Source organism: Streptococcus sp. bf_0095 (genome assembly GCF_004166885.1).
GTDB lineage: Bacteria > Bacillota > Bacilli > Lactobacillales > Streptococcaceae > Streptococcus.
The window spans coordinates 115,344-230,686 of record NZ_RCYU01000002.1 but is presented as its reverse complement, the minus strand read 5'-3'; the positions used below and the strand labels follow the sequence as shown (position 1 = coordinate 230,686).

Below are 115,343 nucleotides of genomic sequence, written 5' to 3'. Positions count from 1 at the left end.
AAGGCGCACAAGCAACAGGAAACGCAGGCGATGACGTCGTAGACGGAGAGTTTACTGAGAAGTAAGAAAGGATATACAATGTTAAAAGAAACAATTGAAGCGCTTAAAAGAAATCCTATTGATGAGCAATCTATTACAGTCCGTATTAATCAATATTTTTATGAGCAAGGCCTAGAAGAGTTAATTGCAGCAGCTTGTTTGGTGGAGGAATACTATGGTTCTTATTGGTATGTTGGAAATTTCTCTATGAATACTACCAAAGTTGACGGACTTGGATTTCGCATTGGTTTAGATAATGAGTATGGTAAAATGAACATTTTTGTTAACGAAAATGGTGTAAATAGGATTGATGTAGAACGTCAAGAACTTCCTAGATTAGTAAATTTGTATTTAAACTTATCAGAATTGAATCTTGCTGATGAACTAGATAAGATGTTATCAGGATTAGTTGATTAAAAGCCAGAAATCCAGAGGTTGCAACCCAGCCTCTGTTTTTCGGTAAAAAGGGAATAAACCTGATTGATGTAGGGTTTGTTTCACAATAACAATGGAAAGGAACAAAGAGTGTTCGGGGAATTGAACCCGAGCGGAAAGCTTGGAAATTAGATAAACCGCCTAAGAAATCAGGATTTCTTGTCGGTTTCCTAAATTTCAGTCGCTTTCTGTTCGCTCTTAGTATCTTGTATGAACAATACTGAATTTTATGACCGTTTGGGCGTTTCAAAGAATGCATCTCAAGATGAGATTAAGAAAGCCTATCGGAAATTATCTAAAAAATATCACCCAGATATCAACAAGGAGCCTGGTGCTGAGGAAAAGTACAAGGAAGTTCAAGAAGCTTATGAGACTTTGAGCGACGAACAAAAACGGGCAGCTTATGACCAATACGGTGCTGCAGGGGCCAATGGTGGTTTTGGCGGCTTCGGTGGCGGAGCTGGTGGCTTCGGTGGTTTTGATGGCAGTGGCTTTGGTGGCTTTGAAGATATCTTCTCTAGCTTCTTTGGAGGTGGCGGTGCAAGCCGCAATCCTAATGCTCCACGTCAGGGAGATGATCTTCAGTACCGCGTAAACCTCAAGTTTGAAGAAGCCATCTTTGGAACTGAGAAGGAAGTGAAGTACCATCGGGAAGCCAGCTGTCGGACGTGTGATGGAACTGGTGCTAAGCCAGGAACAAGTCCAGTAACTTGTGGACGCTGTCATGGTTCTGGGGTTATCAATGTGGATACGCAAACCCCACTTGGGATGATGCGCCGTCAAATCACCTGTGATGTCTGTCATGGACGCGGTAAAGAAATTAAAGATCCTTGTACAACCTGTCATGGGACTGGTCACGAGAAGCAAGCCCACAGTGTCAATGTGAAAATCCCTGCTGGGGTTGAAACAGGTCAACAAATCCGCCTCTCTGGTCAAGGAGAAGCTGGATTTAATGGAGGGCCATACGGAGATCTCTATGTGGTGGTCAACGTTGAGCCGAGCGACAAATTTGAGCGTGATGGATCAACCATCTACTATAAATTGAACTTGAACGTTGTTCAGGCTGCTCTTGGGGATACGGTCCATGTTCCAACGGTTCACGGCGATGTTGACTTGGTCATCCCTGAAGGAACCCAGACAGGTAAGAAATTCCGCCTCCGCGGTAAAGGAGCACCAAGCTTGCGTGGAGGCTCTGTAGGAGATCAATATGTATCTGTTAATGTGGTGACACCAACAGGTCTAAATGACAAGCAAAAAGAAGCCCTTCGTGCATTTGCGGAAGCAAGTGATTTGAAGGTCAACCCAAAGAAAAAAGGCTTCTTTGATAAGGTTAAAGATGCCTTGGATGATTTATAAAATAAAAGAAGATTTGGTTTTTCCAATCTTCTTTTTTTATCAAGAAAAACACCTCCGAAACCAAAGGCTTCAGAGGTGTGGCAAAAGAATCAAATTAAACAAGACCTTGGGCAATCATCGCATTTGCGACATTTTCAAAGGCTGCGATATTAGCACCCGCAAGGTAATCTTTACCAAGACCGTAGGTTTCTGCAGTTGTTTTAGCAGTGTTGAAGATGTTGGTCATGATGTCTTTCAAGCGTCCATCCACTTCTTCACGTGTCCATGAAAGGCGGAGGCTGTTTTGGCTCATTTCAAGAGCAGATACAGCAACCCCACCAGCATTGGCAGCTTTAGCAGGTCCGTAAAGGATGCCGTTTTCTTTGTAGACTTTGATCGCATCAAGGTCGCTAGGCATGTTGGCTCCTTCAGAAACAACTTTTACCCCTTGAGCAACCAAGCGTTTCGCTGCTTCACCGTTGATCTCGTTTTGAGTTGCACATGGAAGAGCGATATCATAGTTACCAGCGTAAGTCCATACAGATCCTTCGTAGTAAGTAGCAGTTGGTTTTTCTGCAGCATACTCAGTCAAACGAGCACGACGTTTTTCTTTGACGTCTGTCAGAAGGTCAAAGTCAATACCGTTTTCGTCGATCACGTAACCGTTTGAGTCAGATACAGAGATAACAGTTGCACCAAGTTCAGTTGCTTTTTGAAGAGCGTATTGGGCAACGTTACCAGAACCTGAGATCACGACTTTCTTACCAGCAAAGCTGTCGCCATTGCCTTTGAGCATTTCCTCCGTATAGTAAACCAAACCATACCCAGTTGCTTCTGGACGAATCAAGCTACCACCGAAACCAAGAGGTTTACCAGTCAAGACACCAGCATCAAATTGGCGAAGGCGTTTGTATTGTCCGTAAAGGTAACCAATCTCACGTCCACCAACCCCGATATCACCAGCTGGGACATCAAGAGAAGGACCGATGTGTTTTTGCAATTCAGTCATGAAGCTTTGGCAGAAGCGCATCACTTCAGCGTCAGTCTTGCCTTTAGGATCGAAGTCAGATCCACCTTTACCTCCACCGATTGGAAGTCCAGTCAAAACGTTTTTAAAGATTTGTTCGAAGCCGAGGAATTTCAAAATCCCTTGGTTAACTGTTGGGTGGAAACGAAGTCCGCCTTTATATGGTCCAACAGCTGAGTTGAATTGAACACGGTAACCACGGTTAACTTGAACTTTTCCATCACGGTCAACCCAAGGAACACGGAAGCTAATCACGCGTTCTGGCTCAGTAATGCGAGCCAAAATATTTTCTTCGATGTATTCTGGATGTTTTTCAAATACAGGTTCCAAAGTGCTGAGGAACTCTTCAACAGCTTGAAGGAATTCTGCTTCATGGCCGTTGCGAGCTTTTACGGTTTCGAAAGTGCTTTGGATATATTCTTTTGCAGTTGTCATCATGTTTCTCCTTTTTTCATTGAAACGAATTCCAGCAGGTTAGCGAACTTACTGGTATATGGAGGCACTGCTGAGAGCAATGTCATGTTTTATTACGTCGATAATTATAGCAGACTTTTTTTGACTTGTAAAGAAAAAAGTTGAATTTTCTGAAAATTTTCACAACTGATGGAGGATGGTAAAAAAGATACCTAGCTTGGACTTACTCCGGTTGAAATGATGATACGATTTTTAGCTTTCCTTTGAGCGGAAATCCACTCCTTCTTGAGTAATTTCTTGCTATTTCCGGACGATCCTTGTCCTTTTTTAGTTTTCTAGTCATGAATCCTCCTTTTCGTGCTATAATGGCTGTAAGAATTCATTTCAAGGAGAAGAAGATGGTATCGACAAAGACGCAAATTGCTGGTTTTGAATTTGACAACTGCCTGATGAATGCGGCAGGTGTGGCCTGTATGACCACTGAGGAATTAGAAGAAGTGAAGAATTCGGCTGCTGGGACCTTTGTGACCAAGACAGCTACATTGGAGTTCCGTTCTGGAAATCCAGAGCCACGCTACCAAGATGTCCCACTGGGCTCAATCAATTCGATGGGGCTACCTAACCAAGGCTTGGACTATTATTTGAATTACTTATTGGAGTTGCAAGAAACAGATCCCGATCGGACTTTCTTCCTATCTCTTGTCGGCATGTCTCCTGAGGAAACCCATACCATCTTGAAAAAGGTGCAAGAAAGTGATTTTAAAGGTTTGACTGAATTGAACCTTTCCTGCCCCAATGTCCCAGGGAAACCTCAGATCGCCTATGATTTTGAGACGACAGATCGGATCTTGTCAGAGGTCTTTGCCTATTTCACCAAACCTCTTGGCATCAAGTTGCCACCTTATTTTGATATCGTTCATTTTGACCAAGCTGCAGCGATCTTTAACAAATATCCGCTCAAGTTTGTCAACTGTGTCAACTCAATCGGTAATGGACTTTACATCGAGGATGAATCCGTGGTGATCCGTCCTAAGAACGGCTTTGGTGGGATTGGTGGCGAATACATCAAACCAACGGCTCTGGCCAATGTCCATGCCTTTTACCAACGGTTAAATCCAGAAATTCAGATTGTGGGGACTGGGGGCGTCTTGACTGGTCGCGATGCCTTTGAACATATCCTTTGTGGCGCTAGTATGGTACAAATCGGAACCACGCTTCATAAAGAAGGAGTGGGGGCTTTTGAACGCATTACTGCGGAGCTTAAAGCTATCATGGAAGAAAAAGGCTACCAAAGTCTAGAAGATTTCCGTGGGAAATTGCACTACATTGACTAATCTTTCGAGAAGAACTTCCTCAAGTGGAAACTTGGGGAAGTTTTTTATGAGAGTGGGACAGAAATCGGTAATTCGTTAGAATTCGATTTCGTCGTCCTACCTCCGCACAGTTGAGTAGGGCTGTAAAAGCTGATGAAATCAGCGTAGTAGAGTCCACTCAACCACTGCGTCTTGCTCGACAATCTAGAAACAATTGAGAGGCTAGGACTTTTGTCCCAGCCTCATTCTGTTCCTAGTTTTAGAGATTTCCCATTTTTATAGAGAGAAAAAGGTGTACAATGGAGGTGAAAAGGAAGGTGATTTCGATGGGAGAAAGGGATGTGATTCAAGAGGCGAGGACGACGGTCAGCCTTCTTCAAACAGCCTTTTCTAAAGGATGCACCCCCAGTCCAGATGCCCTTCGATTTAAAGAAAATCTAGATCAGATGTTGAAAGTTTTATTGAAGGCTCAAAGGATAGACAATCGCCTGTTGATGGAGTTGGAAAAGTTTTATCAGACCGCTAGTCTATTGATTGGTCTGAGCGGGTTGCGTTTAAATAAAGAAACCTTTCAAGTTTGGCGAGCTTATGATCACTGGCATTACGAGGTTGTGAAGCCTCAGTTACAGGTCTACGGACCGACGGTGGTTCTTTAATCTTGGTAACGATGTTTAGGAACATCAGATGATTGAGAGGAGGTGTGGGACATGTCTCTCATGCATGATTTTTTCCATCAGTTTTTAGTGTCTCTACGGAATCTTGGTTACTCGCTCTTTTTCTTATTTGAAAAATAAGTGGGAGTGCCTTTATCCCTTTTACTAGTATAGTAGAAGGGATTTTTGATGCAGAATCCTTGAAAATCTGAGACTCTTGGATTATGATGAAGCTAATAGATGTCAAGCGTTCCTCTTAGGGAATGCAGGAAGCGAGGAAAAAAAGATGGCAGAGATTTATCTAGCAGGTGGCTGTTTTTGGGGCTTAGAGGAGTATTTCTCTCGGATCCCCGGTGTAGAACAAACGACGGTGGGCTATGCCAATGGCCAGGTAGAGACGACCAATTATCAACTGATCAAAGAAACGGATCATGCAGAGACTGTACAAGTTATCTACGATCCAGACAAGATCACTTTACGCGCAATTCTGCTCTACTATTTCCGGGTGATCGATCCCTTGTCCGTTAACAAGCAGGGAAATGATCGAGGCCGCCAATATCGGACCGGTGTCTATTACCTAGACGAGGCGGATTGTGAGGTGATTGCCCAAGTGTTTGCGGAAGAAGAGAAGCAACTGGGCCGCAAGATCGCGGTGGAGCTAGAGCCCTTGCGTCACTACATCCTGGCTGAGGACTACCACCAAGACTACCTCAAGAAGAATCCTGGGGGTTATTGCCATATCGATGTGACGGATGCTGCCCAACCCTTGATTGATCCGGCAGCCTATCAGAAGCCAGATCAAGAAACCTTAAAAGCGAAACTGACAGCAGAGCAGTACCAAGTCACCCAAGAAAGCGCGACGGAACGCCCTTTCCACAATGTCTATGATCAGACCTTTGAAGAGGGCATCTATGTGGATATTACGACTGGGGAACCTCTTTTCTTTGGAAAGGATAAGTTTGCTTCTGGCTGTGGCTGGCCAAGTTTCTCTCGTCCCATTGCCAAAGATGTCGTCCACTATTACCAGGACCAAAGCCATGGGATGGAGCGGATTGAAGTTCGTTCCCGCTCGGGTAATGCTCATCTCGGCCATGTCTTCACCGATGGACCAAAAGACCAAGGAGGCCTTCGCTACTGTATCAATTCGGCCTCTCTGCGTTTTGTTCCAAAAGAGGAAATGGAGCGAGAAGGTTATGGATATTTGTTAAAGGCTTTGAAATAAGAGGGCCTTTCTATTAGATCGAAAAACGGAGTTTATGATGAAAAATAGAAATTTGTGGGTAACAATTTTTTCACTTTCGGCTATGGTAACTCTGATTGGATTAGGATTTACTGCCTATAATCATTTTGTGTTCCATCAACCTTTTATGAATCGGACGACAAAAGGGTTGCTTTCGGCCTTTTTCCTAAGTCTTGTCATGGTTGCGATTAGCTTGTCCAAATCAAACGATAAGAAGTGATGAACGATCATTTACATGAATTAATCAACTGTGCAGGAGCAGGACGATGAAGCGTTTCTAAACAATGGCGCTTCTGTCCTGCTCTCTTTTTTCTCTTCTTAAAATTTGTGATACAATGAAGAGAAAGTATTTCAATGAATACTAGGTTTGATGTGAGTTTAGTGGCTCATTGTATAAACCTGAGATGAGAAAGTTGGAATGTTAGAGAAGTGTGAGAATGTAAAAGGTAGCATCAAGATGCTAGGGAGAGGCCTTTGACAAGTGCAAGAGAAATAGGAAGAGAAGATGATGAAGAATTGGAAGGATCTCTTAAAGAGATGGAGCGAGCTTGGGAAAGATATCCTCAGGATGCTCAACGACTGGCTTGATATTGGCTTGGGAAAGGTGACCGCTTTTCGCCTGACCAACGAACAGTTTGTCTATGGTTTGCTGATTACAGTATTTGCGGCAGCAAATCTGGTCTTGTGGGTTCAAAAATGGAATGGTTTTCCCATTACAGCGCTAGAAATGCCGGAAGTCGTTGAAAAGCAAGAAGAAATTCATCCGGATCAGTTACCGCATACGGCTCGGATCATGGCAAATGGAGATCAACTCTATCATGACTTGATTTATATGAGCGCCGCCAAGGAAGATGGAAGCTATGATTTTTCTGAGAATTATCACTATGCTCAGGAATGGTTGAAGCAAGGGGATCTTGTCTTGGGGGATTTTGAAGGGACCATCAATTCGGATTATGGGCTTTCGGGCTATCCGATTTTCAATGCCCCTGGGGAGGTAGTTGCTTCGATTAAGGAGGCAGGTTATCAGGTGATGGATCTGGGACATAACCATATCCTCGATTCTGGCTTGGAAGGGCTGTTTTCGACTGCCAAGGCATTTGAAGACGCGGGGATCCAAACGGTTGGTGTCTACCCACATGAGACGCGGGATCAAGCCCCTATCCTGATCAAGGAGGTAAATGGGATCAAGATTGCGATCTTGGCTTACTCCTACGGGTTTAATGGGATGGAATATAATCTAGAACAAGAGGACTATGATAACCGTCTATCGGATCTCAATGAGGAGCGGATGCGTCAAGAAATCCAAAAAGCTGAGATGGAAGCAGACATGACCATTGTCATGCCTCAGATGGGGAATGAATATGATTTAGAACCGACAGAGGAACAAAAGGAGCTATACCATAAGATGATTTCTTGGGGAGCGGATATCGTCTTGGGTGGTCATCCTCATGTCGTCCAGCCTGCTGAGATTGTGGATAAGGATGGGCAACAGAAATTGATCGTTTATTCTATGGGGAATTTCCTTTCCAATCAGCGGATGGAAACCATGGAAGGGATAGACAATGCCCAATGGACCGAACGGGGTGTCCTGATGGATATCACCATTGAGAAGGTAGGGCGCAAGACACGGATCAAAACAGCCACAGCTCATCCTACTTGGGTCAGCCGGACGCCAAAGGACAGTTATTCTCCTGAAGGTTATGAACTCTATCATTTCCAGACCTATATCTTGGAGGACTGGATTGAAGGAGGCAAGTATCGGGACCAATTGGATGATGAAACAAAGGCGCGTGTTGATACAGCCTATCAAGAAGTGAAGGAACATGTGAATCTGAATTGGCAGTAGGAAGGGCGGATTAAGAAATGGATAAACTTGGATGGTTACCAATTGGATTTGTTGGACTGATCATCATTATGGTTCTAACAAATCGGATAGCAACGATTCGTCTGAGAAAAAAATTAGCCAAGGCTTGGGAGGGAAAACCTTTTTTTATAAAAAATGATAGTGAAGAGAGTTTAGTGGAAACAATGCTTTTGGCATCTACACTCCAGCCAACGGATAGTCAAGTAGATGGTCAAACTTGGCATGATTTAGACATGCATAGAGTCTTTGATCAGCTAAACTATACACAGTCTAGTATAGGTGCTGAGGCTTTGTATCAGAAGCTGCGTTTGATAAACTTTCAACCAGATGCATCTTTGCAGGAGTTAGAAGATTTCTTTGAACATCACCCGGATCTTCGTCTGAAGGTTCAGGTTGTTATGAACCAGTTAGGAAAAAAGAACCACAATATGGCTAGAAGTATTGTGGCGAATCCAGGGAAGCAAGATTCGAGGATCTATCTTTCTCTCTATCTTTTTTTAGCGTGTTTGCCAGTCCTCTCTCTTTTCTTTCTTCCGTTTTTTAAAATTCAAGCCATGTCAGTCTTGATAGCGAGTGTGACGTTTAATATCATTTTTTCGAGCATTCGGAATTGGTCGAATAAAATGCGCTTGGATCAAGTTAGTTACCTGGTTCGTATCTTTGCTTCAGCGGAAAAGCTGAGCCGTCTAGTGCTACCAAAACAAGAAAACCTCAAACAGGCTATCCAACCATTTAAGAAGACGAAAGTCATTTCCAGCATCTTACAAAGTCCAACAGGAAGCTCCGAGATGGAAATTATCCTGATTTACCTTAATTTTCTTTTCTTAATTCCGCAGATTGCCCAAATCTATATCTACCAGCAAGTGAGGACTCATCAGAAAGAAGCTCAGGAAACAATCAATCTTTTGGGGGAATTGGAAGTAGCCATCAGCCTTCTACGCCATAAGCGTGATGTTGATTTGGTTTGTCATCCCAATTTTAAGGAAGAAGCTGGGATTAAAGGAAAGGGGATCTACCATCCTTTACTAGCGGATCCGGTTGTTAATGATGTTAGTTTTGAAAGAAATATGGTGATTAGTGGGGATAATGCCTCCGGGAAATCCACTTATTTGAAAATGGTAGCCATTAACTGTATTTTAGCGCAGGGTTTGGGCTTCGCCTATGGCGACAGTTTGGAGCTTTCTTATGGACATGTCATGACCTCTATGGATGTCAGCGATGATATCGAGGTTGGAGATAGTTATTTTATTACAGAGAGCAAAACGATTCTCCGAATGATTGAGAGTCTGGAAAAGTCTGGTTTTCATTATTTCTTTATTGATGAACTCTTTAAGGGAACCAATACCATTGAGCGAATTGGGTCTGGCTTAGGGATTGTCCGCTGGCTATCGAGACACGATTGCTTGTATATGATTTCGAGTCATGATATTGAGCTAGTTGCGGCATCTGGTGCAGTAAATGATAATTATCATTTTGACAGTCGCTATGTTGATGGGAAAATCGTCTTTGATTATCAGATAAAGCAGGGAGCAGCAGTAACGAAGAATGCGGTCAATACATTAAAAAGCCTCCATTTCCCTTCGGAAATCACTCGAACTTCCCAAGAATTAATTGTACAATATGAAAAAACAGGGAAATGGTCTTTAAATAGAATGTTGAGTGATAAAGAGGAAGGTTGCTAGGCTTTATCAGACCTTCTGTTGTAAAAAATTAAAAGCACATAAAACGCAAACTTCACTTGTTTTATGTGCTTTTATTATTTGATCTATTGGTTAAAGACAAGCTTTTCGGTATTGGCTTGGAGTGACCTGATAGTATTTCTTGAACTGGCGATTAAAGTTTGAGAGGTTGTTGAAGCCAGATTGGCTCGCGATATCAATGATTGCCAGATCGGAATGTTGGAGGAGATGGGCCGCTTTTTTCAGTCGATATTGAATGATGTACTCCATGCAAGAGAGCCCTAATTGTTTCTTAAAGAAATTCATGAAGTGGGTCGGGCTAAAATGGCACAGCTCTGCCAAATGCTCGATCATGAGCTCCTCTTGGTAATGGTTCGAAATATGGTCGAGGACCAAACGGATTTTTTCTTCTCTCCGGTAAGCGTCTGTTGAGAACTTCTTCTCGACGATATAGTTGTGGGAGAAGAGGAGATAGAGGAGTTCATTGAGCTGGGATTTAAGTCGGAGTTCATAGAAGGGGCCTTGTTCTCTTCCGTTTGCCATACAGGTTAAGAGGCTCTGTTTGATTTCTTCGTAACCAGGTGATTGGGCTTGAATGCGTCGGACAAATTCAAAATCCCCATTGTAGAGGGGTTGTAAATATTTTAGAGTGGCGATATTTTTATGGGTAATCCCAATCAGGTCCAGATTAAAATGCAGGACATCCATAGTATGAGAAGAACTCTGGATGGGGTGGATGGAGTGAAGGGCATTGGGGCGGATCAAAATAATATCACCAGGCTGACTATTAAAATATTCATAGTCGATATGGAACTGAGCAGTCCCTTCATTGACATAAATAATCTCAATATCGGTGTGCCAGTGAAATAAGATATCTGGCTGGCCATTTTGGGTGCTAATCTGTTTGATTGAAAAAGGGAAATCGCTATTGGTAAAGGATGTTTGGCGGTATAAAGTCTTTGTGTTCATGCCTACCTCTTAGATCTTTTTCGGGAGTAGCAGACGTTTTTACCAGGTGTGTGAAAGGGTCTGCAAGTTACTCATACAGGGAAATCTACTATCTATATTATAATAAAATTGGACCAAAAATTAAAGAGGATTCGGTGGAATTTCTTAAATTTTAAGGAAGGAGGAGAGGTGTGATTTATGGGAGAGAAGGCTCCAAAATGATGAGGGAATGGTGTATAATAGGGGAAAGATGGAAAGAGGTGGCGGTATGCTACAAATGATTGCGACAGATATGGATGGCACTCTGATGGACGAGCAAGGAGAGGTGGACCATGAGCGCTTGAGCCGCATCTTGGATCAGTTAGACCAAAGAGGGATTCCCTTTGTCATTGCGACAGGGAACGGCTATAGCCGTATGGCTCATGTATTGGGAGACTTGAAAGATCGCGTCACCTTGGTGATGGCCAATGGGGCACGGATATTAGAGAAGGGAAAGCTCATCCGAGAGTGTAGCTGGCCGGAAGAGCTGGTGCAGGAGGTCTTGCAGTATCTAGAAGGCCGAGAAGAAGAACTCCACCTGGTCGTTAGTAGCTTATCGGGAGGTTACGCCAAGAAAGGAACAGAGTTTCCTCTTCTAGAGCAATTGATGACGCCTGAGTTAGCGGCTGCTTTTTACAAACGGATGCGCTTTGTGGATGATTTGGCCCATGAACATGGCCAGCAAGTTTTGAAGCTAAGTGTCGTCACGGAGACTGAAAAAGTCGAAGCCTTTGTGCAAGAGTTACGAGAAAAGTTTGGAGAGCGCCTGCTTCCTGCAGCTAGTGGCTATGGGGCTATTGATATTCTACAACCGGGGGTCAATAAGGCTACGGCTATTCAATTCTTAGAAGAACGCTGGGACGTGGATGGTGGACACTTGATGGCGTTTGGAGATAGCCAAAACGATGTCGAGATGCTTGAGTTAGCGACCTATTCCTATGCAATGGAAAATGCGGATCCCCATGCGCGACAAGCCGCCCGCTTTAGGGCGCCTTCTCATCAGAATCATGGGGTCTACGAAGTCATCGAAGCTTACTTGGATGGAAGGCTCAGCTTCGACTAGGAGCCTATCCTACCTTGCACAGTTTCTACTATACGAATCGAAAGGAGCCTTTATGGCTGTACAATTATTGGAGACCTGGCTGTTGAAAGAACAGGCAAAAATACAGAAGAATTACCGAGAACTGAATCAAAATCCTTTGAGGGAACCCGATATTCTTTTTATAGGAGACTCTATCGTCGAATACTATCCCCTTCAAGAGTTGCTGTTGACGGATCAGTATATGGTGAACCGGGGGATTAGAGGCTACAAGACAGACCTCTTAAGAGAGCATCTAGATGCCCATATTTTCGGCCAAGCAGTGGACAAGGTCTTTTTACTGATCGGGACTAATGACATTGGAAAGGAAATGCCCCTGTCGGAAACCATTGATAACATGAGCATCATCTTGCAGGAGATGGTACGACTCTTGCCCTTGGCGCAAATCAAACTCGTTTCGGTTCTTCCTGTGAATGAGGGAGAGCCCTACAAGGGGACAGTTTATATCCGGACCAATCAGAAGATTCAGACCTTGAACCAGGCCTACCACGAATTGGCCCAAGGGATGATAAATGTTGAATTTATCAATGTTTTTGCCCATTTGCTTGGAGAGGATGGTCAGCTCAAACCGGCTTATACAACAGATGGTCTTCATCTAACCATCGAAGGATACAGAGTCTTGAGTAAGGCTCTTCAAAGCGAAATCTAACCCATCCTAGCAAGGAAAATGATTTTCCAGCTAGGATTTTTTATGCTTTCTATAAAACAGTTTGGGGGAACACTCTATTTTGTACTAATTCTACAACAAGCAAAAACCTTGCCCTTATGCGGTTTATGACTTCTGTTATAAAATAGTTTGCGGAAACAGAACAGATTTTTGCTTTGTGTTATGTAATAGTTCCAGGCGTTCGGTGAGCATATTCTTATACAAGGACAATAAAACGTGATAAATTGATATAGTAAAGTTATTTGAAACGTTTTCACTCTTTGTCGAATTCAGTTCAAAGACTGACAATTATTTTTATTGAAGGAGAGTTATATTTATGACTCAAGGGAAAATTACTGCATCTGCAGCAATGCTCAACGTATTGAAAACATGGGGCGTAGACACGATCTACGGTATCCCATCAGGAACACTTAGCTCACTCATGGACGCTTTGGCTGAAGACAAAGATATCCGTTTCTTGCAAGTTCGCCACGAAGAAACAGGTGCCCTTGCAGCGGTTATGCAGGCTAAATTTGGCGGATCTATCGGTGTTGCAGTTGGTTCAGGTGGTCCAGGTGCGACTCACTTGATTAACGGTGTTTACGATGCAGCTATGGATAACACTCCATTCCTTGCCATTCTTGGATCACGTCCTAACAACGAATTGAACATGGATGCTTTCCAAGAATTGAACCAAAACCCAATGTACAACGGTATTGCTGTTTACAACAAACGTGTAGCTTATGCAGAACAATTACCAAAAGTTATTGACGAAGCTTGCCGTGCTGCCGTTTCTAAAAAAGGTCCAGCCGTTGTTGAAATTCCAGTAAACTTTGGTTTCCAAGAAATCGACGAAAACTCATACTACGGATCAGGTTCATACGAGCGTTCATTCATCGCTCCTGCTTTGAACGAAGTTGAAATCGATAAAGCTGTTGAAATCTTGAACAATGCGGAACGCCCTGTGATCTATGCTGGTTACGGTGGTGTTAAAGCTGGTGAAGTGATTACTGAATTGTCACGTAAAATCAAAGCACCAATCATCACAACTGGTAAAAACTTTGAAGCGTTCGAATGGAACTACGAAGGTTTGACAGGATCTGCTTACCGTGTTGGTTGGAAACCAGCCAACGAAGTGGTTTTCGAAGCAGACACAGTTCTTTTCCTTGGTTCAAACTTCCCATTTGCTGAAGTTTACGAAGCATTCAAGAACACTGAAAAATTCATCCAAGTAGATATCGACCCTTACAAACTTGGTAAACGCCATGCCCTTGACGCTTCCATCCTTGGAGATGCAGGTCAAGCAGCTAAAGCGATCCTTGATAAAGTAAACCCAGTTGAGTCTACTCCATGGTGGCGTGCTAACGTGAAGAACAACCAAAACTGGCGTGATTACATGAACAAACTCGAAGGTAAAACTGAGGGTGCGCTTCAATTGTACCAAGTTTACAACGCTATCAACAAATACGCTGATGAAGATGCAATCTACTCAATCGACGTAGGTAACTCTACTCAAACATCAACTCGTCACCTTCACATGACACCTAAGAACATGTGGCGTACATCTCCACTCTTTGCGACAATGGGTATTGCTCTTCCTGGTGGTATTGCAGCTAAGAAAGACAATCCAGATCGCCAAGTATGGAACATCATGGGGGATGGAGCCTTCAACATGTGCTACCCAGATGTGATCACAAACGTTCAATACAACCTTCCAGTAATCAACGTAGTCTTCTCAAATGATGAGTATGCCTTCATCAAGAACAAATACGAAGACACAAACAAACACTTGTTTGGTGTAGACTTCACAAACGCTGACTACGCTAAAATCGCTGAAGCTCAAGGTGCTGTAGGATTCACTGTAAACCGTATCGAAGACATCGATGCAGTTGTTGCAGAAGCTGTGAAACTCAACAAAGAAGGTAAGACTGTTGTTATCGATGCTCGCATCACGCAACATCGTCCACTTCCAGTAGAAGTACTTGAGTTGGATCCGAAGCTTCACTCAGAAGAAGCAATCAAAGCCTTCAAGGAAAAATACGAAGCAGAAGAGCTTGTACCATTCCGCCTCTTCTTGGAAGAAGAAGGGTTGCAATCACGCGCAATCAAATAATTCCTCACGTGGAAAATCAAATGTAAATATTGTAGATTATTTTCTTTGATTTTGTGGAGATAAACTTGAAAAGATCGGAGCAATCCGGTCTTTTTATGGAGGATAGTAAATGAATCTAAATCAATTAGATATTATCGTTTCAAATGTTCCCCAAGTCTGTGCTAGCTTGGAGCGTATCTTGGACAAAAAGGCGGACTATGTTGACCAAAGTTTTGCTCAGTTCACGATTGGCAGTCACTGTCTCATGTTATCCCAAAACCATTTGATACCTTTGGAAAATTTCCAGTCAGGAATCATTCTTCATGTCGAGGTTGAGGATGTAGACCATAACTACAAACGGTTGAAAGATCTTGGTATCCAGGTTTTAAACGGCCCAGTTGTAACCGATTGGGGAACCGAAAGCTTGCTCGTTGAAGGCCCTGCTGGTCTAGTGATTGATTTTTATCGTATGAAATAGGTAATTCTATTATCAAAAAATTCAAAACGTTCTTGGAGTGGAACTTAAAAAAACCGGAACCATCCGGTCTTTTTTATTAAAGACAAAATCTTCTTTGAAACTTTCCTTAGGTGAGTACGGACGTTAGGTGAAATTATCCAGTGGATGATTTCAGCAATCCAGGAAGTTCCATGACTAAATCAAGATACTAAGGGCGTCTTCGGATAAAGTCAAAATAGGAAGTTTGACGCAGAATCTTTTGATTCTAGGAAAGCTTATCTTTTTGACACAATCCGCAGCCCGTGTTCAATTAGTTTTGAACCTAAAGTTTCAAAACTCCCGAGTGCTAGAAACAATCGTGTTTCAAGCACTTTTCTCACGGTGGAAAGTTTCAGTAGATGATTGAATAATTCTAACGAATAAAATTTTTCTATATTTAACAGAATTTATTAGATTTAAGAAAGCCCAATATTATATTTGGCAAAAAATAATTTGTATGCATTTTAAAAGATCGGAGTCCTCCGAACTTTTTGTGTTGCGCGTGAACAAAAACAATCTTAGAATAGTATCAGTTTTTCCTAGGATGTTGTAAGATTTTCGGGTTAGAGAAGGGTATAATAGAACTATCAAATCAAGTGAGGTAGAGAGATGACCGACAAACTTCAATTTCCAGATGGTTTTCTTTGGGGTGGAGCGACGGCTGCTAACCAGTGTGAGGGAGCTTATAATGAAGATGGTCGTGGCTTGGCCAATGTGGATGTGGTACCGATTGGGCCTGACCGTCACGCCATTATCACGGGTCAGAAAAAGATGTTCGACTTTGAAGAGGGCTATTTTTATCCGGCTAAGGATGGCATTGATATGTACCATCGCTACAAGGAAGACATTGCGCTCTTTGGGGAAATGGGCTTTAAAACCTATCGCTTGTCCATTGCCTGGTCTCGGATTTTCCCCAAAGGGGATGAACTGGAGCCAAATGAAGCAGGTCTCCAGTTCTATGAAGACCTCTTTAAGGAGTGCCACAAGTATGGCATTGAACCTTTGGTGACCATTACTCACTTTGACTGTCCCATGCATTTGATTACCGAGTATGGAGGTTGGCGTAGTCGCAAGATGTTAGAATATTACGAACGTCTCTGCCGGACCCTCTTCACTCGCTACAAGGGTTTGGTCAAATACTGGCTGACCTTTAACGAGATTAATATGATCCTTCATGCGCCTTTTATGGGAGCAGGTCTCTGCTTTGAAGAAGGGGAGAATGAGGAGCAAGTCAAATACCAGGCGGCTCACCATGAGTTGGTCGCTTCAGCCATTGCTACCAAGCTAGCCCATGAGATTGATCCTAACAATAAGGTTGGCTGTATGTTGGCAGCTGGGCAAAACTATCCGCATACCTGTGCTCCGCGAGATGTCTGGGCTGGTCTAGAAGAAGACCGCAAGAACTATTTCTTCATCGATGTGCAGGCGCGTGGGGAATACCCAAACTATGCTAAGAAAGAGTGGGAGCGTCAGGGAATCACGGTTGAGATGACCGAGCAGGACCTTCAATTATTGAAAGAGCATACGGTGGACTTTATTTCCTTCTCCTACTATGCCAGTCGGGTCGCTTCAGGTGATCCAGCTGAAAGGGAGAAAACAGCGGGCAATATCTTTGCCTCTCTGAAGAACCCCTACCTAGAAAGCTCGGAATGGGGTTGGCAGATTGACCCTCTTGGTCTCCGCATTACCCTCAATACCATCTGGGATCGTTATCAAAAGCCGATGTTTATCGTGGAAAATGGATTAGGGGCAGTTGATACACCAAATGAAGCCGGGGAGATTGAGGATGATTACCGGATTGCCTACCTGGCTGCCCATGTCAAGGCCATGCGAGATGCTATTAACGAAGATGGTGTTGTCCTCTGGGGCTATACGACTTGGGGCTGTATTGACCTGGTCTCTGCCGGGACTGGAGAAATGAAGAAGCGCTACGGCTTTATCTATGTTGATCGGGACAATGAAGGAAAAGGAACTTTAGCCCGCTCACGTAAGAAATCCTTCTATTGGTACAAAGAAGTCATTGCGACCAATGGAGCATCTGTCAACTAATGCAACACTCGATTAGGAAGAAAGTTCTTCTTGATCGAGTGTTTTCTTTGCATTTTTGATTGACGAAGGTCCCTTTATTTGATAGGCTAGGGGAATAGAACTGATTTCGCAAGCAAAGAAAAAAGGAGCGAGGCAAGTGGCACGGATTTTATTAATCGAGGATAATAATGATATCCAAGAAATTTTATACAGTCTCTTAAGTGAAGATCATGAGGTCCTTCAGGCTTTTTCAGGTACAGAAGGGCTGCGGCTCTTCCAGCAAGAAGCTATTGATTTGGTCCTTCTGGATATCATGCTTCCTGGGAAAAATGGCGATCAGGTCCTGGAGGAGATCCGTTTGCAGAGTCACGTGCCGGTCATCATGATGACCGCTCTTGGGGATAAACACCTCATTAGCCAGTATCTCCTTGCAGGTGCCAATGATTATATTGTCAAGCCCTTTAATCTGGATGAAGTGGCAGCTCGTGTGACGGTGCAGCTGCGAAATCAAACGACGGTAGCACAGGAAGCTCAAGCGCCGCAAAAGCTATCCTTTAAAAATTTGGTCTTAAATCCAGAAACCTTTGAACTGGAGTCTGGCGAACAGACGCTTCGCTTGGGCAAAAAAGAATTTCAAATTTTTGAGACCTTGCTGGCACATCCAAAGAAGATTTTCACCAAGGAAGAATTGTATGAGGCGGTCTGGGAAGAAGTTTATCTGCCTGGAGACAATACCCTTAATGCCCAATTGAGTAATCTCCGGAAGAAAATTGCCCAGCTTGATCCTAATGAGGATTACATTGAAACCGTCTGGGGCTTGGGTGTTCGCTTGAAAGGAGACAAGTAATGTGGGGATTGGTTCTAATTCTAGTCGTCCTTGTCCTTCTCTTGGGACTTGGCTACCTTCGCCTACTCTCTGCTCTCAAAGATTTGCAGGAGCAGATTCAAAAGAAGCTCCAAAATGGGAGTGGGGTGAGGTTAACGTCACGTGTCTCAAAAAAAGAATTGGTCGCCTTGACCAAGCAGGTCAGTGATCTCTTTGATCAGATCGAGCGGACCAATCGGATTGCCTTTCAAGAGAAAAAGACCTTGGATATGGCCATCAGTAATATTGCTCATGATATTCGAACGCCTTTGACCATTGCATCGGGCTATACTCAACAAATCATCAAGGGTGGGACGCAGGAAGAGGAAAAGCTGAAGAAAATTGCATCCAATCTTCAAGTCGTCTCAAAACGCCTGGAATCTCTCTTGGAATACAGACGCTTGATGGAGGGAGCCATTCAGCCTCGGATTTCAGATGTCGATCTCAGCAAAGTCTTAACCCAGCAGTTGTTCCAATATTACGATAGCTTGTCTGAGGCGGGGATTGCCCTAGAGCTAGAGCTAGAAGAGCATCTTCATTATGCTACGGATTCGGAGCTTTGGGAGCGCCTCTTGCAAAATATGCTCAGCAATGTCCTCAAGCATGGGAAGGATCAGGCGCGTTTGACCTTGATGTCGGATGAGGACACGATTCGGGTCGAGCTGCGCAATATCGTTCAACAACCGATTCAGCACTTAGACCAATTAGCTAGTCGCTTCTACTCCGAAAATCTATCGGACACAGAGGAGTCTTCTGGCCTGGGTCTCTACATCATTCAAAATTTTGTAGAAATCTTAGGGGGAGATTTTCAACTGGCAACGGAGGCAGAATGGTTTATCTTAACCATTACATTAAAACAGTAAGGCTTGACCAATCGTCAAGCCTTTTTGTTTTTATAAATCTTTGTGTTTAAAGGTAGCTAGTCCCAGGAATCCGAAAACAAGGATGAATCCAAGGGCGATAGAGAGGGTATTGTTTGTTGCTGTCGTACTTTGGACCATGGAATATTGGAATTCCAAGTTTAGATAGTGCAAAATGTCGATGTCTTTAAAGAAGAGCGCAGGAAGGCTTAAGAAGATATTTCCAACGAAGTAGCCAACGAAGGCCAAAGTGATGGATTGGCTAGCGTAAAGGAGGAAGGAAATGATGCTGACCCAAGCCAAGGTGGAGAGGAACTGAATCAGTAGGGTCAGTCCAAAATGAGCCAAGAAGTGATCTGGCATGGTGCCAAGTCCATTGTAGAGGGTCGCGATTGAGAAGACAAGACCATAAGAAACGAGGAATTGGAAAAGAGCAATGGTCAAGACAACAGCACTTTTAGCAAAGTAGTAGCTGGTGCGAGAGACGCCATAGGCCAAACTATTCTTGTATAAGTTTTGTGTTAAGTCCGTTCCTAGGACTAAGGTGATGACAATAATGGTAAAAAAGATGGTCATACTGATGCTCCCAGAGTAGTTGATCAAAGCTTTAAAGCCTGTCCAAACTTCGGTCGCTTGGGGTAATTTGGATTCCGTATTGATACCGAGATGGCCGGTAGCTCCAAAGATGACTCCAGACACGATATTGAGAACGAGAAGGGCTTCTGTAATCCAAAAACCTTTGGAGCGAAAAAGTCTATAAAAATCTGCTTGAATGGTATGCAACATGATAAATCTCCTAAATGAAATATGTGGGATAAGTAATACAGGAAGACGGTGTTTTGACTAGTCTACCAAGTCCGTAAAGAATTTTTCCAGATCTTGGCGGGCATAGTAGATTTCGTCCACATCAATATCTGCTTGAACGAGCGCTTTGACAATGACTTTAATATCGTGAGTCTGTCCGAAAATATGGATTTCTCCATCCTTATCGATGACTTTGATACGGTGATGGAGTTGATCTTGAATCAGTTGACTCGCAAGGGCTAGCTGGCTGGTCTTGAAGATGATGTAGTCTTCGCCTTGTTCTTCGAATTCAGCCTTGCTAATTTCTTTGATCAGGCGTCCTTGGTCGACAATGCCAAAACGATTGGCAACCAGATAAAGTTCGGAGAGGATGTGACTGGAAATGAGGATGGTCATGCCGAGTTCATCGTTGAGGCGCTTGATCATCTGACGGAATTCCTTGATTCCGACAGGATCGAGACCATTGATGGGTTCGTCCAAAATGAGGAAGTCGGGCTTGGCAATGAGCGCAATCGCAATTCCCAACCGTTGTTTCATCCCGAGTGAAAAATCGCGGAATTTCTTCTTACCCGTATTATTCAGGCCGACATAGTTCAAGGTTTCTTTGATGACCTGGTCGGGATTGGGGATATGGCGTGCCTTGCAATAGTAGATTAGGTTTTGATAAGCGGTCATATGCTTGTGAGCCACAGGACTTTCAATGACAGATCCGACCCGTTTCAGGGCTTGTGTCCACTGAGAGCGATTCGTGGAAGCGAAGAGGGAGACGCTTCCATCAGTTTCTTGAATCAGCTGGGTGATGACCTTGATGAGGGTGGTTTTCCCTGCCCCGTTTTTACCGATGAGGCCGTAGACGTCGCCTTTGCGAATGGTGAGATTCACATCATTTAAGGCGTATTGTTGACCGAACTTTTTACTCAAATGGGAAATTTCTAATACTTTTTCCATGGTTTTCTCCTTCGTCCAAATGACTAGTTGTTTTCTTTACACTCTTAGTATACAGCTTGCTTTTCAAATAACTATCAAGCAATTCTAAAATATTTCTAAAAAAATGACTAACCTTTTAAAAGTTAGCCGTGACTTTAAGAATAAGTTTTCTTAGAGGCTTTCCTTAGGTGAGTACGGACGTCAGCGAACTTCGAAGAAGTTCCATGACTTAGTTTTGGACCTAAGGTTCCAAAACTCCCGAGTGCCTGAAACAATTGTGTTTCAGGCACTTTTCTCACGGCGGAAAGCCTCTAGATATTCATGCATAACTTAAAAATATAAACATTTCTTGATTTTTTAAGTTATGTAACATGAAAAAATACGTTATCTACATTAAGAGGAACTGTTTTTTAAGCTAGCCCCTTCATTTTTAAATTCACCAACAAATTCCTTGATGGCTTCTGCAAGTTCATGGGGTTTCTGAGTATTGAGTAGATGGCTCCCGTCTGCGATTTCTAGATAGTGACCTTTAGGCAGGAGATTGGCCAACTTTTTAGAAGAAGCCTGATTGGCCCCATCCTTGCTGCCACAAATCACTAAGCTAGGAAGAGGGCAAGTTTTAGCGGTATCGGTTAGATTGAGGCTTTTTAATTCGGTAAAGATTTGCAACATGTGCTGTTTATTGGCCCCCTGCTTTTCAAAGACATGTTTGGGAATCAGACGAAAAAGGAGAATTTGGAGCCTATAGAGGAGATTGGTGTTGAGTTTGTATTGCGTCCCTGAAAGCACCAAGCCCTTGAGTTGTGGCAAGTCTCGGCTGGAGAGATCAAGAGCTAGAACGCCTCCCAGTGAGAGTCCTACCAGAATAAAGGGCTCGCTTTCTTGCTGGAGGTGCTCCGTCAATCTTTCTTTGGCCTCTTGGTAGCTTTCGCTTGGATGGGAGAAAATAGCGAAAGATTCAGATTGCAAGGGGGAAAGTGCATCTTGGACCCCTTGCCAAGAGTGAGCATCCTGGCCTAGGCCATGTAAAAAAATAAGTTTCATTCTGATTCCTCTCTAGTGAAATCGAGTGGATAGAGGCCACGCAGGGCATTACAGGCATAGACTTGGTCAGCAACTTCTAAATCCTTCAGCGTTAACAGTTTTTCCTCTACTTGTCCAGTTTCTAAGAGATGGCAGCGGTAAATCCCGTCGAGGATAGGGAGGTGAGCTGGAGGGGTATAGAGATTGCCGTCAATCTCAAGGATGAGATTTCCGATGGTCGTCTCTAGCAAGGTCCCGTCTTCTAAATAGTAGATCTGCTCGTGATCTGACTGGATGAGATGGTCTCTCTGACTCGTTTTGAAATAGGTAAAAGGTCGGTCTAATGGAGCAGTTTGTTTTCTTAGTTGGGCCTGCAGATAGCTAGCTGGCAAGTCTTTCAGCTCGGTGATAGCCAGCTGGAAGGCCCCGTTTTTTTGCAAGGCAATGCGGCAACGATAGTCAAGGTTGGAATCCAAACGAGCAAGCTCTTCTTGAAGTTCTTTCAGGAGTTTTGGCTCATCATAAGGGTAGGCAAAGTAGCGGCTGGCCTCTCTCAAACGGGTCAGGTGTTGCTCCAGGAAGGTCAGCTCTCCTCGGTGGATACGACCAGTTGTCAAGAGGTCAAAGTGAGGCTCTTGTCGGTAGAGGACTGCTGATTTTTGCTTGGTCTCTTGGTATTCACTTTCCCATTTGCTGTCCCAAGTGATGCCTCCACCTACGCCATAGATGGCTTGATGCCCTTGCATTTGAAGGGTTCGAATGGCCACATTAAAAATCCGTTTCCCTTTTGGAAGAAGGATACCGATTGTTCCACAGTAGACGCCACGAGGAGCAACCTCTGTCTGTTGAATAATTTCCATAGTAGAAATCTTCGGTGCCCCTGTGATGGAACCGCAAGGAAAGAGGGCCTGGAAGGTTTGGACTAGGTCGACTTCGGGGCGTATGAGACTTTCAATAGTCGAGGTCATCTGCCAAACGGTGGAATATTGCTCAACCTGGCAGAGATGGGTCACCTGCTCACTTCCGATCTCCGAAATGCGATTCATATCATTACGCAGGAGATCCACAATCATCATGTTTTCTGCTCGATTTTTAGGATCAGCTTCTAGCCAAGCTGCTTCCTTGAGGTCGGCTTGGTTAGTGAGACCACGACGAGTCGTCCCCTTCATAGGGCGGGTGGTCAGTAGCCTGTCATCTTGCTCAAAAAAGAGCTCAGGGCTGATAGAGAGAATGTAGACATCATCGTGCTGGATGAAGGCATTGTAATGGGCCCTCTGTTCTACCACCAAGCGATTGTAGATGGCCCAAGGATCAGCCTCTAGCTCTTGAGAAAGCTGGACGGTGTAGTTGACCTGATAGGTATCCCCTTGACGGATGTGGTGCTGGATGGTCTCGATAGCTTTTCGATAAGCAGGCGCCTCTACCTCTTCCTGCCAATTGGCTGGAAGATCCACTGCCTCGTAGTCCTCTGGGAAAGGCAGGGTTTCTACTTTCTCGTGGATGGTGAAATAGAGGAGATACTCTCCCATGAGTGGTGCTGGGTGGACGGCTAATTTTTTCTCAAAAGCAGGAGCGGCTTCATAGCTGACATAGCCTACGGCATAATAACCAGCCTCCTGATAGGCTTCCGCCTCTCTCAGAAGAGTCTCTACTTGGTCGAGGTCTCTGGTTTTTAATTCCTTTATGGGCTTGGTGAAAATGTGTCGCAATCCAAGCTCTTTAAAATCAATAATTGTTTGTTTATGCATGCTTTGAGTATATCAAAAATAGAGGAAAAAAGGTAGATAAGGAGGCAAGGATTCCTTGCTTGGTCCTCTCTTTCATGCTAAAATAACCATAGAATCTGCATTTGGCGAAGGAGTAGGACCATGAAAAAGAATTCCCTCTATAACACTTCCAGTATTAGTCTTTTTCAATACCTCTTTGCGATTGCAGTGATTTTGGTGCATAGTGGTCGCTTAACTTCCTATGAGCCAGTGCATTTTGGCCTTAAGAGTATCCTTGGACGGCTAGCGGTGCCATTTTTTATCGTCTGTGCCAGCTTTTTCCTCAAGCCATCACTAAGAGATGCAAGGAAAATGAAGGCCTACCTGGTCAAAATCGTAAAAACCTATTTATTTTGGAGTTGTGTCTATCTTCCCTATGCCTGGGTCTTTTTTTCTAGTCTCCATCTCCCTGTCTATCTCTTTCCAGCAGGCGTTCTGATTGCTCTGTTCTATCTGGGAATGTGTTACCAACTCTGGTATATCCCTGCCTTTTTGCTGGGCCTGTTTTTGGTCAATCAATTGGTCAAACGCTTAGGTATGGTTTGGACGGGGGTGATCACCTTTCTTCTTTACTGCTGGGGCTTGATCGAGACCTATTCAGCTTATCTGGACATCACGAGTCTTCTCAAGGGTTACCAGCTCTACAGCAATTTATTTTTTACAGCTCGAAATGGTCTCTTTTACACGCCCATTTTTATCTTTATGGGTTACTATCTCTATGATCATTTTCATGCACAAAACTTTAGGGTTCACCGTTGGCAAAAAGTGGCCCTTACCTTTGGACTCTTCTGTCTAGAAGGTCTCATCATTTTTCAACATGAAGGAATTGATAAAAACTTTTTCTTTCTCCTTCCCTTTGTCACGGTCTATTTGGTTAATGCTTGTCTGCGATCGTCCTTTTTGAAAAGCTATGATTTACAGTATTTAAAGCAGATGAGCATGGCGCTTTATTTTTCGCATCCGATCTTTATCGAATGGGCTCGCTATGGCTTTAGCAATGTCCCGCTTTCTTATCCAGACAGGGGCAAGCTGATTTTTGTGGCCGCCTTGTTGGGAAGTCATCTCTTTGGATTGGCCATGCTCTCTTATCACTCTTGGCAAAAAGAAAAGAAAAACAGAAGTCTTGAAAAGGAAGTTCTCTAGAGAGACTTCTTTTTTATTTTAAGGGAGACTGATAGGTCAGCTGAGGGTTGCAATTCTTTTCTAGTTTGGTTATGATGTAAGGGATTACAAGTAAAGTCAAAAAGGAGAAGCGCATGAAGAAAAAATGGTGGCATGATGCCGTGATCTATCAAATCTATCCCAAGAGCTTTTTAGATAGCAATGGAGATGGAATCGGTGACCTCAAGGGGATCATCAGTAAGCTGGATTATTTGGAGAAGTTAGGCATTACGGCTATTTGGCTGTCTCCTGTCTACCAAAGCCCTATGGATGATAATGGCTACGATATATCTGATTATGAGGATATTGCTTCCATCTTTGGCACCATGGAAGATATGGAAACATTGATTGCGGAGGGGCAAAAGCGCGGTATTAAGATGATCATGGATTTGGTGGTCAACCATACATCTGATGAACATGCTTGGTTCATCGAGGCCAAGGAAAATCCAAACAGTCCAGAGCGAGACTACTATATTTGGAGGGACCAACCCAATGATCTTGTCTCTACCTTCAGTGGTTCAGCTTGGGAATTTGATCCAGCTTCCCAGCAGTATTATTTGCACTTCTTTAGTAAGAAGCAACCAGACCTGAATTGGGAAAATGAGACCCTTCGGCAGAAGATTTATGACATGATGAACTTTTGGATCGACAAGGGGATCGGTGGTTTTCGGATGGATGTCATCGACATGATTGGGAAAATTCCTGATCAGAAGATCGTAGCCAATGGTCCCATGCTCCACCCTTATCTGAAAGAAATGAATCGAGCGACTTTCGGGGATAAGGATTTGTTAACGGTCGGGGAGACCTGGGGAGCGACACCTGAGATTGCTAAGCAATACTCTGGTCCTGATAATGAAGAATTATCGATGGTCTTTCAATTTGAACACATTGGGCTTCTCTTCCAAGAGGGTCAGCCCAAATGGCACTATGCGAAGAAGCTCAATGTTCCTAAGTTGAAAGAAATCTTTAACAAGTGGCAGACGGAGCTGGGCATGGACGAAGGCTGGAACTCTCTCTTTTGGAACAACCATGACCTCCCTCGGATTGTTTCTGCCTGGGGAGATGACCAAGCCTATCGGGTGAAGTCCGCTAAGGCCCTAGCCATTCTTCTTCATTTGATGAGAGGAACGCCTTATATCTACCAGGGGGAAGAGATTGGCATGACCAACTATCCTTTTAAGAGCCTAGACGAAATCGAAGATATTGAGTCTATTAACTACGCCAAGGAAAGCCTCGAAAAGGGAGTGGATCTCGACACCATTATGGACCAGATCAGGCATATTGGCCGGGACAATGCTCGAACCCCCATGCAGTGGTCCAAGCTGCCACAGGCTGGTTTTACGACCGGTCGCCCATGGCTAGCTGTCAATCCAAACTATCAGGAAATCAATGTGGAAGCGGCTTTAGCTGATCCCTCATCCATTTTTTATACCTACCAACAATTGGTTGCCCTCCGTAAGGAGCAAGACTGGTTGATCTCGGCAGACTTTGAGCTAGTGGATACAGTCGACCAGGTCTTTGCCTACCAACGAGTAGATGGGAATCAACGCTATTTGATTGTGGTCAATTTGTCTAGTCAAGTCCAGAGCTTTGAACTGGAGCAAGACTATCAGGAGGTCCTCATTAGCAATACCAATGTAGAGCAGGTCAAACAGACAAAAGTATTGGAACCTTGGGATGCTTTTTGTGTGCAACTAACTTGAGCATAAGTTCCTACAAAAAAAGAAGCGGATAGCTTTTCAGATTGCATATAAAGTCTTCTTTAAAACTTTCCTTAGGTGAGTACGGACGTCAGCGAACTTCGTAGAAGTTCCATGACTAAATCAAGATACAAACGGCGTCTGCGGATAAAGTCAAAATAGGAAGTTTGACGCAGAATCTTTCGATTCTAGGAGAACTTATCTTTTTGACACAATCCGCAGCCCATGTTCAATTTGTTTTGAACCCCTTCGCTTATTAATTTCAAAGCTCAGGCTAAAACAGTTTCCCAAACTGTTTTACTCCCAAAACTCCCGAGTGCCTAAAACGTAATTGTTTTAGGCACTTTTCTCACAGCGGAAAGTTTTAAATCTGCTTGAATGACTAAAAAAGAAACCAATTTTTTTGAAAAATAAATTAGCTATTTTATGTAAAGAAATGTTTATCTACATTCTAAAAGAAGCGGATAGCTTCTTTTTTTGTTTTAGAGGGGACGAGGTCTGTCCAATGGGAGGAGGCTCAGTCTGTCTGGTAGAAGCCTTATAGTTATTTTTTATAAGGACTATTAGTTCTGGTCAATGGCAAGAGGCGGAAACCCTTGATCTATAAGGTTATAGCTTCTGGCTATACCATAAACCATTGAAAAGCAATTATACAGAAGGGGCTTCTTCTGATAAGATAGACTCAACTTGAATTTTTGGAGGACAAAACATGTCAACTACAATCATCGGATTCCCTCGTTTGGGTGAATTCCGCGAACTAAAATTTACAACTGAGAAATATTTTAGAAACGAAATTACAGCTGAAGATTTGTTGGACGCTGCAAAAGAATTGCGTGCCAAACACTGGAACATTGTCAAAGAAAAAGGGATCACTGAAATCCCATCAAATGACTTTTCTCATTATGACAACTTCCTCGATGCTGCTTTCCTTTTCAACGTGGTTCCTGCATCGGTTCAAAACTTGGACTTGTCTGACCTTGAACGCTACTTCGCCTTGGCGCGTGGTTACCAGGGAGAAAAAGGGGATGTGCGTGCTCTTCCAATGAAGAAATGGTTCAACACTAACTACCACTATATCGTTCCAAAATTTGAAAAAACAACAGAAGTCAAATTGGCTGGTCACAAGATTTTTGATGAGTACCAAGAAGCGAAAGACTTGGGTCTTGACACTCGTCCAGTTGTGGTTGGACCATTCACTTTCCTTCAATTATCAGACTTCGAAGAAGGCGTGAAGGCAGAAGACTTCGTTGATAGCTTAGTGGCTGCTTACCAAGATGTTTTTGCTAAATTGGCTGAGCTTGGTGCAACTCGTATTCAATTGGATGAAGCTGCTCTTGTTAAAGATTTATCAGCTGAAGAAAAAGCGCTCTTCTTGAACCTCTACAACAAGCTCTTGGCTGACAAGAAAGGTCTTGAGGTTCTGATCCAAACTTACTTTGGTGATGTACGTGACATCTACGCTGACCTTGTGAATTTGCCAGTAGATGCGATTGGTTTGGACTTCGTTGAAGGGAAGAAAACTCTTGAACTCGTTAAAGGTGGCTTCCCAGCTGACAAGACTCTTTATGCAGGGATTGTCAATGGTAAGAACATCTGGCGCAACAACTACGAAGCAAGCTTGGAAATCTTGAAACAAGTACCAGCTGAAAACATCGTTTTGACTAGCTCATGCTCACTGCTTCATGTGCCATTTACAACTGCCAATGAAGACTTTGAACCAGCTATCTTGAATCACTTTGCCTTTGCTGTTGAAAAATTGGAAGAACTTCGTGACTTGGATGCTATCCGCAATGGTCAAGGTGAAGAAGCTCTTGCAGCAAACAAAGAACTCTTTGCGACAGAACGTGTCGGAGCAAATGCGGAGCTTCGTGCGCGTATCGCTGGATTGACTGATGCAGACTACACTCGTTTGCCAGCCTTTGCAGAACGTGAAGCTATCCAAGAAGATGCCTTCAAACTTCCAGCCCTTCCAACAACAACGATCGGTTCATTCCCTCAAACCAAGGAAGTTCGTGCGAAACGTTTGGCTTTCCGTAAGGGTGAATTGTCACAAGAAGAATACGATGCCTTCCTTGCTGAAACTATCGACGAATGGATCAAATGGCAAGAAGAAGTTGGATTTGACGTGCTTGTACACGGTGAATTCGAGCGTAATGACATGGTTGAGTACTTCGGTCAAAACTTGTCCGGTTACCTCTTCTCTAAGAATGGTTGGGTACAATCATATGGTATGCGCGGGGTTAAACCACCAATCATCTGGGGTGATGTCACTCGTCTTAACCCAATCACTGTTAAATGGTCTAGCTACGCACAAAGCCGTACGGACAAACCTGTTAAAGGGATGTTGACTGGACCTGTTACCATCCTTAACTGGTCATTCCCACGTGAAGACATCTCTATCAAGGATTCTACTCTTCAAATCGCTCTTGCTATCAAGGATGAAGTTCTTGACCTTGAAGCTGCAGGCGTGAAGATTATCCAAATCGACGAGGCTGCTCTTCGTGAGAAATTGCCACTTCGTCGTAGTGACTGGTACGAAGACTACCTTGACTGGGCTATTCCAGCCTTCCGTTTGGTACATTCAACAGTAGCACCAGACACACAAATCCACACGCACATGTGTTACTCAGAATTTACAGATATTATCCCAGCCATCGACAACATGGATGCAGACGTCATCTCATTTGAGGCAAGCCGTTCAAACCTTGAAATCTTGGACGAACTCAAAGCGAAAAACTTCCAAACAGAAGTTGGACCTGGGGTTTACGATATCCACTCACCTCGTGTGCCTAACGAAGGCGAAATCGATCACACTATCGAAGCTATCCTTGCCAAAGTACCAAGCAGAAAAGTTTGGATCAACCCTGACTGTGGTTTGAAAACACGTGGAATTAAAGAAACAAAAGAAAGCTTGATCCGTCTTGTAGAAGCGGCAAAAGCTGCTCGTAAAGCGCTATAAAGCAAGTAGAAATTCCTAAGCTTGCTCGATAGCAAAAAAAGAATTGCTCAATCAAGAAAGGAATACATTTGATGACTAAGCAAACACCGTCGCTCTCCTTTGAGGTTTTCCCTCCAAATCCTGAAGTAGGCAATGCCAAGCTCTTACGTGCCTTGGAAAATATGCAGGAATTAGCTCCACACTTTATCAGTGTGACAGCTAGCAATAATAAATACAATATCAAAGAGACGACGGTTGCTTTAGCCAATCATATTCAGAATGAATTGTCTATTCCGACCATTGCCCACTTACCTGCCATCTATCTAAGCAAGGAAAAAGTAGCAGATACCCTTCATGAATTAGATCAAGTAGGGGTTCATCGGATTTTGGCCCTTCGTGGTGATATTATTCCTGGTATTGAGCCTTTAAAAGACTTTCGTTATGCAACGGACTTGATTGAATTTATTAAAACAGAAGCTCCTCACTTTGATGTGATCGGTGCTTGTTACCCAGAAGGTCACCCAGATTCGCCAAACCAAATTTCAGATATTCAAAATCTGAAAAAGAAAGTGGATGCTGGATGTTCGAGCCTAGTGACTCAGCTTTTCTTTGACAATGAGCGTTTCTACGATTTTCAAGATAAGTGTACCTTGGCGGGAATTGATGTTCCCATTCATGCAGGGGTGATGCCAATTCTTAACAGAAACCAGGCCCTTCGCTTGTTGAAGACTTGTGAAAATGTTCATATCCCACGGAAGTTCAAAGCCATTCTGGATAAGTATGAACATGATCCAAAATCTCTTCGTGCGGCTGGTTTAGCCTATGCGGTGGATCAAATCGTTGATTTGGTCACACAAGATGTTGCCGGTGTCCATCTCTACACCATGAACAATGAAGATGTAGCCTATCATGTCCACCATGCAACAAAAGCCTTATTTGAACACCAACCAAATTTGGAAGTGATTTAATCAACAGTCTAAGCAGGAATTGTAGAGATTGAGAAAAATTTTTCTCAGTCTCTTTTTTACTTGGGCCAATCGCTTGCTAAAAGACAACTTTTTTTTTATAGTATTAATATGAAGATTTTGGAGGCGCTTGCAATGAAGAGAGAACTCACGTTGAAGTTATTTGGACCCCCTAAGGTTGTTTTCCAACAGAAAGACATCCGTTTTTCCTTCTCGAAGATGGAGGCTTTATTTTATTACTTAGCTGTATCGGGTGAGGTCAACCGTGATGAAATTGCGGGCATTCTCTGGGGGGACAAGGAAAACCAAGTCGCTCGGAAAAATCTACGGAATACTGTTTACCAAGCTAATAAAATCTTTGAAGGAGATGTCATTGTTTCTCCAAGTAGGAGTAGCTTGGCCCTTAATTCTGAGCTGAATCTTTCTTTGGATGTCCAGCTTTTTGAAAGGGATCCGATAAGCAATTTACATCTTTATCAGGGAGATTTTCTGGAAGGCTTCTACGTCAAGGATGATGAGGACTTTGACCAGTGGGCTTCCCGTAAACGGAGCGCTTATAAGCAACTCTATATTGAAAGCTGTTATCAAAAGATTGACAAAGAGGGGCTGGGAGACCCTGGTATAGAGTCCTTACTCCACCATTTAGTAGAGCTGGATGAATTTGAAGAAAAGAACTACCAGCTCTTGATGGAGTATTATAGAGTTCATCACCAGCTGGGGAAATTTTTTGAGACCTATTACAAGCTGGTGGATTTATTGGATCGTGAGCTGAATGTTCGTCCTAGTCGAGTGATAGAAGAACTGTATCATTCTGTTTTGGAAGCTAAGCGAACCCATAAACAGAGCAATCGTGTGAATGTCCGAGAACTCCCTTTCTTTGGTCGCAAACAAGAACTGTCCCAACTGGAAGAATACCTATCCTTAGTAGAGAAGGGGGAAGCGGTTGGCCCTCTCTTGGTCATGGGGCAATCTGGAACAGGCAAAAAACGTTTATTGCGTCAATTGGTCTTGCTGTCCAATCGTAGTTTTAGCTTTGTCAAGCTGGAAGGCAAAGTCGGCAGTCGCCAAGAAGAAGGAGGGATCTGGGACGACCTCAAAGCTTCCCTAGAGAAAGTGAGTGGGGGCTTGGAAGCTCCTCCTCTAGGAAAAGCGGACAATCTCCCTGCTGTCCGGAAGCACCTTCAAAGACTCAGCCAAGAAAAACCTCTCCTGATTCTGCTTGAAAATGCTCAGTGGATGGATGCGGCCTCATTCAATAAAGTAAAGCAATTGGAGGAGAAAAGTAGCGGGGAAAGATGGCAACTGATTGTTACAGCTGAGGGGCCTTTGCCGGAATTCTTGGTCACCTTCTTTGGGAGTTTAAAAGTCGAGAGACGGTTGTCCCAGCTAGAGTTGACCAATTTTGATCCGAGTGAAAGTCGATCACTCTTACAAGGGCAACTGGGGCAGATAGAACCAGCCCTGATCGAGCAAATGATGGAGTGGAGTGAAGGTAGTCCCTTCTTGTTGTCCAGCTATATAGAAGAGTGGAAAGAGAAGGAAAGTTTAGAGCCCTTACCTGATATTATTCAAGCCTATCTGTCTCAAGAGCTGGGTGACTTGAGCAGTGAAGAGGAGTCCCTTCTTCATTATTTGTCTTGTTTTCATAAGCCGATATCCATGTCTATCTTGGCCGATTTGACAGCTACAGATCTTTCTGTTTTAACTGCATTATTAGATCCTTTAGCTCAAAGAGGAATCATCTCAATAGTGGAGGAGGGGGAGGATCTCTTAGTCCAATTTTGCAAGCAATTGGTAGCCATGTATTTCTACCAACTCCTGTCACCAGCCAGACGGCGTCTCTTCCATCAACAAATCGCGCAAAAACTGGAAGAAACCTTAGAAGATTCGACAGACCTGCTCTTCTATAAGGAAATAGCTTACCAATACAAGCAGTCCCAAAATCTCTTGTGTTCCCTATCCTTTGAGCTAACCTACTTGGAAGAAATCCTCCAGCTAGAACATGAACTATTCCCAATATACTCCAAGGGAGAAGAAGGGGGAGTATCAGATGGTGAAAATAGCCATTTGGATATTTTTGGGGAACTCTCTCGTCTTCGTCGAGAACTGGATCAGCTTTTTTCACGACACCAAAAAGATAGAGACTACAAGTATTTGCAACTGCGCTACTTGTATTTAGAGGGGCGCTACTTCATTCGAAGTGGTGAGTACCAAAAGGGGATTCATGATATTCAAAAGGTCATCTCCTATGCGCGGGAACTCAAACGGCTCGACTTTCTTTTAGAAGGGTACCGGCAAATCATTTATTATTGCATTCAAACAGAAAATATTTCTGAAATGGCCTATTACACAGATTTGGCTTTAGAAGATGCGATTCAGGCCAACAACCATGAAGCGATTGCGATTCAGTTACGTTTGAAGGGTTTGTACCATTTGATGGTAGGGGATGAGGAGCAGGCAACCCGCCACCTCTATCGCTCCATTGATTGCTTTAGTCTGACCAATAGCATGCAGGCCAAGTATGCCATTCAAATTGCAGCATCTTTAGCCTACCTGGCTGAAATAGAGCAAGTGAGAGGGCATTTTCAAGTAGCTGTCACCCATTTGGAAGAGGTCCTACGCTTGGTGGGAGATCAATCTGTTGATTCAGTCCGAGTGGTGTTTGAAATTGATCTTGGGATTGCCTACTATTGGAAGGGAGATTTGGTCCAAGCCCGCTTCTATTTTGACAGGGCTCAAAAGGTTTTGTCCGGCGTTCGCTTCCCTTGGAAGGAAGAATTGCTCGAATTTTATCAATCCTTAATCGCCTGTCATTTTGGCGAGCAAGAGAAGGTGGCAACTTATCTGGCTCGTAAAGAAGGAACCATGAAGCAAACGACGAATGCGCGAGACAAGGGGATGGTTTGTTATCTCTTAGCCTTCTTGGCGGCCCAGAAGGAACAAGGAGAGCAACTGGTTCCTGCTTTGAGCTCTTTCTTGAAAGAAGATAAGGGCTACTACAAGAAACTGGCAGAGCAACATCTGACTCCATATAGAGACCGTCCCTTCCTCAAGAGATTAAAAGTCCTCTAGTATAGCTCATCAAGTGTCACGAAGGAAGAATAAAAAAAGGCTTATCAACACCCAAGGGATGGATGTTGATAAGCCTTTTGTATGTTAGAGAGGTTTTGCATCTTATTTTTGTTGGGACAAGATTTGGGTCAAGTAAAAGATAAAGGTTGCAGCCAGGTTGGAGGTGTGGTTGTCAATATCATGAGGAGGGGAAACTTCCACAATATCAAATCCAATCAGTTTGCCGCTAGCAGCAATGTGTTGGAGCAACATTAGGGCTAGTTTTGGATCCACACCAAGTGACTGGATGGCACTGACGCCAGGGGCAGAACCAACGGCAAAGCAGTCCATATCGATAGAGAGGTAGACCGCTGTCTGTTTTTCTAAGAATTGATCAATCCGATCAAGAATGGCCTGGTGGCTCATCCGGAAGAGATCTTGTCCTGTTAAGAAATCAATGCTTGGTGTTTTTGCCACATAGTTGAATAGGAACAGGTTGTTGCTGTGTTCCTGGATGCCCAAAATCAAGTAAGGGAAATCTTTGCTCTCTTCTTTTGCGTGGTCTGCCATTTGGCGAAATCCTGTTCCAGAGTTGGGACCAGTTTGGTCGTAAGGACGCAGGTCAAAGTGAGCATCTAGGTTTATGACAGCCAATTGTTCATCTGGTTGCAAGGAGGATTTGAGGCCCAGGTAGTGACCATAAGCCGTTTCGTGCCCTCCACCGAGGACGATTGGTTGAATATTTAGCTCCAACATCCGTTTGACAGTTAGAGAGAGGCTCTCTTGCAAATCTTCAAGAGAACGATTGGGGCCATCGATATTTCCGACATCAAAAACTGTGACGTTGGTGCCCCAGTGCCAAGGAAGTTTGGCGAGCTGGGTGCGAATAGCATTAGGACTTTCGACAGCACCGACGCGACCGTTATTGATATAGACTCCTTTATCGCTTTTAAAACCAAGGATTCCAAAGGTGACTTCTTCAAAAGGAGTCAAGGTTTCATCATTCAAATCCAAAAACTTCGTCAGCATTCCCCATTTGGCTGTATAAGGATTGTCTTCAATACTGCCTTGGTAATAACTGTAAGTCGTTGGGTAATAATCTCTAAGCACGTTACATGCCTCCGTTTGTTGGTATTTGGCTAGAATTGGAAAGGCTGAGAAATTTTCTCAGCCTTTTTCTGCTGTATCCTTACTGTATCAGTATTGAATGCTTAAGTCAACTGCTTTTTCGATGGTTGCTAAGAATTCTTCACTTTCGACAACAGCAGATGCTTTATTGAGTTCTTCGAAGATTTCGATGTCCTTGTCAAATTCAATGAAGGCCACCTTGCTGCGAATCATGTCATAGGCTGGTTTTGTACCTTTACCAAGTTCATGATTTTCTGGTTTGAGATCCAAGGCTTGGCAGGCTGCCATAATTTCAGTAGCAACGATGCGGCGTGAATTCTTAAGGATTTCTGCTGCTTTACGAGCTGCTGTAGTTCCCATGCTGACGAAGTCTTCTTGGTTTTCACAAGATGGGATAGAGTCAACGCTGGCTGGGTGAGACAAGATTTTGTTTTCAGATGCAAGAGAAGCACAAGCATACTGCGTAATCATGAAGCCTGAGTTGAGGCCAGGGTGTTTGACCAAGAAGGATGGCAATTTACTAAGCTGGCTGTTGACCAAGCGTTCCACCCGACGTTCAGATACGTTTCCGATCTCAGAAAGGGCAATACCCAAGAAGTCAAATGGTTGTGCCATTGGTTCACCGTGGAAGTTACCTCCGGAGATGACGTGTCCTTCCTTGGTGATGATTGGGTTATCTGTCACAGAGTTGATTTCGATTTCAACTTTTGTTTTTACATAAGCAATAGAGTCTTTGCTGGCTCCATGGATTTGAGGAATACAACGGAGTGTATAAGGATCTTGTACCCGTTGTTGGGTCGCAACAGTTGTGTTTTTGCTTCCTTCAAGGAGGTTACGGATATTACGAGCGGTTGCCAATTGTCCACTTTGAGGACGGATAGTATGAAGGTCTTCTTCAAATGGGCTGGTAATACCATTGTGGACTTCCATTGAAAGAGCACCGGCAATGTCAGACAGTTTGAGCAATTGGATACCATCATAAGTCGCAAGAGCGCCGATACCGGTTAGGACAGTCGTACCATTGATCAAAGCAAGCCCTTCTTTGGCAGCCAATTGGATCTTTTCAATACCAGCTTGGTCGAGAGCTTCTTGACCGCTCAAGAGTTGACCTTTGTAGTAGGCGTGTCCAAGTCCCAACATTGGGAGCACCATATGAGAAAGGGGGGCAAGGTCTCCGGAAGCTCCGAGTGATCCTTTTTCTGGAATATAAGGAGTCACTCCTTTGTTAAGCAATTCTAATAGTTTTTCAACAGTTGACAGACGAATGCCAGAATAGCCTTTTAAGAGCGAGTTGATCCGGATGAGCATGATAGCACGAACGGCATCTTCTGGAAGTGGATCACCAAAACCAGATGCGTGGGTACGAATCAAGTTTTCTTGCAGTTGGACAGTATCTTCTGGAGAAATGCTGACATTACAGAGAGAGCCAAATCCAGTGGTCACACCATAGACAACACGTTTTTCACGGACGATATCATCAACAATTTTACGAGATGCGATAACAGCTTCTTTGGCTGCTTCGTCTAACTCACATTGGGCACCGTGCCGAGCGACGGCGATGACCTCTTCCAGTGTTAAGCTGTTACCATCTAAATGAATCAATTGAGTCATATAAAACCTCCGATTATGAATTGTTCTGTAGAAGTAGATTTGTTTACTTCGGTTTGAATACCAAACGTGAGCCCATTGTCTATGATTCTTAGAAGGATTGAAAGAAGTCTTAGAGAAAAGAGCTCAGGTTTGATATTCGTGGCTTCTTAGATGGGCTAGGGAGCAAAGGAATGCTTTGCTCCCTAGCCCATCTAATGTGTAAATAGAATTGGTGAGGACTGTTTTATTTTTTAGCTAGTTTGTCACCGTGGAAAACAAAGTAAAGTCCACTAGCGATTACTAGACCGATAGCTCCCCATACAAAGTTCATTAGATTATCCCCTGCAATCATCAAGATACTGATGACAACAGCCAAAATTGGGATAACTGGACCGAATGGCACTCGGAAGGTAACCTTTTTCTCTGGGTACATTTTTCTGAGTTTGAGCGCTGCCAAAGCAGTCGGAATATATTGGAAGAAACGGAAAACAACACTGAAAGTTGCTAAGGATTCGAAAGATCCAGATAACAAGAGTAAGAATGCAAAGAAACCGGAAATGATAATGGCAATGACAGGAGCATTCTTGGAGTTTGTTTTTCCAAGTTCTGCTGGCAAGAGTTTTTCGTCTGCTAGGGCAGCACCGAAACGAGGAACCATAATGGATTCACCGATGTTGAGACCGGCGATTGAAATGAGAGCACCATAGGAGACAAGAGGGGCACCGATAGGGCCAATCATTTTAACAAATGCGTCTTGTACTGGTGCCTCGGTTCCCATAATGCCTCCACCAAGCATAGCGATTGTTCCAGCGATGATCAACATGTAGAGAACTGAGACGATACTGATGGATCCCAAGATAGCACGAGGAACGTTCTTTTCAGGGTTACGCATTTCCCCTGCAACGATGGACATGGTTTCGAATCCGATAAATCCATAGAAGATGTAAACAGCGGTACTAGAAATAGCACTAAAGAGATTTGATCCACTTTCCAATTGAAGGAAAGGTGTGAAGTTGCCCTTGCTTACTCCACCAGGAATAAAGAAGATGGCGAAGAGTGAGAAGAGGACAATTGGGATTAATTTTGCAACAGTAGCTGTCAGTGTGAACATTTTCGATGTTTTCAGACCGGCGATGTTCATAAGACTCAAGAGAACCAACATAACGATACTAATCTGTAGGTTGTAGCCTTCGAATGCTGGGAAGGTAATGATGAAGATCTTAGCAAAACCAGCTAGCATAGCAGCCCAAGCGATAACGGTAACGGCCCATCCGAGGATCCCGACGTTAAAGCCGACAAAGTCTCCGAAAGCTGCTTTTGAGTATTGCATGGCTCCACCGTTTTTATCAAAGTAGCCAGCCGTTTCAGCCAGACAGGCTGATAGTAGCATGACAAGAATAGCTACTCCAAACATGACGGCCAGGGAAGCTGGTCCGAGGCCAGAATATATCTTTTTGGGCAAGAGGAAGATACCAGACCCAATCACGGCATTGATACCGTATAGAGTGGCACCGCTAAAGCTGAATTTCGCTTTTTCTTGTTCCTCAATCGACTGTTTATGTGCTCCGTTCATAATGTCTCTCCTTTAAAACATTATCTTAGCGCAGTCCAGATAGCAATCGGTTGCTTCCCAGACTGAAGGGGTGAAAACGTAATTGTCATCTCTTGAAGAGGAGATGCTTGTTCGATAAACAGGAGCTCGTGAGTTTTGAGGGAGTAAAGTTGTCCCTTTTTCCATTCAAGTGTTAGTGGACAGAGAGCATAGATCAATTGATAGCGACTCTGGCTCGTGACACTTTCTTTTGGGGATATAGCACTCATATGCCCCTGATAAGAAGGTTTATAGATTAGATTAAAATCTTGACAGGTCCCTTGGCTAGATACGGGATCTCCCCCGTCAAAGAAGTAGCTTTGAAATGGCTTCAAAACAACTTCTTTATGTTGATGGGTGAGTGTAATCGATGAAGTCAGAGGCATCAAGATTCGGTGGTAGCCAGTGAGATCAGTAAAATCACTTTTTTCAACCTCCACCGTTGCAGTAGAGAGGCGAAAGTCAAAGGTCCGATCTGGATAACTTCCCTCTTTTGGAGAGAGGAAGAGTTGGGTGGTTTGACCACCAGACCAAGTAGAAATCTGATAATCTGCGGGGGTGAGATGAAGGATAGTCACCATAGGACCTCCTCTTTCTTAAAAGAGACCAGTAATATTGCCTTGGGCGTCGATATCAATCTTTTCACTGGCTGGAACTTTTGGTAGGCCAGGCATGGTCATGATCGTTCCTGTGAGCGCAACGATAAAGCCAGCTCCTGCTGCCACCTTAAGGTTGCTGATTTTGACAGTGAAATCTTTCGGTGCTCCGATCTTCTTGGCATCATCCGAGAAGGAATATTGCGTTTTGGCCATACAGATTGGGTAGTTGGAGAAACCAAGTGCTTCCAATTCTTTTAGTTCGCGTTTGGCCGCGGGTGTTAAGCTGATGCCTTTACCACCATAGACTTTTGTGACGATCTTGGTCAATTTTGTTTCAATGCTGTCTTCTTGGTCATAAACATAAGAGAAGTGGTTTTCTTCTTGAGCTAGTTGAATGACTTTTTCAGCTAGGTCACGGCCGCCAGCTCCACCATGTGCCCAGACATCAGAGATGACCACGTCTACATTGCGTTTCTTACAAGATTCATAGACAGCTTCTAGCTCAGCCTCTGTATCCAGCGGGAATTTGTTGATGGCAACGACCACAGGTAGACCGTAGACTTCTTGGATGTTGGCCAAGTGTTTGTCCAGGTTTGGCAGACCATCGATCACGGCTTGGACATTTTCAGTAGCCAAGTCCGCTTTGGCGACACCACCATGCATCTTGAGAGCACGGATGGTCGCGACGAGGACAACGGCAGCAGGTTTGAGTCCGGCCATGCGGCATTTGATGTCGATGAATTTTTCAGCACCGAGGTCTGCTCCAAAACCAGCTTCTGTCACGACATAGTCTGCATATTTGAGGGCTAGTTTGGTAGCCAGCACACTGTTACAGCCATGAGCGATATTGGCAAATGGTCCGCCGTGGATGATAGCCGGAGTATGCTCCAAGGTTTGTACCAAGTTTGGATGGATGGCATCTTTGAGAACAGCTGCCATGGCACCTCCAGCCTTGAGGTCTTTGGCTGTCACTGGTTGTCCCTGGTAGTTGTACCCAATAATGATGCGATCGAGGCGTTCTTTGAGGTCAAGGATATTTTCTGAGAGACAGAGAATAGCCATGATTTCAGACGCCACCGTGATGTCAAAGCCATCTTCACGAGGAACTCCGTTTGTCTTTCCTTGAAGGCCGTCTACAATATGGCGGAGTTGCCGGTCGTTCATGTCGACCACCCGTTTCCAGGTGATGCGACGAGAATCGATGCCCAACTCATTGCCATGATGGATGTGGTTGTCAATCAAGGCTGCAAGTAAGTTGTTGGCAATCCCAATGGCATGGAAGTCTCCGGTAAAGTGAAGGTTGATATCTTCCATTGGAACCACTTGAGCGTACCCACCACCGGCAGCACCACCCTTGATCCCAAAGACAGGGCCAAGTGAAGGTTCGCGGAGGGCAATGACCGCTTTCTCACCGATAGCAGAGAGGGCATCCACTAGTCCAACAGAGGTGGTTGTCTTTCCTTCTCCAGCAGGTGTCGGAGAGATGGCTGTCACGAGGATTAGCTTTCCATCTTCCTTGTCCTTTAGTTGTTCCAGTTGGTTGCTATCGATTTTTGCCTTGTATTTTCCGTAGAGCGAAATGTCGTCTTCAGTCAATCCAAGTTCAGCAGCGATTTCCATGATGGGCTTCATTTGGACAGAATTGGCAATTTCAATATCCGATAAAACCATAGAATCCCTTCTTTCTTTGTAGGTATTAAAGTTATAACGTTAATTGGTAGGTTTAAGATAGGCTTTCTAAAATGCTTTGGTAAATGTTATCTGCAAGCTCAGAGCCTGTTTGGAGGAGTTCGAGTCCCTTGCTATGGTATTCTTGGACGAAGTCTTGGTCCTTGATTCCTGAAATGTTGATCAGGACATTGAGCCAAGCCCCCTGAAGTCCAGCCTTGAGATTGAGAGCAGCCACTCCTAGGTCACTCGCCGCATTGGTGTTGGACTTACCAACAGCTTCTTTTGTTGTTTCAAGCGCCTCAACGATGAGCTCCATCATAGAGAAAGGAGATACTGTCGCATGTTTCAAAGCTTTTTGCATGGCTTCACGACGAGCGACTTTCTCTTCTTCCGTTTCCTTTGGAAGATCAAAGACTGCTGATACCACGTTGAAAGCTTCTGTATCTTTGTCGATGGCTTCTAGTAATTGGTCTTGGAGGTGGGCACTTTTTTCGTGAACCCCTTTGATGTGGTCTTCAAATTCAGCGTATTTTTTCTTACCGATGGTCAGTTCACAGACCATTTTTGTAAGTGAAATCCCGTTTGCAGCAGATAGGGCAGCAGCAGAACCGCCACCTGGAGCTGGGGCATCTGAACCAAGAACCTTGGCAAACTCTGTAATACTTAAGTCAACTAGTTTCATAGAACTCCCTTTCTAACCCAACAAGTGATTTTCCAAGACTTGTTTGCTATAGTCAAAGTCTTCTAATTGCAAGTAGTATTCAGCAGAGTCAATCAAAGCCTTAGCAGGAGCCAGTCCAATGAGTTCTGTTCCAGTGATGCGAACCCCGTAGCGTTGTGCTTCGAAACGAACGGTTTCAACGACGCGATACAATGGGAATTTTTCCAAGTTGACCATGTTGATAGAGACTTGGGCGATGTTGCGATCTTCTAGCATGACACCGATTGCTTTACAGTATTTGTATCCACCGCTAGATCCACGAATGATTTTAGAAATGTTGTTGGCAATTTCTAGATCATCTGTGTCAAGGTTGATATTGAAAGCAACGAGTGGCATACGGACACCAACGGCTGTAACCCCTGCAGTTGGGTGAATCTTGCGTTCACCGTAGTCTGGCTTCCAGTCTTCTTCCAACAGTTTTTCTGGCATTCCTTCAAATTGTCCTTTGCGAACCTTCGCCAAGTTTTTTCGTTCTGGGCGAGTTGCAGCATCTTCATAAAGGAAGATTGGAATACCTAATTCACGATTGATGCGTTCGGCTACTTTATTGGCGATTTCGACACATTCATCTGTTGTGATATCTTTGACTGGAACGAAAGGACAAACGTCTGTTGCCCCCATACGAGGGTGTTCGCCTTCGTGCTTGGTCATATCGATGTTTTCAGATGCGTATTTTACCAATTGGAAAGCAACTTCTTGAATGCTTTCTTCATCCCCAACGAGTGTAAAGACGCTCCGGTTGTGACTGGCGTCAGACGAGTAGTCCAGCAGCGTAACACCTGGAATACTTTTTGCTGTGGCTGCTAATCCGTCGATCACAGCTTGATTGCGTCCTTCAGAGAAGTTTGGAATACACTCAACAATTTTTGCCATATGATTACCTCTTTTTATAGGAGAAGTTGGGGAGGAGGAGTCTTTGTATTTCCTCCCCTTTCTCAATTTTTATTTTTTGATGTTAAAACAATTTTTGAACCGCATCTTTGACCAAATCTTCATCTGCCAGATACGGAATGGTGATGTGGTCTGTTCCTGCATGGAGGCGGTTGTATTCGATGGCTGTTTCGATGGCATGGTTATTTCTTGCCCAGTTCCGACGAGCAACCCCACCCATGGTATCCCATGCAATCGCAGATTTGATGATTTCGTCGATCCGGTGGCTACCGTCTAGAACGAGACCAAATCCTCCGTTGATGGCCTTACCGATACCAGTACCACCACCATTGTGGAGAGCCACGAGACTCATACCGCGAGCGGCGTTACCGGCGTAACATTGAACCGCCATATCGCAGGTAACGTTTGAACCATCTTTGATATTGGAGGTTTCACGGAATGGAGCATCTGTACCAGATACGTCATGGTGGTCACGTCCAATCATGACCGGTCCAATCTTGCCTTGGCGAATGAGTTCATTAAATTTCAAAGCGATATTGACACGTCCCATACAATCTTGATAGAGGATACGAGCCTGTGTACCAACGACTAATTGGTTCTTTTCAGCATCGCGAATCCAGTTGTAGTTATCGCGGTCTTGGTAGCGACGAGTTGGATCGATCGCTTCCATAGCAGCGTGGTCAGTTGCAATCAAGTCTTCGTGTTTACCGCTTAGGCAGACCCAACGGAATGGACCATAACCATAGTCAAAGAGCATAGGTCCCATGATATCTTCTACATAAGATGGCCAAATGAAGCCGTCCTTGTCATCGAGACCATTCTTAGAAATTTCCTTGATGCCAGAGTCGTAAACAGATTTCATAAAGGCATTACCGTAGTCGAAGAAGTAGGTACCTTTAGCCGTCAAAGCTTTAATCACTGCAAAGTGACGAGCTAAGGTTTCATCGACCAAGCGATGGAAGGTTTCTTTGTCTTCTGCCAACAAACGTGTCCGTTCTTCAAAGCTGATCCCAACTGGGCAATAGCCACCATCATAGACGTTGTGGCAAGAGGTTTGGTCAGACAAGAGGTGAACGTGGACTTGGTGTTCGTTGACATATTCGAGCAAGTCTACGATATTACCATGGTAGGCAATAGAAGTTGATTCACCAGCTTCCAGTGCTGCTTGAGCCAATTTCACAGCTTCTTCGGCACTGTCGGTTACTTGGCTAATCCAACCTTGAGAGTGACGGGTTTCGATCCGAGAGCGGTCTACTTCTGCAACGATGGCAACAGCTTTTGCAATTTCAGCTGCTTTCCCTTGAGCTCCACTCATACCACCGAGACCAGACGAGATGAAGAGTTTACCAGTTAAGTCGCCATCATCAGGCACACCGAGTTTAAGACGTCCAGCATTAAGGAGAGTGTTGAAGGTACCGTGAACGATCCCTTGAGGACCAATGTACATCCAGCCACCAGCCGTCATCTGACCGTAGTTGGTAACGCCCATTTCTTCAGCGATTTCCCAGTCGCGCATATTGTCATACTCACCGATCAAGAGACCGTTGGTAATGATGACGCGAGGAGCTTCTGGTTTAGACTTGAAGAGGCCGAGAGGGTGACCAGATTCAACCACCAAGGTTTGGTCTTCTGTCATGACTTCCAAGTATTTCTTGATCAAGTTGTATTGCATCCAGTTAGCACAGACAGAACCTGTTTCTCCGTAAGTGACCAATTCATATGGATAAAGGGCGATTTCAAAGCTCAAGTTGTTGTCAATCATAACCTGCATAGCCTTAGCAGCAGTGCATTTTCCTTTGTACTCATCAATTGGTTTGCCATAGATCCGATCTTTTGGACGGAAGCGATAGCCATAGATCCGACCGCGAGTTTTTAGTTCTTCCAGAAATTCTGGGATCAACTCTTGGTGGAATTTTTTAGGGATGTAACGCAGAGCGTTTTTAAGAGCAATCTCAGTCTGAGCTTGCGTTAAGCGGAAGCCTCTATCAGGTGCACGACGGATGCCTTCTTGAAAAGTTGCCTTTTCAGGTAGGACATCAAAGTCAAGTTTGACAGACATAGCAGCTGCAATTTCTTTATCGTCTATAAATGACATAGTAGGAACCTCCTTATGTGTAGACTATGAATTTATATTTTCTTTATTGTATCCAAGAAACGTCAATAAAGAGTCAAAAATAAATTTAATTTTTAATAAAGCAAAAAATAATGAGGGAGAAACTTTTTGACTTTTTTTTGACGCTTTTCCTGTAGAATTGTAAAATGAATAACAATGGAAATAGAAAGGAATGTTTTCATATGTCTGCTGATGTAATCTTAACCCACTTTAACCAGTTGTTTTGTCCAAATGATCTAGGCCATCCTCTCTATGGAAAAGAGATGGCAGAAGCGCGAATCCTATCCGATGCTTATATTGCTATTAAGGATGGAAAAATTCTTGCAGTTGGAACAGGTCAACCAGATCCAGAACTGATCGATGACCATACGGAAGTAAAATCTTGTGAAGGGAAAGTTGCGACTCCTGGTTTGATCGACTGTCATACCCACCTGGTCTATGGAGGCAGTCGTGAACATGAATTTGCGAAAAAGTTAGCTGGTGTTTCCTACTTAGACATCCTCGCTCAAGGCGGTGGAATTCTGAGCACTGTTCGGGCAACTCGTGAAGCATCTTTTGACAATCTCTATAACAAGTCCAAACGATTGTTGGACTATATGTTGCGTCATGGAGTGACCACCGTTGAAGCTAAGAGTGGCTATGGTTTGGATTGGGAAACGGAAAAACGCCAACTAGATGTAGTAGCTGCCTTGGACCGTGACCATGAAATTGATCTGGTTTCGACCTTTATGGCAGCTCATGCGATCCCGACAGAGTATAAGGGCCGTTCTCAAGAGTATTTAGATCTCATCATTGAGCAAATGCTTCCAAAAGTGAAGGAAGAAAAGTTAGCTGAATTCTGTGATATCTTCTGTGAAAAGGGTGTCTTTACAGCAGATGAGTCTCGCTATCTTCTGTCAAAAGCCAAGGAAATGGGCTTCAAACTGCGGATTCATGCGGATGAAATCGAGTCTATCGGTGGTGTGGATGTTGCAGCTGAATTGGAATCTACTAGCGCAGAACACCTGATGGTGATTACCGATGAAGGCATTCAAAAACTAGCAAAAGCAAAAGTTATCGGCAATCTGTTGCCTGCTACAACCTTCAGCCTCATGGAAGATACCTATGCACCGGCTCGTAAGATGCTGGATGCTGGGATGGCCATCACTCTAACAACCGACAGTAACCCAGGATCCTGTCCGACAGCCAATCTTCAGTTTGCCATGCACCTCGGTTGCTTCATGATGCGTTTGACACCAGTTGAGATTCTCAATGCGGTAACTATTAATGCAGCTTATTCAGTCGATCGTGCCAAAACCATTGGATCTTTTGATACTGGAAAACAGGCCGATATCACTATTTACGATGCACCAAATCTAGATTATCTCTTCTATTTCTTTGCGACCAACCTAGTGACAGATGTTTATAAAAATGGTAAAAAAGTGATTTAATCCTCTCGTTTCAAATGTGACCTAAATAGAAAAAAATCCCCTCATCAACTGATTCTGATGAGGGGATTTAGTGCTTAGATCAGTATTTCCAAAGGGAGTTGGAAAATCTTTAAATTCCAACCTTGACATCTGGGAATCTCTCAGATACCTGTGCAAAAAGAGTGTAGAGTTGTTCTTCAGCGTTCTTCTTATTCTTAATGGCTAGGCGGTGCTGTTTCTTTGGTTTGTCCTTGCGGATGTAACACAATTGGAAGATTGAGCGAGCAATCCCTGATTGACGAACTCGAGTGACATGTAAGTATAGTTGTTGAACCTCTCGTAAATCAATCGTTTGCGTTCCTCTGAAATAGGTAATCAAATGATTTTTGTACAAGATAACTTTTAAGTCTTGATTGTAGTAGCTGGCTTCATCAGACAGGCGAGACAGATCTCCTTGGAGTTCGGGATAGTTTTGGTGGAGTTCCTGATAGGAAGCAATGGTCCGTTTCCGAACGGAGAAGCTGGCTACGACCATTATGATAGAAAGTCCAGCAAGAGCAGCTGAACCAATTAAGAGGAATAAGGAGTCTTTGTTGTACTCTGTGAGGCTTAAGTAATAGCTGGTCGTCATATTAAGTGACACGACAGAAGTCGGGTCGAGAAGGGAATGGATGTAGTCACTATAACCGACAAGGCGACCGTTACGAGACGTATTTTTGCTATCCTTTGCCAAAGGGGCTAATTGCGTTCCCTTTAGTTGATAAGGATCGGTCTGCAGTTCCCCATTTTTTGCCTTATCAATGACCTCTTTAATCGTCGCATCGTCTTTTTTGGCTTCGATCCCTGCAAACCTACCATCGTTTTGGTTATCGTACTGGACGATATAGAGGACGTGGCCGTTGTCCACAGTTCCGACAGGTTCTCGTGTAATATCATAGACCTTCATCGTTACAGGGTCCCCAGACTTTTCTGCCTTCGCAAAGCTAGTAGAAGGGTTCTGGCGGCCCATCCATAATGAAAATACTAATCCTGCGAATGCAAGAAAGACAAGGGCAAGCACTAGACCTGACACAAATCCTTTATTGCGTTTTTCCGTCATCATAATGATCTCCTTTAGTTTGACATCTAAAGTATATCATGAAAGATTTTATGTGACAAGGGGATTTATAGATAGCTGATTTCAAAGGCTTTTTAAGTGGTCTAAGCAGAAAGCTGTTTGTAAAATGATTGAAAAATGCTTTGATTTTAGAAGAGATTTGCAACTTTTTATAAAAAACTATATTTTTTTTAATTTTTTCTATATACAAAAAGCTAAATTATTGATAGAATAGAAAAGAATTGAATTAAAATTTGGTTCGCGTTCGTTCTGTCTTCATATGAATGAAACAGGATGTTTATAACCTAAATACTTGCACTGGATTCTAATTCATCAGAATCATAGCTAGAATTTGAGAGGAGACAATATGACTGTTGATTTTAACAGCAAAGCTTACTTGGATAAAGTGGATGCGTGGTGGCGTGCAGCCAACTACATTTCGGCTGCTCAAATGTACTTGAAAGACAACCCATTATTGAAACGTGAAGTGGTTGAAAACGACTTGAAGGCTCACCCAATCGGACACTGGGGAACTGTACCAGGACAAAACTTTATCTATGCTCACTTGAACCGTGCCATCAACAAATACGACTTGGATATGTTCTACATTGAAGGACCAGGTCATGGTGGACAAGTTATGGTGTCCAACTCTTACTTAGATGGTTCTTACACAGAATTGAATCCAAATATCCCACAAAATGAAGAAGGATTTAAACACCTATGTAAAATCTTCTCATTCCCAGGAGGGATTGCCTCTCACGCGGCGCCTGAAACACCAGGATCTATCCACGAAGGTGGAGAACTTGGTTATGCTCTTTCTCACGCAGCTGGAGCTGTTTTGGACAATCCAGATGTGATTGCTGCAACCGTAATCGGTGATGGCGAAGGAGAAACTGGTCCATTGATGGCTGGTTGGTTGGCCAATACCTTCTTGAACCCAGTTAACGATGGTGCTGTTCTTCCAATCTTCTACCTCAACGGTGGGAAGATTCACAACCCAACGATCTTTGAACGCAAAACAGACGAAGAATTGGCCCTCTTCTTTGAAGGTCTTGGATGGAAACCAATCTTTGCAGACGTAACGGCTATTTCTGACGACCACGAAGCAGCTCACGCTTTGTTTGCAGAAAAATTAGACGAAGCGATTGAAGAAATCAAGAAAGTCCAATCAGAAGCTCGTAAAGGTTCTGCAGAAGAAGCAACTCAACCAGTATATCCTGTCTTGATTGCTCGTATTCCTAAAGGTTGGACTGGACCAAAAGCTTGGGAAGGTACACCAATCGAGGGTGGATTCCGTGCGCACCAAGTTCCAATCCCAGTAGATGCTCACCACATGGAGCATGTAGATGCCCTTCTTTCATGGTTGGAATCTTACCGTCCAGCTGAATTGTTCGACGAAACTGGTAAATTGCTTCCTGAAATTGCCGAAATTGCACCAAAAGGTGACCGTCGCATGGCTATGAACCCAATCACAAACGCAGGTGTCATCGAACCAATGGACACTGCTGATTGGAAGAAACATGCCTTCAAGATTGAAACACCAGGGGCTATCATGGCCCAAGATATGATCGAGTTTGGTAAGTATGCAGCAGATCTTGTGGATGCGAACCCACATAACTTCCGTATCTTTGGACCAGATGAAACTAAATCAAACCGTCTTCAAGAAGTCTTCACTCGTACAAGCCGTCAATGGTTAGGACGTACGAAACCAGACTACGATGAAGCTTTGAGCCCTGCTGGACGTGTTATTGACTCTCAATTGTCAGAGCACCAAGCAGAAGGTATGCTCGAAGGATATGTCTTGACAGGTCGTCACGGATTCTTCGCTTCTTACGAATCATTCCTTCGTGTCGTGGACTCTATGATTACTCAACACTTCAAATGGTTGCGTAAATCGAAGACTCACACGACATGGCGTAAAAACTACCCTGCCTTGAACTTGATTGCGACTTCAACTGTTTTCCAACAAGATCACAATGGCTACACTCACCAAGATCCAGGTATCTTGACTCACTTGGCAGAAAAAACTCCAGAATATATCCGTGAGTACTTGCCAGCAGATACGAATACGTTGCTTGCGGTGATGGACCAAGCCTTCAAGGCAGAAGATATGATTAACTTGATCGTTTCTTCTAAACACCCACGTCCTCAATTCTACTCAGCTGATGAAGCAGAGGAATTGGTTCGTGAAGGATACAAGGTGATCGATTGGGCATCAACTGTTTCAGCAGATGAAGATCCAGATCTTGTCATTGCAGCTGCAGGTACAGAGCCAAACCTTGAAGCTCTTGCAGCTATTACAATCTTGCACAAGGCCTTCCCAGAATTGAAGATCCGCTTTGTCAATGTGGTAGATATCTTGAAATTGCGTCACCCATCCGTCGATGCGCGTGGACTTTCAGATGAAGAGTTCGACAAAGTCTTCACAACTGATAAACCTGTGATCTTTGCCTTCCACGGTTATGAAGGCATGATCCGTGACATCTTCTTCAACCGTCACAACCATAACCTTCGTGTACATGGTTACCGTGAAAACGGAGATATCACAACACCATTCGATATGCGTGTCATGTCTGAATTGGATCGCTTCCACTTGGCACAAGATGCAGCCAATGCAGCTCTTGGAGCAGAAGCAGCTGAATTCGCAGCTCAAATGGACGAAACAATTGCCTTCCACAATGCTTACATCCGTGAACATGGTGATGATATTCCAGAAGTACACAACTGGAAATGGGAAAACATAAATAAATAAGTTTATTCCAAAAGAAATCAGAAGTTATTCTGGTTTCTTTTTTTTGTACCTTTTTAATGAAAGAAACTTTGTCTGAGGAATTCCCCTTGGCAAGAAAAGATTCTTCAATAATGGATAGAGAAATCTGACAAAATCAATAAGATAGTATATTTTTTTAGATTTTGCTAGATTGCATTGACTTTGCATAAGATAAGGACTAAAATATAGGTGCGGAAACCGCTTACAAAATATAAAGGAGGTCTGTTTATGGGAAGCGACAGACAACAACGTTTTTCTTTACGAAAATATGCAGTCGGCTTAGTATCGGTACTTGTCGGATGCTTTTTTTGTGGGGTGACTGTTTCAGCCCAGGAGCAGGAAGGGCAGGCAGATACACCCGCTCTTGTAGTGAAAGAAGGAAGTCAAGAGGTGAGTCCGACAGTCGGACAGGACAAAGGCTCGGACGGAGCTCATGCAACTGATACAGTTAAAGAGGAGTCTTCCTCACAAGAGCAAGCCAAGACTGATGGTAAGGACCAAACCAAGCAACCACAAACTACCTCTTCAGCTACTAGCGATCCTTCAAATGAGAAACCAAAAGAAGAGAAGACCTTATCAGCTTCTGTTATGGCAAGTCCAACAGCTAATCCTGAGCTTGCTACGACGGACACTCCCAAGGAAGTAACGAAAGAAACTCTAGAGGATTCAAGTCCAGTCGAGGTCCTAGTTCGTCTGAAAGAAAAAGTTTCTGATGGGGTTGGAGAATCATCACCAGTCTCAAAAGAAGCACGTATCGAACAAACCAACCAAGACCATGAACAATTTTTGAAAGAACTCGAAAAGCAATCCATTCAGTTCAAAAAATTGTATGACGTTAATTTGCTCTTTAATGGACTGGCTCTAGAGACGACTTATGGAGATGCTAAAAAGATTCGGGGACTAGCGCGTGTAGATGCCCTAGATTATGCTCCACTAGGTCGGACTAGAGTGGAGGAAAACCAGCCTGCTCCTGCATCACCGACTTCAACTACGACCAAGGTCAGTGAAGAAAATAGTCTGATCAATTTACAGCCACTCTGGGATAAGGGGATTAAGGGTCAAGGTCAGGTTGTAGCGGTCATCGATTCGGGGGTCGACCCTGCCCACGATATTTTCCGTCTGACAGATATCAGCAAGGCCAAGTACAAGAGTGAAGCGGAAATTGAAGAGGCTAAGAAAAAGGCCGGCATCACTTACGGTAAATGGTACAACAATAAAGTCGTCTACGTTCACAACTATAGTGATATGGATGACAATGTTAAAGAAGATGATCCAATCTCTCACGGTGCCCACGTAGCTGGAACCGCTGTGGGAAATGCCTCTCAACCATCCCCAAATGGTGAGATTATCCGAGGTGTCGCTCCCGAAGCCCAGCTTATGTTTTTGCGTGTTTTCTCAGACACCAAGGGCGGTCAGGTGCAAAATTTCATCTATACCAAGGCAGTGGAAGACGCCGTCAAATTAGGGGCTGATTCCATCAACATGAGTTTGGGAACCGCATCAGGCTCGATTTATGATGTGGGAGAAATCACGCGCCAGGCCTTTGAGGCAGCGAGAAAGGCGGGAGTGACCATTACAGTTGCCTCTACCAATATGGCGACCAATGGCTTCTGGCACAGCAAACCACTTGCAAGCACACCGGATTATGGGATGACAGGAACCCCATCCGTCAACCCAAATGTCATCTCAGTCGCTTCGATTAATAGTCTGACCAAGCATGAGTCGGCAGAAGCAAGCCTGACCGTAGAAGCCTTAAAAGGTTCGAAAGACTTCCCAGATGGCAAAATTCCGATGCACTCCTTTGTGGAACGCGATGCCTTTCGGACGACCATCCCTCAAAGCTATCTCCATGTGGAAAAGGGAGGGATCGACCACTACCAAGCTGATAGTATCAATGGGCACTTAGTCCTTACGGAGCGAGGTGGCGAAGTTTCGGATGTGGATAAGGTCAAAGAGCTCAAAAGAGCTGGTGCTACAGGGGTGATCTTCTACCAGACTAAGGAGCAGGGCAATAATCCTGTAAGCTTTGACTTAGAAGGGTTGGGGGAACGATTCCCAGTTGGGGTTATTGGCCACGATGCTGGAAGTGTCCTAGCACAACATGCCAAGGACTACCAGCTCCATATTGCCAACAAATTCAAACGGGTGCCGTACGACGCAGCCAATCAATTATCCGACTTCTCCTCTTGGGGGCTGTCAGCTGATGGCGACCTCAAACCGGATGTCACCCTTCCAGGAGGGATGATCTACTCATCTGTTAATAATGGAGAGTACTATATGGATAGGGGGACCAGTATGGCCTCTCCTCACGCAGCGGGTGCCACTGCACTGGTGAAACAAGCCTTGAAGGAGCGCTTCCCTCATCTCAGTCCAGAACAGTTACAAGTTCTTGTCAAACAGATGACCATGAGTACAGCTGTTCCGCATGTGGATGAGGAAACGCATGCCTATTCCTCTGTTCGTCAGCAAGGAGCAGGGGTTATGGATGTCACAGCTGCAGCACTAGGTGATCTCTATGTAACGGCGAAAGATGCTAAAAGTAGTCTGACACTAGGTAATGTCACAGATACTTTTGAGTTTGACGTGACCATCCACAATCTTTCCAATCAAGAGAAGTCTCTTCGTTATGAAACGACCCTTCAGACAGATCAAGTTCAAGATGGCAAATTCACCCTCCATCCTCGGCTATTAGAAACCATAGATGGCAAGGAAACCATTACTGTTCCAGCCAATGGTCAGCGGACCATCCATGTAACGGTTGATGCGAGCAAGTACAAGGAAGAGCTCAGCAAGCAAATGCCAAATGGTTATTTCTTAGAAGGGTTTGTACTGGTCAAAGATGCCAGCAACCAAAAACATCTGGTCAGCCTCCCTTATGTTGGCTTCCATGGAGATTATCAAAATCTGCGTGGCATTGAAAAGCCAATCTACGAATACACAGGTAGCGACAAGCCGTTTTATTACTACAAGGACAAGCCGGATTATCCAGATGAAAAGGTCCCAGAAACGCCAGAGCGTCATCCAGACAATCACTTTACCTCTTTGATTAGTTATGTCTATGAAAATGGGGAATCCGTAGCCAAAACTCTTGGCCAGGATGGGGATCGCTTTGATGGGGACCAACTTTACTTCTCTCCAAACAGTGATTCCAGCTTTGATAGCATCAAGGTTAAAGCCGTCATGCTTCGCAATGTTGAAAATGTCCACCTATCAGTTTACAAGAAGGAGGACACAGCTCGTACTAACCCGATTTACGAGGTCGGAAATGAAGTCCACCGTAAGACAGACTGGAGTTACCGGATTGGGAATCGTAGCGAAGAGTTTTATGAAATCTCTTGGGAAGGTTTGGACAAAGACGGCAAGCAATTACCAGATGGAGAATACCAATTTGTGATTACCTACCGTCCAACTGCTTCAGGGGCCAAGCAACAAGAGCTTAACTTCAAGGTTAAGATTGACAATACGACTCCAAGCATCGAGTCTGGAAGTGCTCAGTACGATCCAGCAACACGGATTTTCCGACCAGGTAAGGTGATCGAAACTGGTAGTGGACTAGCAGGGACTTATCTGTCCTACGTCAAAAATGGGGAAACCGTGGCCTTGGAACCCCAAGAAGACGGTAGCTATCTGCTTCCGGAAGGGGTTGACCCTTCTACTGTTCGCTATACCATCTGGGATAAGGTCTACAATACCACTGAGATGGACATCGAAGGAAAGAAAGTAGAGGCAACGACTTCGACGAATGAAGCCAGTTCAGATGAACAACCAGGCGAGACAGAGACTGAAAAACCAAAGGCTGAAAAGAGTACCTTGGAGGTGGTCTTCACAGATAGCAGTGGAGAAGTCATTTCGTATTATCCATCCGTCGTTCGTTATCAGGTAGTGGATGACCAAGGCCGTGTAGTAGAAGGAGAGTTCAATGCGTCCTACAATGCTGGCACCTTCCCAGAATTACCTTTTGGCACTTATACAGTGAAAATCACCTTGTCTGATTACCATTATGATTGGGGAACAGAACTAGTGAAGAAGGTGACGGTTTCAGCCGAAAATCCACATCCGAAAGTGACCTTTGCCTTCCATTATTTAGATGAAAACAAACTCACTATTGGATTTGATCAGCCGGTTCCGACAGGAACAGTCGTAAAAGTGGTGGGGAATGATGGTATCAGTCGCCTTCTCCCACAAAGTATCTATGATTTGAAACGCTTTGAGACCATGTTGATGAACGGCTCCTATCGTGTTCATGTGGATCTCCCAGCGGGGTATCGTGCATCGGAAAATGATTTCCTTTATGAAGTGAGCAATCAAATCAATTTCCACCTTCTTTCTTTGGTCAAAGAGGTTATCAAGCCAAACCCAGAGGTGCATAGTGGAGCGATTGTGAAACCATGGATTCAACCAGAAAATCCGACACTAGAGATACCGGAAACTCCAGTGACGCCTGTCCAACCAGCGGTATCTAAAGGCCCAGCTACCCCAGCTCAACCAACTACATCTGAAACGAAAGAAGTTGCAACAAACAAACCAGTCGCTGTTACCTATCATACAGGTGGTCAAGCAGAAGTAGCTGCTACATCAGCAACTGGTCTTCCAAAAACAGGTCAAGATGAATTGGCTTCAACAGTCCTTAGCCTCTTTGGCATGACCTCACTAGCTTTGGCAGGCTTTGTAGCAAGTAAAAAACGGCAAGATTAAGTCGTTCATGTATTAGGTTAATCAAAAAAACGTCCGTTTCATTTTAGAAACGGACGTTTTGAATGTTTTAAGCTGTTTTCTCCACCCAGACACTTCGGACAAAGAAGAGGCTGATAAGGGCAAGGGCTAGGAAGATCCCTGCAACATAATAGTAGGGCTGGTCGAGAGTTGTAGAACGACCAGAGAGCTTAACAATGCCTCGGTAGAGGGCTCCAGCAGTTGCCGTGGCAACTGCTGAGTTCCAAAGATTGAGAGTGAGTCGAGAAAGGCCTTTTACCACTAGTTGCAGAGCCACTAGCAGGGTGCCGCCGATCAAAGGAATCAAGAAGAGGTAGTGCATGAAGGCAGAGGTTTCGCCAAAACTAAAGTGTTCGTAGATGCGACTTCCGACGAAGAAGAAAGCTGTAATCAGAGTGTACCAGAGGATGGTCTTTTTCAACCGTTGTTTGATAGGATTAGTAACCGATGTAGACAATGTCACTCACCGCCCTTTCTGAGATAGTACCATTTGTAGTTGGTTTGTTAATAACTTGGCCATTGAAGTAAAGTGTAGAAGATCCACCACCATCCAGGTTGTAGGCTGTTTTGACGTCGTACGATTTCATCACTTCCGCTAATTGGTAGAGAGAAAGCCCTTCACTCTCTGAAGTCCGGCCGTCCGAGACGACAATGATGTAGTGGTTTTCATCGATGATCCCAATGGCAGTACGTGGATTAGACGCCATGGATTGTCCCACCTCTGAGTTCGTATCGACAGTAATTACTCCATCTTCAACCAAGGAAGGTCCGAAGGCAAGGATATTAACAACCCCGTCTTTGACCAACTGATCCGCAGTGATTTCATCTTCGTAGATAACCTTGAAGGAACCATCTTTATAAATCGCTAAGTCGCCATTGCTAGAGTCTTCGCGAACCGTATCGCGGTAGACCACTCCATTTCGGATGACATAGCCGGTGCTATTAGCACCGTAGTAGTCTCCATTGACGGCTAGAATAGCATTATTTTCAGCTGCAGTGACGGACGTCTTAGCCGTCACGTTTGTCCCGTAGGTATTTTGAGCAAAAGCAGTTTTTAGATAGTCAGAAGAGCTAACCGTAATATCTGCAATGTAAACTTGAGTGTTTTCAACTGTTGTTTCTGTCAGGCTCACCTGGATATTGTCATCGGAGTAACTGGTATCTGTAGTAGTAGCAGAGGCTGCTGCCTCCTCAGCCGCCTTGGTATCAGTGGTCGTAGCTTTGACTGTTTGGATAGCATCCGATAAGATAAAGGTCTTGAGCATAGAATAGCTGAAGGAGCTTGTTAGCAGGATGCCGAAACAAGCAGCATAGGTATAAGATTTTTTAAAGAATTTCATGAGTAGGTGCAGTCCTTTCCTTGAAAATGATTTTTTTCTGAATCAACCATGAGACGACGAAGAGCAAGAGTCCGACGATCACTTTGCTGAGGAGCAAATGGAGACCAAAGCTTGTATAGAAGAGTCGAATCAAGAGGGTATCGAGAATAAAGAGTCCAATCGCAAGTCCCAAGTAACCACTTCCGGTTCGAGCCAGGCTGTCTTTGTTCTTAAAGACTAGATGTTTGTTGGTTGAGTAGTTAAAGATGGAGCTGGCCACACGAGCGATCCCGTTTGCAAGGAGGATACGAAGACTAATCGGCACAGCCATCATCACGAAAAGGAAGAAGGCATAGACCAGGTAATCCACGATAAAGCTACTCAGGGAAGAGAGGGCAAACTTGAACATGTCCTTGTAGATCATGAGACCGTCGCGAATAGGACGGAAGTGGGACCCTTCATTGTCATTTATATAAACTGTTTCAATCGGAACTTCCAAGATGGGAAAGGCCTTACTAGCTGCGAGGAGCACATTCATTTCGTACTCATACCGTTGTCCCTCAATATCTAACATAAAGGGGATCATGTTGGTTGTAAAGGCTCGAAGGCCAGTCTGCGTATCTGTCACAGCGACCCCTGTTTGTTGCTTGAACAAGAAGCGGGTCAATTTATTTCCAAAAGCAGAACGCAAAGGAACCTTGCCTGAAAAGGCGCGTGCCCCTAGAACCAATTGGTTCGGATTTTCTTGTGATTGATTGGCTACACGGAAGATATCCCAAACCTTATGTTGACCATCAGCATCGGCAGTGATGACTGTTCCGTATTGCCCTTGTTCTTGAATGTAGGTGTAGGCAGTTTTGAGAGCCCCTCCTTTTCCAAGGTTGGTTTCGTGGTGAATGACTGTAGCTAGCCCGTCTAATTTTTCAAAAATCGCTTGGCACTCCTCAGAACTACCATCGTCCACAACGATAATGGAGAAGTCACATTTTTCTCTCAGTTTTTTAACCAGTTTGAGAAGTTTTTGATCGGGTTGATAAGCGGGGATTACTAAATAATTCATAAGCGTTCCTCGTTTCTTGTTTGTGATGAAGGTAGTATAACGGCCCTTTCTTAAAGCTAACTGATATCAGTTTTCTTTAAGGAAAGGGAGAGATTTCCTTGTTGTAAAAAAGGAGAGAAAATAATAGAAGAAAAACAAATCTTTTCGAAAAGAATGTAGAGAAGGTATTTTTACTTGCCTTCTATCCCAAAGTCTGGTATAATAGTTTCTTGTGAGCAAACCTCACTTACCCCTTGCAAAGACTTGGGGTCATTAGACCAAAAGGAGGAACATATCAATGGCTAAATACGAAATTCTTTATATTATTCGTCCAAACATTGAAGAAGAAGCTAAAAACGCTTTGGTAGCACGCTTTGACTCTATCTTGACTGACAACGGTGCAACTGTTGTTGAATCAAAAGATTGGGAAAAACGTCGTCTTGCATACGAAATCCAAGATTTCCGTGAAGGACTTTACCACATCGTAAACGTTGAAGCGAACGACGATGCAGCTCTTAACGAGTTCGACCGTCTTTCAAAAATCAACGGTGACATTCTTCGTCACATGATCGTAAAAGTTGACGCGTAAGCCCTAACGAATAAAGAAGGTGACTAATGATTAACAATGTTGTACTTGTAGGTCGTATGACTCGAGATGCTGAGCTTCGTTATACCCCTCAAAATCAGGCTGTTGCGACATTCTCACTCGCGGTTAACCGTAATTTTAAAAACCAAAATGGTGAACGAGATGCGGACTTTATCAACTGTGTGATTTGGCGTCAACAAGCTGAAAATTTAGCGAATTGGGCTAAAAAGGGTGCCTTAGTTGGGATTACAGGTCGTATCCAGACTCGTAATTATGAGAATCAGCAAGGTCAACGTGTTTATGTCACTGAAGTCGTAGCGGACAGCTTCCAATTGTTGGAAAGCCGCGCGAATCGTGAAGGACAAGCAGGTGGTGGTTATGCTTCAGCTGGAGGATTTGCAGGAAATGCAGCTCCAAGCTTTGGAGGATCTGAACCATCAAACGCAACACCAAACTTTGGACGTGATGACAATCCATTCGGAGCTAATCCAATGGACATCTCGGATGACGATCTACCATTCTAAGAATGGGTTTAACGAATTAAAATTATAAAGGAGAAATAAACATGGCTCAACAACGTCGTGGCGGATTCAAACGCCGTAAAAAAGTTGATTACATCGCAGCAAACAAAATTGAATATGTTGATTACAAAGATACTGAGCTTCTTAGCCGTTTCGTTTCAGAACGTGGGAAAATCCTTCCTCGTCGTGTAACTGGAACTTCAGCGAAGAACCAACGTAAAGTAACAACAGCTATCAAACGCGCTCGCGTAATGGCTTTGATGCCTTTCGTAAACGAAGATTAAAGAAAAGACCCTTACGGGTCTTTTTTTCAGGTCCGGGTGGCCCTCTTTGATCTTTCCCAAGCTCTAATTATGCTATAATGAGGGGGAGAAAGGTATCAAGAAGCGCAACATGAAGGAAAGCACAATCATCAGAAGTATGATGGAGTATGATATTGAAGGGATCTCTCAAGCCTTTATCCATCAAGGGTGGCCGGGTAGAGAGGATATCTTGGCCAGCTATTTTCAGGATCAGGAGAACGGAAAGAGAGACGTATTAGTAGCTGAGTCGGATGGATTTGTGGCAGGTTATATCACTATATTGCCTTATGCCAAGCACGGCCCTTTCGTGGGAGTCTATCCTGAACTATCTGATTTTAATGTTTTTGAGCCATTTAGAAATCGAGGAATTGGGAATCAACTCTTAGAAGAGGCGGAAAAAAGAGTCCGGCTACTATCAGAGATTGTTACTTTAGGGGTTGGTTTACACTCGGGTTATGGTCCAGCTCAAAGACTGTATGTCAAACGGGACTATATCCCAGACGGATCTGGAGTTTGGTTTAGGGATCAGCCCTTGGACCCTTACAGTTCTTGTGAAAACAATGATGACTTAGTCCTCTATTTTTCAAAAAGATTGAACAGGGAAATACAGTAAAAACAAAAACGGATGAAAACTTCATCCGTTTCTTTTTAGCGTCGTTGAGGTGCTGTATTGGCGCTCTTAATATTGTATTTTTTCTTCAAGTAGTAGCGGAGAAGAAGAGCTCCTCCACCGAGTAAGAGCATGAACCAGTTTGGTACACGAGGGTTGAGGAATTGTGGGAGCAAAGCAGTGACCATGAGAATTACAACCCAAAGGATCATCGCCAACATTAGGATAGGGAGTGACTTGGTTAAAGCAGGCCGTTTCATTCCACGTTTAGAAACTTCGTAGTACTGGTAGAAGTAGTAATACATCAAATAGAGCACAACCCCACCAGCCAAGCTACCAAGAGTCAATGTGAGAAGTCCATAAGTGGTTCCCTGAGGTGCAAAAAGGTTCATGAAGGCTGAAATAGCAGCAAAGAGACCAAAGACGAGAAGGAAAGAATCCGTGATCATGAGATGAGGAGCATCATTCTCTTTTGGATGCTCTTTTTCGTAGCGTTCCTGATCACTAAAAGCATTGGCCCAAACAGTTGGCGCTCCAAAGAGAGTTCGCGCCGTTACTCCTTTTGGTTGGTTTTCAAAGATAGCTGGAAGAATTTCTTCAATCAGGCTAGTAGCCTCTTCTTCTGTTTTGCCGTTTTCAATCAATTGGTGTTTAGCGATGCGAACGAATTCTTGATTTTTTTTACTTAATTGGGTCAAATCAAATTGAGACATAAATACTCCTTAGTGTTATTAGTAGGTGTTAGAACCATTTTTTATGGATGAGGTAGACAACGAGCGATCCGGTCATGGCAAAGGCAATAAAGATAATGAGCCAGAAAGCATTAGGTTCTCCGTTGAGGGGGAGATCATTGTTTTTAAAGTTCATGCCATAGGCTGAGAAGATCATGGTTGGGATGGACATGACGATGGTCACCATGGCCAAAGTTTTCATGATATTGTTCTGGTTGTTGGAGATGATCGATGCGAAGGTATCGGTCATGGAGTGGAGGATGTTTCCATAAATATCCGCCATCTCAATGGCCTGTTGGGTCTCGATCAAGGTATCTTCCAACAGATCCTCGTCTTCCAGGTATTTCTTAATGTTGCTGGTGGCACTGGTCAATTTCTTGATCACGCGCTCATTGGTTTTCAGAGAGGCCTTGAAGTAGACGATGGTCTTTTCTAATTCCATCAGTTCAATCAGCTCTTCATTACGCGTTGATTTGTGCAGTTGACTTTCAATCTGTTCACTCTTACGATCCAGGGTACGAAGCGCGGACAAGTAGAGCTCCGCATTGCGATAAAGGATCTGGAAGATGAAGCGGGATCGCATGAAGGTATAGAAATTCCGCAAGCGACGATTGATAAAGGTGTCTAGGAGAGGCAACTCTTCCAAGCAAGTGGTGATGATAGCCTCTTCTGTTAGGATGATTCCCAAAGGGATGGTGACATAGTAGGTCTGATTGTTCCGCTCTTCCTTGATGGGAACGTCTACGATGATCAAGGTATACTCATCTTCGATGGTCATACGAGACATTTCTTCCGCATCGAGCGGTGCCCGTAAGTCGGCAATATCGATGTTAAAAGCAGAAGCGATTTCCATCGACTCACTTTGGGAAGGGTTGACAAGGTTAATCCAGCTACCGGGTTCCAGTGTCTCTATTTCTTTAAATTCAGTCGTTGTCGATAAAAAGACCTGTTTCATGGTGCCTCCCCTTGTTTTTTTACACCTTAACATTATAACAGAAAAAGCACGCTTTTGGATAAAAGAATGCTGAAAAATTTGATATAATGAAGGATAAATAAATTGATGAAAAGTGGAAGAAATGCTCGATAAAATTGTCATTCATGGAGCGCGTGCTCATAATTTAAAAAATATTGATGTTGAAATCCCTCGAGATAAGCTGGTCGTGGTCACTGGTCTATCAGGTTCTGGGAAATCGAGCTTAGCCTTTGACACTCTCTATGCGGAAGGACAAAGACGTTATGTAGAGAGCCTGTCAGCCTATGCTCGTCAGTTTTTAGGAAATATGGAAAAGCCCGATGTGGACTCGATTGATGGCTTAAGTCCAGCCATTTCCATTGACCAAAAAACAACCAGCAAAAATCCGCGGTCAACGGTTGGAACGACAACTGAAATCAACGATTACTTACGTCTTTTATATGCTCGTGTGGGGACTCCCTACTGTATCAATGGGCATGGAGCGATTACGGCTTCTTCGGTCGAGCAGATTGTTGACCAAGTTTTGGAATTGCCAGAGCGCCAACGCCTGCAAATTCTAGCGCCCATCGTTCGTAAGAAAAAAGGCCAACATAAGAATATCATCGAAAAGGTGCAAAAAGACGGCTATGTCCGGGTGCGTGTGGATGGTGAAATCTTTGATGTAACAGAAGTCCCAGAATTATCCAAAAGCCAACAGCACACAATTGAGGTTGTTGTAGATCGGATTGTCATCAAAGATGGCATTCGGTCCCGTCTCTTTGATTCGGTCGAAGCTGCCCTTCGGATCGCAGATGGCTACGTGGTCATCGATACCATGGACGAAAACGAACTGCTCTTTTCAGAGCACTATGCTTGCCCGGTTTGTGGCTTTACCGTCCCTGAGTTGGAACCTCGTCTCTTTTCATTTAATGCCCCCTTTGGCTCTTGTCCAGATTGTGATGGACTAGGGATCAAGCTAGAGGTGGACTTGGATTTGGTTGTTCCAGATGCTAGCAAGACTCTCCGTGAAGGAGCACTAGCGCCATGGAATCCGATTTCTTCTAACTACTATCCTCAGATGTTGGAACAGGCCATGATCCAGTTTGGGATTGATATGGACAAGCCCTTTGAAGACTTGTCCCCAGAAGACCGACACTTGATTTTCTATGGTTCTGAGGGCAAGGAATTCCATTTCCATTATGAGAATGAATTTGGTGGGGTTCGAGATATTGACATTCCTTTTGAAGGGGTCGTTACCAATATTAATCGCCGCTACCACGAAACCTCTAGTGATTTCACTCGCAATCAGATGTTGTCCTACATGAATGAATTGACTTGTGTCACCTGCCATGGTTATCGCTTGAATGACCAGGCCTTGTCTGTCCGAGTAGGAGGAGAGAAGGGGCTCCATATCGGGCAGATCTCGGACTTGTCCATTGAGGACCATCTCAAAGTAGTAGCTGATCTCAAATTAACCAAGAATGAGGAGACCATTGCTCGTCCGATTCTCAAAGAAGTCAAGGATCGTTTGACCTTCTTGAACAATGTTGGCTTGAGCTATCTGACCCTGTCTCGCTCGGCCGGGACTCTATCAGGGGGAGAGAGTCAGCGGATTCGCTTAGCGACCCAGATCGGCTCCAACCTCTCTGGTGTCCTCTACATCCTAGATGAGCCTTCGATCGGTCTTCATCAGCGGGACAATGACCGCTTGATTGCCAGTCTCAAGAAGATGCGTGATTTGGGCAATACCTTGATCGTTGTCGAACACGATGAGGATACGATGAGAGAGGCTGATTACCTGATCGACGTTGGTCCAGGAGCCGGTGTCTTTGGAGGCGAGATTGTTGCGGCTGGAACACCTAAGCAGGTAGCCCGCAATAGCAAATCCATCACTGGTCAGTACCTCTCTGGAAAACGGGCTATTCCTGTACCAACGGAACGGCGGGTAGGCAACGGTCGCTTTATCGAATTGACAGGGGCTGCTGAAAATAACTTAAAAGAGGTGACAGCACGCTTCCCGCTGGGCAAGTTCATTGCTGTCACTGGCGTTTCTGGCTCAGGGAAGTCAACCTTGGTCAACAGTATTTTGAAAAAAACGCTGGCGCAAAAATTGAATCGCAATTCAGAGAAACCAGGGAAATACAAAACCATTTCAGGTGTCGAGCACATTGATCGACTGATCGATATCGACCAAAGCCCGATTGGGCGCACTCCACGCTCCAATCCGGCTACCTATACAGGTGTATTTGACGACATTCGTGACCTCTTTGCCCAAACCAATGAAGCCAAGATTAGAGGCTACAAAAAAGGCCGCTTTAGTTTCAACGTCAAAGGAGGTCGGTGTGAGGCTTGTTCGGGAGATGGGATCATCAAGATTGAGATGCATTTCCTACCGGATGTCTATGTACCGTGTGAAGTCTGCCATGGGCGACGCTACAACAGTGAAACCTTAGAAGTTCACTATAAAGAAAAGAATATCTCCCAGATTTTGGACATGACCGTCAATGATGCGGTGGATTTCTTTAAACATATTCCAAAGATTAATCGCAAATTACAAACCATCAAGGATGTCGGCTTGGGCTATGTGACCTTGGGGCAGCCGGCAACGACACTTTCAGGGGGAGAAGCCCAGCGGATGAAGTTGGCTTCAGAACTTCATAAGCGCTCAACTGGCAAGTCCTTCTATATCTTGGATGAGCCGACAACAGGCCTTCATACCGAAGACATCTCTCGTTTGCTCAAGGTCTTGGAACGCTTTGTGGATGATGGCAATACCGTTTTGGTCATTGAGCACAACTTGGATGTCATTAAGACAGCGGACCATATCATTGACTTAGGACCAGAAGGTGGTGTCGGTGGTGGTACCATTATTGCGACAGGAACACCAGAAGAAGTAGCCAGCAACCCAGCTAGCTTTACAGGACAGTATTTGAAAGGGAAATTACAATGAACCAACGAATTACAAATCTACGAACTAAAATGAAGGCACAGGATTTAAAAGCTGTCCTCATTAACAACTTAAAAAATGTTTACTATTTGACAGGTTTCTGGGGATCGAACGGGACTGTTTTGGTGACAGAAGAGCGCGTGGTCCTCTTCACCGATTCGCGCTATACCATTCATGCCCATGCGACTTGCTTCCCCTTTGTTGAGATTGTTGAAACCCGCAATGAATTGGAAGAAGCGGCAAAAATAGTCAAAGATGCAGCTATCCAAGAACTTGGCTTTGAGGATGAGATCACAGTTGCCTATCATACTCGTCTGGCGACAGCTTTCTCAGGAGTCTCTCTAAGAGCCTTGTCTGATTTTGTGATGGAGTTTCGTTTGATTAAAGATGAGACAGAAGTAGCAACCATCCGCAAGGCTTGCAGTATTTCAGATCAAGCCTTTCTAGATGTGCTGGAGTTTATCAAGGTTGGCCAAACAACAGAATTAGAAGCGGCGACCTTCCTGGATTTCAGAATGCGGGAATTGGGAGCGTCAGGTGTATCCTTTGATATCATCTCCGCTGCGGGAGAGCGCTCTGCTATGCCCCATGCGACTCCAAGTGATCGCATCATATCTGCTGGGGATGCCTTGACCTTGGACTTTGGCTGTCTTTACAACCATTACGTCAGTGATATGACCCGGACCATTTATGCAGGTCATGTCAGCGACAAGGAAAGAGAAATTTACGAAACGGTCTTGAAAGCCAACCAAGCTCTCATTGCTGAAGCCAAGGCTGGACTCGGTTTCCGTGAGTTTGATAAAATTCCTCGAGACATTATCGAGGCGGCAGGATACGGCCAGTACTTTACTCATGGAATTGGACATGGTATTGGCTTGGACATCCATGAAGAGCCTTATTTCAGTCAAACTTCAAAAGAAGTTATCAAGGCGGGGATGGTTTTGACAGATGAGCCAGGAATCTACATTGAAGGCCTATCTGGTGTCCGGATTGAAGATGATCTCCTGATTACGGAAACCGGTTGTGAAGTCTTGACCTTGGCACCGAAAGAATTGATTGTGATCTAAGGAAATTTGCAGAGACAGATTTGAGAAATCTGAGCATTTGTGATAGAATAAAGAGTAATATATTTTTAAAAAGAGGTATGAAAACATGATTGAAGCAAGTAAGTTGAAAGCTGGTATGACCTTTGAAACAGCTGATGGAAAATTGATCCGCGTTTTGGAAGCGAGCCACCACAAACCAGGTAAAGGAAACACGATCATGCGTATGAAATTGCGTGATGTTCGTACTGGTTCAACTTTTGATACAAGCTACCGTCCAGAAGAAAAATTTGAGCAAGCTATTATTGAAACTGTACCAGCTCAATACTTGTATAAAATGGATGATACAGCTTACTTCATGAATACTGAAACATACGACCAATATGAAATTCCTGTTGTCAATGTTGAGAACGAATTGCTTTACATCCTTGAAAACTCAGAAGTGAAAATTCAATTCTACGGAAGCGAAGTGATTGGGGTGACGGTTCCTACAACTGTTGAATTGACAGTTGCTGAAACTCAACCATCTATTAAAGGTGCTACAGTGACTGGTTCTGGTAAACCAGCTACAATGGAAACAGGTCTTGTGGTAAACGTTCCAGACTTCATCGAAGCAGGACAAAAATTGATTATCAATACAGCTGAAGGAACTTACGTTTCTCGTGCCTAATCAGCTCTAAAAAATAGGTCTGATAGAAAGGAACTTCTATGGCAACTGAACAATACGGCGAAATCGTCATTGCACCTCGTGTGCTAGAAAAAATTATTGCGATTGCGACTGCAAAAGTAGAAGGTGTTCATTCTCTTGAAAACAAGAGTGTATCGGATAGCCTTTCAAAACGTGCTCTAGGACGTGGGGTTTACCTTCGTACACAAGAAGATGGTCAAATCTCTGTTGATATTTACCTTTATCTAGAGTATGGTGTAGCAGTCCCTAAAGTAGCGGTTGCGATCCAAAAAGCAGTAAAAACAGCTGTCTACAATATGGCAGATGTCACCTTGGATGATGTCAATATCCATGTGGTTGGAATCGTGACTGAAAAAGCAGCGAAACCTGATTTGAAAGATTTGTTTAATGAGGATTTCCTCAATGACTGATATTTTATTTGAATCACGTCGTGATCTACGGGAGCGTGCCTTTCAAGCTCTAATGAGTTTAGAGTATGAAGGGGACGTTGTAGAAGCGTGTCAATTTGCTTTTACTCATGACAAAGAGGAAACTGACCAGGAAGTGGAAATTCCAGCTTTTCTACTCAATTTGGTATCTGGTGTTCGTCAATCAAAGGATGAATTGGATCAACAGATTGCCCAACACTTGAAAACTGGATGGACCGTCGAACGCTTGACTCTAGTGGAGAAAAACATTCTTCGTTTGGGTGTGTTCGAAATCACTTCCTTTGATACCCCTCAGCTGGTTGCAGTGAATGAAGCAATTGAATTAGCTAAAACATTTTCAGATGAGAAATCTGCTCGGTTTGTGAATGGTGTCTTAAGTCAATTCGTAACGGAAGCAGAATAAGATAGAAAAGAAACCACCTTTGAGGGTGGTTTCTTTTTGAGTATAGAGCTTTGCTTGATCATGATAAGGAAAAAGACTGGTACAAAAGTTCGGTCTTCTCAATTGACTTTGGATTGTCTAACAAGACGCAGTGGTTGAGTGGGCTCTACTGCGCTGATTTTATCAGCTTTTACAGCCCTACTCAACTGTGCGGAGGTGGGACGACGAAATCGAATTCTAACGAATTACCGATTTCTGTCCCACTCTCTTTTAAACACTTTTGCCTGGTAAAACACTAACAGGGAGAAAATAGCCTGTTGTTTTTACATCTTTTCCTTCGATTTTTTGAAGAAGAAGGTCGACCGTCAGGCGAGCAATCTCCTGTAAAGGTTGCTTGATGGTGGTGAGACGGGGGAAATAATTTTCGATAAAGTAGGTCCCGTCATAGCCAATGATCTTCAGGTCTTCTGGAATGTCAATCCCGAGTTCGTCAGCGATTTTCATCACCAAAATAGCCGTTAGATCGTCAGACGCAAAAATGGCATCCGGTTTTTGCTGTGTCAAGATGGACTTGATTTCCATTTCTTTGCGAATGGGTGAATAATCACTGGAAACATTGATAATTTGTGCTTCTGGCAAGACGGAAGCAAAGCCAGCATGGCGAAGACCGGTTGGGGAATTGGAGTTATCATTCCCTGTGAGCATGATAATCTTTTTTGCCCCTGTCTTGGCAAGGGTTTCCGCAGCGAGAACGCCCCCAGCGTAGTTATCCGACGAGACGACTGGAATCTCAGGGGAGAGATTCCGGTCAAAGGCGATAATAGGTGCTGTAACTCGGTTATAATCTTCAATTCCCAGATTATGACTACCAGAAATAATCCCATCTACTTGATTGGCTTCTAGCATTTCGATGTATTCACGTTCTTTTTCCGAATCATGCTCGCTATTACAAATGATGGTTTTGTACCCATGTCTGAACAGTTCTTCTTCCAGTTTATCGATTAATTCTGCATAGAAGACATGGCTGATTTTTGGGAAGATTAAGCCGATTAACTTGGCTGATTTTCCTTGTAGGCTCCGAGCAATCGTATTGGGCTTGTAGCCCAATTCCCTCATGGCCTCTTTAACCTTTGAGACAGTTTTTTCAGATAAATAGCCCTTTTTGTTAATGACTCGTGAAACTGTCGTGGGGCTGACACCAGCTAGTTTGGCGACATCAGTGAGCTTTGCGACCATAGTCTAGTTCGTAGTATGTTCCAGTTGGTGTTCCGGATTTGATCAAGATACCAGTTTGATCAGCATGCGGGAAGACGCGACCAGAGAATACTTTTTCTCCTTTGTTGATAAAAATTTCAAAAATCGAGTTATCGATGAAAATTGTAGCTGTTGTCGCTTGATTTTTGATCGGGCAAGTACGAGTAGTTCCAAACTCTTGGGCATACTGTTCGCCAGCTTGGCTACGGTCGACAATGACTTGACCATTTGCAATATCAAAAGTAATAGAAAGTCCTTTGCCTTCTTTATCGGCTAGGAGAACAATCTCACTTTTGCTATTGGCTTCAAAGGTTAATTCTAACTCGTAGCAATTATTGGTTGTTTCCTTGTTTGTAAATTCGGAAGAAGTAGAGCGGAGCTCTTTTACAGCTTCAACCGGATATTGATAAAGTTTACCGTCCTGAATGGTTAGCTCTTTGACCAAAGAGAAGGCTCCTTGGTGGTCATAGCGATCGGATGGGTAAGCGACATCTGGTAAACCTAACCAGCTAACCGTTAAGGCTCTTCCATCAGGAGTGTTGAAGCCTTGAGTTGCATAGGCTTCGAAGCCGTAGTCCAAGTTGTGCAATTCAGATACGTCAACGAGACGAGCTTGTTCAGGATCAAAGGAAGCCCCAATCTTATACATATTTGGGTAGATATTGTCGTAGTCGAGGACTGCTTTGTCCAAACCTTGAGGGCAATAAAGAAGGACAGGTTGCTCGCCGACGAAGACCAAGTTAGGACACTCCATCATATATGCTGTACGATCATTGTCGAAATCAAGATCGCCCACTTCAACCCAGTTGGTATAGTCGTTATTCACCGCTTTGTAAAGGCGAACGAATCCTTTTTTCTCAAGGTCTTGACCACCGACGATGGTATAGTATTGATCTTTGAATTTAAAAATCTGTGGGTCGCGGAAATGATCGGTAGCATCCTTTGGTTGATCAATGAGAATTTGGTCGATTTTTTCGAGGTTTCCATCCTGGTCTAAGAGGGCCCCGATTTGGTAGGGATGACGGATCCAGTTCTCGTCTCGTACATTTCCTGTATAGAATAAAAATAGTTTGTCATCGAATTGCATAGCTGAACCAGAATAGGCTCCATGGCTATCCAAAGGTGTGTCTGGTAAAACCTTAAGACCAGTTTCTTTAAAATGAACTAAATCATCACTTTCCAGTTGTACCCAAGACTTCAATCCGTGAGCGGCTCCAAAGGGAAAATTCTGGTAAAAGAGAATCCATTTACCATTAAAATAGGAGAAACCATTCGGGTCATTTAAAAGGCCAGTTTTGGGTTCGACATGGTAATGAGTATGCCAAGGAGAATTAGCCATGTTTTCTCTTATTTGTTTCTTTTCTTCTTCGGTCCAGTCTTCATACCGTTTGTACCGAAGTTCTGTTGTCCATTCCATTTGACTCCTCCAAAATTTTTCTTACTTCCATAGTACCGATTTCTATAAAAAAAAGCAAGACTTTGGCTAAAGAATTGAGAAAAAATGTCAAACGTTTATCATAAAATATCGAGGTGGAGGCTAAATTTGATTTATGAAAACAAATGAAAGAATGAAAGTATTTGAAAATTTAAAAACCTGATAAAGCCCATATTCTACAGTAGACGGGCGTTGGGGTGAATGAAAATCAAAAGTACTATTTTCAAACCATCAAAAAATGCAAATAAATGCCAAAAACTTTCTGCAAAACGGTTGACATATTCTTAATACGTGGTACAATTAAGAGCGTAGAGATGGTTTAACCGTTTTCAAAACAATAAAAAATAAGGAGATTTTTGCAAATGTCAAATACAGAAATTGCAAAAAAAGTCATCGATGCAATCGGTGGAGTTGAGAACGTTAGCAGTGTTGCTCACTGTGCGACTCGTCTTCGCGTGATGGTTAAAGATGAATCAAAAATCAACAAAGATGTTGTTGAGAACATTGAAAAAGTACAGGGAGCTTTCTTTAACTCAGGTCAATACCAAATCATCTTTGGTACTGGTACTGTAAATAAGATCTACGATGAAGTAGTAGCTCTAGGCTTGCCAACTTCTTCAAAAGATGAAATGAAAGCTGAAGCAGCGAAACAAGGAAATTGGTTCCAACGCGCAATCCGTACCTTCGGAGATGTTTTTGTCCCAATTTTGCCAGCAATCGTTGCAACTGGTTTGTTTATGGGAATTCGTGGTGCTATTGCTCAAGATCAAGTGCTGGCTTTGTTTGGTACTACAGCAGACGCATTTAAATCTACAGATTTCTATACCTATTCAACAATTTTGACAGATACTGCGTTTGCTTTCTTCCCAGCCTTGATTTCATGGTCTGCGTTCCGAGTGTTTGGAGGAAATCCTGTTCTTGGAATTGTAATTGGTTTGATGATGGTTAGTCCGACACTTCCTAATGCGTGGGTTGTAGCGGAAGATCCTTCTAAAGCAGCAACATTCTTTGGTATCTTCCATCATGTAGTTGGATTCCAGAACTCAGTTCTTCCCGCTTTCTTCGTTGGTCTAATTGGTGCAAAACTTGAAAAATGGCTCCATAAGAAAATTCCAGATGTCTTAGATTTGTTATTGGTTCCATTATTTACATTAACAATCATGTCATTCCTCGCTTTGTTTATTATTGGACCATTCTTCCACAGCATCGAGGAACATGTACTGAATGCAACTAAGTTTATTTTAAATTTACCATTCGGCCTTGCAGGTCTTCTTATCGGTGGGGTTCATCAGTTGATTGTCGTTACTGGTGTCCATCATATTTTTAACCTTCTTGAATCGCAATTAATTACTTCGGATAAAAAAGATCCATTTAATGCAATTATTACAGCTGCTATGACTGCACAAGCTGGTGCGACTTTAGCGGTGGCAGTGAAATCAAAATCTCAAAAAGTGAAAGCTTTAGCATTTCCTGCAACTATTTCTGCCTTATTAGGTATTACTGAGCCTGCAATCTTTGGTGTGAACTTGCGTTATGTGAAACCATTCGTTATTGCTTTGGGAGCAGGTGCTGTAGGTGGTTGGATTGCATCTATGTTAAACCTTGCTGGTACAGGATTTGGTATTACAATTATTCCAGGAACACTTCTCTATCTAAACGGTCAATTATTGAAATATGTATTTATGGTTGTATTTACAACTGCACTAAGTTTTGGTTTGACATATATGTTCGGTTACGAAGATGAAGCTTCATCAGTTCCTGCAGAAGACGAAGAAGCTGGTGCAATTATTGAAGAAGAAACAACTGGAACTGTTCCAGTATCTCTTCAAGATGAAACCATCATCTCTCCAATCGTTGGTCAAGCGGTTGCTTTAGAAAACGTAAATGACCCTGTATTCTCAAGTGGTGCTATGGGACAAGGGATTGCCATCAAACCAACTGAAGGTGTTGTATATGCTCCGGCGGATGCTGAAGTAACCATTGCTTTTGCAACTGGACATGCTTTTGGCTTGAAAACAGCCAATGGTGCTGAAGTTTTGATCCACGTTGGGATTGATACAGTTTCAATGAACGGGGAAGGATTTGATCAGAAAGTTGCTCAAGGCGATAAGGTCAAAGCTGGCGATGTTCTTGGAACATTTGATTCTGCTAAAATTGCAGCGGCTGGTCTTGATGATACAACGATGGTCATCGTCACAAACACATCTGACTATGCTTCAGTAACTCCAGTAGCTACTGGTGCAGTTGCTAAAGGCGACGCGATTATTGAAGTAAAAGCATAATCTAAAATATGATTGCTCAAGGACTGGTTAGGGTATCCTCCAGTCCTTGAATTTTGTTTGGAGATGAGGTTTGGAATAAAAAACTTTCTCACCTAATGTTTAAACATAAATAAGAGTAGTTTTTTCTTTAAGGAATAGAAGTGAACCGCTTTCCTTTATGATATAATAGAAAAAAAGAGAATTGAAGAAGAGGTTTGATATGACTAAATTATATGGAAGTCTTGAAGCAGGTGGAACAAAGTTTGTTTGTGCTGTAGGTGACGAAAATTATAACGTCATTGAGAAAACACAGTTTCCGACAACGACCCCTATTGAAACCCTTGATAAATGTATTGAGTTTTTCTCTAAATTTGAAAATCTTGCTGGTTTAGCGATTGGTTCATTTGGACCTATTGACATTGATAAAAATTCAAAAACATATGGTTTTATTACAACAACTCCCAAACTACATTGGGCGAATATTGATGTGGTAGGTGCTTTCCGTCGTGCATTAAATGTACCGATTTACTTTACAACTGACGTAAATAGTTCAGCATATGGTGAGGTCGTGGCTCGTAACAATGCGGGTGCACGGATTGAAAACCTAGTCTACTACACAATCGGTACAGGGATTGGTGCAGGTGTCATCCAGCGTGGTGAATTCATTGGTGGAGTAGGACATCCTGAGATGGGCCATTACTATGTTGCCAAACACCCAATGGATGTTGAAAAAGAATTTAATGGTGTGTGTCCATTCCACAGAGGCTGTTTAGAAGGTCTTGCGGCTGGTCCAAGCTTGGAAGCTCGTACTGGTATTCGTGGGGAAAATATCGAACTCAATAGCTCTGTATGGGATATCCAAGCCTACTATATTGCTCAAGCTGCTGTCAATGCGACTGTAACCTTCCGCCCAGATGTGATTGTATTTGGTGGAGGAGTGATGGCACAACAGCACATGTTGGATCGCGTTCGTGAAAAATTCACAGTATTATTGAACGGCTACTTACCAGTTCCAGATGTTCGTGACTACATCGTGACTCCAGCGGTAGCTGAAAATGGTTCAGCAACCTTGGGTAACTTTGTCTTAGCAAAACAAGTCAGCAAAAGAGACTAATCAGGTAAGGCTGAAACAACAGAAAGTATCAAAATGCTAGGGGAGGGAGTTCTTCGTCGGGAAGATGGATGAATGACCTTCTCTTTTTTAAGCAAGAGAGGAGAAAAGATGGAAAAAGCCATTATGAAGGATCCCTTCTTTTTGAGTCAAGTGTCTGAAGAAGCGACAAAAGAGGATTTGTACCTGGCGCAAGATTTACAAGATACCTTACGAGCTCACCAGGATTTCTGTGTTGGCATGGCGGCCAATATGATTGGTGTACGCAAGCGAGTGATCATTATCCAATTTGGTTTGATGCCCTTGGTTCTCTTTAACCCTGTTCTAGTCAAGAAAGAAGGAGTTTATGAGACAGAAGAGGGGTGCCTTTCTTTGGCAGGGAGCCGAAAAACGAGCCGCTTTGAAAAGATTCAAGTCTCCTACCGCGACATGAATTGGAAGCCTCAGATCATAAGCTTAGAAGGTTTTGCGGCCCAGATTTGCCAGCATGAGCTAGATCACCTGGAAGGGATTTTGATCTAGGTCTAGTTGCTGCTTGTTAAGGAATCGATCGAAGAGAAATTGTTGATGAAAAAAGAATATTTGTTCTATGAACGGGTTAGACCATTTTTGGTGTCCCATCCCTATTATCTTTCTTTATTAAGGTGGGTCAACCGCCTCGTCACCCTCCTGATGCCACTCCTTTACTTTTATGTTCTTTGGGCAGCCTATCTGAAAGCTTCCGAGCTTTGGGTTGTTCTTGCCTATCTGTTGGTTCCAGCCTCTGGCTTTATTTTATTGAGTGTCATTCGAAAAGCAATCAATTGGCCCCGTCCCTATGAGCTTGGTGCATTTCCACCTCTCTTAGAGAGAGAAGGCAAGGGGAGTTCTATGCCAAGTCGGCATGTTTTTTCGGCGGCAATCATTTCGACGGTAGCTTGGGGTGTGAATCCTCTTCTATCGAGCCTAGGTCTCTTCTTGGCTCTGCTATTGGCAGGAGTTCGTGTTCTGGCGGGACTCCATTTTGTCCGTGATGTCGTAGTCGGATTTGTCGTTGCACTCCTATGGGGAATTGTCAGTTTTTCTCTATTAGGAATTTTCTGATAGAGGCTGGATGAGAGAAGTAAGAAATGATTAAAAACTGCCTAACTCAGTTAGGCAGTTTTTAATTATGTGAGATTTGGTGTTGGAATTTTTGGAAGAACCGTTCACGTTCTTCTATAATCGCAGGACTTGGTTTTTTGAGGGAAGTTAACAAATCAACCAAGTCAGGTGTGACTTCACGAATCAGCTCTCCCAGTGACCAAATGGCTGTTGCAATATGAATCTGGTTTTGCGAGGTTTCGATAATTTCTAAAAGTTTAGGGATGGCAGACCGGTCGTTAGCATTGGCCAATGCAATGATGGCATTGCGCTGAAGGATATTTTTCCCCCGCCAACTACCAGCGACCATTCCGAATTTTTCTTTGAATTGTCCATTGGATAGCTCGATAAAGGGGATTAATTCTGGGTGAGCGAGTTCCGGATCAATGTCAGTGGCTAGTGGATTATCCAAACCACGGTTGTAGGGACAACAGATTTGACAGATATCACAGCCGTAGATGACCGTTTTAATCTTTTTACGGAATTCCATATCCATCATGCCCTTGTCTTGGGTCTGAAAGGATAGACAACGTCGGGCATTCATGGTGCCATCTCCGATTAAGCAAGAAGTCGGGCAGGCTTCTACACAGCGGTTGCAATCTCCACAACCATAGTTGACTGCTTGATCGGGTTCAATTTCTAGGTTGGTGATCAGCTCCCCTAGAAACATATAAGAACCGTATTCTTTTGAGATGACGAGGCCGTTCTTTCCGATAAAGCCAATCCCTGCTCGTTGAGCAACCGCGGTATCCACTAAGGCACCGGTATCCACCATGCCCTTGTATTCGAAGTCGGCGGTTAATTCTTCAACCCCTCGTGCTAGGCGGTCTAATTTATCCTGCAAGACATAGTGATAATCAAGGCCCCAGCTATTGGGGGTGAATTTTCCGCGTTTATAGGCTGTCTTCTGAGGTTGTTGTTTTAACTTGTGAGGATAGGCAACGGCAATGGAGATAATCGTTTTAGCAGAAGCTAAACTTAAGCGTGGTTGGATTCGTTCTTCAATATTTTTGTGCTCAAAACCAGAATTTCGGCCTTCTTCCACAGCTAGGCGGAGGGATTTTTCTAAATAGGAAAAATCATCTGCCGTGGTAAAGCCAATTTTTGAAATACCAATGGAGTGAGCCAATTCAATAATAGATTCTTTGAGGTTCATATACCTATTATAGCGGAAAGCTGGTAAAAATGCGAAAAACGTGCAAAAAATTAAAAAGGGTCTAAACAGCTTGGCATGGCTTTCAAAAATGAGTAGAATTTGGTATAATAAGGTATTGAATACAAGGATATATGGAGGCAGGTATGTCACAACCGTTATTTTTACAATCCGTCATGCAGGAAAAGATTTGGGGTGGAACTAGATTACGAGATGAGTTTGGCTATGAAATCCCGAGCGATCATGTTGGTGAATACTGGGCTATTTCGGCCCATCCACATGGTGTTTCTGTTGTTAAGAATGGACCTTATGCTGGAATGGGCTTAGACCAACTATATGCAGAGCATCGCGAATTATTTGGAGATCGAACAGAACCGGTTTTTCCTTTGTTGACAAAGATTCTAGATGCAAATGACTGGCTCAGTGTTCAGGTTCACCCAGATGATGCCTATGGAATGGAGCATGAAGGAGAACTTGGAAAAACCGAATGCTGGTATATTATTGCTGCTGATGAGGGGGCAGAGATTATCTATGGTCATCACGCCCAGTCCAAGGAAGAATTGCGCCAAATGATCGAAGTCAAAGAATGGGATGATCTTTTAGCACGGGTTCCTGTGAAAGCGGGAGATTTCTTCTATGTACCAAGTGGAACCATGCATGCGATCGGTTCAGGTATCTTGATTTTAGAAACCCAGCAATCGAGCGACACGACCTATCGGGTTTACGACTTTGATCGTAAAGACGATCAAGGGAATCTACGTGAGTTGCATATTGAACAGTCCATTGATGTACTGAACTTAGGTGCTCCGGCAAATAGCCGACCAGTTGAGGAAAAAGTTGATCACTTGTCATCGACTTTGTTAGTGGCCAATGACTTCTTTGGTGTTCACAAGTGGGTAGTTAATGGGGAAGTTCGATTTGAAAAGACCCATGATTATAGCTTGGTGAGCGTTCTCTCAGGGCAAGGAAGTCTTCAGGTAGATGGGGAGAATTATCCGATTGGAAAAGGGGACCACTTTATCTTAACGAGTGATATCCAGAATTGGACCTTGTCAGGAGAAGAGATGGAATTAATTGTCAGTCATCCATAAAGAAGAAAGAAGGTTGAGTCATCAAGTGCTCAGCCTTTTGTTGTTTTTAGGAATTTTCTAATGGATGGTTGGGAGGTGAAATTGATAAGAGAAAAAGAGGGAGAAACCATCTTCTAATCAATGGAATTTCTTGATGGATAAGCTACAGTGTGCTATAATAAAAAGAACGTTTAAAATTTAAGAAATTTGAAAAGTAAGGAAACTAATGGCTAATTTATTAAAAACAATTATCGAAAATGATAAAGGTGAATTAAGACGATTGGAAAAGATGGCAGATAAGGTCTTCTCGTATGAAGATCAAATGGCTGCCTTGTCAGATGATGAACTGAAAGCGAAAACAGAAGAGTTCAAGCAACGCTACCAAGATGGTGAATCATTGGATGATCTCCTCTATGAAGCTTTCGCAGTAGTTCGTGAAGGTGCTAAACGTGTCTTGGGCTTGTTCCCTTATAAAGTACAGGTCATGGGGGGAATTGTTCTTCACCATGGTGACGTTCCAGAAATGCGTACAGGGGAAGGGAAAACCTTGACCGCGACCATGCCGGTGTATTTGAATGCCCTATCTGGTAAAGGAGTTCACGTTGTTACTGTCAACGAATACTTGACAGAACGTGACGCGACAGAGATGGGGGAATTGTACTCATGGCTAGGTCTTTCAGTTGGGATCAACCTAGCTGCAAAATCACCTTCTGAAAAACAAGAAGCTTACGCTTGTGATATCACCTATTCAACCAACGCGGAAATCGGTTTCGACTACTTGCGTGATAACATGGTTGTTCGTGCCGAAAACATGGTACAACGTCCTTTGAACTACGCATTGGTCGATGAGGTAGACTCCATCTTAATAGATGAAGCCCGTACTCCATTGATTGTTTCAGGTCAGACTTCTACAGAAACTAGCCAACTTTATCACATGGCGGATGCCTTTGTGAAATCTTTGGAAGAAGAAGACTACATTATTGATGTCCCTTCAAAAACGATTGGTTTGTCAGATTCTGGAATTGATAAGGCTGAAAGCTACTTTAAGCTTGAAAACTTGTATGACATTGAAAATGTTGCTTTAACGCACTACATTGACAATGCTCTCCGTGCCAACTACATCATGATTTTGGATATCGACTATGTGGTCAGTGAGGATCAAGAAATCTTGATCGTCGACCAATTTACAGGTCGGACCATGGAAGGTCGTCGTTATTCAGACGGCTTGCACCAAGCGATTGAGGCTAAAGAAGGTGTGCCGGTTCAAGAAGAAACCAAAACATCAGCTTCTATTACCTACCAAAACTTGTTCCGTATGTACAAGAAACTTTCAGGGATGACAGGTACTGGTAAAACAGAAGAAGAAGAATTCCGTGAAATCTACAACATTCGCGTCATTCCAATTCCAACTAACCGTCCGATTGCACGTATTGACCATCCAGACCTTCTCTATCCAAGCTTGAAATCGAAGTTTAAAGCTGTAGTAGAAGATGTAAAGGCTCGCTATGAAAAAGGCCAACCAGTCTTGGTGGGTACTGTTGCTGTTGAAACCAGTGACTACCTCTCTCGTCTTTTGGTCGAAGCAGGCGTTCCTCACGAAGTCTTGAATGCGAAAAACCACTACAAAGAAGCGCAAATTATCATGAACGCTGGTCAACGTGGTGCCGTTACCATCGCGACCAACATGGCCGGACGTGGTACCGATATCAAGCTCGGCGAAGGGGTTCGTGAACTCGGTGGACTTTGTGTGATTGGTACAGAGCGTCATGAAAGCCGTCGTATTGATAACCAGTTGCGTGGACGTTCTGGACGTCAAGGGGATCCAGGTGAATCTCAATTTTATCTTTCTCTTGAAGATGAGTTGATGCGTCGTTTCGGTTCAGAGCGTATCAAAGCCTTGCTGGACCGCTTCAAACTAAGCGAAGAAGAATCTGTCATCAGATCTAACATGTTTACACGTCAAGTCGAAGCAGCTCAAAAACGAGTGGAAGGGAACAACTATGACACTCGTAAGCAAGTCCTTCAGTATGATGATGTTATGCGGGAACAACGCGAGATTATCTACTCTCAACGCTATGATGTCATTACAGCGGATCGTGATTTGGCGCCAGAAATCAAGGCCATGATCAAGCGGACGATTAAACGGATCGTTGAAGGAGCAAGCCACTCAAGCAAGGAAGAACGAATCGAAGCTATCTTGAACTTTGCCAAATACAATTTGGTCCCTGAAGATACGATTTCAGAGAGCGATATTGAAGGCAAATCGGATAAAGAAGTGATTGATTACTTGTACAAACGCGCTGAAGAGGTTTATGAAAACCAAGTAGCGAAATTACGTGATGAAGAAGCAGTCAGAGAATTTCAAAAAGTCTTGATCCTTCGTGTTGTGGATAGCAAATGGACTGATCACATCGATGCCTTGGATCAATTGCGTAATGCTGTTGGTCTCCGTGGTTATGCACAAAACAATCCTGTGGTTGAATACCAATCTGAAGGATTCCGTATGTTCAACGATATGATTGGCTCCATCGAGTTTGATGTGACTCGTTTGATGATGAAAGCTCAAATCCATGAACAAGAGCGTCCACGTACAGAACACAGTATCTCAACGACAGCGACTCGTAATATTGCTGCTCAAAAAACTGATTTACCAGAAGATCTTGATTTGAGTCAAATCAAACGCAATGACATCTGTCCATGTGGATCTGGTAAGAAATTTAAAAACTGCCACGGTAAAAAACTCTAATCGTATGAAAGGATCAGTCTATGTCTTTTACAGCTACTAGCCCAATCATTGATGAAACAGCAGTAACCTCTCTTTATCGCTTAGAAGGTGAACATTTGGCTCGCAAAGAAGCGCGTGACCGTGAACTAGCCTCTATTTTGAAGGGGGAAGACAAGCGGATTTTGCTTGTGATGGGACCATGTTCATCAGATAATGAGGAAGCAGTGATGGAATATGCTCGTCGCCTTGTAGCCCTTCAAGAAGAAGTTAAAGATCGGGTCTTCATTGTGATGCGGGTCTACACTGCTAAACCTCGGACCAATGGAGATGGCTATAAAGGCTTGATGCATCAGCCGGATACTGCTTCAGAACCTAGTTTTGTAGCTGGTTTAAAGGCTGTTCGTCGCCTGCATTATCGAGTGATTACCGAGACTGGTTTGACAACAGCAGATGAACTGTTGTATCCAGAAACTTACCCATTTGTTGAGGATCTCCTTTCTTATGTAGCTATTGGGGCACGCTCTGTAGAAGATCAAGGCCATCGATTTGTGGCGAGTGGCATCTCAGTCCCAACTGGATTGAAAAATCCAACGTCTGGCAATCTGTCTGTCATGTTTAATGCAATTTATGCTACACAACATGGGCATCATTTCTTCTATAATGGTCGTTCTGTGGAGACAAGTGGAAATCCATTCGGACACGCTATTCTGCGCGGAGCCTTAGACGCGAATGGGAAAAATATTCCAAACTACCACTATGAAGATCTGCTAGAAGCTGCGCATCGCTACCAAGCCTTGGGCTTGCAACATCCATTTATCCTGGTTGATACCAATCATGATAATTCTGGGAAAAAATTTGCTGAGCAGATTCGCATTGTCAGAGAAACCCTTACAAATCGTAGCTGGAATCCAATTATCCATGATGTAGTCCGTGGATTCATGATTGAATCTTATCTAGAGGACGGTCGTCAAGATCAACCAGAAGTATTTGGTCAATCGATCACAGACCCATGCTTAGGTTGGGAAAAGACAGAAAGCTTAGTACGAGAAATTTATCAGTATGTAGCTGAATAAGAGGAGAGGGCTGGAGAAAATATTCTCAGCCCTTTCCTTCTTAAATAGAGTTGCTGATAGAAAATCATTAAAGAGGAAAAGATATGATTGTTGGACATGGGATAGATATCGAATCGATCCAATCCATTGAACAAGCCTACCAGAGACATCCGAGATTTGCTTCCAAGGTATTGACAGAGACGGAGCGAGAACGGTTCGACCAATTATCTGGGAAAAGGAAAATGGAATACCTGGCAGGTCGATGGTCTGCCAAAGAAGCCTTTTCCAAGGCTTGGGGAACAGGAATTGGTCCAGTAGGATTTCAGGATCTGGAAATTCTAACCAATCAAAAAGGAGCTCCCTATTTTTCAAAAGCTCCTTTTAGTGGAAAGATTTGGGTATCGATTAGTCACTCAGGCGATTTAGTTTCGACCAGTGTCATTTTGGAGGAAAGAAATGAAAGCTAGTATACATAGACCAACGCGAGCATATGTGGATGTAGAGGCTATTGCCTATAATGTTCAACAAATACAAGCCCATATTCCGAAAGAGACCTTGACCTTTGCAGTTGTCAAGGCAAATGCATACGGTCATGGGGTTGAGCCAGTGGTAGAACGTTTATTGCCACTAGTAGATGCTTTTTGTGTCTCCAACCTAGATGAAGCCTTGGAAGTTCGCCAAGTAGCAGGTGAAAAACCGATTTTAATTTTGGGAGTTGCACCAGTCGAACACGTTGCGATTGCCATCAAAGAGGAAATTCGTTATACAGTAGCTGGTCTCGAGTGGTTGAAAGCATTGTTGGCTGAAAAGTCTGATTTGACTGGGTTGAAGGTTCATATTAAAGTGGATTCAGGAATGGGACGAATTGGTTTTCGTTCGGCAGAAGACTTGCAGGAAGCCATGATCTTATTAAGAGACCATGGAGCAGAAGTGGAAGGGATCTTTACTCATTTTGCTACAGCTGATGAGAAAGATGACCGGCATTTCCAAGGCCAATTGCAACGATTTAAGAGCTTGTTGGAGCTCTTGCCCTATACTCCGAAAATCGTTCATGCCAGCAATTCAGCAACAACTTTATGGCATGCTGATACCATTTTTAATGCTGTCCGACTGGGTGATGTCATGTATGGGCTCAATCCAAGTGGAAGAGAGTTAGAGCTTCCCTATAGCATCCGTCCTGCTTTGAGTCTGGAAACAGAATTGGTCCATATCAAACCACTAGAAGTGGGTCAGACAGTTGGTTATGGAGCGACCTATCAGACTAGCGAGGAAGAGTGGATTGGGACCATTCCAATTGGCTATGCAGATGGCTGGACCAGAGATATGCAAGGTTTTCATGTTCTTGTTGATGGGCAATTCTGTCCGATTGTCGGTCGCGTATCCATGGACCAAATCACCATTCGCCTACCGAAGGCCTACCCGATTGGGACTAAGGTAGTATTGATCGGAAGGGATGGTGATCTAGCTATAACGACAACGGATGTAGCAGTCTATCGAGGCACGATCAACTATGAGGTTGTTTGTGTCCTGAGCGATCGCGTACCAAGAGTTTATCGTCCAACAAAGGAAGACAGTGGGAAGTAAGTTGTTTGTCTTTTCCCAGCTTCCTTTTATAAAAAGTTCGAGATGAAAGAGGTTGATGACGGTGGTCCCAGCCTCCTTTCTTATCTAGGAGGAAAGAATGAACTTACACCAACCACTTTCTGTCCTGCCAGGAATTGGACCGAAATCAGCAGAGAAATACAAAAAATTGGGAATCGAAACGGTTGAGGATCTCTTGCTCTACTTCCCATTTCGGTATGAAGATTTTAAATCAAAAAATGTTTTAGATCTGGAAGATGGAGAAAAAGCAGTTGTTTCTGGAATTGTTGCCACTCCAGCCAATGTCCAGTATTATGGTTACAAGCGTAACCGGCTTCGCTTTACCATTAAACAAGGGGAGCTGGTCCTAGCAGTTAGTTTCTTTAACCAGCCCTATCTGGCAGACAAGATTGAACTAGGGCAAACGGTGGCTGTCTTTGGTAAGTGGGACAAGGCCAAGGGAGCCTTGACAGGGATGAAGCTGTTAGCCCAAGTCGAAGATGATCTCCAACCGGTCTATCGCTTATCTCAAGGGGTGAGTCAGTCTGCTCTAGTAAAGGTCATCAAAACGGCTTTTGAAGCAGGTTTAGACAACTTGTTGGAAGAAAATTTACCCCAGATTTTAATGGATAAGTACCACTTGCTTTCTCGCAGACAAGCGGTCAGGGCTATGCATTTTCCCAAGGATCTTGAGGAATACAAGCAGGCCCTGAGACGAGTAAAATTTGAAGAACTACTCTTTTTCCAATTGCAACTGCAGGTCTTGAAGGAAGAAAATCGTTCCGTCGGACAGGGAATCGTGCTGGATTGGGACAAGAAAAAGTTAAAAGCTCTTCAAGCTAAACTTCCATTTACGTTGACAGAAGCCCAGGAGCGGAGCCTGAACGAAATTCTAGCAGATATGCGTTCTCCTCACCACATGAATCGCCTTTTGCAAGGGGATGTCGGAAGCGGGAAGACCGTTGTTGCTGGGCTGGCCATGTATGCTGCTGTGACAGCTGGCAAACAAGCGGCCTTGATGGTCCCGACTGAAATCCTAGCCGAGCAACATTTACAAAGTTTGACCTCTCTCTTTCCTAGTCTTAGAATTCTTCTTTTAACAGGCAGTCTAAAAGCTGCGGAGAGAAGAGAACGCTTGGAATTGATTCAGACAGGGCAAGTGGACCTTATTGTGGGAACTCATGCCTTGATTCAGGAGGGAGTTCATTTTCATGATCTCGGATTGGTCATTATTGATGAGCAGCACCGTTTCGGTGTAGCCCAAAGACGGATCTTGCGTGAAAAGGGCCAAAATCCGGATGTCTTGATGATGACAGCGACCCCAATTCCCCGGACTCTGGCAATCACTGCTTTTGGAGATATGGATGTTTCGATTATCGACCAAATGCCAGCAGGTCGAAAAGAGATTATCACCCGCTGGGTCAAGCATCAACAGTTAAATTTAGTCTTGGATTGGCTAGTCAAAGAAATCCAAAAAGGTTCCCAAGCCTATGTCATTTCTCCCTTGATTGAAGAATCTGAAGCCTTGGACCTCAAAAATGCTATTGCCTTAGAGGAAGAATTGATTGCTTATTTTGGAGACCGAGCCCGTATTGCTCTCCTTCATGGTAAGATGAAGGGGGAAGAAAAAGAGGTCATTATGCAGGCCTTTAAGCAGGGAGGAATTGACTTACTAGTTTCTACAACTGTAATCGAGGTCGGCGTCAATGTTCCCAATGCTACCGTCATGATTATCATGGATGCAGACCGCTTTGGTTTGAGCCAATTGCACCAGTTGAGAGGTCGGGTAGGGCGTGGTGATAAGCAGTCTTACGCAGTATTAGTTGCCAATCCCAAAACAGAATCAGGCAAGCGTCGGATGAAAATCATGACCGAAACCACCAATGGGTTTGTCTTGGCAGAAGAAGACCTCAAGCTACGAGGTTCTGGGGAAATCTTTGGAACGCGCCAATCAGGCATACCAGAATTTCAAGTGGCCAACCTCATTGAAGATTATCCAATCTTAGAGGAAGCACGAAAGGTAGCTGTTCAGGTGGTCACGACTCCTAATTGGCGAGAGCATCCAGATTGGCACTGTCTGTCTCTACATTTGGAGCAGAAAGAACACCTGGATTAAAAAGGGATAAGAAAGAGGCTGGGACAAAAGTCCTAGCCTCTCAATTGTCTTTGGATTGTCGAGCAAGACGCAGTGGTTGAGTGGGCTCTACTACGCTGATTTTATCAGCTTTTACAGCCCTACTCAACTGTGCGGAGGTGGGACGACGAAATCGAATTCTAACGAATTACCGATTTCTGTCCCACTCTCTTTTTATCTTATTTTAAGTTTGTGGACCTATAATCGTAAAAAATAGAAAAGAGGTCCTAGCTATGCGAACCATGTTGAAATTCATCTTGTCAATCATTATCTCAGTCCATCAGAGCTATTTTTAAATACAAAAGGCGGATGTATCCACCATCACACCTTCTATTGTTATTTTAACCTTCTATATAGTCTCTTAATTCATCGCCTTTTAATCCGGCATTGAGAGCAATCAGGAGCTTCAGCCGGGCCTTAGCTGCATTGAGCTCTTTGACAAAGAAGATGCCGTGCTCGTGAAGTTTGACTCCGCCCCCATCGTAAGCATAGACAGGTTCCGCAATTCCATTGAAGCAACGGGAAACCAAGGCAATAGGAAGGCCAGCCTCTTGAAATTCAAAGAGTTTCTCAGCTACTTCCTTAGGAAGATTTCCTGCACCAAAGGCTTCAATGATCAAACCATCCATTTGTTGGACATCTAGTAGGTCAAGGACTTCTGTTTTCATGCCAGCATAGGCTGAAATGATGGGGACAACTCCCTTGATTTCTTGCAAATCAAAACGCACACGGGGTTCAGCTGTTTTGAAGAAAAGAATTTCTTTTTTCATGACCAAGCCTAGAGGGCCATGTGTGGGGGTCTGGAAGGTGCTGACATTGGTGGTATGTGTTTTGGTCACGTACTTGGCTGCATGGACTTCATCATTCATCACGACCAAGACACCCTTGTCTTGTGATTTGGGATCTGCTGCTACTCGGATGGCGGTCAGATAGTTATAGACGCCGTCGCTTCCTAATTCATTGGAGCTTCTCATGGCTCCTGTTAAGACTACTGAAATAGTTGGCAAGTCCATGGTATCTAAGAAGTAGGCTGTTTCTTCAAGAGTATCGGTACCATGGGTAATGACAATCCCATCATACTGGGAAGCCTCTTTCTGAATCTTATGATAGAGTTGTAACATGTGCTGAGGAGTTACATGAGGGCTGGGTAAATTTAAAAAATCTTCTGAAGTAAGCTCAATTCCTGCCAGTGACAAATCAACATGGTTCATAGGATTGGATGAATTGGTCACGACAGCTCCAGAGGCATCTGCCTGCATGGAGATGGTCCCTCCTGTATGAAGGGCCAAAATTTTCTTAATCATGTGTGTCTCCTTGGAATGTGTGTTATAATTTATTGTATCATAAAACGGAAAGAAAGCAGTCATCATGGAAATAAAAGCGGTCTTTTTTGACATTGACGGAACCTTGGTCAATGATAGTCGAATGGTCTTGAAGTCAACTGAAAAAGCCATTCGCGCCTTAAAGGAACAAGGAATTTTTGTTGGTTTGGCAACAGGGCGAGGACCCTTCTTTGTCCGTCCTTTTATCGAGCGCTATGACTTTGATTTTGCGGTCACCTATAATGGTCAGTATATTTTTACCAAGGATAAGGTCTTATCTGCTTCTCCAATTGATAAGAAGAATCTGCATGACTTAATTGACTACGCAAAAAAACATCGCATTGAGATCGCCTTAGGAACAGAAGATGGAGTTGAAGGCTCTCGCATTATGAGTTTTGGTCTGAGTCCGATTTCTCTATGGTCTGCGCGATTTGTACCAAAAGGCTTTTCAAAGGCAGTTAGTCAGGGCTTCAACAAGGTGGTTAGCAAGGCTGTCCCTCAGGATCAAAAGCAACTGCAACAAATTGCCCAGGGACCAGTTTATCAGGTTCTCTTATTAGCTAGTCCTAAAGACACTCAAAAAGTTGAGCAAGCTTTTCCTGAATTAAAATTTACGCGTTCCAGCCCCTTCGCGGCGGATGTCATCAATCCAGATAACTCAAAAATGGAAGGAATTCGGATTGTAGGAGAGGAATTTGGCTTTTCAATGGACCAGGTGATGGCCTTTGGAGATTCGGATAATGACTTAGAAATGCTCTCGGGTGTTGGCTTATCGATTGCGATGGGGAATGGAACCAGCAGGGTCAAAGAAGTAGCTCAGCATACGACGACCAGTAATACCAAAGACGGGATCCAAAAAGCGCTGGAACATTTTGGCATTATCACGGATCAGTCACTTTTTGTTAGTCGCGACGATCACTTTAATAAGGTCAAAGCCTTTCATCAACTCATGGATGGTCAAACCCAGGAAGAACCAAAGGCCTGGGACAATCAAGAGGCTCTTTACCGAACCATGTTTAAGCAGGAAGAACTGGTTGAATTTATCCGCGCGGCTAGCAAAGACGAAGCAACCTTTGATCGTTCAATTGAAAGCTTGCATCAAGCCCTAGATGAGGCAGCTAATAAGGTTCGTAGCAAACATCCAGCTGAGATCTCCATGGTGGGGCAGGTCGATGCCTTGATTGATACCTTGTATCTTACTTATGGTAGTTTTGTTCTAATGGGGGTCGATCCTGAAGAGGTCTTTGAGATTGTACACCGCGCAAACATGGGGAAGATTTTCCCAGATGGAAAGGCTCACTTTGATGAAGTCACGCATAAAATTTTAAAACCGGACGACTGGGAAGAAAAGTATGCCCCTGAGCCAGCTATTCAAAAAGAGCTAGAACGGCAAATCAAAGCTTATCAAAAACACTGCTCTGAAAAAACAGCAGAATCGGAAGAAAATAAAAAGGTGTGAGGAAATTCGCTTTCCTTCACACCTTTTGGTTTTTATAAAGTTTATAAGGTCTTTTCTGTCTCACGAACCACTAACAAATCGACTTTGGCATGGCGGAGGATGTATTCAGATGAAGACCCGACTAGTAAACGTTCAAAAGCATTGAGACCAGTCGCTCCAACCATGATGAGGTCAACTCCCTCTTCTTCTGGGATATCAGTCGCTAAGAGGACTTTTGGATTCCCCATTTCAATCACTGAAGCAATGTTTTGGACACCGGCTTCTTTTGCACGTTTGATATAACCTTCCAAAAGTTCATTAGCTTCTGTTTGGAATCCTTCATACACCTCGGCATCAAAGCTAGAGACACTTTGTAAGGCGCGTGTATCAACGACATGAGCGAGAGTAAGCTTTGATCCGTTTCGCAACGCAACATTGACCCCTTTCTCAAAAGCGAGTTCAGCTTCGCGAGATCCATCAACTGCAACCATGATGTTTTCGTATTTTTGAGACATGTTCCGTCCTCCTTTACTGCTTGAAAACGTGAAAAGAAATGGAAGAACCCATTTATGTTACCTATAATTATATTTTAAACCTTTTACCATAGAAAGTAAAGGTCAAATCGGATATCTATAGGATTTCATTGAGAATGAAAGAGGTTGCTCAGTTGTACTCCAGATTAACTAGTGGTATAATGGAAGCAGTTTGATAAAGTGAGGAAAAAATCATGAAAGAATACAATAAGTCCGTCAAGCTAGAGCACGTTGCTTACGATATTCGTGGTCCAGTCTTAGAAGAAGCGATGCGCATGCGGGCCAACGGGGAGAAAATCCTTCGCTTAAATACAGGAAATCCGGCTGAATTTGGGTTCACGGCTCCCGACGAAGTCATTCATGATTTGATTATGAATGCTCGGGATAGTGAAGGGTATTCGGATTCAAAAGGAATTTTTTCTGCCCGTAAGGCTATTATGCAGTATAGCCAATTGAAAAAGATTCCGAATGTTGAGATTGATGATATCTATATCGGAAATGGTGTCAGTGAGTTGATCGTGATGTCCATGCAAGGCTTGCTGGATAATGGCGATGAAGTACTTGTGCCAATGCCAGACTATCCTCTTTGGACAGCAGCGGTCAGCCTAGCAGGTGGAAATGCAGTACACTATGTCTGTGATGAAGAGGCTGAGTGGTATCCTGATATTGATGATATCAAGTCGAAAATCACTTCAAACACCAAGGCTATCGTCGTGATTAACCCAAATAACCCGACCGGAGCCCTCTATCCAGATGAGATTCTGTTGGAAATTGTTGAAATTGCTCGTCAGCATGGCTTGATTATCTTTGCGGATGAAATTTATGATCGCTTGGTCATGGATGGTGCCAAACACACAGCCATTGCTAGTCTCGCGCCAGATTTGTTCTGTGTCAGCATGAACGGTTTGTCCAAATCACACCGCATCGCGGGCTTCCGTGTGGGCTGGATGGTCTTGTCTGGACCAAAACACCATGTGAAGGGCTATATCGAAGGGCTCAATATGCTCTCCAATATGCGTCTGTGTTCAAACGTCTTGGCCCAACAAGTGGTTCAGACTTCTTTGGGAGGCTACCAGTCAGTGGACGAACTCTTGCTCCCAGGTGGTCGAATCTACGAGCAACGGAACTTTATCTACAAGGCCATCAACGATATCCCAGGGCTTTCAGCTGTCAAACCAAAAGCTGGTCTTTATATCTTCCCTAAGATTGATCGTGAAATGTACCGGGTAGATGATGATGAGCAGTTTGTCTTGAATTTCTTAAAACAAGAAAAGGTTCTCTTGGTTCATGGACGTGGATTCAACTGGAAAGAGCCAGATCATTTCCGGATTGTTTACCTTCCTCGAGTAGAGGAATTGGCTCAAATTCAAGAGAAGATGACTCGTTTCTTAAAACAATACAAACGATAATAGAAGAGAAATCGCTAATAGGCGGTTTCTTTTTTGTATGAATCCAGCGAATATTTTGTTACGTAAGGCTAATTTTTCTGAATTGCATATAATTGTAGAAAAAATAAATAATTTTCAGATAATTTGATTGAAATTCCCCCTCTTATATGATATACTTTAGCTGACTATATGCGAGGTTTATTATGGCTAAATTATTAGAAAAAACGAGAAAAATTACATCTATCTTGAAACGTTCTGAAGAACAGTTGCAAGATGAAATGCCTTATAATGCAATTGCCCGTCAACTGGCTGATATCATTCATTGTAATGCTTGTATTATTAATAGCAAGGGAACTCTTCTAGGTTATTTCATGCGCTACAAAACCAATAATGACCGGGTTGAGGCTTTTTTTGACAATAAAAAATTACCTGAAGATTATGCGAAAGCGGCCAGTTTAGTCTATGATACAGAGGCGAATTTAGATGTAGATCACGATTTAAGTATCTTTCCGGTAGAGACCAAGTCTGAATTTCCTGATGGCTTGACGACCATTGCTCCTATCCACGTATCTGGGATTCGTTTGGGATCTTTGATTATCTGGCGCAATGATAAAGAATTTGCGGATGATGATTTGATCTTGGTTGAGATTGCTAGTACTGTAGTTGGGATTCAAATGTTGAACTTCCAACGAGAGGAAGATGAGAAAAATATTCGTCGCCGGACAGCGGTCAATATGGCTGTTAATACCTTGTCTTACTCTGAACTGCGGGCGGTTTCTGCCATCCTTGGGGAATTGAAGGGGAATGAAGGACAGTTAACTGCTTCTGTGATTGCGGATCGAATCGGTATTACCCGCTCTGTGATTGTCAATGCGCTTCGGAAATTGGAATCAGCTGGTATTATTGAAAGTCGTTCACTCGGGATGAAGGGAACTTATCTCAAAGTTTTGATCCCAGATATTTTTGAAGAAATTAAGAAAAGAGACTACTAATGAGCAAAGCATTAATTTCGATTGACTACACCGTTGATTTTGTAGCGGATGAAGGTAAGCTAACGGCAGGAGCTCCCGCCCAAGCCATTTCTGAGAGCATTGCCCAGGTGACCCAATTAGCCTTTGACCAAGGGGCCTATGTCTTTTTTGCGATTGATGCTCATGATGTAGACGATCCCTTTCATCCAGAAAGCAAGCTCTTCCCACCTCATAATATCATTGGGACTAGTGGACGGGATTTGTATGGTCCCTTAGCTGATTTTTATCGGGAACACAAAGCGGATCCACGTGTTTTTTGGATGGACAAGCGTCATTATTCTGCTTTTTCAGGAACTGACTTGGATATCCGCCTCCGGGAACGTGGCGTAGATACAGTTGTTTTGACGGGAGTCTTAACGGACATTTGTGTCCTCCATACAGCAGTAGATGCCTATAATCTGGGCTATCAGATCGAAGTGGTCGCGCCTGCAGTGGCGTCGCTCACTCCTGAAAATCACCAGTTTGCTTTAAATCATTTCAAACATGTTTTGGGAGCAAAAGTGGTGAATGAACAATTAGAAGAATTGTAAGATTAGAGTTCGAGGAGAATGGCCTAATGCCTAACCTTCCTCGGACTCTATTTTCTTGCCAAACTACCGCATAAATACTAAAAATATGGTAAAATAGAGGGTATTGAAAAATCATCATTTCACGAAAGGAAGCAAGATGAAAATTACGCAAGAAGAGGTAACCCACGTTGCCAATCTTTCAAATTTGAAATTCTCTCCAGAAGAGACAGCTGAGTTTGCGACAACCTTGTCTAAAATTGTCGACATGGTGGAATTGTTGGAAGAAGTGAACACAACCGGTGTGGCTCCAACAACAACCATGGCGGATCGCAAGACCGTATTGCGTCCGGATGTTGCTGAAAAAGGGACGGACCGTGACCGTTTGTTTAAAAATGTACCTGAAAAAGATAATTACTACATCAAGGTACCAGCTATCCTAGAAGATGGAGGAGATGCCTAATGTCATTCAACCATAAAACCATTGAAGAGTTGCACGACCTCCTTGTCTCTAAGGAAATTTCAGCAACCGAATTGACCCAAGCGACGCTTGATGATATCAAGGCGCGTGAAGAAGCAATCAATGCCTTTGTAACGGTGGCCGAAGAAGCTGCCCTTGCACAAGCCAAGGCTATTGATGAAAAAGGAATCGATGCAGACAACCTCCTATCAGGGATTCCGCTCGCGGTCAAAGACAATATCTCAACAGATGGTATCTTGACGACTGCGGCATCAAAAATGCTCTATAACTACGAGCCAATCTTTGATGCGACAGCTGTTGCCAATGCCAAAGCTAAAGATATGATTGTCATCGGGAAGACCAACATGGATGAATTTGCCATGGGGGGATCTGGTGAAACTTCTTACTATGGACCAACCAAGAATGCTTGGGACCACTGCAAGGTTCCTGGTGGATCATCTAGTGGTTCTGCTGTAGCTGTGGCTTCAGGGCAAGTCCGTCTGTCCCTTGGTTCAGATACCGGGGGTTCTATCCGCCAACCGGCTGCCTTTAATGGGATTGTTGGTCTCAAGCCATCCTATGGAACGGTTTCCCGCTTTGGTCTCATTGCCTTTGGTAGTTCATTGGATCAAATTGGTCCTTTTGCACCAACCGTTAAGGAAAATGCCCTCTTGCTCAATGTCATTACCAGTGAAGATGTCAAAGATTCAACTTCAGCGCCCGTCCGCGTAGCAGATTATACTTCTAAGATCGGTCAAGATATCAAAGGCATGAAGATTGCCCTTCCTAAGGAATACCTTGGCGAAGGAATTGACCCAGAAGTCAAAGAAACCATTCTTAATGCGGCCAAACACTTTGAAAAATTGGGAGCAACTGTCGAAGAAGTCAGCTTGCCTCATTCTAAATACGGGGTTGCTGTCTACTACATCATCGCTTCATCGGAAGCCTCTTCAAACTTGCAACGTTTCGATGGCATTCGGTATGGTTTCCGTGCGGAAGATGCCAAGAATTTGGATGATATTTATGTCAACACTCGCAGTCAAGGATTTGGTGATGAAGTGAAACGCCGGATCATGCTGGGTACCTTTAGTTTGTCATCTGGTTACTACGATGCATACTACAAGAAAGCTGGTCAAGTCCGTACCCTCATTATCCAAGACTTCGAAAAAGTCTTTGCGGATTACGACCTTATCCTTGGTCCAACCGCTCCAAGTGTAGCCTTTGATTTGGATTCGCTCAACCATGACCCGGTTGCCATGTACTTGGCGGACTTGTTGACCATTCCAGTCAACTTGGCAGGTCTTCCAGGAATTTCGATTCCTGCAGGTTTTGCGCAAGGTCTTCCAGTTGGTTTGCAGTTGATTGGTCCCAAGTATTCTGAAGAAACCATCTACCAAGCTGCAGCTGCCTTTGAAGCAACGACGGATTACCACAAGCAACAACCCCTTATTTTCGGAGGTGACAATTAATGAACTTTGAAACAGTCATCGGACTTGAAGTCCACGTTGAATTGAATACAAACTCAAAAATTTTCTCACCAACCTCTGCTCACTTTGGGAACGAGCAAAATGCCAATACCAATGTGATTGACTGGTCTTTCCCAGGGGTGCTTCCTGTCTTGAACAAGGGTGTTGTGGATGCTGGTATCAAGGCTGCTTTGGCGCTGAATATGGATATCCATCAGCACATGCACTTTGACCGGAAGAACTATTTCTACCCTGATAATCCAAAGGCCTACCAAATTTCGCAATTTGACGAGCCAATCGGATATAACGGTTGGATTGAAGTGCAATTGGAAGACGGCTCAACCAAGAAAATTGGGATTGAACGAGCTCACTTGGAAGAAGATGCCGGTAAAAACACCCACGGAACAGATGGATTCTCTTACGTAGACCTTAACCGTCAAGGGGTTCCATTGATCGAAATCGTATCTGAAGCAGACATGCGTTCTCCAGAAGAAGCCTATGCTTATTTGACAGCTTTGAAAGAAGTCATCCACTACACTGGTATTTCAGACGTCAAGATGGAAGAAGGATCGATGCGGGTGGATGCCAACATTTCCCTTCGCCCATACGGCCAAGAGGAATTCGGTACCAAGACGGAGTTGAAAAACTTGAACTCCTTCTCAAACGTCCGTAAAGGTCTTGAATACGAAGTACAGCGCCAAGCGAAAATCTTGCGATCAGGTGGGGTCATTCGTCAAGAAACACGCCGTTATGATGAAGCGAATAAGAGCACCATTCTTATGCGTGTCAAAGAAGGAGCAGCGGATTACCGTTACTTCCCAGAACCAGACCTTCCATTGTTTGAAATCTCAGATGAGTGGATCGAGGAAATGCGCACAGAGTTGCCAGAGTTTCCAAAAGACCGTCGTGCTCGCTACGTGGCAGAGCTTGGCTTGTCTGACTATGATGCCAACCAATTGACAGCGACGAAAGTCACTTCTGACTTCTTTGAAGCAGCTGTAGCCCTTGGTGGTGATGCCAAACAAGTGTCTAACTGGCTCCAAGGGGAAGTCGCACAATTCTTGAATGCAGAAGGCAAAACGCTGGAAGAAATCCAATTGACACCAGAAAATTTGGTCGAAATGATTGCCATCATCGAAGATGGAACCATTTCATCTAAGATTGCTAAGAAAGTCTTTGTTCACTTGGCGAAAAACGGTGGCGGTGCGCGTGAATACGTTGAAAAAGCTGGATTGGTACAGATTTCAGATCCTGAAGTCTTAATCCCTATCATCCACCAAGTCTTTGCAGACAACGAAGCAGCAGTAGCCGACTTCAAGTCAGGGAAGCGGAATGCGGACAAGGCCTTCACCGGCTTCCTCATGAAAGCAACTAAAGGCCAAGCCAACCCACAAGTAGCTCTTAAACTACTTGCCCAAGAATTGGCGAAGTTGAAAGAAGAGTAATAGAGAAAAAAACCAGCCGAGAGGTTGGTTTTTACTATCCATAAAATTGTGTTAGAATAGGAAAGATCATTACATATCAACTGGCATTAGGAGGAGTTACATGAACAAATTTTTAAGAGTCTTATTTGTCCTGGTTATCATCGCCATGTCTGGAGCGATTGTCTTCCAGCTGTTCTTTCCATCTTATATGGGAAGTCATTCGGGATATGGTATTTCTATCGGTTGGCAGCGGGAGATTGGGATTTGGAATGTGGCAGTTCTTGTGATTCTCATTGCTGTTAATTTCAAATATGATTGGTTTTATCTTCGTACGGTTTTATTGGCCTTGATTGTTGGTGGCATCGGAATTGGAACCAATCATTTATTTGCTTATCTCAACTATCATTTGCCAGTAAATGCTATTGGAGCTTTTGAAAATTATCTTCTTGTTCTGGGCTGGATTGTCGGTTGGAAACTAGAGTCATCTCGGGCCGATAATTAAGATATTAACCGTCTGTTTCTTCTTGACAAAGTTTGTGAAAGGGTTTACAATATGGTTGTCGGGTTTCCTGAAAGGGAATTGCAATTCATAGAAAAATAGGAGAATCATATGGAAACAATGAAAGCTGCTCGCTGGCATGGCAAGAAGGACGTTCGTATCGAAGAAGTAGAAGTCCCTAAAGTACAACCTCATCAAGTAAAGGTTGCGGTCAAATTCACGGGAATCTGTGGGACAGACTTGCATGAATACTTGGATGGGCCAATCTTTATTCCAACAGAGGAGCATGTTTATTCTGGTCAAAAAGCACCCGTTACCCTCGGTCACGAGTTTGCTGGAGAAATTGTTGAGGTTGGAAGCGATGTGACTCGTGTTAAAGTCGGTGATCGTGTGACGATTGAACCAATTTTGGCAAAACACAACTTAATTGGTGACTACAACCTTGATCCAAACTTGAACTTCGTCGGTCTTGCGGCAGATGGTGGGTTTGCTAAATACTGTGTCCTAGATGGAGATTTAGTCCATGTGATTCCAGATAGCTTGAGCTATGAGCAAGCAGCGCTTACAGAACCTGCTGCCGTGGCTGTTTATGCAGTTCGTCAATCTGCTTTGAAAACAGGGGATACAGCTGTTATCTTTGGTTTAGGTCCAATCGGTCTCTTGATCGTGGAAGCCCTTCGTGCAGCAGGTGCTTCAAAAATCTATGCGGTTGAATTGTCTCCTGAACGTCAAGCAAAAGCAGAAGAGCTAGGTGCCATTGTGGTTCGTCCAGAAGAAGGTGAATCAATCGTTGAAGCCATTCATCGCTTGACGGATGGTGGAGCGGATGTGTCTTATGAAGTAACAGGGGTTCCTGTTGTTCTTGGACAAGCTCTTGCAGCAGTTCATAAGGCTGGTGAGTGTATGGTTGTTTCTATTTGGGAACGCGAAGCCAGCATCAATCCTAATGAATTCGCCATTCAAGAAAAGACTCTTAAAGGGATTATCGCTTATCGCCACATCTTCCCTAAAGTATTGGAATTGATGGAACAAGGCTATTTCTCTGCTGAAAAATTGGTTACCAAGAAAATCAAATTGGAAAATATTGTTGAAGATGGCTTTATCGAATTAACGCAAGATAAATCGCAAATCAAGATTTTGGTTGAGCCATAAATTAGTATATTTTATGAATAAAACCAGTCCATTTGGGCTGGTTTTTTTTTACTGGGGAGGACAATATAAAAAGATAGTATAAATTGAGAAAACGCTTGCATAAATAATTCTTACATGCTATACTGGTTGAACACTAATCATTTTAAGGAGACAGATATGAAACAGAAACCTTCTGTGTCAGGCGATAAACAAGTCGTCTATGCGATTCGTCGATTGAAAAATGGCGTTGGTTCGGTGGCGATTGCGACGAGCTTGGCTTTATTAACAGCCTTTGCTGGTCCGGTCAGTGCGGATGAGGTGGGCAATACCCCTACACCAGCTTCAGAAGTGGTGACAGCCCCGTCAAATGAAGCAAGCACTTCTTCATCGGATGTGAAACCAGCTACGAACACTGAGACAAGTGAAACCCCAAAAGTGTTGGAAGAAAGTGTCACTGCGCCTGAAAATGTAAGCGCCCTCACTGAAGGAGTGGCTTCTCCTCAGTCTGTGAAGGCAGAGGAGCCGATTGCTGATCAGACTATCCGGATTCACGTGAAAAAGCTACCAGAAGAAAACAAGGAAACTCAGGGGCTCTGGACCTGGGATGATGTTGAAAAGCCGTCTGAAAACTGGCCAACAGGTGCCCAATCCTTTAAGGACGCAAAGACAGATGACTACGGCTATTATCTAGATGTCAAGCTTAAAAATGATCAGGCTAAGAAGATTAGCTTCCTCATCAACAATGTTAAAGGGGACAATATCACAGGAGACAAGTCCATTGAATTGCTCTCTCCAAAAATGAATGAAGCTTGGTTGGATGACAAATTTAAAGTCTATTCTTATCAGCCTCAAGCAGAGGGAACGGTCAGAGTCAATTACTATCGGACAGATGGAAATTATGATAAAAAATCTCTCTGGTATTGGGGAGATGTAGAGAATCCGAGCAGTGCTGCTTGGCCGGATGGGACAGATTTTGTAGCGACAGGGAAATACGGTCGTTACATTGATATCCCCCTAAAGGAAGCTGCAAAAGAATTTGGTTTCTTATTATTGGATGAGAGTAAGTCTGGAGACGATGTGAAAATTCGACAAGAAGATTATAAATTTGCTGATTTGAAGAACCACAGCCAAATTTTCTTACGGGACGATGATCCAACTGTTTACACCAACCCATACTATGTCAACGATATCCGTATGACGGGTGCCCAGCATGTCGGTAAGGAAAAGATTGAAGCCAGCTTTTCGACCTTGGCGGGGGCACAGAAAGAGGAGTTGCTCAAACGGACCAAGATCACAGATGCTCAAGGAAATTCTGTCACCATTAAGGATCTTCTTTTAGATGAAGCAGGGAAGAAAGTGACCTATACGGGGGATTTCTCTCAGGTTGATCAGTCCTATACGGTTCAATATGACAATGACCGCTTCACGACCAAAATGAACTGGCGCCTCAAGGATGAAGCCTATAGCTACGATGGAACGCTCGGAGCTCATCTTCATGAAGGAGGGAAGAAGGTTGATCTCACCCTTTGGTCACCAAGTGCGGACAAGGTATCCGTTGTCATCTATGACAAGAACGATTCTGAAAAACTAGTTGGCCGTGTGGCTCTAGAAAAAGGGGAGCGAGGCACTTGGAAGCAGACCCTTTCTGCTGATTCAGGACTGGATATCCAAGATTATACGGGCTATTTCTACCAGTATGAAATCGAACGCCAAGGAAAAACCTTCACGGTCCTTGATCCGTATGCCAAATCGTTGGCAGCTTGGAATAGTGAATTATCCAAGACAGATGCGGTTCATAAGGTAGCAAAAGCAGCCTTTGTAGATCCAAGTAGATTAGGTCCGAGTGACTTAACCTATGCGTCCATTCCAAACTTTAAGAAGCGAGAAGATGCTATCATCTATGAAGCTCATGTCCGCGACTTCACTTCTGATCCGGCTTTGGCATCAGAGCTTAAGAGCCAATTTGGGACCTTTGCTTCCTTTGTTGAAAAATTGGACTACCTCAAAGACCTTGGTGTAACCCACGTTCAACTCTTGCCAGTTCTATCTTATTACCACGTTAATGAATTGAAAAACAGCGAGCGCTTGTTAGAGTATGCATCAAGCAACAGCAATTACAACTGGGGTTATGATCCACAGAACTACTTCGCTTTGTCAGGAATGTACTCAACAGATCCAAGCAATCCTCAAAAACGAATTGAAGAATTCAAGAATTTGGTCAATGAAATTCACAAGCGTGGAATGGGAGTGGTACTAGACGTTGTTTATAACCATACAGCTAACGTGGACATCTTTGAAGATATCGAGCCAAATTACTACCATTTCATGGATGCTGATGGTACGCCTCGGACAAGCTTTGGTGGTGGACGTTTGGGAACAACCCACTACATGTCCAAACGGGTCTTGGTCGATTCGATTAAGTATTTAGTGGATACTTATAAGGTGGACGGTTTCCGATTTGACATGATGGGTGACCATGATGCGGCCTCTATCGAAGAAGCCTACAAGGCGGCTCGGGCTCTGAATCCAAATCTCATCATGTTGGGAGAAGGCTGGGTGACCTATGCAGGTGATGAAAATAGTCCTGTACAACCAGCAGACCAATCCTGGATGAAGAAAACAGACACCGTTGCTGTATTCTCAGATGATGTTCGAAACAATCTAAAATCAGGTTATCCAAATGAGGGACAACCAGCCTTTATCACCAATGGAAAACGAAAGATTGCGACTATCTTTAAGAATCTCATCGCACAACCAACCAACTTTGAGGCAGATAGCCCAGGTGATGTCATCCAATACATTGCGGCCCATGATAACTTGACCCTCTTTGATATTATCGCTCAGTCTATCAAGAAGGACCCTAGTATCCCAGCCAATAATGCAGAGATTCATCGTCGCTTGCGTCTAGGAAACCTGCTCGTTCTGACAGCTCAAGGAACACCGTTCCTTCATTCTGGTCAGGAATATGGTCGAACCAAGCAATTCAAGGATCCAGCTTACCGCACGCCTGTTTCCGATGACAAGGTTCCAAACAAATCTCATTTATTAGTAGATGAAAATGGAAAGCCATTTGACTACCCTTACTTCATCCACGATTCTTATGACTCAAGCGATGCCATCAACCACTTTGATTGGGAAAAAGCAACCAATGAAGCTCTCTATCCAGAGAATACTCGCTCTCGCGCCTTTACCAAAGGATTGATTGCCCTTCGTAAGTCAACAGACGCCTTCCGCATGGACAACATGGAAGAAGTGAAGAACCGCGTCAAGCTCTTGACGATTCCAGGTGAGAATGGAGTCGAAGAAGAGGATCAGGTGATTGGCTACCAAATCACTGCCAGCAATGGAGATGTCTATCTAGTCTTAGTAAATGCCGATACCAAGGCGCGTGACTTTGCATTAGGAACGGACTTCGAACGCTTTAGAAAGGCAGATGTTCTAGTGGATGGTGAACGAGCAGGTATTAGCAATCTAACTGATCCAAAAGGAATCTCTTGGACAGAAACAGGCCTTCGACTAGATGCTTTGACAGCAACTGTCTTGCGTTTGTCTACTAAGGAAGAAGCTGAAAATCCTGTTCTTCCAAATCGTCCTGAATACCATACACCGGTATCTCCATCTCCAGAGAAAGTCCTTCCTCCACAAACTGTTAAACCGACGTCACAACTTCTTGCTCAAAAGAAAGAAGAGCCAGAGGTTCAAGCTTTAGCTCCTCATCCTGACTCTGCGTCAGTTGAACATGGAGAAGAAGCAAGTCCAGCTCGCGCGCTTCCTGAAACAGGAGAAGCGAGCTCCAACCTAACTAGCTTAGCTGGGCTCCTTCTCTTAGGAGGTCTCGGGTTAGGAATGGCTAAGAACGGGAGAAAAGAAGAATGAAATCTTCTAGATGGGATTTAAAAATAGTTTTTAAATCCTACATAAAACCAGCCCTTTTGGGCTGGTTTTTGTGATAGAATAGAGAAGAAGTAGCGTACCGTATTAATTAATTTTGGGAGGCAACATGTCTACATCTTTCAAAGGAACCGTGATGACTGTGATTGCTGGAATTGCCTGGGGGCTTTCTGGAGTGAGCGGGCAATATTTGATGGCCCACGGTTTTTCAGCTATCGTTTTAACCAATATTCGTTTACTAATTTCAGGTGCCGTCCTCCTTCTCTTTGCCTATCTGTCTGACAAGGAGAAGTTTGTTGCCTTTTTTAAGGATAAAAGTTCTTATATCTCTTTGATTCTTTTTGCCTTTTTTGGCTTGCTATTGACTCAGTTGACCTATCTGATTGCTATTGCAGAAACCAATGCTGGAACTGCAACAGTGCTTCAATACGTTTGCCCGGTTGGTGTTTTAGCCTATACCTGCATCAAGGATCGTGTTGGGCCTACTGTCTCTGAGATTGCTTCCATGTTACTAGCAATTGGGGGGACCTTCCTGATTGCCACCCATGGACAGTTGAATCAGCTGGCTATTACGCCCAAAGGTCTAGGCTGGGGCTTGTTTTCGGCCTTTGCCTACGCTCTCTATATCATTTTACCCCTCAATTTAATCAAAAAATGGGGAAGTATGTTGGTCATTGGGGTGGGCATGCTCTTGCCAGGGATTCTCATGCTTCCTTTTAGTGGCTTGGTATCCTTTCAAGGACACTATTCTTCAGATAACCTCTGGGCCCTCTTTGGCTTGATTGTGTTAGGAACCATTTTTGCATATACGGTCTTTCTTAAAGGAACCTCGATGGTAGGGGCAGTCAAGGGGAGTTTATTAGCTTCTATTGAGCCTATTTCCGCTGTATTTTTTGCCTATATAATCATGAACGATCAATTCTATGCGATTGATTTTATAGGGATGGGGATGATTTTGTTAGCAGTTCTTCTGATTTCTCTGAAAGACCTCATTATTCAAAAAGAAAAAGGAATTCTATAAAAAAAGATGCTGGGTGTTTGCCCAACATCTTTTTTAGGCCATTTGCCAGAAATAGTCGATGATATAGGTGAGACCATAAGTGTAGATGACCAGAGTAATCGGTTTACAGAGAATAATAATGGTCATATAGCGCTTAAAGGTCATATTGGTTAATCCAGCTAGCATGCAGAGAAAGTCCGCTGGACTGATAGGCCAGATCATCATGAAGATGAAGAAACGATCAAACCGCTTGTCTTCGTTGAGCCAGTTAATATACTTGTCGTAAGTCTTCTGGCTGACCATAGACTGGACAAATTTAGGCCCGTACATTCTTGCGAGGTGGAAGATGATGGCACAGCCGATGACGATGCCGATGTAGTTGTAGATGGTCCCAATGATGTGGCCATAGATAAAGACACCAGCAACAGATGTTAGAGCGCCAGGAATAATAGGGACCACAGTTTGAAGGATCTGAAGAAAGATAAAGAGAGGGGGTCCGAAGATACCTGCTTGGAGAATAAAAGCCGACAAGGTTTCCTTGGATTGGAGAATACCAGCAAAGTAGGCCCAGATACAGAAAGCAAGGGTTGCCAGGGCCCCAATGATGGAGGACCAATTAATGATTTTTTGGAGGAGAGGGGAGACCTCCCTCAATTTTTTTTCTTTTGTTATCATAACTCTTCCGCGTATTTTTTTCTTCTACTATACCACGTTTTTGGAACTTTGTAACGATTTTGTCCATTTTAGGGAATATCAAAGAGATAGATTGGGTCCTCTTACAAAGGGGAGACAACGAAGCAAGTGCAAAATACGTCTATTTATGCTACAATGAAGAGAATATAAAAAATGGAGAAAAACGTGTCAATCGAAAATTACAAACCAGATTTTGCGGTGGAAGCAGCCTATGATCTCACCGTTGCAGATTTGAAAAAACAGGGTATTAAGGCGGTCCTTGTGGATTTGGATAACACCTTGATTGCTTGGAATAATCCGGATGGGACTCCCGAGATGCGCCAGTGGTTACATGACCTTCGTGATGGGGGGATTCGGGTAATCGTGGTGTCTAATAATAGCCCCAAACGGGTCAAGCGCGCGGTTGAGAAATTTGATATTGACTATGAAGCCTGGTCGCTTAAGCCCTTTACTTTTGGGATTGATCGGGCCCTCAAACGTTTCCACTATGAGAAAAATGAAGTGGTCATGGTCGGGGATCAACTGATGACGGATATCCGGGCTGCCCATCGTGCAGGCATTCGCTCGATTTTGGTCAAGCCTTTGGTTGAGCATGACTCCATCAAGACCCAGATCAACCGGGCGCGTGAACGCCGTGTCATGAAGCAAATGGCCGAAAAATATGGTCCAATTGTATATAAAAAAGGAATTTAAGAATGGAAGAATTATTCTGTATTGGCTGTGGAGCGCCCATTCAGACAGAAAATAAAGAGGGGCTAGGCTATACTCCCCAATCAGCTCTTGAAAAGGGCTTGGAAACAGGCGAAGTCTATTGCCAACGCTGTTTCCGTCTACGTCACTACAATGAAATCACAGATGTGCATCTGACAGATGATGATTTCCTAAAGCTCCTTCACGAAGTAGGCGATAGTGATGCTCTAGTGGTCAATGTAGTGGATATTTTTGACTTTAATGGCTCCGTCATTCCTGGCCTACCACGCTTTGTAGCAGGAAATGATGTCCTCTTGGTCGGAAATAAAAAGGACATCTTGCCTAAGTCAGTTAAAGATAGCAAGGTGACCCATTGGTTGATGGAGCGGGCCCACGAAGAAGGGATGCGTCCTGTCGATGTGGTCCTCACATCTGCCCAAAATAAGAGTGCTATCAAGGACTTGATGGAAAAGATTGAGCAGTACCGCAAAGGCCGTGACGTCTATGTGGTGGGTGTGACCAACGTTGGAAAATCAACCCTCATCAATGCGATCATCCAAGAAATCACTGGAGACAAGGATATCATTACAACCTCTCGCTTCCCAGGAACGACACTGGACAAGATCGAAATCCCACTGGACGATGGGTCCTATATCTACGATACACCAGGGATTATCCATCGCCACCAGATGGCTCATTACTTGACGGCAAAAAACCTCAAGTATGTTAGCCCTAAAAAAGAAATCAAGCCCAAGACTTATCAGCTCAATCCCGAGCAAACCCTCTTCTTGGGTGGCTTGGGACGCTTTGACTTTATTAAGGGGGAAAAGCAAGGCTTCACGGCCTTCTTTGATAACGAACTCAAGCTTCATCGAACCAAGCTAGAAGGAGCGACCGCCTTTTATGACAAGCATGTTGGTGGCTTGCTAACTCCACCTAATAGCAAAGAAAAAGAAGAGTTCCCACCCTTGGTTTCTCATGAGTTTACTATCAAGGACAAGACAGACCTCGTCATCTCAGGCCTCGGCTGGATCCGCGTCAATGGAGAAGCCAAAGTAGCCGTCTGGGCACCAGAAGGCGTTGCCGTCGTTACCCGCAAAGCTATTATTTAAAAATTTGAAAGGAAATAGTTTCTTTATAGACAGAGGCGAGTGTAACGAGCCTAGAAAGGATACTTTTCGCTGTGGTGAAAGCCTAAGTAGATATTTTACTACTTAGGCGCGGAAAATTTGAGACTTTAGGCTCAAATTTAAGTCATGGAACTCCGCTAGGAGGTCGCTGACGACCGCCACCACATCAGAAAAGTATCAAAAAAGAAACAATGAAAAAAGCATGACATTAACATCCAAACAACGGGCTTTCCTCAATAGCCAAGCCCACAGCCTCAAACCTATTATCCAAATTGGGAAAAACGGGCTTAATGACCAAATCAAAACCAGTGTTCGCCAAGCATTAGACGCTCGCGAACTGATTAAGGTGACCCTCCTTCAAAATACGGATGAGAATATCCATGAAGTAGCGGAAATCTTGGAAGAAGAAATTGGTGTGGATACGGTTCAAAAAATTGGACGCATCCTCATCTTATACAAACAATCAAGCAAAAAAGAAAACCGGAAGATTTCAGTCAAAGTAAAAGAAATCTAAGAGACACAGGAGAGCAGGTATATGGCCATTGAACTATTAACCCCCTTTACTAAGGTGGAGTTAGAGCCAGAGATCAAAGATAAGAAACGCAAACAAGTGGGAATCCTCGGAGGGAATTTTAATCCCGTCCATAATGCCCATCTTGTTGTTGCAGACCAAGTTCGCCAGCAATTAGGCTTGGACAAGGTCCTTCTCATGCCAGAATATGAGCCTCCGCATGTGGATAAAAAAGAAACCATTGATGAAGGCCATCGCTTGAAAATGCTCGAACTAGCCATCGATGGCATTGAAGGTCTGGAAATCGAGACGATTGAGCTAGAGCGTAAAGGGATCTCCTATACCTACGATACGATGAAGTTGCTCAATGAGCGAGACCCAGATACAGACTATTACTTCATCATTGGAGCGGATATGGTAGACTACCTGCCAAAATGGTATCGGATTGACGAATTAGTGGAGATGGTGCAGTTTGTCGGTGTTCAACGTCCCCGTTACAAGGCGGGAACCTCCTATCCTGTGATTTGGGTCGATGTTCCTCTTATGGACATCTCTTCTAGCATGGTGCGAGAGTTTATCGCCCAAGGTCGGACGCCCAACTTTATGTTGCCAAAGCCAGTCTTGGACTACATCAAGAAAGAAGGTTTGTATCAATGACCTATGAAAACTATCTCGGCTTTCCTCGTGAGGTCTTGCTTGAAAAAATGCGTCAAATCCTGCCAGAAAAGCGGCTAACCCACTGTTTAGGGGTTGAGAAGGCCGCTCGTAACTTAGCTAAGCGCTATGGGGCTGACGAAGAGCAGGCTGGCCTAGCAGGTTTATTGCATGACTATGCCAAGAAATTATCGGATCAGGAATTTCTCGATTTGATTGACCGTTATGAACTTGATTCGGATTTGAAAAACTGGGGAAATAACGTCTGGCATGGAATGGTCGGCATTTATAAGATTCAGGAAGATCTCGGACTGACAGATCCAGCCATTCTTCGCAGTATTGAGATTCACACCGTGGGGAGTGGACAGATGTCGACCTTAGACAAGATTGTCTATGTGGCAGATTATATTGAACACAACCGGGCTTTTCCGGGGGTAGAGCAGGCGCGCGACATCGCCCAAGTCTCCTTAGATCGTGCTGTGGCCTATGAGACAGCTCGCACAGTCGAACACCTTGCCCACCAAGGATTGCCCATTTATCCCCAAACCCTTGAAACCTATAACGCATTTGTGAAGTATTTGAAAGAGGAGCAGTGATTGAAAACAGCTTTTATCATTATTGATGTACAAAATATCTTAGTGGAAACAAGTTTTGAGACAGAAAAGCTCCTAGAGAAGATCGCTTATTTGCAAGATCAGGCTAGAAAACAGCAGATTGAAATCATCTACATGCAGCATATTGAAACGCCAGAGGCTTTAACCTCGGAAGATTGGCAATTATCTCCTCTGTTGAAAAGACAGGAGAATGAAAAGGTATTTCAGAAGCGATACAATAGCATGTTTAAGGAGACAGGATTAAAAGAATACTTGGATCAACAAGGAATTCAACAACTGGTCCTGTGTGGCATGCAGACAGAATATTGTGTCGATACATCCGTCAAAGTGGGGTTTGAATACGGCTACAAGCTGGTCATTCCAGAAGGAGCTGTCACAACCTTTGATGGAGAGGATATTCCGGCAGAAACGCTTAATGAATTTTATGAAAATATTTGGGCAGAACGTTTTGCGGATGTCTTAGATTACAAATCAATTTTTTAAGGAAAGAGGACTAAATGAAAGAAAAAGAATTACTTGAACTTGTTGTTAAAGCAGCAGATGAAAAGCGTGCAGAAGACATTGTGGCTTTGGATGTTCAAAGCTTAACCAGCGTGACAGATTACTTTGTCATCGCAAGCTCTATGAATAGCCGTCAGTTGGAAGCTATCGCAGAGAATATTCGTGAGAAAGTCGTTGAAGCTGGTGGCAATGCTAGCCATGTCGAAGGTGACTCAGCTGGAGGTTGGGTCCTTCTTGACTTAGGTGGTGTGGTGGTCCATGTCTTCTCAGAAGAAATGCGTACCCACTATAACCTAGAAAAGCTATGGCACGAAGCAAGTGCTGTCGATCTTTCAGCAGTCCTAGCATAAGCAGGTAAACTCAGTTGGTAGCAACTGAGTTTTGTTGGTTAAATTGAAATTCTATGGAAAGAAAGGATAGGGCCTTGTGTTTGGTTAGGTTTGATAACTGAACACGAGCTAAAAGCTGTGAGAAAAAGAGTAACTTCCTTTGTATCTGACGATACGCAGAAAGTTTCATATTTTCTCTTTGCTTTTAACGCTCTTTGTATCTTAGAAAGGATTTGAACCCGTCCTGTAATCCTCGGAAAATAGATAGCTCTCCTTGGAGCTTAGCTCCATCGTCGTGCTCCTAATTTTCTAACGGATTACGGGCGGACTTGGTATCATGAATATGGCGACTTATGAAACCTTTGCGGCGGTCTATGATGCGGTCATGGATGACAGTCTATATGATTTGTGGACGGATTTTTCCCTCCGCCATCTCCCAAAAACAAAAGATAAGAAAAAATTACTGGAATTGGCTTGTGGGACAGGGATTCAATCTGTTCGCTTTTCTCAAGCTGGGTTTGATGTGACAGGATTAGACCTGAGTGCTGACATGCTGAAAATTGCTGAAAAAAGAGCGGCTTCAGCTAAGCAGAAGATTGATTTTATCGAGGGCAATATGCTGGACCTGTCGCAAGCAGGCACTTATGATTTCGTGACCTGCTACTCGGATTCTATCTGCTATATGCAGGACGAGGTAGAAGTAGGAGACGTCTTTAAGGAAGTCTACAATGCCCTCAATGAGGACGGAGTCTTTATTTTTGATGTCCATTCGACCTACCAGACAGATGAGGTCTTCCCAGGCTATTCTTATCATGAAAATGCGGAAGACTTTGCCATGCTTTGGGATACCTACGAGGATGAAGCCCCTCACTCGATCGTCCATGAGCTGACCTTCTTTGTCCAAGAAGAAGATGGATCCTTTAGTCGGCACGATGAAGTTCATGAGGAACGCACTTATGAAGTTTTAACCTATGACATCCTATTGGAGCAGGCTGGCTTTAAATCTTTCAAATTGTACGCTGACTTTGAAGATAAGGAGCCAACAAAGACCAGTAAACGATGGTTTTTTGTAGCGCAGAAGTAGGCTAGCATGACAGTTACAGGAATTATTGCAGAATTTAATCCTTTTCACAATGGGCACAAGTACCTGCTGGAACAGGCAGAAGGGCTGAAAATCGTTGCCATGTCTGGGAATTTTGTCCAACGTGGTGAGCCTGCCATTGTAGACAAGTGGATTCGCGCGCAGATGGCTTTGGAAAATGGAGCAGACCTGGTGGTCGAGCTCCCCTTTCTCGTGGCTGTTCAGTCGGCGGATCATTTTGCCAAGGGAGCGGTAGAGATCTTGTCCCGTCTGGGAATCGACCAATTGACCTTTGGGACAGAAGAGGTCATAGATTACCAAGCGATTGCGACAGTTTATTCTGAGAAATCATCGGAAATGGAAGCTTTCTTGCGAAGCCTTCCAGAAGACTTATCCTATCCACAAAAGACCCAAAAAATGTGGGAAACCTTTGCTGGAGTGGAGTTCACAGGGGATACTCCCAACCATATTCTAGGGCTGGCTTATGCCAAGGCTTGTGCTGGAAAGGGGATTGCACTCAAGCCTATTCAACGCCAGGGAGCAGGCTACCATTCAGAAGAAAAAGAAGGGGACTATGCTTCTGCGACTAGTCTACGCCTGCACAAGGAAGATCAGGACTTTGTCGATAAATTCATGCCCAATAGTCAACTCTTTCAGTCGGCTCCACAGGTATCTTGGGAGGATTATGACCAACTGCTCCGTTATCAAATCCTAACCCATCCGGATTTGACACAAATTTTTCAAGTCAATGAAGAACTGGCCAACCGGATAAAGGAGGCCGTTCGAAGTGCTAACTCTGTGGAAGATCTGGTGGAGAAAGTCGCAACCAAGCGCTATACCAAGGCGCGCGTGCGCCGCATTTTGACCTACATCTTGGTAGGGGTGATGGATCAAGCTCTTCCCGATGCCATTCATGTCTTAGGATTTTCCGCAAAGGGACAAACTCACCTCAAAGGCTTGAAAAAATCAGTAGAAATCGTGACCCGAATCGGTAAGGAACCTTGGGATAGTTTGACCCAGCAAGCGGATCAGGTGTATCAGCTAGGTCACCCCCAATTGCCTGAACAAATCTGGGGACGGGTGCCAGTGAGAGTGGAAGAATAGAAAGTTTCACGTAAATTTTTTCTGCCCACATTCACGTAAGGCAAGAACGTTATGATGCACGGAAACAGTGTTTATCCATTGACTAAAAATTTTTTTAGTCAATGGATTTTTTTGTTTTTACCAAATTTAGAAGCTTTTTTACGAATAATTAAGTGGAGAGGGAAAAACTTGTACAAGTTCCTGACAAGTTTTTCTTTTTCATGTATAATAATAGAAAAGAGGTAGAATGAGGTATGGTCATGGAAGCAGTCGTTTATTCAACATTCCGCAATCATTTGAAGGATTATATGAAGAAGGTGAATGATGAGTTTGAGCCTTTGACAGTCGTGAATAAGAATCCAGAAGAAGATATTGTGGTCATCTCTAAGAGCGAGTGGGACAGCCTACAAGAAACCCTGAGACTAGCTCAGAACAAGGAATTGTCGGATAAGGTCCTACGGGGCATGGCAGAAGTCCGAGCTGGTCAGGTTCAACTCCATGAGATTGAGTGGTAACAGATGTTACTCAAGTTTACAGAAGATGCTTGGAAGGATTATTGTTACTGGCAAAGTCAGGACAAAAAAACACTGAAGCGGATTAATAGCCTGATTAAGGAGATTCAAAGGGATCCATTTACTGGGATTGGTAAGCCTGAGCCCTTGAAATATGACTTTCAAGGAGCATGGTCAAGGCGGATTGATGTAGAAAATCGCCTGATTTATATGCTAGATGAGTCAGGAGTTGCCTTTCTGTCATTTAAAGATCATTACTAAGTCTCTAACAGAGAGGCTTTTTTATAGTTAAACGAGCTATTTAAAGTTTCCAACTCATAGAAAATTCGCATGAATTCCCCCGTTAAAAATAGAAAAATCTAGTCTAATGTGGACGATTTGTGATATAATGTTAAAGATTGAAAATAATATGAATCAAACACAAGGAGAATCCTCATGGGACGTAAATGGGCCAATATTGTAGCCAAGAAAACTGCCAAAGATGGCGCTAACTCAAAAGTATATGCGAAATTCGGAGTAGAAATCTATGTAGCCGCTAAAAAAGGTGAGCCAGATCCAGAATTGAATACTGCTTTGAAATTCGTTATCGACCGTGCCAAACAAGCGCAAGTGCCAAAACACGTAATTGATAAAGCGATCGATAAGGCAAAAGGAAATACAGACGAAACCTTTACAGAAGGACGTTATGAAGGGTTCGGACCAAATGGTTCCATGTTGATCGTTGATACCTTGACATCAAATGTTAACCGTACAGCTGCGAATGTCCGTGCTGCTTTTGGTAAAAACGGTGGAAACATGGGAGCTTCAGGTTCTGTATCTTACCTCTTTGACAACAAAGGTGTTATCGTCTTTGCGGGTGATGATGCGGATGCCATCTTTGAGCTTTTATTGGAAGCAGATGTGGATGTAGATGATGTTGAAGCAGAAGAAGGAACAATTACTGTTTACACTGCTCCAACTGACCTTCACAAAGCGATCGTTGCTTTGCGTGAATCTGGTATCGAAGAATTCCAAGTAACTGAATTGGAAATGATTCCTCAATCAGAAGTTGAGTTGTCAGGTGAAGATTTGGAAACCTTTGAAAAACTTTACAGCGTTCTTGAAGATGATGAGGACGTGCAAAAGATCTACACTAACGTAGATGGATTCTAATAGAAATAGACCTTTGAAGATGATTTCTTCGAAGGTTTTTTTCTTGAGGTTTGGAATTTTTAGGAAGGAAAGCAGAGGTCGCAAAAATAATGATATAGTTCCTGGCTATAACTGAGAGAAAAAAATAGGAATTAGACGAATAGGGGAGGCAGTGATAGAATAGAACTATGCTAGAAAGGGGACGAGAAATGGTATCATTTTCCTATGAACATCTAGTGCCCATTCGGCATTACGTGCATCAGCATCCAGAGTTATCTGGACAAGAATACAAAACTACAGCTTATCTTAAAGCCTATTTGGAAAAGCTAGGTGTACGCATTTTAAACAGTGGATTAAAAACCGGTCTGATTGCTGAAATCGGAAGCGGTAAACCAGTCATTGCCCTTCGCGCAGATATTGATGCCCTTCCAATTCAGGAGAACACGGGTCTCGACTACCAAAGTCAAAACCCTGGTGTCATGCATGCCTGTGGCCATGATTTCCATCAGGTCAGCCTATTAGGGGCTGCAGAAGTCCTAAAAGGTATGGAAGCAGACTTAAAGGGAACGGTTCGGTTGATTTTTCAGCCGGCTGAGGAGACTTCTGAAGGAGCATCTGCGGTATTAGCGACCGGGCTCCTAGAGAATGTACAGGCCATCCTTGGATTTCACAACATGCCATCATTGTCTGCGGGTCAGTTGGCCCTGCGTCCAGGTGCCATGATGGCGGGGGTTGAAAAGTTCAAGGTGACTGTCACTGGGGTGAGCAGTCATGCGGCTCGACCGGATCTCGGTTTAGATACGGTTGTAGCAATCACTAGTATGGTCCAGCAGTTGCAGACCTTGGTCTCGCGTACGGTTTCGCCATTTGAGACAGCTGTTCTATCGGTGACCCATATCGAAGCTGGTTCAACCTGGAATGTTCTTCCCAAGTCTGGTTACTTTGAAGGAACCATTCGAACCTTTAATCCGGATCTCCAGAGACGGCTCAAGGCGGATTTCATTCGCGTGATCGAACAGATCTCCAACAGCACGGGAGTCATGGTCCATTTTGATTGGGGCAAGACACCACCGGTTACCTATAATGATAAGGCTTTGGCTAAAAAAGTCTTTCGTTGGTCCAAGTCTTTTGCAGAAGTTGTTGAGGCCCAGCCATCGACAGCGGGTGAAGATTTTGCCTTCTATCAAGAGAAAATCCCTGGAGTCTTTGCTTTTATCGGATCTAATGGTGCAGCAGATGCACCGGATCTCCACCATGATAGCATGGTCATAGATGATGCAGCTTTTGCAGTATCAGTTCCATATTACGTAGAAAATGCCCTCGCTTTACTGGAAAAATTTTCAACCAAATGAGACGTGATAGGTAAAACCTATCACCGCCATAAAGAAAATATAATACCCAAGAGTCGGGAATTTTGATATGATGGAAAAAGCTGTTTTTTAAAGAGGAATAAACAATTTTAGTGAAAAAGGAGAACAAATGAAATTGAATAAATTCATCAAATATGTTGGTTTAAGCCTTGTGGGCTTAGCAGCAGTTGGGACTTTGGTAGCCTGCTCATCCAAGTCATCAAGTAAATCAAGTGGAAAACGGACCATTGAAGTTGCAACAGTTGGAACAACCAAACCCTTCACCTATGATAAGGACGGGGAATTGACTGGTTATGAAATCGAAGTCATGCGTGAAATCTTCAAAGGATCAGATAAGTATGAAGTCAACTTTAATAAGACAGAGTGGTCTTCTATCTTTGCGGGCTTAGACGGTGATCGTTACCAAATCGGTGTCAGCAACCTTAGCTACGATAAAAAACGTGCGGAGAAATACTTGTACCCAAATCCTTACGCTAAGAACCCAGTGGTCTTAGTAGTCCGTAAAGATTCAGGTATCAAATCACTAGACGATATCGGTGGCAAGTCTACAGAGGTCATCCAAGGAACTTCTACAGCGAAACAGTTGGAAGCCTACAATAAAGAGCATAAGGATAATCCAACTGAGCTCAAATTTACAGAGGGTACCATCCAATCCATTCTTGCTAATTTGAGCGATGGCCGTTCAGATTATAAGATTTTTGAACGCTTGACAGTTGAGGCTTTAATTAAGGACCAAGGCTTAGATAATTTGGAGGTCATCGAACTTCCAAGTGATCAACAACCATATGTATACCCAATCCTTGCCAAAGGTGAGAAAGAATTGGAAACCTTCGTCAACAAACGGATCAAAGAGTTGTACGAAGACGGGACACTGGAAAAATTGTCTAAGAAGTACTTTGGGGGAACCTACCTTCCAGAAGCTTCTGATATTAAATAAGGTTATTTAAAAACATCATAAGGAGAAAGAATATGAAATTAACAAAACTTTTTGGTGTAGCAGCTCTTGCTACCGTTGCAACCTTTGCCTTAGCAGCATGTGGGTCTTCAAAATCATCTAAATCATCTGATAAAGATGGTGTGACAACTGTTAAAGTTGGGGTGATGAACTTAAGTGATACAGAAGAAGCTCGTTGGAAAGAAGTGCAAAAGAACTTAGATGATGCAAAAGCAAACATCAAATTGGAGTTTACTCAATTTACAGACTACTCACAACCAAACCAAGCTGTTCGTGATGGGGATGTGGATATCAACGCTTTCCAACATTACAACTACCTTGAAAACTGGAACAAAGAAAACAGCGCAGACCTAGTTTCTGTAGCAGATACTTACATTGCGCCAATCCGTCTTTACTCTGGTACTAAAGATGGGAAGAACAAATACACAGATGTGAAAGACATTCCTGAAAAAGGAACCATTGCAGTACCAAACGACCCAACAAACGAAAGCCGTGCTTTGTATGTATTGGAATCAGCTGGTTTGATCAAGTTGGATACAAAAGATGGGGAATTGGCTACCATCAGCAACATCAAAGACAATCCAAAGAACTTGACAATTTCTGAGTTGGACGCTTCTCAAACAGCTTCTTCACTTCCATCAGTTGATGCAGCGATCATCAATAATACCTTTGTTCGTGAAGCAGGAATTGATTACAAGAAAGCTCTCTTTGTAGAAAAAGCAAACAGCAACTCTAAACAATGGTACAACTTGATTGCAGCTAAGAAAGATTGGAAATCATCTGATAAAGCAAAAGCAATCGAAGCCATTATTAAAGCCTACCATACTGACAACGTGAAGAAAGTCATTGAAGAATCTTCAGACGGTATGGACCAACCAGTTTGGTAATTGAGAGGATGAATAGAGAGGTGGAGAAGGTTTTCTCTACCTCTTATCGTGTATAGTAGGAGGAAATGATGTCCAATCCAAGAGAGACAGAACAAATACGCAAATTTGAAAATGATGAGGTGGCTCAGCATTATTTTGAAGTCCTGAGGACCCTCATTTCCAAGCGCTCCATCTTTGCCCAGCAGATTGGCTTAAAGGAAGTAGCGACCTATTTGGGAGAAATTTTCACAGCTGCAGGAGCTAAGGTAACTGTGGATGACAGTTACACAGCGCCATTTGTCATTGCTAAATTTGTTTCACCCAATCCGGACGCGAAGACCATCATTTTCTACAACCATTACGATACTGTTCCAGCAGATGGCGACCAACCTTGGACAAGTGATCCCTTTACGCTGTCGGTCCATTACGGGACCATGTATGGTCGAGGGGTAGATGATGACAAGGGGCATATTACTGCACGGTTAACGGCTATTCGCAAATATATCCGTGAGAATGGCGACCTGCCAGTCAACATTACCTTTATCATCGAAGGAGCAGAAGAATCTGCTTCGACCGACCTGGATAAGTATCTAGCCAAACACAAAAAACACTTGCGTGGGGCAGATCTCTTAGTCTGGGAACAAGGGACTCGTAACCAACAAGGGGAACTGGAAATCTCCGGTGGCAACAAGGGGATTGTTACCTTTGACATGGTGGTCAAAAGTGCAGATGTGGATATCCATTCTAGCTATGGTGGAGTGGTGGAATCAGCATCTTGGTATCTGCTCAATGGTTTGTCCAGTCTTCGAGATAAAGACGGTCGTATCCTGGTGGATGGCCTCTATGACTCGATTGAGGAGCCTAACGAGCGGGAGCTGGCCCTGATTGATCGGTATGCTAATAAAACGGCGGACGATGTGACAGAAATCTACAATCTCCAATTGCCTATCTTAAAAGAGGAACGAAGTGAGTTCTTAAAACGTTTTTATTTTGAGCCAGCTATGAACATTGAAGGGTTGGGAACAGGGTATCAGGGACAAGGAGTTAAGACGATTCTCCCTGCAGAAGCTCGAGCCAAGATGGAAGTTCGGTTGGTGCCAGGCTTGGAGCCTAAACAAGTCTTGGAGTTGATTCGTAAACAATTGAATCAGAATGGCTTTGAGAAGATTGAACTTGTTTTCACACTAGGGGAAATGAGCTATCGGAGTGATATGAGTGCACCGTCCATTCTCAACGTGATAGATTTGGCCAAACGCTTTTATCCAGAAGGGGTCTGTGTCCTTCCGACAACTGCAGGCACTGGGCCCATGCATACGGTCTTTGAGGCCTTGCAAGTTCCAATGGCTGCCTTTGGTATCGGAAATGCCAATAGTCGAGATCATGGTGGGGATGAGAATGTGAAAATTGCAGACTACTATACCCATATTGAATTAATTAAGGAGTTAATCACAAGTTATGAGTAAAGAAATTATCAAACTGGACCATATCGATGTTACCTTTCATCAGAAAAAACGTGAAATTGCAGCCGTGAAGGATGTTACCATTCATATCAATGAAGGGGATATTTACGGGATTGTTGGATATTCTGGTGCAGGGAAATCAACTCTTGTACGGGTCATCAATCTCTTGCAAGTACCGTCAGCAGGTACTATCACCGTAGATGGTGATGTCATCTATCAAGATCGGGTGACCTTGAATGCTGCGGCTTTACGCCAAAAACGCCGGGACATTGGTATGATTTTCCAACACTTCAATCTTATGGCCCAAATGACTGCAGCTGAAAATGTGGCCTTCGCCCTCAAACATTCAAATTTGTCTAAAGAGCAAAAGGCTGAAAAAGTGGCTAAGTTGTTGGAACTAGTAGGACTGTCAGATCGGGCGGACAACTATCCTGCTCAATTGTCAGGTGGACAAAAACAACGGGTGGCGATTGCGCGTGCGCTCGCCAACGATCCAAAGATTTTGATTTCTGACGAATCAACATCTGCCCTAGATCCAAAAACGACCAAACAAATCCTTACTCTTCTGCAAGAGCTGAATCAGAAGTTGGGCTTGACAGTGGTCTTGATTACTCACGAAATGCAAATTGTCAAAGACATTGCCAATCGGGTTGCTGTTATGCAAAATGGTGAATTGATTGAAGAAGGTTCTGTTTTAGATATCTTCTCTAATCCTAAGAATGAATTGACGCAAGACTTCATCACGACAGCAACAGGAATTGATGAAGCTATGGTGAAAATCAACCAGCAACAAATTGTTAAGCAATTGCCAGCGGATTCTGTTTTAGCCCATTTGAAATATTCTGGTTCGGTGACAGACACGGCGATTATCAACGATATATATAAACAGTACCAAGTGTCTGCAAATATTCTACACGGAAATATTGAAATTTTGGATCATATCCCTGTTGGAGAGTTGGTTGTTATCCTGACTGGAGAAGCAGCCAACCTATCTGCAGCGCAACGGGATCTACAAGCGGCAGGTGTTTCTGTTCGTGTCTTAAAAGAAGGGAGTAATGCATGATTGACTTTATTCAAACCTATCTACCAAATGTTTACCGGATGGGCTGGAGTGGCCAAGCTGGATGGGGAACAGCGATTTATCTGACCCTTTACATGACCTTTATCTCTTTTGTGATTGGTGGTTTGTTGGGACTCATTGCAGGCTTATTATTAGTCTTGACAGCACCAGGTGGGATTATCGAGAATAAATTGGTTTTCCATATCTTGGATAAAATCACTTCCATCTTCCGTGCGATTCCATTTATCATCTTGCTAGCCTTGATCAATCCCTTTACTCGTATGATTGTCGGAACTGGGATCGGTCCTACAGCAGCCTTAGTTCCCCTATCTTTAGCTGTCTTTCCTTTCTTTGCTCGCCAAGTTCAAGTCGTTTTATCTGAGCTTGACCGAGGTGTGATTGAAGCAGCCCAAGCCAGTGGGGCAACATTTTGGGATATTGTTGGTGTCTATCTTCGTGAAGGTCTTCCAGATTTGATTCGTGTTACAACTGTTACCCTTATTTCCTTGGTTGGTGAAACAGCCATGGCAGGTGCGATTGGAGCTGGTGGTCTTGGAAACGTGGCTATTTCCTATGGTTACCAACGCTTTAATAATGATGTCACCTTGCTAGCAACCTTCTTGATTCTGCTTTTGATCTTCTTTATTCAGTTTATCGGTGATTTCTTGACCAAGAAAATTAGTCACCGGTAAGGATGGGTTAGGTACATGAACATGATACAGAAACATCAATTTAAGCAGGTTGCAGCCTTTGCAGGTTTGTATTTTCTTGCCATTGGTTTAGGTGTCCTACTTGGAAGTCTGGTTGACCATCGAGGAAATATGTTTTATGCTCCAGCCTTCTCTGCCCTAGTTGGTGGAGGGATCTATCAGGTCTTTGTTGAGAAAATTCAACGAACAGGAGCCATTCTAGTCGTTGCTCTTGTGATTGGTGCTTTTTTCCTTTTCACTCGTCATGGAGCTGGAGCTTTTCTGCCTGCTCTTGTTGGAGGGCTTTTGGCAGAATTGGTCGCAAGCCGTGGCCACTATCAGTCGAAGTTAGGCAATGCGGTGTCTTTCCTCCTCTTTTCCTTTACGACGACAGGGCCTATCCTTATGATGTGGTTCCAACCAGCTAGTTACCGTGCTTCTTTACTAGCCCGTGGGAAGTCGATGGATTATATCGAACGCGTTATGGTACCGTCGAATATGGGAACGGTGAGCTGGTTTTTACTGACCCTTCTTCTTGGAGCTCTGCTTGGTTATCTTCTTGGATACTTGGTCTGTCAAAAACTAAATAGAAAATAACATGATGGAGAAGAAATATGTACAATAATTTACTAGTCCTTCAGTCAGACTTTGGTCTGGTAGATGGAGCTGTCTCTGCTATGATTGGGGTTGCCTTAGAGGAATCACCAACCCTCAAGATTCACCACTTGACTCATGACATTACACCTTATAATATCTTTGAAGGAAGTTACCGCCTCTTTCAGACGGTGGATTACTGGCCAGAAGGGACAACCTTTGTATCGGTTGTCGATCCGGGTGTCGGCTCCAAACGTAAAAGTGTTGTAGCCAAAACGGCAAAGAATCAATACATTGTTACACCGGATAATGGGACCCTCTCTTTCATCAAGAAACATGTAGGAATCGTTGCCATTCGTGAGATTTCAGAGGTGAAGAACCGCCGGGCCAATACAGAGTTTTCTTATACCTTCCACGGGCGTGATGTCTATGCCTATACAGGAGCTAAGTTAGCCAGTGGCCATATAAGCTTTGAGGAAGTGGGGCCAGAACTCAGTGTTGAACACATTGTAGAAATACCAGTGGTGGAAACGGTTATGGAGGACAATCTTGTCAAAGGAGCCGTTGACATCTTGGATGTGCGCTTTGGTTCTCTTTGGACCTCGATTACTCGGGAAGAGTTTAATCATTTGGAACCTGAATTTGGGGAACGCTTTGAAGTAACCATCTATAACAATGACATGCTGGTTTACCAAAATCAAGTTACCTATGGCAAGTCTTTCGCAGATGTGCGGATTGGACAGCCAATCCTCTATATCAATTCCCTCTACCGTGTTGGTCTTGCCATCAACCAGGGATCCTTTGCCAAGGCCTATAATGTAGGAGTTGGGGCTTCTTGGCATATCGAAATTAGAAAAATGGAAAATTAATAGGAGATAAAATATGAAACAAAAACAAGCTTTTTCAATTAAGGATGTTGTAGCTATCGGGGTTGGAGCAGCCCTCTTTGTGGTCATTGCGATGATTCCAATTCCGGCACCAGCTCCAAATACAAACATTCAGTTGAATATGCTCTTCAAGCCCTCTTTAGTGTGATCTTTGGTCCGATTGTTGGTTTCTTGATGGGCTTTATCGGTCATGCTATTAAAGATGCGATGACCTATGGCCTCTGGTGGACTTGGATCATTTCTAGTGGCTTGTTTGGTCTCTTTGTTGGTATCTTCCGCAAACAAATCGGTGACCTCAA

100 protein-coding genes and 1 pseudogene (2 of these 101 cut by a window edge) are annotated in these 115,343 nt (G+C 43.7%); 75 read left to right on the top strand and 26 right to left on the bottom strand.

What is annotated here, in order from left to right; genetic code table 11:
• The 3 genes from dnaK to dnaJ form a co-directional block, all read left to right on the top strand.
• On the top strand, positions 1–65 hold the 3' portion of the coding sequence (gene dnaK / locus EAI95_RS05765; protein WP_129822467.1) for a molecular chaperone DnaK. It extends 1,759 nt beyond the left edge of the window; 65 of the gene's 1,824 nt are visible here — the last part of the coding sequence; its start codon lies off the left edge, out of view; it ends in the stop codon at positions 63–65.
• A 13-nt stretch (positions 66–78) separates the two neighbouring features.
• Positions 79–456 carry a hypothetical protein gene (locus EAI95_RS05760; RefSeq protein WP_129822466.1) on the top strand — a complete coding sequence of 126 codons (378 nt, stop codon included), beginning with the start codon at positions 79–81 and terminating at the stop codon, positions 454–456.
• A 228-nt stretch (positions 457–684) separates the two neighbouring features.
• Complete coding sequence (dnaJ, locus tag EAI95_RS05755; protein WP_129822465.1) at positions 685–1,830, top strand: molecular chaperone DnaJ; 1,146 nt, start codon at positions 685–687, stop codon at positions 1,828–1,830.
• Between the two features lie 94 nt (positions 1,831–1,924).
• Here the strand turns inward: dnaJ and gdhA are convergent, their stop codons facing one another.
• Positions 1,925–3,271: an NADP-specific glutamate dehydrogenase gene (gene gdhA / locus EAI95_RS05750; protein ID WP_129822464.1), complete on the bottom strand. Its 1,347-nt coding sequence runs from the start codon at positions 3,269–3,271 to the stop codon at positions 1,925–1,927.
• Positions 3,272–3,648: 377 nt separating this feature from the next.
• Here gdhA and EAI95_RS05745 point away from each other — a divergent pair, with 377 nt between their 5' ends.
• The 6 genes from EAI95_RS05745 to EAI95_RS05715 all read left to right on the top strand — a co-directional run bounded on the left by EAI95_RS05745 (position 3,649) and on the right by EAI95_RS05715 (position 10,002).
• Positions 3,649–4,584, top strand: a complete 936-nt coding sequence (locus tag EAI95_RS05745; protein WP_061564332.1) for a dihydroorotate oxidase — start codon at positions 3,649–3,651, stop codon at positions 4,582–4,584.
• Between the two features lie 278 nt (positions 4,585–4,862).
• Positions 4,863–5,219: a helicase BlpT gene (locus EAI95_RS05735; protein ID WP_129822463.1), complete on the top strand. Its 357-nt coding sequence runs from the start codon at positions 4,863–4,865 to the stop codon at positions 5,217–5,219.
• 283 nt (positions 5,220–5,502) lie between these two features.
• A complete protein-coding gene (gene msrB / locus EAI95_RS05730; protein WP_129822462.1) occupies positions 5,503–6,438 on the top strand; it encodes a peptide-methionine (R)-S-oxide reductase MsrB in 936 nt (311 codons plus the stop codon).
• 37 nt (positions 6,439–6,475) lie between these two features.
• Positions 6,476–6,676 (top strand): hypothetical protein, encoded by a 201-nt coding sequence (locus tag EAI95_RS05725; RefSeq protein ID WP_129822461.1) that lies wholly within the window; start codon positions 6,476–6,478, stop codon positions 6,674–6,676.
• A gap of 348 nt (positions 6,677–7,024) precedes the next feature.
• On the top strand, positions 7,025–8,302 hold the full coding sequence (locus EAI95_RS05720) for a CapA family protein (RefSeq protein ID WP_238662900.1): 1,278 nt from the start codon (positions 7,025–7,027) through the stop codon (positions 8,300–8,302).
• A 17-nt stretch (positions 8,303–8,319) separates the two neighbouring features.
• Positions 8,320–10,002, top strand: a complete 1,683-nt coding sequence (locus tag EAI95_RS05715; RefSeq protein ID WP_129822460.1) for a hypothetical protein — start codon at positions 8,320–8,322, stop codon at positions 10,000–10,002.
• A gap of 90 nt (positions 10,003–10,092) precedes the next feature.
• Here EAI95_RS05715 and EAI95_RS05710 read toward each other — a convergent pair whose 3' ends face one another.
• Positions 10,093–10,968 carry an AraC family transcriptional regulator gene (locus EAI95_RS05710; RefSeq protein ID WP_129822459.1) on the bottom strand — a complete coding sequence of 292 codons (876 nt, stop codon included), beginning with the start codon at positions 10,966–10,968 and terminating at the stop codon, positions 10,093–10,095.
• 247 nt (positions 10,969–11,215) lie between these two features.
• Between EAI95_RS05710 and EAI95_RS05705 the strand changes: the two genes are divergently transcribed.
• The 7 genes from EAI95_RS05705 (at position 11,216) to EAI95_RS05675 (ending at position 19,075) form a co-directional block, all read left to right on the top strand.
• Entirely contained in the window at positions 11,216–12,049 is an 834-nt protein-coding gene (locus EAI95_RS05705; RefSeq protein ID WP_129822458.1) for an HAD family hydrolase, read from the top strand.
• Positions 12,050–12,101: 52 nt separating this feature from the next.
• Positions 12,102–12,734 (top strand): SGNH/GDSL hydrolase family protein, encoded by a 633-nt coding sequence (locus tag EAI95_RS05700; protein ID WP_129822457.1) that lies wholly within the window; start codon positions 12,102–12,104, stop codon positions 12,732–12,734.
• Positions 12,735–13,068: 334 nt separating this feature from the next.
• Positions 13,069–14,844, top strand: a complete 1,776-nt coding sequence (spxB, locus tag EAI95_RS05695; RefSeq protein WP_129822456.1) for a pyruvate oxidase — start codon at positions 13,069–13,071, stop codon at positions 14,842–14,844.
• Positions 14,845–14,953: 109 nt separating this feature from the next.
• Complete coding sequence (locus tag EAI95_RS05690; protein ID WP_129822455.1) at positions 14,954–15,301, top strand: VOC family protein; 348 nt, start codon at positions 14,954–14,956, stop codon at positions 15,299–15,301.
• A 627-nt stretch (positions 15,302–15,928) separates the two neighbouring features.
• Positions 15,929–17,368 carry a 6-phospho-beta-glucosidase gene (locus EAI95_RS05685; RefSeq protein ID WP_129822454.1) on the top strand — a complete coding sequence of 480 codons (1,440 nt, stop codon included), beginning with the start codon at positions 15,929–15,931 and terminating at the stop codon, positions 17,366–17,368.
• A 136-nt stretch (positions 17,369–17,504) separates the two neighbouring features.
• Complete coding sequence (locus tag EAI95_RS05680) at positions 17,505–18,194, top strand: response regulator transcription factor (RefSeq protein ID WP_193775108.1); 690 nt, start codon at positions 17,505–17,507, stop codon at positions 18,192–18,194.
• Positions 18,194–19,075, top strand: coding sequence for a HAMP domain-containing sensor histidine kinase (locus EAI95_RS05675; protein WP_129822452.1), 882 nt, complete (start codon positions 18,194–18,196; stop codon positions 19,073–19,075). The genes EAI95_RS05680 and EAI95_RS05675 overlap by 1 nt, the downstream gene beginning before the upstream one ends.
• A 30-nt stretch (positions 19,076–19,105) precedes the next feature.
• Here the strand turns inward: EAI95_RS05675 and EAI95_RS05670 are convergent, their stop codons facing one another.
• The 4 genes from EAI95_RS05670 to pabB all read right to left on the bottom strand — a co-directional run bounded on the left by EAI95_RS05670 (position 19,106) and on the right by pabB (position 23,574).
• A complete protein-coding gene (locus EAI95_RS05670; protein ID WP_129822451.1) occupies positions 19,106–19,858 on the bottom strand; it encodes an ABC transporter permease in 753 nt (250 codons plus the stop codon).
• A gap of 57 nt (positions 19,859–19,915) precedes the next feature.
• The gene (locus EAI95_RS05665; RefSeq protein ID WP_129822450.1) at positions 19,916–20,824 is read right to left on the bottom strand and encodes an ATP-binding cassette domain-containing protein; all 909 of its coding nucleotides are present in this window, start codon (positions 20,822–20,824) and stop codon (positions 19,916–19,918) included.
• 372 nt (positions 20,825–21,196) lie between these two features.
• Positions 21,197–21,847 (bottom strand): alpha/beta hydrolase, encoded by a 651-nt coding sequence (locus tag EAI95_RS05660; protein WP_129822449.1) that lies wholly within the window; start codon positions 21,845–21,847, stop codon positions 21,197–21,199.
• Complete coding sequence (pabB, locus tag EAI95_RS05655) at positions 21,844–23,574, bottom strand: aminodeoxychorismate synthase component I (protein WP_129822448.1); 1,731 nt, start codon at positions 23,572–23,574, stop codon at positions 21,844–21,846. Before pabB ends, EAI95_RS05660 begins: the two co-directional genes overlap by 4 nt.
• 120 nt (positions 23,575–23,694) lie before the next feature.
• Here pabB and EAI95_RS05650 point away from each other — a divergent pair, with 120 nt between their 5' ends.
• From EAI95_RS05650 to EAI95_RS05630, 5 genes are all read left to right on the top strand, one after another.
• On the top strand, positions 23,695–24,735 hold the full coding sequence (locus EAI95_RS05650) for an acyltransferase (RefSeq protein ID WP_129822447.1): 1,041 nt from the start codon (positions 23,695–23,697) through the stop codon (positions 24,733–24,735).
• Between the two features lie 113 nt (positions 24,736–24,848).
• A complete protein-coding gene (locus tag EAI95_RS05645; RefSeq protein WP_129822446.1) occupies positions 24,849–26,456 on the top strand; it encodes an alpha-glucosidase in 1,608 nt (535 codons plus the stop codon).
• 706 nt (positions 26,457–27,162) lie between these two features.
• Complete coding sequence (metE, locus tag EAI95_RS05640; RefSeq protein ID WP_129822445.1) at positions 27,163–29,412, top strand: 5-methyltetrahydropteroyltriglutamate--homocysteine S-methyltransferase; 2,250 nt, start codon at positions 27,163–27,165, stop codon at positions 29,410–29,412.
• A gap of 71 nt (positions 29,413–29,483) precedes the next feature.
• The gene (metF, locus tag EAI95_RS05635; RefSeq protein ID WP_048716370.1) at positions 29,484–30,359 is read left to right on the top strand and encodes a methylenetetrahydrofolate reductase [NAD(P)H]; all 876 of its coding nucleotides are present in this window, start codon (positions 29,484–29,486) and stop codon (positions 30,357–30,359) included.
• Positions 30,360–30,491: 132 nt separating this feature from the next.
• A complete protein-coding gene (locus tag EAI95_RS05630; RefSeq protein ID WP_123159533.1) occupies positions 30,492–33,428 on the top strand; it encodes an AAA family ATPase in 2,937 nt (978 codons plus the stop codon).
• A 102-nt stretch (positions 33,429–33,530) separates the two neighbouring features.
• Here the strand turns inward: EAI95_RS05630 and hutG are convergent, their stop codons facing one another.
• The 8 genes from hutG to EAI95_RS05590 all read right to left on the bottom strand — a co-directional run bounded on the left by hutG (position 33,531) and on the right by EAI95_RS05590 (position 43,693).
• Positions 33,531–34,517 carry a formimidoylglutamase gene (gene hutG / locus EAI95_RS05625; protein ID WP_048716377.1) on the bottom strand — a complete coding sequence of 329 codons (987 nt, stop codon included), beginning with the start codon at positions 34,515–34,517 and terminating at the stop codon, positions 33,531–33,533.
• A gap of 87 nt (positions 34,518–34,604) precedes the next feature.
• Entirely contained in the window at positions 34,605–36,146 is a 1,542-nt protein-coding gene (hutH, locus tag EAI95_RS05620; protein ID WP_048716381.1) for a histidine ammonia-lyase, read from the bottom strand.
• A 223-nt stretch (positions 36,147–36,369) separates the two neighbouring features.
• Positions 36,370–37,698 carry an APC family permease gene (locus EAI95_RS05615; RefSeq protein ID WP_048716383.1) on the bottom strand — a complete coding sequence of 443 codons (1,329 nt, stop codon included), beginning with the start codon at positions 37,696–37,698 and terminating at the stop codon, positions 36,370–36,372.
• Positions 37,699–37,718: 20 nt separating this feature from the next.
• Positions 37,719–38,297 (bottom strand): HutD family protein, encoded by a 579-nt coding sequence (locus EAI95_RS05610; protein WP_129270067.1) that lies wholly within the window; start codon positions 38,295–38,297, stop codon positions 37,719–37,721.
• Between the two features lie 15 nt (positions 38,298–38,312).
• Positions 38,313–39,986, bottom strand: a complete 1,674-nt coding sequence (locus EAI95_RS05605) for a formate--tetrahydrofolate ligase (RefSeq protein ID WP_129270069.1) — start codon at positions 39,984–39,986, stop codon at positions 38,313–38,315.
• Positions 39,987–40,038: 52 nt separating this feature from the next.
• The gene (locus tag EAI95_RS05600) at positions 40,039–40,668 is read right to left on the bottom strand and encodes a cyclodeaminase/cyclohydrolase family protein (RefSeq protein ID WP_023027214.1); all 630 of its coding nucleotides are present in this window, start codon (positions 40,666–40,668) and stop codon (positions 40,039–40,041) included.
• Between the two features lie 12 nt (positions 40,669–40,680).
• Positions 40,681–41,580 carry a glutamate formimidoyltransferase gene (gene ftcD / locus EAI95_RS05595; RefSeq protein WP_023027213.1) on the bottom strand — a complete coding sequence of 300 codons (900 nt, stop codon included), beginning with the start codon at positions 41,578–41,580 and terminating at the stop codon, positions 40,681–40,683.
• 82 nt (positions 41,581–41,662) lie between these two features.
• Complete coding sequence (locus EAI95_RS05590) at positions 41,663–43,693, bottom strand: urocanate hydratase (protein WP_048716395.1); 2,031 nt, start codon at positions 43,691–43,693, stop codon at positions 41,663–41,665.
• Positions 43,694–43,893: 200 nt separating this feature from the next.
• Between EAI95_RS05590 and hutI the strand changes: the two genes are divergently transcribed.
• The gene (hutI, locus tag EAI95_RS05585; protein WP_048716397.1) at positions 43,894–45,141 is read left to right on the top strand and encodes an imidazolonepropionase; all 1,248 of its coding nucleotides are present in this window, start codon (positions 43,894–43,896) and stop codon (positions 45,139–45,141) included.
• A 109-nt stretch (positions 45,142–45,250) separates the two neighbouring features.
• On the opposite strand, the gene EAI95_RS05580 is transcribed toward hutI, so the two are convergent.
• Positions 45,251–46,222: a hypothetical protein gene (locus tag EAI95_RS05580; protein ID WP_048716400.1), complete on the bottom strand. Its 972-nt coding sequence runs from the start codon at positions 46,220–46,222 to the stop codon at positions 45,251–45,253.
• Positions 46,223–46,583: 361 nt separating this feature from the next.
• Here EAI95_RS05580 and EAI95_RS05575 point away from each other — a divergent pair, with 361 nt between their 5' ends.
• A complete protein-coding gene (locus EAI95_RS05575) occupies positions 46,584–48,968 on the top strand; it encodes a phosphoketolase family protein (RefSeq protein ID WP_048716402.1) in 2,385 nt (794 codons plus the stop codon).
• 246 nt (positions 48,969–49,214) lie between these two features.
• Complete coding sequence (locus tag EAI95_RS05570) at positions 49,215–53,681, top strand: SGO_0316/SGO_0317 family LPXTG-anchored serine peptidase (RefSeq protein WP_129822444.1); 4,467 nt, start codon at positions 49,215–49,217, stop codon at positions 53,679–53,681.
• 67 nt (positions 53,682–53,748) lie between these two features.
• Here the strand turns inward: EAI95_RS05570 and EAI95_RS05565 are convergent, their stop codons facing one another.
• From EAI95_RS05565 to EAI95_RS05555, 3 genes are read right to left on the bottom strand one after another with little or no spacing between them, the layout of a single operon-like run.
• Positions 53,749–54,156 (bottom strand): hypothetical protein, encoded by a 408-nt coding sequence (locus EAI95_RS05565; RefSeq protein WP_129822620.1) that lies wholly within the window; start codon positions 54,154–54,156, stop codon positions 53,749–53,751.
• Complete coding sequence (locus tag EAI95_RS05560; protein WP_129822443.1) at positions 54,137–55,039, bottom strand: phosphodiester glycosidase family protein; 903 nt, start codon at positions 55,037–55,039, stop codon at positions 54,137–54,139. The genes EAI95_RS05565 and EAI95_RS05560 overlap by 20 nt, the downstream gene beginning before the upstream one ends.
• The gene (locus tag EAI95_RS05555; protein WP_129822442.1) at positions 55,026–56,078 is read right to left on the bottom strand and encodes a bifunctional glycosyltransferase family 2/GtrA family protein; all 1,053 of its coding nucleotides are present in this window, start codon (positions 56,076–56,078) and stop codon (positions 55,026–55,028) included. The genes EAI95_RS05560 and EAI95_RS05555 overlap by 14 nt, the downstream gene beginning before the upstream one ends.
• A 277-nt stretch (positions 56,079–56,355) precedes the next feature.
• On the opposite strand from EAI95_RS05555, the gene rpsF reads away from it, so the two are divergent.
• The 4 genes from rpsF to EAI95_RS05535 all read left to right on the top strand — a co-directional run bounded on the left by rpsF (position 56,356) and on the right by EAI95_RS05535 (position 58,079).
• Positions 56,356–56,646 carry a 30S ribosomal protein S6 gene (gene rpsF / locus EAI95_RS05550; RefSeq protein WP_006595679.1) on the top strand — a complete coding sequence of 97 codons (291 nt, stop codon included), beginning with the start codon at positions 56,356–56,358 and terminating at the stop codon, positions 56,644–56,646.
• A gap of 26 nt (positions 56,647–56,672) precedes the next feature.
• On the top strand, positions 56,673–57,167 hold the full coding sequence (locus EAI95_RS05545; RefSeq protein ID WP_006595680.1) for a single-stranded DNA-binding protein: 495 nt from the start codon (positions 56,673–56,675) through the stop codon (positions 57,165–57,167).
• Between the two features lie 41 nt (positions 57,168–57,208).
• Entirely contained in the window at positions 57,209–57,448 is a 240-nt protein-coding gene (gene rpsR / locus EAI95_RS05540) for a 30S ribosomal protein S18 (RefSeq protein ID WP_000068664.1), read from the top strand.
• Between the two features lie 109 nt (positions 57,449–57,557).
• Positions 57,558–58,079 carry a GNAT family N-acetyltransferase gene (locus tag EAI95_RS05535; protein ID WP_129822441.1) on the top strand — a complete coding sequence of 174 codons (522 nt, stop codon included), beginning with the start codon at positions 57,558–57,560 and terminating at the stop codon, positions 58,077–58,079.
• Between the two features lie 35 nt (positions 58,080–58,114).
• Here EAI95_RS05535 and EAI95_RS05530 read toward each other — a convergent pair whose 3' ends face one another.
• Both EAI95_RS05530 and EAI95_RS05525 read right to left on the bottom strand, forming a co-directional pair.
• Positions 58,115–58,789, bottom strand: a complete 675-nt coding sequence (locus tag EAI95_RS05530) for a DUF1129 family protein (RefSeq protein WP_129270089.1) — start codon at positions 58,787–58,789, stop codon at positions 58,115–58,117.
• Positions 58,790–58,817: 28 nt separating this feature from the next.
• Positions 58,818–59,762: a magnesium transporter CorA family protein gene (locus tag EAI95_RS05525; protein ID WP_023024261.1), complete on the bottom strand. Its 945-nt coding sequence runs from the start codon at positions 59,760–59,762 to the stop codon at positions 58,818–58,820.
• Between the two features lie 121 nt (positions 59,763–59,883).
• Between EAI95_RS05525 and uvrA the strand changes: the two genes are divergently transcribed.
• The 5 genes from uvrA to nusB all read left to right on the top strand — a co-directional run bounded on the left by uvrA (position 59,884) and on the right by nusB (position 65,268).
• On the top strand, positions 59,884–62,709 hold the full coding sequence (uvrA, locus tag EAI95_RS05520) for an excinuclease ABC subunit UvrA (RefSeq protein ID WP_129822440.1): 2,826 nt from the start codon (positions 59,884–59,886) through the stop codon (positions 62,707–62,709).
• Positions 62,706–63,773, top strand: coding sequence for a Xaa-Pro peptidase family protein (locus tag EAI95_RS05515; RefSeq protein ID WP_129822439.1), 1,068 nt, complete (start codon positions 62,706–62,708; stop codon positions 63,771–63,773). The genes uvrA and EAI95_RS05515 overlap by 4 nt, the downstream gene beginning before the upstream one ends.
• An 85-nt stretch (positions 63,774–63,858) precedes the next feature.
• On the top strand, positions 63,859–64,419 hold the full coding sequence (gene efp, locus EAI95_RS05510; protein ID WP_006595686.1) for an elongation factor P: 561 nt from the start codon (positions 63,859–63,861) through the stop codon (positions 64,417–64,419).
• Between the two features lie 38 nt (positions 64,420–64,457).
• Entirely contained in the window at positions 64,458–64,847 is a 390-nt protein-coding gene (locus EAI95_RS05505) for an Asp23/Gls24 family envelope stress response protein (protein WP_129822438.1), read from the top strand.
• Positions 64,840–65,268, top strand: coding sequence for a transcription antitermination factor NusB (nusB, locus tag EAI95_RS05500; RefSeq protein WP_048691133.1), 429 nt, complete (start codon positions 64,840–64,842; stop codon positions 65,266–65,268). The genes EAI95_RS05505 and nusB overlap by 8 nt, the downstream gene beginning before the upstream one ends.
• Positions 65,269–65,517: 249 nt before the next feature.
• Here the strand turns inward: nusB and EAI95_RS05490 are convergent, their stop codons facing one another.
• Both EAI95_RS05490 and EAI95_RS05485 read right to left on the bottom strand, forming a co-directional pair.
• Positions 65,518–66,483, bottom strand: coding sequence for a LacI family DNA-binding transcriptional regulator (locus EAI95_RS05490; protein WP_129822437.1), 966 nt, complete (start codon positions 66,481–66,483; stop codon positions 65,518–65,520).
• On the bottom strand, positions 66,464–67,918 hold the full coding sequence (locus tag EAI95_RS05485) for a sucrose-6-phosphate hydrolase (protein WP_129822436.1): 1,455 nt from the start codon (positions 67,916–67,918) through the stop codon (positions 66,464–66,466). Before EAI95_RS05485 ends, EAI95_RS05490 begins: the two co-directional genes overlap by 20 nt.
• Before the next feature lie 380 nt (positions 67,919–68,298).
• Between EAI95_RS05485 and EAI95_RS05480 the strand changes: the two genes are divergently transcribed.
• The 4 genes from EAI95_RS05480 to EAI95_RS05465 all read left to right on the top strand — a co-directional run bounded on the left by EAI95_RS05480 (position 68,299) and on the right by EAI95_RS05465 (position 72,391).
• Positions 68,299–70,218: a sucrose-specific PTS transporter subunit IIBC gene (locus EAI95_RS05480; RefSeq protein ID WP_129822435.1), complete on the top strand. Its 1,920-nt coding sequence runs from the start codon at positions 68,299–68,301 to the stop codon at positions 70,216–70,218.
• 199 nt (positions 70,219–70,417) lie between these two features.
• On the top strand, positions 70,418–71,311 hold the full coding sequence (gene scrK / locus EAI95_RS05475) for a fructokinase ScrK (protein ID WP_129822434.1): 894 nt from the start codon (positions 70,418–70,420) through the stop codon (positions 71,309–71,311).
• A gap of 108 nt (positions 71,312–71,419) precedes the next feature.
• A complete protein-coding gene (locus EAI95_RS05470; RefSeq protein WP_129822433.1) occupies positions 71,420–71,830 on the top strand; it encodes a peptide deformylase in 411 nt (136 codons plus the stop codon).
• A 45-nt stretch (positions 71,831–71,875) separates the two neighbouring features.
• Positions 71,876–72,391 carry a phosphatase PAP2 family protein gene (locus EAI95_RS05465; RefSeq protein ID WP_129822432.1) on the top strand — a complete coding sequence of 172 codons (516 nt, stop codon included), beginning with the start codon at positions 71,876–71,878 and terminating at the stop codon, positions 72,389–72,391.
• Positions 72,392–72,452: 61 nt separating this feature from the next.
• Here EAI95_RS05465 and queG read toward each other — a convergent pair whose 3' ends face one another.
• A complete protein-coding gene (gene queG / locus EAI95_RS05460) occupies positions 72,453–73,586 on the bottom strand; it encodes a tRNA epoxyqueuosine(34) reductase QueG (RefSeq protein ID WP_129822431.1) in 1,134 nt (377 codons plus the stop codon).
• Between the two features lie 143 nt (positions 73,587–73,729).
• Between queG and manA the strand changes: the two genes are divergently transcribed.
• The 6 genes from manA to recG all read left to right on the top strand — a co-directional run bounded on the left by manA (position 73,730) and on the right by recG (position 82,127).
• Positions 73,730–74,674: a mannose-6-phosphate isomerase, class I gene (manA, locus tag EAI95_RS05455; RefSeq protein WP_129822430.1), complete on the top strand. Its 945-nt coding sequence runs from the start codon at positions 73,730–73,732 to the stop codon at positions 74,672–74,674.
• Positions 74,675–74,879: 205 nt separating this feature from the next.
• Positions 74,880–77,399 (top strand): preprotein translocase subunit SecA, encoded by a 2,520-nt coding sequence (gene secA, locus EAI95_RS05450; protein ID WP_129822429.1) that lies wholly within the window; start codon positions 74,880–74,882, stop codon positions 77,397–77,399.
• Positions 77,400–77,419: 20 nt separating this feature from the next.
• Positions 77,420–78,451 (top strand): 3-deoxy-7-phosphoheptulonate synthase, encoded by a 1,032-nt coding sequence (locus EAI95_RS05445; protein WP_129822428.1) that lies wholly within the window; start codon positions 77,420–77,422, stop codon positions 78,449–78,451.
• A gap of 83 nt (positions 78,452–78,534) precedes the next feature.
• The gene (gene acpS / locus EAI95_RS05440; protein ID WP_006595699.1) at positions 78,535–78,897 is read left to right on the top strand and encodes a holo-ACP synthase; all 363 of its coding nucleotides are present in this window, start codon (positions 78,535–78,537) and stop codon (positions 78,895–78,897) included.
• Entirely contained in the window at positions 78,887–80,014 is a 1,128-nt protein-coding gene (alr, locus tag EAI95_RS05435) for an alanine racemase (RefSeq protein ID WP_129822427.1), read from the top strand. The genes acpS and alr overlap by 11 nt, the downstream gene beginning before the upstream one ends.
• Positions 80,015–80,111: 97 nt before the next feature.
• On the top strand, positions 80,112–82,127 hold the full coding sequence (recG, locus tag EAI95_RS05430) for an ATP-dependent DNA helicase RecG (protein WP_129822426.1): 2,016 nt from the start codon (positions 80,112–80,114) through the stop codon (positions 82,125–82,127).
• A 359-nt stretch (positions 82,128–82,486) separates the two neighbouring features.
• Here the strand turns inward: recG and EAI95_RS05420 are convergent, their stop codons facing one another.
• The gene (locus tag EAI95_RS05420) at positions 82,487–83,449 is read right to left on the bottom strand and encodes an asparaginase (RefSeq protein WP_129822425.1); all 963 of its coding nucleotides are present in this window, start codon (positions 83,447–83,449) and stop codon (positions 82,487–82,489) included.
• A 64-nt stretch (positions 83,450–83,513) separates the two neighbouring features.
• Here EAI95_RS05420 and EAI95_RS05415 point away from each other — a divergent pair, with 64 nt between their 5' ends.
• Positions 83,514–84,926 carry a Cof-type HAD-IIB family hydrolase gene (locus tag EAI95_RS05415; protein WP_125329140.1) on the top strand — a complete coding sequence of 471 codons (1,413 nt, stop codon included), beginning with the start codon at positions 83,514–83,516 and terminating at the stop codon, positions 84,924–84,926.
• A 41-nt stretch (positions 84,927–84,967) separates the two neighbouring features.
• On the opposite strand, the gene EAI95_RS05410 is transcribed toward EAI95_RS05415, so the two are convergent.
• Positions 84,968–85,420, bottom strand: coding sequence for a universal stress protein (locus tag EAI95_RS05410; protein ID WP_048716469.1), 453 nt, complete (start codon positions 85,418–85,420; stop codon positions 84,968–84,970).
• Between the two features lie 212 nt (positions 85,421–85,632).
• On the opposite strand from EAI95_RS05410, the gene EAI95_RS05405 reads away from it, so the two are divergent.
• The 10 genes from EAI95_RS05405 to EAI95_RS05360 all read left to right on the top strand — a co-directional run bounded on the left by EAI95_RS05405 (position 85,633) and on the right by EAI95_RS05360 (position 98,255).
• Positions 85,633–86,847 carry a pyridoxal phosphate-dependent aminotransferase gene (locus EAI95_RS05405; protein ID WP_023024219.1) on the top strand — a complete coding sequence of 405 codons (1,215 nt, stop codon included), beginning with the start codon at positions 85,633–85,635 and terminating at the stop codon, positions 86,845–86,847.
• A gap of 182 nt (positions 86,848–87,029) precedes the next feature.
• Positions 87,030–87,818: a GTP-sensing pleiotropic transcriptional regulator CodY gene (gene codY, locus EAI95_RS05400; RefSeq protein WP_129270117.1), complete on the top strand. Its 789-nt coding sequence runs from the start codon at positions 87,030–87,032 to the stop codon at positions 87,816–87,818.
• Complete coding sequence (locus EAI95_RS05395) at positions 87,818–88,387, top strand: isochorismatase family cysteine hydrolase (RefSeq protein ID WP_129822424.1); 570 nt, start codon at positions 87,818–87,820, stop codon at positions 88,385–88,387. The genes codY and EAI95_RS05395 overlap by 1 nt, the downstream gene beginning before the upstream one ends.
• A gap of 136 nt (positions 88,388–88,523) precedes the next feature.
• Complete coding sequence (gatC, locus tag EAI95_RS05390; RefSeq protein ID WP_129822423.1) at positions 88,524–88,826, top strand: Asp-tRNA(Asn)/Glu-tRNA(Gln) amidotransferase subunit GatC; 303 nt, start codon at positions 88,524–88,526, stop codon at positions 88,824–88,826.
• The gene (gatA, locus tag EAI95_RS05385) at positions 88,826–90,292 is read left to right on the top strand and encodes an Asp-tRNA(Asn)/Glu-tRNA(Gln) amidotransferase subunit GatA (protein WP_129822422.1); all 1,467 of its coding nucleotides are present in this window, start codon (positions 88,826–88,828) and stop codon (positions 90,290–90,292) included. The genes gatC and gatA overlap by 1 nt, the downstream gene beginning before the upstream one ends.
• Entirely contained in the window at positions 90,292–91,734 is a 1,443-nt protein-coding gene (gene gatB, locus EAI95_RS05380) for an Asp-tRNA(Asn)/Glu-tRNA(Gln) amidotransferase subunit GatB (protein ID WP_129822421.1), read from the top strand. The genes gatA and gatB overlap by 1 nt, the downstream gene beginning before the upstream one ends.
• Positions 91,735–91,834: 100 nt before the next feature.
• Positions 91,835–92,215 carry a hypothetical protein gene (locus tag EAI95_RS05375; protein ID WP_129822420.1) on the top strand — a complete coding sequence of 127 codons (381 nt, stop codon included), beginning with the start codon at positions 91,835–91,837 and terminating at the stop codon, positions 92,213–92,215.
• 108 nt (positions 92,216–92,323) lie between these two features.
• The gene (locus tag EAI95_RS05370; RefSeq protein WP_129270127.1) at positions 92,324–93,364 is read left to right on the top strand and encodes a 2,3-butanediol dehydrogenase; all 1,041 of its coding nucleotides are present in this window, start codon (positions 92,324–92,326) and stop codon (positions 93,362–93,364) included.
• 156 nt (positions 93,365–93,520) lie between these two features.
• Positions 93,521–97,219 (top strand): pullulanase, encoded by a 3,699-nt coding sequence (locus EAI95_RS05365; protein ID WP_129822419.1) that lies wholly within the window; start codon positions 93,521–93,523, stop codon positions 97,217–97,219.
• 124 nt (positions 97,220–97,343) lie between these two features.
• On the top strand, positions 97,344–98,255 hold the full coding sequence (locus EAI95_RS05360) for an EamA family transporter (RefSeq protein ID WP_129822418.1): 912 nt from the start codon (positions 97,344–97,346) through the stop codon (positions 98,253–98,255).
• A 33-nt stretch (positions 98,256–98,288) separates the two neighbouring features.
• Here EAI95_RS05360 and EAI95_RS05355 read toward each other — a convergent pair whose 3' ends face one another.
• On the bottom strand, positions 98,289–98,909 hold the full coding sequence (locus tag EAI95_RS05355) for a TVP38/TMEM64 family protein (RefSeq protein ID WP_129822417.1): 621 nt from the start codon (positions 98,907–98,909) through the stop codon (positions 98,289–98,291).
• A gap of 183 nt (positions 98,910–99,092) precedes the next feature.
• On the opposite strand from EAI95_RS05355, the gene EAI95_RS05350 reads away from it, so the two are divergent.
• From EAI95_RS05350 to EAI95_RS05250, 21 genes and pseudogenes are all read left to right on the top strand, one after another.
• On the top strand, positions 99,093–99,620 hold the full coding sequence (locus EAI95_RS05350) for a YqeG family HAD IIIA-type phosphatase (protein WP_045759146.1): 528 nt from the start codon (positions 99,093–99,095) through the stop codon (positions 99,618–99,620).
• Between the two features lie 2 nt (positions 99,621–99,622).
• Complete coding sequence (gene yqeH / locus EAI95_RS05345) at positions 99,623–100,729, top strand: ribosome biogenesis GTPase YqeH (RefSeq protein WP_049472983.1); 1,107 nt, start codon at positions 99,623–99,625, stop codon at positions 100,727–100,729.
• A gap of 220 nt (positions 100,730–100,949) precedes the next feature.
• A complete protein-coding gene (gene yhbY, locus EAI95_RS05340; protein ID WP_006595720.1) occupies positions 100,950–101,261 on the top strand; it encodes a ribosome assembly RNA-binding protein YhbY in 312 nt (103 codons plus the stop codon).
• 21 nt (positions 101,262–101,282) lie between these two features.
• Positions 101,283–101,915, top strand: a complete 633-nt coding sequence (locus EAI95_RS05335; protein WP_129822416.1) for a nicotinate-nucleotide adenylyltransferase — start codon at positions 101,283–101,285, stop codon at positions 101,913–101,915.
• Complete coding sequence (yqeK, locus tag EAI95_RS05330; protein WP_129822415.1) at positions 101,912–102,508, top strand: bis(5'-nucleosyl)-tetraphosphatase (symmetrical) YqeK; 597 nt, start codon at positions 101,912–101,914, stop codon at positions 102,506–102,508. Before EAI95_RS05335 ends, yqeK begins: the two co-directional genes overlap by 4 nt.
• A complete protein-coding gene (locus EAI95_RS05325; protein WP_048789826.1) occupies positions 102,509–103,009 on the top strand; it encodes a cysteine hydrolase family protein in 501 nt (166 codons plus the stop codon). It begins immediately after the preceding gene.
• Between the two features lie 14 nt (positions 103,010–103,023).
• Complete coding sequence (gene rsfS, locus EAI95_RS05320) at positions 103,024–103,377, top strand: ribosome silencing factor (protein ID WP_129822414.1); 354 nt, start codon at positions 103,024–103,026, stop codon at positions 103,375–103,377.
• Positions 103,378–103,699: 322 nt separating this feature from the next.
• The gene (locus EAI95_RS05315) at positions 103,700–104,440 is read left to right on the top strand and encodes a class I SAM-dependent methyltransferase (protein WP_277752539.1); all 741 of its coding nucleotides are present in this window, start codon (positions 103,700–103,702) and stop codon (positions 104,438–104,440) included.
• Between the two features lie 6 nt (positions 104,441–104,446).
• Positions 104,447–105,541 carry a nucleotidyltransferase gene (locus tag EAI95_RS05310; RefSeq protein WP_129822412.1) on the top strand — a complete coding sequence of 365 codons (1,095 nt, stop codon included), beginning with the start codon at positions 104,447–104,449 and terminating at the stop codon, positions 105,539–105,541.
• Between the two features lie 239 nt (positions 105,542–105,780).
• On the top strand, positions 105,781–106,035 hold the full coding sequence (locus tag EAI95_RS05305) for a type II toxin-antitoxin system Phd/YefM family antitoxin (RefSeq protein WP_173018610.1): 255 nt from the start codon (positions 105,781–105,783) through the stop codon (positions 106,033–106,035).
• A 3-nt stretch (positions 106,036–106,038) separates the two neighbouring features.
• Positions 106,039–106,293 carry a Txe/YoeB family addiction module toxin gene (locus EAI95_RS05300; RefSeq protein ID WP_129822411.1) on the top strand — a complete coding sequence of 85 codons (255 nt, stop codon included), beginning with the start codon at positions 106,039–106,041 and terminating at the stop codon, positions 106,291–106,293.
• 174 nt (positions 106,294–106,467) lie between these two features.
• Positions 106,468–107,184: a YebC/PmpR family DNA-binding transcriptional regulator gene (locus EAI95_RS05295; protein ID WP_006146163.1), complete on the top strand. Its 717-nt coding sequence runs from the start codon at positions 106,468–106,470 to the stop codon at positions 107,182–107,184.
• Positions 107,185–107,372: 188 nt separating this feature from the next.
• Entirely contained in the window at positions 107,373–108,515 is a 1,143-nt protein-coding gene (locus EAI95_RS05290; protein ID WP_129822410.1) for an amidohydrolase, read from the top strand.
• A gap of 127 nt (positions 108,516–108,642) precedes the next feature.
• Positions 108,643–109,470 (top strand): amino acid ABC transporter substrate-binding protein, encoded by an 828-nt coding sequence (locus EAI95_RS05285; protein WP_129822409.1) that lies wholly within the window; start codon positions 108,643–108,645, stop codon positions 109,468–109,470.
• 32 nt (positions 109,471–109,502) lie between these two features.
• Positions 109,503–110,375 (top strand): MetQ/NlpA family ABC transporter substrate-binding protein, encoded by an 873-nt coding sequence (locus EAI95_RS05280; RefSeq protein ID WP_023024186.1) that lies wholly within the window; start codon positions 109,503–109,505, stop codon positions 110,373–110,375.
• Between the two features lie 68 nt (positions 110,376–110,443).
• A complete protein-coding gene (locus EAI95_RS05275) occupies positions 110,444–111,817 on the top strand; it encodes a M20/M25/M40 family metallo-hydrolase (protein WP_129822408.1) in 1,374 nt (457 codons plus the stop codon).
• Entirely contained in the window at positions 111,810–112,877 is a 1,068-nt protein-coding gene (locus EAI95_RS05270; protein WP_129822407.1) for a methionine ABC transporter ATP-binding protein, read from the top strand. The genes EAI95_RS05275 and EAI95_RS05270 overlap by 8 nt, the downstream gene beginning before the upstream one ends.
• Complete coding sequence (locus tag EAI95_RS05265) at positions 112,874–113,566, top strand: methionine ABC transporter permease (protein ID WP_006595735.1); 693 nt, start codon at positions 112,874–112,876, stop codon at positions 113,564–113,566. The genes EAI95_RS05270 and EAI95_RS05265 overlap by 4 nt, the downstream gene beginning before the upstream one ends.
• 15 nt (positions 113,567–113,581) lie before the next feature.
• The gene (locus tag EAI95_RS05260) at positions 113,582–114,160 is read left to right on the top strand and encodes an MptD family putative ECF transporter S component (RefSeq protein ID WP_129822406.1); all 579 of its coding nucleotides are present in this window, start codon (positions 113,582–113,584) and stop codon (positions 114,158–114,160) included.
• A gap of 17 nt (positions 114,161–114,177) precedes the next feature.
• Positions 114,178–115,026: an S-adenosyl-l-methionine hydroxide adenosyltransferase family protein gene (locus EAI95_RS05255; RefSeq protein ID WP_129822405.1), complete on the top strand. Its 849-nt coding sequence runs from the start codon at positions 114,178–114,180 to the stop codon at positions 115,024–115,026.
• Between the two features lie 13 nt (positions 115,027–115,039).
• Positions 115,040–115,343, top strand: a pseudogene (locus EAI95_RS05250) (ECF-type riboflavin transporter substrate-binding protein); it runs 247 nt beyond the window's last position.

Bases quoted from the DNA above. Each gene is read 5' to 3' on its own strand.
- EAI95_RS05760 (WP_129822466.1), top strand. From the start codon at position 79: ATGTTAAAAGAAACAATTGAAGCGCTTAAAAGAAATCCTATTGATGAG.
- dnaJ (WP_129822465.1), top strand. From the start codon at position 685: ATGAACAATACTGAATTTTATGACCGTTTGGGCGTTTCAAAGAATGCA.
- gdhA (WP_129822464.1), bottom strand. From the start codon at position 3,271: ATGACAACTGCAAAAGAATATATCCAAAGCACTTTCGAAACCGTAAAA.
- EAI95_RS05745 (WP_061564332.1), top strand. From the start codon at position 3,649: ATGGTATCGACAAAGACGCAAATTGCTGGTTTTGAATTTGACAACTGC.
- EAI95_RS05735 (WP_129822463.1), top strand. From the start codon at position 4,863: ATGGAGGTGAAAAGGAAGGTGATTTCGATGGGAGAAAGGGATGTGATT.
- msrB (WP_129822462.1), top strand. From the start codon at position 5,503: ATGGCAGAGATTTATCTAGCAGGTGGCTGTTTTTGGGGCTTAGAGGAG.
- EAI95_RS05725 (WP_129822461.1), top strand. From the start codon at position 6,476: ATGAAAAATAGAAATTTGTGGGTAACAATTTTTTCACTTTCGGCTATG.
- EAI95_RS05720 (WP_238662900.1), top strand. From the start codon at position 7,025: ATGCTCAACGACTGGCTTGATATTGGCTTGGGAAAGGTGACCGCTTTT.
- EAI95_RS05715 (WP_129822460.1), top strand. From the start codon at position 8,320: ATGGATAAACTTGGATGGTTACCAATTGGATTTGTTGGACTGATCATC.
- EAI95_RS05710 (WP_129822459.1), bottom strand. From the start codon at position 10,968: ATGAACACAAAGACTTTATACCGCCAAACATCCTTTACCAATAGCGAT.
- EAI95_RS05705 (WP_129822458.1), top strand. From the start codon at position 11,216: ATGCTACAAATGATTGCGACAGATATGGATGGCACTCTGATGGACGAG.
- EAI95_RS05700 (WP_129822457.1), top strand. From the start codon at position 12,102: ATGGCTGTACAATTATTGGAGACCTGGCTGTTGAAAGAACAGGCAAAA.
- spxB (WP_129822456.1), top strand. From the start codon at position 13,069: ATGACTCAAGGGAAAATTACTGCATCTGCAGCAATGCTCAACGTATTG.
- EAI95_RS05690 (WP_129822455.1), top strand. From the start codon at position 14,954: ATGAATCTAAATCAATTAGATATTATCGTTTCAAATGTTCCCCAAGTC.
- EAI95_RS05685 (WP_129822454.1), top strand. From the start codon at position 15,929: ATGACCGACAAACTTCAATTTCCAGATGGTTTTCTTTGGGGTGGAGCG.
- EAI95_RS05675 (WP_129822452.1), top strand. From the start codon at position 18,194: ATGTGGGGATTGGTTCTAATTCTAGTCGTCCTTGTCCTTCTCTTGGGA.
- EAI95_RS05670 (WP_129822451.1), bottom strand. From the start codon at position 19,858: ATGTTGCATACCATTCAAGCAGATTTTTATAGACTTTTTCGCTCCAAA.
- EAI95_RS05665 (WP_129822450.1), bottom strand. From the start codon at position 20,824: ATGGAAAAAGTATTAGAAATTTCCCATTTGAGTAAAAAGTTCGGTCAA.
- EAI95_RS05660 (WP_129822449.1), bottom strand. From the start codon at position 21,847: ATGAAACTTATTTTTTTACATGGCCTAGGCCAGGATGCTCACTCTTGG.
- pabB (WP_129822448.1), bottom strand. From the start codon at position 23,574: ATGCATAAACAAACAATTATTGATTTTAAAGAGCTTGGATTGCGACAC.
- EAI95_RS05650 (WP_129822447.1), top strand. From the start codon at position 23,695: ATGAAAAAGAATTCCCTCTATAACACTTCCAGTATTAGTCTTTTTCAA.
- EAI95_RS05645 (WP_129822446.1), top strand. From the start codon at position 24,849: ATGAAGAAAAAATGGTGGCATGATGCCGTGATCTATCAAATCTATCCC.
- metE (WP_129822445.1), top strand. From the start codon at position 27,163: ATGTCAACTACAATCATCGGATTCCCTCGTTTGGGTGAATTCCGCGAA.
- metF (WP_048716370.1), top strand. From the start codon at position 29,484: ATGACTAAGCAAACACCGTCGCTCTCCTTTGAGGTTTTCCCTCCAAAT.
- EAI95_RS05630 (WP_123159533.1), top strand. From the start codon at position 30,492: ATGAAGAGAGAACTCACGTTGAAGTTATTTGGACCCCCTAAGGTTGTT.
- hutH (WP_048716381.1), bottom strand. From the start codon at position 36,146: ATGACTCAATTGATTCATTTAGATGGTAACAGCTTAACACTGGAAGAG.
- EAI95_RS05615 (WP_048716383.1), bottom strand. From the start codon at position 37,698: ATGAACGGAGCACATAAACAGTCGATTGAGGAACAAGAAAAAGCGAAA.
- EAI95_RS05610 (WP_129270067.1), bottom strand. From the start codon at position 38,297: ATGGTGACTATCCTTCATCTCACCCCCGCAGATTATCAGATTTCTACT.
- EAI95_RS05605 (WP_129270069.1), bottom strand. From the start codon at position 39,986: ATGGTTTTATCGGATATTGAAATTGCCAATTCTGTCCAAATGAAGCCC.
- EAI95_RS05600 (WP_023027214.1), bottom strand. From the start codon at position 40,668: ATGAAACTAGTTGACTTAAGTATTACAGAGTTTGCCAAGGTTCTTGGT.
- ftcD (WP_023027213.1), bottom strand. From the start codon at position 41,580: ATGGCAAAAATTGTTGAGTGTATTCCAAACTTCTCTGAAGGACGCAAT.
- EAI95_RS05590 (WP_048716395.1), bottom strand. From the start codon at position 43,693: ATGTCATTTATAGACGATAAAGAAATTGCAGCTGCTATGTCTGTCAAA.
- hutI (WP_048716397.1), top strand. From the start codon at position 43,894: ATGTCTGCTGATGTAATCTTAACCCACTTTAACCAGTTGTTTTGTCCA.
- EAI95_RS05580 (WP_048716400.1), bottom strand. From the start codon at position 46,222: ATGATGACGGAAAAACGCAATAAAGGATTTGTGTCAGGTCTAGTGCTT.
- EAI95_RS05575 (WP_048716402.1), top strand. From the start codon at position 46,584: ATGACTGTTGATTTTAACAGCAAAGCTTACTTGGATAAAGTGGATGCG.
- EAI95_RS05570 (WP_129822444.1), top strand. From the start codon at position 49,215: ATGGGAAGCGACAGACAACAACGTTTTTCTTTACGAAAATATGCAGTC.
- EAI95_RS05560 (WP_129822443.1), bottom strand. From the start codon at position 55,039: ATGAAATTCTTTAAAAAATCTTATACCTATGCTGCTTGTTTCGGCATC.
- EAI95_RS05555 (WP_129822442.1), bottom strand. From the start codon at position 56,078: ATGAATTATTTAGTAATCCCCGCTTATCAACCCGATCAAAAACTTCTC.
- rpsF (WP_006595679.1), top strand. From the start codon at position 56,356: ATGGCTAAATACGAAATTCTTTATATTATTCGTCCAAACATTGAAGAA.
- EAI95_RS05545 (WP_006595680.1), top strand. From the start codon at position 56,673: ATGATTAACAATGTTGTACTTGTAGGTCGTATGACTCGAGATGCTGAG.
- rpsR (WP_000068664.1), top strand. From the start codon at position 57,209: ATGGCTCAACAACGTCGTGGCGGATTCAAACGCCGTAAAAAAGTTGAT.
- EAI95_RS05535 (WP_129822441.1), top strand. From the start codon at position 57,558: ATGAAGGAAAGCACAATCATCAGAAGTATGATGGAGTATGATATTGAA.
- EAI95_RS05530 (WP_129270089.1), bottom strand. From the start codon at position 58,789: ATGTCTCAATTTGATTTGACCCAATTAAGTAAAAAAAATCAAGAATTC.
- EAI95_RS05525 (WP_023024261.1), bottom strand. From the start codon at position 59,762: ATGAAACAGGTCTTTTTATCGACAACGACTGAATTTAAAGAAATAGAG.
- uvrA (WP_129822440.1), top strand. From the start codon at position 59,884: ATGCTCGATAAAATTGTCATTCATGGAGCGCGTGCTCATAATTTAAAA.
- EAI95_RS05515 (WP_129822439.1), top strand. From the start codon at position 62,706: ATGAACCAACGAATTACAAATCTACGAACTAAAATGAAGGCACAGGAT.
- efp (WP_006595686.1), top strand. From the start codon at position 63,859: ATGATTGAAGCAAGTAAGTTGAAAGCTGGTATGACCTTTGAAACAGCT.
- EAI95_RS05505 (WP_129822438.1), top strand. From the start codon at position 64,458: ATGGCAACTGAACAATACGGCGAAATCGTCATTGCACCTCGTGTGCTA.
- nusB (WP_048691133.1), top strand. From the start codon at position 64,840: ATGACTGATATTTTATTTGAATCACGTCGTGATCTACGGGAGCGTGCC.
- EAI95_RS05490 (WP_129822437.1), bottom strand. From the start codon at position 66,483: ATGGTCGCAAAGCTCACTGATGTCGCCAAACTAGCTGGTGTCAGCCCC.
- EAI95_RS05485 (WP_129822436.1), bottom strand. From the start codon at position 67,918: ATGGAATGGACAACAGAACTTCGGTACAAACGGTATGAAGACTGGACC.
- EAI95_RS05480 (WP_129822435.1), top strand. From the start codon at position 68,299: ATGTCAAATACAGAAATTGCAAAAAAAGTCATCGATGCAATCGGTGGA.
- scrK (WP_129822434.1), top strand. From the start codon at position 70,418: ATGACTAAATTATATGGAAGTCTTGAAGCAGGTGGAACAAAGTTTGTT.
- EAI95_RS05470 (WP_129822433.1), top strand. From the start codon at position 71,420: ATGGAAAAAGCCATTATGAAGGATCCCTTCTTTTTGAGTCAAGTGTCT.
- EAI95_RS05465 (WP_129822432.1), top strand. From the start codon at position 71,876: ATGAAAAAAGAATATTTGTTCTATGAACGGGTTAGACCATTTTTGGTG.
- queG (WP_129822431.1), bottom strand. From the start codon at position 73,586: ATGAACCTCAAAGAATCTATTATTGAATTGGCTCACTCCATTGGTATT.
- manA (WP_129822430.1), top strand. From the start codon at position 73,730: ATGTCACAACCGTTATTTTTACAATCCGTCATGCAGGAAAAGATTTGG.
- secA (WP_129822429.1), top strand. From the start codon at position 74,880: ATGGCTAATTTATTAAAAACAATTATCGAAAATGATAAAGGTGAATTA.
- EAI95_RS05445 (WP_129822428.1), top strand. From the start codon at position 77,420: ATGTCTTTTACAGCTACTAGCCCAATCATTGATGAAACAGCAGTAACC.
- acpS (WP_006595699.1), top strand. From the start codon at position 78,535: ATGATTGTTGGACATGGGATAGATATCGAATCGATCCAATCCATTGAA.
- alr (WP_129822427.1), top strand. From the start codon at position 78,887: ATGAAAGCTAGTATACATAGACCAACGCGAGCATATGTGGATGTAGAG.
- recG (WP_129822426.1), top strand. From the start codon at position 80,112: ATGAACTTACACCAACCACTTTCTGTCCTGCCAGGAATTGGACCGAAA.
- EAI95_RS05420 (WP_129822425.1), bottom strand. From the start codon at position 83,449: ATGATTAAGAAAATTTTGGCCCTTCATACAGGAGGGACCATCTCCATG.
- EAI95_RS05415 (WP_125329140.1), top strand. From the start codon at position 83,514: ATGGAAATAAAAGCGGTCTTTTTTGACATTGACGGAACCTTGGTCAAT.
- EAI95_RS05410 (WP_048716469.1), bottom strand. From the start codon at position 85,420: ATGTCTCAAAAATACGAAAACATCATGGTTGCAGTTGATGGATCTCGC.
- EAI95_RS05405 (WP_023024219.1), top strand. From the start codon at position 85,633: ATGAAAGAATACAATAAGTCCGTCAAGCTAGAGCACGTTGCTTACGAT.
- codY (WP_129270117.1), top strand. From the start codon at position 87,030: ATGGCTAAATTATTAGAAAAAACGAGAAAAATTACATCTATCTTGAAA.
- EAI95_RS05395 (WP_129822424.1), top strand. From the start codon at position 87,818: ATGAGCAAAGCATTAATTTCGATTGACTACACCGTTGATTTTGTAGCG.
- gatC (WP_129822423.1), top strand. From the start codon at position 88,524: ATGAAAATTACGCAAGAAGAGGTAACCCACGTTGCCAATCTTTCAAAT.
- gatA (WP_129822422.1), top strand. From the start codon at position 88,826: ATGTCATTCAACCATAAAACCATTGAAGAGTTGCACGACCTCCTTGTC.
- gatB (WP_129822421.1), top strand. From the start codon at position 90,292: ATGAACTTTGAAACAGTCATCGGACTTGAAGTCCACGTTGAATTGAAT.
- EAI95_RS05375 (WP_129822420.1), top strand. From the start codon at position 91,835: ATGAACAAATTTTTAAGAGTCTTATTTGTCCTGGTTATCATCGCCATG.
- EAI95_RS05370 (WP_129270127.1), top strand. From the start codon at position 92,324: ATGGAAACAATGAAAGCTGCTCGCTGGCATGGCAAGAAGGACGTTCGT.
- EAI95_RS05365 (WP_129822419.1), top strand. From the start codon at position 93,521: ATGAAACAGAAACCTTCTGTGTCAGGCGATAAACAAGTCGTCTATGCG.
- EAI95_RS05360 (WP_129822418.1), top strand. From the start codon at position 97,344: ATGTCTACATCTTTCAAAGGAACCGTGATGACTGTGATTGCTGGAATT.
- EAI95_RS05355 (WP_129822417.1), bottom strand. From the start codon at position 98,909: ATGATAACAAAAGAAAAAAAATTGAGGGAGGTCTCCCCTCTCCTCCAA.
- yqeH (WP_049472983.1), top strand. From the start codon at position 99,623: ATGGAAGAATTATTCTGTATTGGCTGTGGAGCGCCCATTCAGACAGAA.
- yhbY (WP_006595720.1), top strand. From the start codon at position 100,950: ATGACATTAACATCCAAACAACGGGCTTTCCTCAATAGCCAAGCCCAC.
- EAI95_RS05335 (WP_129822416.1), top strand. From the start codon at position 101,283: ATGGCCATTGAACTATTAACCCCCTTTACTAAGGTGGAGTTAGAGCCA.
- yqeK (WP_129822415.1), top strand. From the start codon at position 101,912: ATGACCTATGAAAACTATCTCGGCTTTCCTCGTGAGGTCTTGCTTGAA.
- rsfS (WP_129822414.1), top strand. From the start codon at position 103,024: ATGAAAGAAAAAGAATTACTTGAACTTGTTGTTAAAGCAGCAGATGAA.
- EAI95_RS05315 (WP_277752539.1), top strand. From the start codon at position 103,700: ATGGCGACTTATGAAACCTTTGCGGCGGTCTATGATGCGGTCATGGAT.
- EAI95_RS05310 (WP_129822412.1), top strand. From the start codon at position 104,447: ATGACAGTTACAGGAATTATTGCAGAATTTAATCCTTTTCACAATGGG.
- EAI95_RS05305 (WP_173018610.1), top strand. From the start codon at position 105,781: ATGGAAGCAGTCGTTTATTCAACATTCCGCAATCATTTGAAGGATTAT.
- EAI95_RS05300 (WP_129822411.1), top strand. From the start codon at position 106,039: ATGTTACTCAAGTTTACAGAAGATGCTTGGAAGGATTATTGTTACTGG.
- EAI95_RS05295 (WP_006146163.1), top strand. From the start codon at position 106,468: ATGGGACGTAAATGGGCCAATATTGTAGCCAAGAAAACTGCCAAAGAT.
- EAI95_RS05290 (WP_129822410.1), top strand. From the start codon at position 107,373: ATGGTATCATTTTCCTATGAACATCTAGTGCCCATTCGGCATTACGTG.
- EAI95_RS05285 (WP_129822409.1), top strand. From the start codon at position 108,643: ATGAAATTGAATAAATTCATCAAATATGTTGGTTTAAGCCTTGTGGGC.
- EAI95_RS05280 (WP_023024186.1), top strand. From the start codon at position 109,503: ATGAAATTAACAAAACTTTTTGGTGTAGCAGCTCTTGCTACCGTTGCA.
- EAI95_RS05275 (WP_129822408.1), top strand. From the start codon at position 110,444: ATGTCCAATCCAAGAGAGACAGAACAAATACGCAAATTTGAAAATGAT.
- EAI95_RS05270 (WP_129822407.1), top strand. From the start codon at position 111,810: ATGAGTAAAGAAATTATCAAACTGGACCATATCGATGTTACCTTTCAT.
- EAI95_RS05265 (WP_006595735.1), top strand. From the start codon at position 112,874: ATGATTGACTTTATTCAAACCTATCTACCAAATGTTTACCGGATGGGC.
- EAI95_RS05260 (WP_129822406.1), top strand. From the start codon at position 113,582: ATGAACATGATACAGAAACATCAATTTAAGCAGGTTGCAGCCTTTGCA.
- EAI95_RS05255 (WP_129822405.1), top strand. From the start codon at position 114,178: ATGTACAATAATTTACTAGTCCTTCAGTCAGACTTTGGTCTGGTAGAT.